Origin of the sequence: Streptomyces hyaluromycini, assembly GCF_002217755.1 — a bacterium.
GTDB classification, from domain to species: Bacteria; Actinomycetota; Actinomycetes; order Streptomycetales; family Streptomycetaceae; genus Streptomyces; species Streptomyces hyaluromycini.
Genome location: NZ_BCFL01000024.1, coordinates 230,687 through 321,838 on the forward strand (window position 1 = coordinate 230,687; position 91,152 = coordinate 321,838).

Below are 91,152 nucleotides of genomic sequence, written 5' to 3' on the forward strand. Positions count from 1 at the left end.
GAGCGGCGTCTGGCCCGGTGTGAAGCCGTGCAGGTCTATGAAGAGACTGCCGTCCGGATACTGCTCGGCCAGTTCATGGGCGGCGCGGATGGCCAGTGCCGTCTTGCCGCCGCCGCCCATGCCGTCGAGGGCCAGGACCGTCGGTGCCCCCTCCAGGGCCCGCCCGGCCGCATCGCAGACCCACTCCAGCTCGGAGCTGCGGCCCGAGAAGTCGGGCACGTCGAACGGCAGCGCGTGCGGAGCGTCCGACACCTGGTGCTGGACACGGGACACGGCGCGTTCCGGGCGGGTGAGCGACGGGTCCTGGCGCAGGATGCGTTCGTGCAGTCCGGTCAGCTCCGTGCCGGGGTCGATGCCCAGCTCGTCTGCGAGTTGCCCTCGGGCACGGGCGAACTCATCGAGTGCGGCGGCCTGTTGGCCGGAGTGGTAGAGGGCGAGCATCAGCCGGCTGCGCAGTGTCTCGCGCAGCGGATGCTCGTCGACGAGGACACGCAGTTCGCCCGTGACCTCGGCGGCCTCGCCCGCCTCGATGCACAGGTCGTAGAGCTGCTCGGCAGCGGTCAGCCGCTGCTCCTCCAGAGCCGTGGAGGCGGCGTCGACCACACGGCCGCCGGAACCGGACAGCACCGGCCCCCGCCACAACGCCAGCGCCTCACGCAACTGTCCGGCGGCCTGCTCGGCCTCCCCCGCCTCCAGTGATGCTCTGGCCACTCTCAAGAGCTTCTGGTAGCGCAGCAGATCGAGTTGCCCGGCGTCAACGACCGCGCGGTATCCGGGCCCGTCGGTGACGATGATGTCGGGGCCGTGCGGAATGCGGCTGCGCAGTTTGGCGACCGTCTTGCGCACCTGGTGCTCGGCGCTGTCCGGCGGTTCGTCGTTCCATGCGGCCGCCACCAGACGGGAGACGGGCACGACACGCCCGGCTTCCAGGAGCAGCATCACGAGAACACGCCGCTGCAGAGCCCCGTTGACCGAGAGGAGTTCGCTGCCGCTACGGACTTCCAAAGATCCCAGAACGGCGAATTCCGGTCTGGGATATGTGTCGTCTTCCATTTGACCCGATGTCGCGGCCCGCACCTTATCCTCCCCCGTCAGCGATGAGATGGGACACACGCCACAGAGGGTAGATCATCTCGCGGAGCACACGCACCAGGCATGTCGGCTCCCGCGTCTCGTCCCCCCGTGCCTTCGCCTCGCAGAACGAAAACACAACTACCCGGCGCGCGTCACCGGGCGGTTGGCCGGATATCTGCGACAAGATCCTGCCGCGCCTTGGCGACTCGTTCGCGGGTGATCTCCGGTGTGCTCCCTTCCACGACCACGTAGGCGCGCCGAGCGCGCGGATCACCGACTGACGCGATCAGGTCACCGGCTGTATACGGGAAGCGGGCTCCGCGGACCCACGGGGTCACGGCGATGTCCTCCGTGCCGGTGTACGTCTCCAGCCGCCCTTCGGGCAGCAGGAAGAAACCGACCTCCGCGTACCGGGAAGCCTTCGGTACGACCGGACGTTCGCCCCGCAGGGCCGCGAAGACCGCCGCCTCCAGGTCGAACCCGCGCGCGATCTCGACCAGCAGGGGGATTCGGTCGGTGCCCAGGTGCGGACGGCAGGACACGATCCGCGGCCCGTGGGGCAGCAGCGCCACCTGCGTGTGAGCGGGGCCGAAGCGGTATCCGCTCGCCGTCAGCCGCTCCTCGACGACCGCCGAGATGATCTTTTGTTCGTCGTCGGTCAACGGTGCCGGATGGAGGTGGCCCGTCACGAGGAAGTAGGGCGGCCCCGTGGTGCGTTGAGCCGTCATCCCCACGACGTGATGGGCCCCGTTCACGGTCAGCGTCTCGACGCTCACCCGGGGAGCCTCCGCGGGGGCCCGGTCCTCCTCTTCACAGGACTGGAGTCGTTCGTACACCGCAGGGGGGTTCGGGGACAGGCCGAGCCGCCATGCCTCCCGGACCACCGGCAGGACGGAACTGCCGTGTCCGCAGTGCAGCACGGCGTCGATGTCATGGCGCCGCGCGGTCCGCGCGATGGTCTCGCGCAGTCCGGTCTCGTCGGAGAAATCGGTGAGCAGCAGTTCCTCGGAGACCTCTTCGACGCGCGGCGCGAAGTCGGCCTCCAACTGCGACGGGTCCCCTACCGACCAGATACGGAACCCCCGCTCGGCTCCCTTCCGCACGAGTTGGTGACTCGGCATCACGAGGAGCAGTCTGAACTGCGAGCTTCTGGAGGAGTGTGCACACATACGTGCCACTGTGCAGTGCGGTGTTCCCTCCCCGATCCCCTTCCCTTCCCCTCACCGGGCGGCCTCGGCAGCCCGGCGGCGGGTAAGCGAGATGCGCAGCCGCGGCGGAGGAATGTCAACGCGACGCTTCCTCGCGGTTGAACCTGACGCGGACGCGCAGAGCGGCGGTGGGTCCGTAGCGTCCTTCGTACTCGCCGGCACGGCCGGCGCAAGTCGCCCCTATTTCACCGGCGATGACACGTCGTTCGATATTCAACCTGGCGGTGAGATGTCCGAAAATCAGTGGAACGGTGTCGCCGTATATCACTACCCTGCTGCCGACCCAAGTCGTCCAGCCGAGGACACACCGTTGTACATCCTGTGAGAACTCCCGAGCACTAATTCGTCGCGCGTCGCGCATATGCGCCGCGCTTCCTTTTGCTGCGAGCCTCTCACTGAAACAGGTGTACTTCTGTGCTCGAAAAATGGGTGGTCGAACCCGTCCGTGTGCCCCTCATTCGCCGCCGTTGCCACGTGTGCGCGTCCGACGGTTTCCGGACGAGCGGTAAATTCCGCGTCAACGCGAACCACAAACTCATCGACGTCTGGCTCCTCGCGCTCTGCACCGCTTGCGGGGAGACCACGAAGCTCACGGTCATGGAGCGGATGAACGTGCGTTCCGTACGACCCGAGCTGCTGGACCGACTGCATGACAACGACCTCCGCCTGGCGGCTGAACTGCTCCAGGATCCGGTCGTGCGGCGCCGCAATCGCATCGCCCTCGACTGGGACGACGCCTGGCGCCTCGACACCGGCGGATCGGATCACCTGGACGACGAGGTGATCGACGTCTCGGTCCGCTTCGCGGCGCGGATACCCGTCCGGCCGACACGGCTGATCGCCGAAGGCTGCGGTCTTTCGCGGGCCGAGGTCGAGAAACTGATCACGGACGGGAAACTCGTTTCCGCAGTCCGGCTGAGCGGCAAACTCTCCGGCGACTTCACCTTCACGCTCAAGCGCTGAACCCTCCCCGGAACCAGGGCCTGTCCGGCGAAATCCGCCGGACAGGCCCTGGAAGGCTCACGAATGCGCGTCCGCGACAAGTTCGTTCGCCGTGACGCATGAACCGAACACCGGGATGACGGGTCGGGGCCGGTGTCGCGGAGGTCAGCCGGGCAGCTCGGCCGGGCGGGTCCGCGGGCCTGGGGCGAGGAGTTCGGACCGGCCGGGGTCACTGGTTGCTGAACGCCGAGTCGAAGGCCGCCTTCGGCAGCGGCCACAGGGCGGCGCGGATCCGGCCGACGGCCTCCGCCGCGCCGTGCAGCCGGTCCATTCCCGCATCCTCCCACTCCACCGAGACAGGGCCGTCGTAGCCGATGGCCGCCAGGGCGCGGAAGGCGTCCTCCCAGGGCATGTCGCCATGTCCGACGGAGACGAAGTCCCAGCGCCGGCGCGGATCGCCCCAGGGCAGGTGCGAGCCGAGGATCCCGGCGCGCCCGTACGGCGGCCGGACCCGGGTGTCCTTGCAGTCCACGTGGTAGATGCGGTCGGCGAAGTCCGTGATGAAGCCGACGGGGTCGACGCCCTGCCAGATCATGTGCGAGGGGTCCCAGTTGAAGCCGAAGGCCGGGCGGCGGCCGATCGCCTCAAGGGTGCGCTCGCTGGTCCAGTAGTCGTAGGCGATCTCGGACGGGTGGACCTCGTGGGCGAAGCGCACGCCCTCGGCGTCGAAGACGTCGAGGATCGGGTTCCAGCGGCGCGCGAAGTCCTCGTACCCCTCGTCGATCACCGCCTGGGAGACCGGCGGGAACATCGCCACGTACTTCCAGATCTTCGAGCCGGTGAACCCGACCACGGTGTCGGCGCCGAGCCTGCGGGCGACCCTGGCGGCGCGCTTCATGTCCTCGGCCGCGCGCTGCCGGACGCCCTCCGGGTCGCCGTCGCCCCAGACCTCCGGGCGCAGGATCGCCTGGTGCCGGAAGTCGATCGGGTCGTCGCACACGGCCTGGCCGCCGAGGTGGTGGGAGATCGCCCAGACCTTCAGCCCGTACCGCTCCAGGACGGCCTGGCGCTGCGGAAGGTAGTCGGGGTCGGCCTCGGCGCGGGCCAGGTCCAGATGGTCGCCGGAGGCCGCGATCTCCAGACCGTCGTACCCCCACTCGCCCGCCAGCCGCGCCACCTCCTCGAACGGCAGGTCCGCCCACTGACCGGTGAAGAGGGTGACCGGCTGCCGGGCCGGTACCTGGCTCTGGTTCATGTGCAGCCTCCTTGGCGTTCCGGATACTTTAGCTTACGGTGAGCAAAAGTCGACCTTGCTGGAGTCATCACTCCCCGTTTTTTCGACCTGTTCACGCGTTAGCTCCCCGGGAGGCTCTCCTCCGGGAGAGAGAAGAGGTGTGTGTCATGCGCGTCGCTGTCATCGGTACCGGCTTCATGGGGGCCGTGCATACCCGGTCCGCGCTCGTGGCGGGCGGCGAGGTGGTGGGCGTGGTCGGGTCGACGCCCGGGAAGGGCCGCCGGGCCGCCGCGGAGTTCGGGGCCGGCCAGGGCTTCGACTCGGTCGAGGACGTACTGCGGCACGGGGTGGACGTGCTGCACGTGTGCACGCCCAACGCCACGCACGCGGAGTTCTGCCGGGCGGCCCTCGCCGCCGGTGTCCCGGTCGTCTGCGAGAAGCCCCTGGCCACCGACGCCGCGACCGCACGCGAACTCACCGAACTGGCGGCGGAGCGCGGGCTGGTCACCGCCGTGCCCTTCGTGTACCGGTACTACGCGTCCGCGCGTGCGGCACGTGACCGGATCCGGCGACCGGGGCATCGGCCCCCCTGGCTGATCCACGGCAGCTATCTGCAGGACTGGCTCGCCGACGCGGAGGCCACCAACTGGCGGGTCGACCCGGCGGACGGCGGTGCCACGCGCGCGTTCGGGGACATCGGCGTCCACTGGTGCGATCTCGCCGAGTTCGTGACCGGGCAGCGGATCACCCGGGTGAACGCGTCCTTCGCCCGCGCGGTCCCGGCCCGGCCGTCGGCGGACGGCACCCCGCGCCCCGTCGAGACCGAGGACGGTGCGGTCGTCCTCCTCGAAACCGACGCCGGCGCGATCGGATCGGTGGTGGTCAGCCAGGTCTCCGCCGGGTACAAGAACGCGCTGTCGTTCTCCTTCGACGGGCCGGACGCCAGTTACGCGTTCCGCCAGGAGACCCCCGAGTCGCTGTGGATCGGCGGCCGCGACGCCAACGAGGTGCTGCTGAGAGATCCGAACCGGCCCGGGGCCCCCACCGGCCGGGCGGCCCGCCTGCCGTCCGGGCATCCGCAGGGCTACTACGAGGCCTTCGCCGACTTCGTCGCCGACGCCTACGCGGCGATCCGCGGCGAAGAGGTCACCGGGATGCCGTCCTTCGCCGACGGGCTGCGCGCGGCCGACATCGCCCAGTCGGTCGTCGACTCGGCGCGCGGCGGCGGCTGGGTCGACGTGCCGGCGACGGTGCAGGGGTTGACGAAGAAGCGCGGCTGAGCCGCTACCGCGCGCCCGCCAGCGGCAGGTCGAGGGGGAGCGGCTCGGTGAAGTCGCCGGTGCGTGCGCGGATCCCGCGAGGGTTCCCGTGCCGGAGCCACTGGTCGAGCAGATCCGGGTGCAGCAGCTCGTCGATGGCCAGGGTGGCCGCGCCGACTACTCCCTCGGCGCGGTCGAGATCGACCCGGTCGATGACGAGTTCGTCGGTGGCCAGCGGCAGGGACCGTCTGGCCACGACCTCGGCGACGGGGTCCCGGAACACGTCGCCCGCCTGCGCCAGCACGCCGGCGAGGTAGACCGTCGACGGGTTGAAGACACTGACGAGCGTCGCCAGCTGCCCGCCGACCAGCTCACCCGCCCTGGTGACGAGTTCGGTGCTGACCCGGTCGCCGGCCAGGCAGCCGTCGAGCACGTCGGTGACGGCCAGCGGCGCGCCCCGGCGCTCCAGACGCTCCAGGCGCTCGGCCAGGAAGGGGCTGCGCCCCTCCAGGGCCGCGGCGCGCGCGTCACGGGTGAGGGCCCAGCCGCCCGCGAACGCCTCCAGGCACCCGAACTTGCCGCACCGGCACCGGTGGCGGGACTCCTCGGCGACGATGGTGTGCCCGAGGTCGCCGGCCGCGCCGCGCGCGCCCCGGTGCAGCCGGCCCCTGGACATCAGGCCCAGGCCGATCCCGGTGCTCGCCTTGACGAGCAGGATGTTGTCGCCCGCGGCCGCCCGGGTCCGGCTCCAGGCGCCCAGCGCCATCAGGTTGGCGTCGTTGTCGACCCAGGCCGGCACGTCGTAGTGGGCTTCGAGCCGGTCCCGGAGCGGGAAGCCGTGCCAGCCGGCCATGATCGGCGGCCGCACGGGCATCCCGCGCGCGAAGTCGACCGGCCCGGGTACCCCCACGCACACGCCCCACAGGCGCTCCCGCAACTCCGGGCTCAGCAGCTGCCCCGCCACGTCGACCAAGGTGGCCAGGGACGCCTCGGGGCCCGACTCGATGTCCCACGCCACCCGCCGCTCGGCGAGCACGGTCCCGTCCAGGTCGGTCACCGCGGCGTGCAGATGGGTGGCGCCGAACACCGCGCCGAGGACGACACCCCGGCCGGAGTCGATCCGCAGGATGCGGGAGGGCCGTCCGCCGGTGGACGGGGCCGGCTCGCCCTCGGCCACCAGGCCGACCCGGATCGCGTGGTCCACCCGCTGCGTGATGATCGTCCGGCCCAGCCCGGTCTGCCGGCCGAGGTCGGGCCTGGTCACGGCCGTTCCGCTCCTGATCAGGCTCAGGACCAGGGAGAGGGTACGGGTGTGGTCGGTCATGCAGTGAGCTTATGGTCCTGGCGGCCTCCACGACCGCCGGCCTCGACAGCACCCCGCGTCCGACTCCGCGTCCGAGTCCCCGTCCGAGTCCACGTCCGAGTCCACGTCCGGCTCCGGCTCCGGCTCCGGCGCCGCGCGCGAAGCCGACCGCGTGGAAACGTCACCCGGCCGCCCGGCCGGCTCGGTCCCGACCGTCGTCCGCCACGGCAACCACAGCACCACGCAACTTCCATCAACATTGATCGAGTCAATCCATGCCGAAGCGGCTACGGTGACGCCCATGCGCGATCAACACCCCGCTCCCGGCAGTCCCGCGCGGCGGCTGAGCACCAAGGAGACCGCCGAACTGCTCGGCGTGAAGCCCGAGACCGTGTACGCCTACGTGAGCCGGGGCCAGCTCAGCAGCAGACGTGAGCCCGGTGGCCGCGCCAGCACCTTCGACGCCGGGGAGGTGGAGGCACTCGCGCGGCGCAACAGGCGGGAGGCCGCCGGGAGTCCGGGCTCCGGCGGTGATCTGTCGGTGCGCACCCGGATCACGCTGATCGACCAGGACCGGTACTTCTTCCGGGGGGTCGACGCCACGGAACTCGCCGCGCACCACTCCTACGAGGAGGTGGCCGAGTGGCTGTGGACGGGCCGCATGACCCGGGGCATGACCTTCACCGCGCCGGAGGCCACGGTCACCGTCGCCCGCCGGACCGTCGACGCGCTGCCCGAACACACCTCGCCCACCGACCGGCTGCGGGTCGCCACGATCGCCGCGGCCGCCGAGGACCCGCTGCGCTTCGACCTGTCCGAGGAGTCCGTCCTCGGCACCGCGCGCGTGCTGATCCCCACGCTCGTCGCCGCGCTCCCGGTGCAGCGCCGGCGAGGGCACGACGACGGCCCGCTGGCCCACCGCCTGTGGCGCCGGCTGACCGGCGTCGATCCCAGCGACGCCGCGCTGCGCGTCCTGGACACCGCGCTCGCCCTGCTCGTCGACCACGACCTGGCCGCCTCCACCCTCGCGGTCCGGGTCGCGGCCTCCGCGCGTGCACACGCGTACGCGGCCGTGTCGGCCGGGCTCGGCGTGCTCGAAGGCCCCCTGCACGGCGCCTCCAGCGGCCTCGCCCACCGGATGCTGGTCGATGTCCTCGACCAGGGCAGCGCCGTCACGGTGATCGCGGACGAACTCCGCGCGGGCCGCCGTATCCCCGGCCTCGGCCACCGCCTCTACCAGGGCGAGGACCCACGCGCGCGTGCGCTGTTCGCGCTGCTGGAGCAGGTCCCCCGCGCGGAGCCCGCCCTGCTCGCGGCCCGGGACATCGTCGCCACGACCGCCCGGCACACCCCGCTGCACGCCAACGTCGACCTCGCGCTGGCCGTGTTCACGGCCTCCTGCGGCATGCCCGCCACCGCGGGCGAGACGATCTTCGCCGTCGCCCGGACGGCAGGCTGGATCGCCCACGCCCTGGAGGAGTACGGCGAACGCCCGCTGCGCATGCGTCCCAGCGGCCACTACGTAGGCCCGAAACCGCCACAACCCCTACCGTAACCGCCTTTCGGCAACCTCTTCGGCACCGCCTTCGGGGGCGCGAACGGAGGAGGCCGGAAGTCACCCCGGGCAAAGTCAGGTTAGGCTCACCTCTGTGAGTAGGTGCGCAACCGTCTCCCGGATGCTCGACGAGCCCGTTTCGGGTACCGCAGCCACCGCGACGACGTGGCTGCTGCTGGAACAACCCGGCCCGTGGGGTCCCAAGGCGCTCACTTCGAGCCATCTGGACCCCGCGCTGGGCCGCGCCCTTGAGGCCGCCGCCAAGGGGACCGGCGTACGGATCGCGCTCATCCGCCGCCCCGGCCGCCACGCCGACCCCGGCACCTCCGCCGTACGTCAGGTGTACGTCGCCCACACGGTGCCCGGGAACGTCTGGCTGCACAGCGCCACCACCCGCGACCCCAGCCGGCTGCTCGGCCTCGACTTCGCCGCGCTCGGCGCGGGCGACCACCGTTCGTTCGACGCGGCGCTCGACGGCAGGCCGCACCCGGGCAGCCCGCTCGCGCTCGTCTGCACCAACGGCAAGCGCGACCGCTGCTGCGCCCTGCTGGGCCGCCCGCTCGCCGCCGAACTGGCCGCGTCCGGCGTTTCGGGCACCTGGGAGGTCACCCATCTGGGTGGTCATCGCTTCTCGCCGACGGTGCTCGTCCTGCCGTACGGCTACGCGTACGGCCGCGCCGAGGCCCATGCCGTCAAGGAGGTCCTGCACAGCATCCACGAGGGCCGTGTGGTGCTGGAGGGGTGCCGGGGCTGCTCCGCCTGGGAACGGCCCGGCCAGGCGGCCGAACTGGCGGTGCGCGAGGCGGCGGGCGAGTACGCGGCGGGCGTGCTGAGCGTCGTACGGACCGAGGGCGCGGCCCCGCGCTGGGAGGTCACGGTCGCCCACGCCGACGGCCGCCGCTGGCGGGTGTCCGTGGCCCAGGGCGCCTCGCTGCCGCCGCGCCCGGAGAGCTGCGGGGTGTCGGTACTGGGGTCGCCGGCCCGGATGGACGTGGTGTCGCTGCGGGAGCTGCGGACGACGACGGCGCTGGCGAGCTGACCCGGGGCTCCGGGGCTCCCGGGTTCCGCGTCTCCCACGCTTCCCCAAGAACTGGTCAAGAGATCCACGCCACACCCCCTTAAGCACGGCGCACCCGCGCACGTACCGTCGTGGGTATGACCCCCACGCCCCCTGTGCGCCGTCTGCGCCCCCGGCTGCCCCGGAAGGTGTTCTCGCAGGTCCTGTTGATGCAGCTGGCGATCGCCGCGGGCGTCGCCGTGCTCGCGACCGGGCTCTTCCTGGCCCCCCTGAGCAAGCAGCTGGACCAGGAGGCGATGCGCAGGGCGCTGGCGATCGCCCAGACCACGGCGCAGGACCCGCAGATCGCCGAGGGCGTCCTGACCACCGCGCCGACCGTGAACGGGCCGGTGCAGAAGGAGGCGGAGCGGATCCGGAAGGCCACCCACGCCGAGTACATCGTGGTGATGGACCTGGGCGGATTCCGCTGGTCGCACACCACGCCCTCGGAGATCGGCCGGCATGTGTCGACCTCACCCAAGGAGGCCTTGGACGGCAAGGAGGTCATGCAGATCGACAACGGCACCCTGGGCCGCTCCGCCCGCGGCAAGGTGCCGCTGTACGACGCGCAGCACCGGATCATCGGGGCGGTCTCGGTCGGTATCGCCTACGACAGCGTGCGGGCGCGGCTGCTCAGCACCATCCCCGGGCTGTTCGCCTACGCCGGCGGCGCCCTGGCGGCCGGCGCGCTGGCCGCCTGGCTGATCTCCCGCAGGGTTCAGCGGCAGACCCGCGACCTGGCCTTCTCCGACATCTCGGCGCTGCTCTCGGAGCGCGAGGCGATGCTGCACGGCATCCGGGAGGGCGTCGTCGCCCTCGACCGCGGCGGCCGCATCCGGCTGCTGAACGACGAGGCGAGACGGCTCCTGGGCATCGGTGACGAGGCCGTCGGCCGGTCCCCCGACGAGGCGCTCGGCGCGGGCCGTACGACCGATGTGCTGGCCGGCCGGGTGACCGGCACCGATCTGCTCACCGTGCGCGGCCAGCGGGTCCTGGTCGCCAACCGCATGCCCACCGACGACGGCGGCGCCGTCGCCACCCTGCGCGACCGCACCGAACTGGAGCAGCTCGGCCGTGAACTCGACTCCACACGCGGTCTGATCGACGCCCTGCGCGCCCAGGACCACGAGCATGCCAACCGCATGCACACCCTGCTCGGGCTGCTGGAACTGGAGATGTACGAGGACGCCGTGGAGTTCGTCGGCGAGGTGGTCGGCGACCACCGGGTCACCGCCGAGCAGGTCACGGAGAAGATCCAGGACCCGCTGCTGGCCGCCCTGCTGGTCGGCAAGGCCACCGTCGCGGCCGAGCGCGGGGTCGCCCTGTGGGTGTCCGACCGCACCTGGCTCCCGGACCGGCTGATCGATCCCAGGGGCCTGGTCACGGTCGTGGGCAACCTGGTGGACAACGCGCTGGACGCGGTCGCCGGTACGCCGCACGCGCGCGTGGAGGTCGAGTTGTGCACGGAGGGCCGCGCGATCGTCCTCAGGGTGCGTGACACGGGGCCCGGGATCCCGGCGGCACAGCGGGAGCTGGTCTTCACCGAGGGCTGGTCCACCAAGAAGCCGCCCACGCACGGCAAGCGCGGCATCGGGCTTCCCCTGGTGCGCCGGCTCGCCGAACGGCAGGGCGGCAGCGCGACCGTGGGCGAACCGGAGGGCGGGGGCGCCCAGTTCACGGTCGTGCTCCCCGAGGCGCTGACCGCGCCGGAACTGGAACGGGAGCCGGCGCGCACCCCGGCCGAGGAGGAGGCGCGATGATCGAGGTCCTGGTCGTGGACGACGACACCCGGGTCGCCCGGGTCAACGCCGCCTACGTCGCCAAGGTGCCCGGTTTCCATGTGGCCGGCGAGGCCCACAACGCGGCCGAGGCCCTGCACCGGCTGGAGACCCTGCCCCGCCTCGACCTCGTCCTCATGGACCACTATCTGCCCGACGACACGGGCCTCGCGGTGGTCCAGGAGATGCGCAGGCGAGGCCACCAGACCGACGTGATCATGGTGACGGCGGCCCGGGACGTGTCGACCGTGCAGGCGGCGATGCGCCAGGGCGCCCTGCAGTACCTGGTCAAGCCGTTCGCGTTCGCGGGGCTGCGCGCCAAGCTGGAGGCGTACGCGCAGCTGCGGCGCACCCTGGACGGCGGCGGAGAGGCCGAACAGGCCGAGGTGGACCGCATCTTCGGCGCGCTGTCCGCGCCGTCCGAGCCGGGGCTGCCCAAGGGGCACTCCCCCACCACCGCCGAGCTGGTGCGCCAGTCCCTGATGAGCGCCGAGGGCCCGCTGTCGGCCCAGGAGATCGCCGAGCGGACGGGGGTGAGCCGCCAGACCGCCCAGCGCTATCTGAAGCTCCTGGAGCGCACCGGACGGGCCCGGCTGACCCTCAAGTACGGCGACGCGGGCCGCCCCGAACACCGTTACGTGTGGGCGACCCGCGGCTGAGACCCGCTCACCCGGCCGTCACTTGGCGGCCTCGACGAACTCGGTCGTGTAGGTCTTGCTCAGGTCGACATCGGCGTTCTGGATGTTCGTGTTGAACGCCTTGAGCACCTTCTCCACGGTCTCCGGGCCGTTCTGGGGCATCACACCGTCGTCGGTGAACATCGGCAGCGTGCTCTTGATGGACTGCGTGTAGAGGGCCTTGTCGCCCTGGGAGTAGTCGGCGGGCATCTTGGCCGCGATCTCGGCGGCGCTGTGCGTGGACATCCACTTGAGCGTCTTGACGAATGCATTGACCAACTTCTGGACGGTGTCCTTGTGACCGTTGACCCAGTCCGTCTGCATGTACAGGCTCGACGACGGGTACGGGCCGCCGAGCGCCTTCTGGGAGCCCTCCGGCGTCCGCATGTCCAGCAGGACCTTGCCCGCCTTCTTGTCCAGGATCGTCGCGACGGTCGGGTCGGTGGTCATACCGCCGTCGATGGAACCCTGCTGCAGCGCCGAGATGAAGGTCGCGCCCGCACCGACGGCGACCGGCGAGAAGTCGCTGACCTTCACCCCGTTCTTGACGGCGAGGTACTTGGTGAGGAAGTCGGTCGACGAGCCGAGGCTGGTGATGCCGAGCTTCTTGCCCTTGAAGTCCTTGGGCGAGGTGATGTCACCGGCCGCCTTGGTGGAGACGATCTCCACCTCGCCGGGCGCGCGCGAGAACTGCACGACGGACTCCACGGCCTTGCCCTTGGTCTGGAGGTCCAGGGTGTGGTCGTAGAAGCCGACCGTCCCCTGGACCTGCCCGGCGACGAGCGCCGTCTCGGCCTGGACACCGGCCGGCTCGGTCAGCAGCTCCACGTCGAGGCCCTCGGCGTCGAAGTAGCCGAGCCGCTGGGTGAGCATCGCGGGCAGGTAGATGACCTTGTCCAGGCCGCCGACCATGATCTTGACCTTCGTGCCCTTGCCGGAGCCGGTGGAGGCCGTGCTCGCCGCGTCGTTGGCACAGGCGGTGAGGGAGGAGACGGCGAGCAGGCCGGCGGCGGCCAGGGTGCTGTATCTGGCGGACTTGCGCATGCGGTTCACGTCCTTGTGAGAGGGCGGTGCGGGGAGGAGCGGAGGAAGCGGGAGGGGGGGCGGTCAGCTGTCGGAGTCCGACGGCTTCCACCGGAAGATGCGGCGCTCGACGAAGGTGAGCAGCCCTTCGGCGGCGAGCGCGACGACGGCGAGGATGACCATCGCGGCGTACACACCGGCCGCGTTGAAGGTGCCCTGCGACTGCGCGACGAGCAGGCCGATGCCCTTGGTGGCGCCGATGTACTCGCCGACGATGGCGCCGATGAGGGCGAAGCCGAAGCTCACGTGGAGGCTGGTGAAGATCCACGAGGTGGCCGACGGGATGACGACCTGGAGGGTCACCCTGCGGTCGCTCGCGCCGAGGATCCGGGCGTTGGCGACCAGGTTGCGGTCGACCTCGCGGGCGCCCTGGAAGGCGTTGAAGAACACCGGGAAGAACACCAGCACGACGGCCGAGGCGACCTTGGAGGACGCGCCGAGCCCGAACCAGATCACGAAGATCGGGGCGAGCACGATCCTGGGGATCGAGTTGAGCACCTTGATGTACGGACCAAGGACATCTGCGAGGAAGCTGATCCGCCCCAGCGCGATACCGAAGACCACACCGGCGATGACACCGATGACCCAGCCGAGCAGCGCCTCGTAGAGCGTGTACCAGATCTGCTCGCCCAGGGGGCCGAGCGCGGTGCCGTGGGTCACCCAGGTCCAGATCTGGTCCCAGATCTTCGACGGCATCGAGAAGTTGAACGGATCGATGACCTTGGCCCGGGACAGGACCTCCCACAGGCCGAGGACGGCCACCAGGAGCAGGACGCGCACGGCGAACACGATCGCCTTGCGTCTGCGGGCGGCCTGGGCCCGCGACCGGGCGCGGTCCGGCACCGCCTTGGCCGTCTCGACGACCGGTGTGCTGAGGGTGTCAGGCGACATGGGCGGCACCCCTCTCACGGGTGATGCGGACCTCTTCGCCGAGGGACTCCCAGATCTCGCGGTAGATCTCGATGAACCGCGGCTCCAGACGCACCGACTCGACCTTGCGGGGGCGGGGCAGGTCGATGTCGAAGACCTGCTTCACGGTCGCGGGCCCGGCGGTCATGACGACGACCTTGTCGGCCAGCGCGATGGACTCCTCCAGGTCGTGGGTGACGAAGACGACCGAGGCGCCCGTGCCCTCCCACAGCTCAAGGAGTTCGTCCGACATCAGGGCCCGGGTCTGCACGTCGAGCGCGGAGAACGGCTCGTCCATGAGCAGGATCTCGGGGTCGTTGACGAAGGTCGCGGCGAGCGCCACGCGCTTGCGCTGGCCGCCGGAGAGCTGATGCGGATAACGGTCCTCGAAGGCGGCGAGACCGACCTTGGCCAGCCAGGCGCGGGCCTTCTCCCTGGCCTCCGCCTTGGGCACGCCCCGGAAGCGGGGCCCGGCCATCACGTTGGACAGCACGGTCCGCCAGGGGAAGGTGGCGTCCTGCTGGAAGACGAAACCGACCTTGTCGCCGACGCCGGCGACCGGCTCACCGGCCACCAGCACCTCGCCCTCACTGGGCTCCTCCAGCCCGCTGACCAGGGTCAGCGTGGTGGACTTGCCGCAACCCGTCGGCCCTACGACGGCCACGAACTCACCACGCCCCACGGTGAGGTCGAGGTCGCGGACAGCCGTGTGCAGACCCCCCGACGGGGTCTTGAAGATCTTGCTCGCGCCCCGCAGCTCGATGGCGGGGCTGGTGTCTGCGCTCATGGGCCGGGACGGTAGGTGTGACCCGGACCACGACAGCAGTCTTCTGGGCGCAAGCCGTTCTTTTGCTCGCAAGCATCTGTTGTGCTCTTTTTGCTCGCGCTACAACTGCGGAGCCGAAACACGGGCTTAACGCTCGCCGGCCTTGAAGGAGAGGCCTGATGATTGACGTCCTGGTGGTCGATGACGACTTCCGCGTCGCCGAGATAAACGCCAAGTACGTGGGGAAGGTTCCCGGCTTCCGGGTGGCCGCCCGCGCGCACAGCGCCGCCCAGGCCCTGGCCGCCGTGAACCGCGGCACCATCGACCTGGTCCTGCTGGACCACTACCTGCCGGACCGGACCGGCCTCGAACTCGTCCACCAGATGCGGGAGCAGGGCCACGGCACCGACGTCATCATGATCACGGCGGCCAGCGATGTGACGACCGTCCAGAAGGCGATGCGCCTGGGCGCCCTGCACTACCTGGTCAAACCGTTCACCTTCGCCGCCCTGCGCACCCGCCTGGACTCCTACGCGGCCCTGCGCCGTACCGTCGACCGGGTCGGCGGCCGGGGCCTGACGGGCCAGGAGCAGGTCGACCGGATCTTCGGCGCCCTGCGCACCTCACCGGCGCTGTCCATGCCCGGCCTGCCCAGCGGCCAGTCGGAGCCCACGACGGACCTCATCTGCGGCGTCCTGCACCGCGCCGACCATCCGCTCTCCGCCCACGAGGTCGCCGCCGAGACCGGCCTGAGCCGCTCCACGGCCCAGCGCTACCTCCGCCACCTGGAACAGGCCGGCCGTCTCAGCCTCTCCCTGAAGTACGGCGACACGGGCCGCCCTGAGCACCGCTACGCCTGGGTCGCGCCGTAGCCGTTTCGGTGCGCTCTACACGGCCCCCGCCCCCGTCAGCGACCGCACCTCCGTCTCCGCGTGCCTGGCCTCGTCCGGGACCTCGTCCGAGGTGACCGTGCCCAGCCAGCCGGCCAGAAAGCCGAGCGGGACGGAGACGATCCCCGGGTTCTGCAACGGGAAGTACTGGAAGTCCACCCCCGGGAACAGCGCGCCAGGGCTCCCGGACACCACCGGGGACAGCACGACCAGCGCCAGCGCGGGCACCAGCCCGCCGTATACGGCCCACACCGCGCCGCGTGTCGTGAAGTTCCGCCAGAACAGCGAGTACAGCAGCACCGGCAGGTTCGCCGAGGCCGCCACCGCGAACGCGAGCCCCACCAGGAAGGCGACGTTCATGTCACGGGCCAGCAGACCGAGGGCGATCGCCACGACACCGATGCCGACCGCCGCCGTGCGCGCCACCGCGACCTCGCCGCGGTGCCTGGCGTGCGGCCTGCGCAGGGTGGCGTAGAGGTCGTGGGCGACGGACGCCGAGGAGGCGAGGGTGATCCCGGCGACCACGGCGAGGATCGTCGCGAAGGCTACGGCGGCGACGATCGCGAACAGAACCGTTCCACCTGTGGAGCCCGCGCCGCCGCCCAGGTCGAGGGCCAGCAGCGGAACCGCCGTGTTCCCCGACGCGTTCGACGCGCGCACCGCGTCGGGGCCGACCAGGGCCGCCGCCCCGAAGCCGAGCACGATCGTCATCAGGTAGAAGCTCCCGATCAGCCCGATCGACCAGACCGCCGAACGCCGTGCCGCCCGCGCGGTCGGCACCGTGTAGAAGCGGGACAGGATGTGCGGCAGGCCCGCCGTGCCCAGCACCAGCGCCAGCCCCAGGCTGATGAAGTCCAGCCGCGCGCTCCAACTCCCGCCGTACTTGAGCCCCGGCGCCAGAAACGCCTTCCCGTGCCCACTGCGCTCGGCGGCCGTGAACAGCAGCCGGTCGATGTCCCCGTGGAAGTGCAGCAGCACCAGCACGGTCAGCGCCACCGTCCCGCTCAGCAGCAGAACCGCCTTCACGATCTGGATCCAGGTGGTGGCCCGCATCCCTCCCAACGACACGTAGATCACCATCAGCGCGCCGACCCCGATGACCGTCCACGCCTGCGCCGCCTCGCTGGTCCGCCCGAGCAGCAGCGCGACCAGGCTGCCCGCCCCCACCATTTGCGCCACCAAATAGAGAACGGACACGGTGACCGAGGACGTGCCCACCGCGATCCGCACCGGCCGCTCGGTCATCCGCGCCGCGATCACGTCGGCCAGCGTGAACCGCCCGCAGTTGCGCACCAGTTCGGCCACCAGGAACAGCACGACCAGCCACGCCACCAGGAAGCCGACCACATACAGCAGCCCGTCGTAGCCGAACAGCGCGATCAGCCCCGTCACCCCGAGAAAGGAGGCCGCCGACATGTAGTCGCCCGCGATGGCAAAACCATTCTCCATCGGCGAGAAAAGCCGCCCGCCGGCATAGAACTCCTCCGCCGAACCATGCCGCTTCCGGCTCACCCACGTGGTGATCCCGAGCGTCACGGCGACGAACGCGCTGAACAGCACCAGCGCCAGGGTCTGATGATGGCCCGTCATGACACACCGCCCCGGGCGCCCCGGGTCAGCTCCTGGGTGTCCCAGCGCAGCTCCAGCGCGGCGCGGTCCCTGCGCAACCGCGCGTGCCGGGCGTAGGCCCAGGTGAGCAGGAACGTGGTGAGGAACTGTCCGAGCCCCGCGACCATCGCCACGTTCACCGCTCCGGCGACTGGCCGCGCCATCAGCCCGGGCGCCGTAGTGGCCGTCACCACGTACCCCACGTACCAGGTGAGGAAGATCGCGACCCCCGGCACCACGAATCTCCGGTAGCGGCTGCGCACCTCCTGGAAGGCCGCGCTGCGCTGCACCTCCAGATACACGTCACGGGCGCGAACAGCCGCCTCTTCCCGCCCCGCTCGCGCCCCCGGTACGGCGGGAGCCGGCCCCCCGGTGCCGTCCGGCTCGCCCCAGCCGGAGGCCAGTGCGTCGTACCAGGGGTCCTCGTACCTGACTTCTCGGGAGGCCGTGCCGTACTCGCCCTGGTCCTCGTGCCGCCCGGACGAACTCTCGGAGCCGCCCCCGCCGTCGCGGTGACGCCCGTTGCTTGACTGCATGCCCAAGGATGGACAGATCAGGAAGATCCCTGACTCTTCTTCCCCTGGCTCTTCACCCCATCAGGTGACTCAATCCGCTGGTGGCCGAACCAATCCCTTCCCGTAGGCGTAACGCACCGCCTGGGCCCGGTCCTTGAGCCCTGTCTTCGCGAACAGGTTGTTGATGTGTGTCTTCACGGTCGCGGTGGAGACGTGCAGCTTCCGGGCGATCTCCTGGTTGGTGAGCCCCTCGGCGATCAGCACCAGGACCTCGGTCTCCCGCGCGGTCAGCCCGTCCGGCGCCTCCGTGGCCACCGGCACCGGCTCGGGCTGCGACAGCCGCTCCAGCAGCCGCCGCTGGATGCTCGGCGACAGCCCCGCGTCTCCCGACAGCACGCTCTCCACGGCTCGCACGATCTCGTCACCGCCCGCGTCCTTGGTGAGGTAGCCACGGGCGCCGGCTCTCAGCGCCGGGAAAAGCGACTCGTCGTCCGCGAACGTGGTGAGCACCACGACCTGGGTCCCGGGGTACTCCGACCGGATCCGCCGGGTCGCCTCCACGCCGTCGCAGCGCGGCATCCTCAGGTCCATCAGCACCACGTCCGGGGAGAGTTCGGCGACCAGCCGGACGGCCTCCTCCCCGTCGCCTGCCGCTCCGACGACCTCCACGCCGGGCAGCAGCCCGAGGAGCATCACGATGCCCTCCCTGACCACTGTCTGGTCGTCGGCGACCACGACCCGCGCGGGCTTCTTCTCCCCCTCCGTCATACCGGCACCCTCAACCTCACCTCGAACCCCTCGTCATCACGTCCCGCCTCCAGCGACCCGCCCAGCAACTCGGCCCGCTCCCGCATACCGAGCAGACCGTACCCGCTGCCGGCGCCGGCGAGTTCGCCGGGACGACCGCCCGAGTCGCGTACGTTCAGCGTCACTTCGTGCTCGCTGTAGTCCAGCCGCACACGGACCTTGGCGCCGTGGGCATGCTTGCGGACGTTCGTCAGCGCCTCCTGGGCGACGCGTCGTACGGTCTGCGACGCCTCCGCGGGCAGGGATCTGCGTTCCCCCGTGACGGTGACCTCGGCGCCGTCGGTCGAGCCGACGAGTTCGGTCAGGAAGTCCTCCAGCGGGGTGAGCTCACCGCGCAGGGCGGACAGGGCCTGACGGGTCTCGGCGAGCCCGGCGCGGGCCATTCCCCGGGCGGCCACCACCCGTTCGAGGATCTGCTCCCGGTCGGCTCCGCGCTCGATCAGCAGCCGCGCGGCCTCCAGGTGCACCATCTGGGCGGAGAGGCTGTGGGCCAGCACGTCGTGGATCTCCCTTGCGATCCTGGCCCGCTCCGCCAGAGCCGCCGACTCGGCCTCGGCCGCTCTCGCGGCGCGCTCCTGGGCAAGCAGCCGCTGGGCGCCGCCCCGGGCCTCGGCGTCGAGTCTCATGACATAGCCGGCGAGAGCCATTCCGACGACGGTGGCCGCGGTGGTGAGCCATACGTCGTTGTTGAACGCGGAGTACGAGGCCAGGCCCATCGACGCGACGGGCAGGGCGATCGCGACCGGCAACCGCTCCAGGGCGGAGATGCCGCAGCCGCACCAGATCACGAGGGCCGGTCCCCGGAAGCCGGTGATCTCCGCCACGACCGCGATGGCCAGGAGGACAGTGATCAGCGCCAGGGAGGGCACGAGCCGGTGGGCGTAGGTGGTCCGGAAGAATCCCCAGGAGACGACGGCGGTCAGGAGAACCCCCGCCACGGCCGCAGCCACGCCCCAGCCCTGGACGTGCGACTGGTTGTAGGCACTCCACAGCAGCAGGGCGAGGACCAGCAGTCGCACGCCCCAGGCGAGGAAGCGCCGGGGCCGGGAGAGCCCCTCACGGCTCAGCGCTTCTCGCGAAGGCCAGCGTGTCCAGGCGTTCTCCGTCACACGCCTTCCTTCCTCGTGACCCCAGCCATGTCGTCACCGTACGCCCGGGCGGGGCCGCTCACGGACGCGGCGGAGGGGAGCGACTGAGCACGCCAGACGAGGATGCCGGAGCGGACCAGCAGGGTGACCGCCAGGCCCAGCATCAGGGCGGAGCTCTCCTGATGGACGCCGACGACGGCTCCGAAGGCGTAGAGACCGACACGCACGGCTATGCCGGCGAACCAGACGGCCCCGCTGGCCTTGGTGCTCTTGGTCCAGACGACACCGTCGGCTTCCGTCCACACCCGGGTCGTCCAGGCCCAGCCGGCGCCCATCCCCAGCCCCACCAGCACCTCGGTGGCGAGCAGCAGGGCGGACTCGGTGCGGTGATGGGCGTCGAGTATGCCGGGTTCGCGCAGCGCGACGACCGCGAGGATCACGGGCAGCAGCCACCAGCGCCGTCCGGCGTTGATCGGGCGGGCGCGGAACTGGCGCGCGATCACCACGACGACGACGGCCACGATCAGCAACGTGTTGACGAGCCCGGACATCAGAGCCTCCGTGAGCGGGAAGGGGCGGTGCCGGGAGCGGGAGCTGCCGACGCCTTCGACGCTACGGAAATGCGCAGGTCAGCAGATCGGAGCGAGGGTGGATCACGGGTGGATTCCAGCGAGCGGAATCTCTCCACCCCCAGGTGGAGAACCACCCGCGGGGCCGCAGGGTCGGCCGAAGGGCCTCAGGTACGCCGAAGGGCCTCAGGTACGCCGAAGGGCCTCTGACGGACCGGCGGACCTCGCGTAGACCGATGGACCTCGCGTAGACCCACGGGCCTCGGACAGACCTACGGGCCTCAGACAGACTTACGGGCTTCGGACAGACCTACGGGCTTCGGATGAGCCGATGGGTCTCGGATGAGCCGATGGGTCCCGGACGGGTCGGCGGTGGGAATCTCGCAGAACGGCCGGGTTGGCATCGCGCAGGAAAGTTCGCAGGCAGCCCGCAGACAGCCCGGAGGCAGCTCGCGGCAGAGCCGACGGGCAGTTCGCGAAAGCGGCCGGTCGGTACCCCGGGACAACCGGCGGGCACTCCGCAGCGCAGCGAGGACACCTCGCGAACCGACCAGCCGACACCCCGGCACAGCCGCCGAACACCCCGCAGCACAGCCGAACAGACCCCTCGCGAAACGACCCCGGTCGACACCCCCGCGACACACGGCTCAGCACCCCGCGAAACGGGCGGTCGACACCCCGCAGGACCAGCGGGAGGCGCCCCGCGGAACGGCCGGTCGGCGTCTGGCGGGGCAGCCGGCGGGCCTACTGGCCGGAACGGACGGCCGGACAGCGCGCACCCCACCGCTGCCGGCCCACAACGCCCCGGGCCACCGCTGCCGGCCCACAACGCCCCGGACCACCGCTGCCCGGCCCACCACACCCCCGACCACCGCTGCCCGGCCCACCACACCCCGGACCACCGTGCCCCGGCCCGCCGACCGCCTCTTCGGCCCAAGCCCGCGCAGCGGCTACGCGTCGATACGCGACCGGTCCAGCGTCGCCGCCGAGCTGGAGATGAACTCCTTACGAGGAGCCACGTCGTTGCCCATCAGCAGGTCGAAGACCTGTTCGGCCGCATCGAGGTCGGAGAGGTTGATGCGGCGCAGGGTGCGGTGGCGCGGGTCCATCGTCGTCTCGGCCAGCTGGTCGGCGTCCATCTCGCCGAGACCCTTGTAGCGCTGGATGGAGTCCTTGTACCGGATGCCCTTGCTCTGGAACTCCATGAGCTTGTCGCGCAGCTCACGGTCCGAGTACGTGTACACGTACTTGTCCTGGCCCTTCTTGGGCTGGACGATCTCGATCCGGTGCAGCGGCGGCACCGCGGCGAAGACCCGGCCGGCCTCGACCATGGGCCGCATGTAGCGCTGGAACAGCGTCAGCAGCAGGCAGCGGATGTGGGAGCCGTCGACGTCGGCGTCGGTCATCATGATGATCTTGCCGTAGCGGGCGGCGTCGATGTCGAAGGTGCGGCCGGAGCCCGCCCCTATGACCTGGATGATCGCCCCGCACTCGGCGTTCTTCAGCATGTCCGTCACCGAGGACCGCTGGACGTTGAGGATCTTGCCGCGGATCGGCAGCAGCGCCTGGAACTCGGAGTTCCGGGCGAGCTTCGCCGTACCGAGCGCGGAGTCGCCCTCGACGATGAACAGCTCACTGCGCTCGACGTCGTCGCTGCGACAGTCGGCGAGCTTGGCGGGCAGGGACGAGGACTCCAGGGCCGTCTTGCGGCGCTGCGCGTCCTTGTGCTGGCGGGCGGCGATGCGGGTGCGCGCGGCGGCGACCACCTTCTCCATGACCACGCGAGCCTGGGCGGCGGCGTCCCGCTTGGTGGAGGTGAGGAACGCCTTCAGTTCCTTGGTGATCACGCCGTTCACGATCCGGCGGGCCGCCGAGGTACCGAGGACCTCCTTGGTCTGGCCCTCGAACTGCGGCTCGGCGAGCCGGACGGTGACGACGGCGGTGAGGCCCTCCAGAGCGTCGTCCTTGACGATGTCGTCCTCGGCGACGCGCAGCAGCTTCTTGGCGCGCAGCGCCTCGTTGAGGGTTTCGCGGATGGCCTGCTCGAAGCCGGCCACGTGGGTGCCGCCCTTGGGCGTGGCGATGATGTTGACGAACGACTTGAGGTTCTGGTCGTAACCGGTGCCCCAGCGCAGCGCCACGTCGACGCCGAGTTCACGGGTGACCTCGGTGGGGGTCATCTGGCCGTGTTCGTCCAGGACCGGGACGGTCTCCTTGAAGGTGCCCTGTCCGGAGAAGCGGAGGACATCGCAGACCGGCTTGTCGGTGGCCAGGTACTCGCAGAACTCACTGATTCCGCCGTCGAAGCGGAACGACTCCTCACCCTTGCTGCCGCCCTCGCCGAGGCCGTATTCGTCCCGGACGACGATGGTCAGGCCGGGCACCAGGAACGCGGTCTGGCGGGCACGCTGGTGGAGCGTGTCCAGGGAGAGCTTGGCGTCCTTGAGGAAGATCTGGCGGTCGGCCCAGTAGCGCACGCGCGTGCCGGTGCGGGTCTTGGGCACCCTCTTGGTCTTGCGCAGCCCGCTCCCGGCCTCGAACTTGCCGTCCGGGCCGACGCCGGTGAAGGCTCCCGGCACGCCACGGCGGAAGCTGATGGCGTGCACGCTGCCGCCGCGGTCGACCTCGACGTCGAGACGCGCGGAGAGCGCGTTGACCACGGAGGCACCGACGCCGTGCAGACCGCCGGAGGCGGCGTAGGAGCCGCCTCCGAACTTGCCGCCGGCGTGCAGCTTGGTCATGACGACCTCGACTCCGGACAGGCCGGTCTTGGGCTCGACGTCCACGGGGATACCGCGGCCGTTGTCCCGGACCTCGACGGAGCCGTCGTCGTGGAGGATGACGTCGATGTGGTCGCAGTAGCCGCCGAGGGCCTCGTCCACGGCGTTGTCGATGATCTCCCACAGGCAGTGCATCAGGCCGCGACTGTCGGTCGAGCCGATGTACATGCCGGGACGCTTGCGCACGGCTTCCAGGCCCTCAAGGACGAGCAGGTGCCGCGCGGTGTAGTTGGAGCCGTCCCGGTCTGCTCCTGCCAGCAGCGCAGTGGACGGCACGGACGTATCGGCGGTCACGCGGTTCGCTCCTCGCTGAATTTCAATGGGGCCCCTTTGGGGTAAGGGGTCGGCTTCGGTCGCCGCTCAGAGGGTACCGAGGCCTGGTAGAGCCGTTGTAACGCCACCCTCGTCGTGAACTCACACTAGTCCAACGTCGTATACGTGTTCGATCCCTCGATGGAGTGAAGTACATATCACGTTCCCTTCGAGGCATGAACCATTTAGGCTCCGGGCACGTCCTCACAAACAACCGGCAACCCGGCCGGGAGGATGAGACCGATGAACCGCGCGAACCCGTAAGCACTCAAGAAACGCAATACGGCACATTCGCCGCCAACCGGCAGCAGACGGCCACCTCGAAAGATTTTTTTCGAGGAGAAGCCCCGAGCGGGAACGTTTTCGGGCTGGTTGGATGTTGACCCTGGTACGACAGCTCGTCGAGCTAGAGAAGAGGCGACGTGACTACTGTTCTGACCCCCGCGAGCCACCTGACGGCCGCCGATCGCTGCGACCGCTGCGGCGCCCAGGCATACCTGCGCGTCGTGCTGCTCAGCGGCGGAGAACTGCTCTTCTGCGCCCACCACGGTCGCAAGTTCGAGCCGGAACTCAAGAAGATCGCCGCTGAGATACAGGACGAGACGGAGCGGCTGACCACCGTTCCGGCCATCGCCTCGGAAGATGAGCGCTGACCTCTCGCATCCACGACGAGCCAGCTCCGGCACAGGCCGGTGAAGGGCGGCCGCTCCTCCAGGGGAGCGGCCGCCCTCGTCGTAGCCGCGTAGAGGCCGTCAGGAGCGCGCGTGAGGCCGGCGTGAGCCACTGAGGGCACCGCCGGGGCCCAGCGCCCGTACGACCTCCGAGACGCGCGTGTAGACGCCGGGATTCCCCGGGCGCCCGCAGCCGCTCCCCCACGACACGAGCCCGATCAGTTTCCCGTCGGCGACCAGCGGGCCTCCGCTGTCGCCCTGGCAGGCGTCCGGGCCGCCCCGGGTCTCGCCCGCACACACCATCGAGTCCGCCCGGTAGGTGCCGTCGGCGCCGCCGGGATAGGCCCGCTCGCACGTCTCGTCGGGCAGCACATGGAGCCGCGCCGCGTACAGCCGGCGCGAGTAGTCGCCGCCGCCCGTGATGTCACCCCACCCCGAGACCAGGGCACTGGTGCCGGGGCTGTAGGCGGTGTCCCCCCGGGGGGCCATCGCGATGACCGCGTCGCCGGGCAGGGGCTCGGCAAGGGTGAGGACCGCGAAGTCACCGGTGTTGGCGTCGGGGTCGTAGCCCGGATTGACGCGGGCGCCGGTGACGGGGATCTCCTGCCCCTGCGCGGCGAGCAGATCCGTGCGGCCCGCGACGACCTTGAGGTCGCGGACCGGGTCGGACGGCCTGCCGACGACCTCGTCGGCCAGGCAGTGGGCCGCGGTCAGCACCGTGGTCCGCCCGATCGCCACCCCGCCGCAGAACTGGCCGGCCCGGGTACCCCCGAACCGGTCACGGCTGGACAGCGCGACCGTCCACGGGGCCTGGGAGACGTCGACGGGGAAGCCGCCGACCACGACGCTGTCTGCGGCGGCGGAAGGCGTGGTGGCCAGCGGTATGGCCGTGGCGACGGCCGCCAGGATCAGCGGCCGGATCAGGACCGGGGCAACAGAACGGCGCATGCACGCTCCTCACTCTGGGTGGTACCGGGACACCCAGAGTCATGCAGCGCACCGCGAGCCGCAGCGCGAAGGCCCGGCTCCCTCGCGAGGGGACCGGGCCTTCGACGTCGTACGACCGCGACCTAGTCGAGGTAGTCGCGCAGCACCTGGGAACGCGACGGGTGGCGCAGCTTCGACATGGTCTTGGACTCGATCTGGCGGATGCGCTCACGCGTGACGCCGTAGACCTTGCCGATCTCGTCGAGGGTCTTCGGCTGACCGTCGGTGAGACCGAACCGCATGGAGACGACGCCGGCCTCGCGCTCGGACAGGGTGTCCAGCACCGAGTGCAGCTGCTCCTGGAGCAGCGTGAAGCTGACGGCGTCGGCGGGGACGACGGCCTCGGAGTCCTCGATGAGGTCACCGAACTCGCTGTCGCCGTCCTCACCCAGGGGGGTGTGCAGGGAGATCGGCTCACGGCCGTACTTCTGGACCTCGATGACCTTCTCCGGGGTCATGTCGAGTTCCTTGGCCAGCTCCTCCGGGGTGGGCTCGCGGCCCAGGTCCTGGAGCATCTGGCGCTGCACGCGCGCGAGCTTGTTGATGACCTCGACCATGTGCACCGGGATACGGATGGTGCGGGCCTGGTCGGCCATGGCGCGGGTGATCGCCTGGCGGATCCACCAGGTGGCGTACGTGGAGAACTTGTAGCCCTTGGTGTAGTCGAACTTCTCGACCGCGCGGATCAGACCGAGGTTGCCCTCCTGGATGAGGTCCAGGAAGAGCATGCCGCGGCCGGTGTAGCGCTTGGCCAGGGAGACCACCAGACGGAGGTTGGCCTCCAGGAGGTGGTTCTTGGCGCGGCGGCCGTCCTCGGCGATGATCTCCAGCTCGCGCTTGAGCTTCGGGGCGAGCTTGTCGGCGTTGGCCAGCTTGTCCTCGGCGAACAGACCGGCCTCGATGCGCTTGGCGAGCTCGACCTCCTGCTCCGCGTTGAGCAGGGGGACCTTGCCGATCTGCTTGAGGTAGTCCTTGACCGGGTCGGCGGTGGCACCGGCCGCGGCGACCTGCTGCGCCGGCGCGTCGTCCTCGTCCTCGTCGGACAGGACGAAGCCCGCGCTCTCGGCGCCCTCGGGCTCCTCGGCGCCCGCCTTGGCCTCCTCGAGGACCTCGTCCTCAAGGACCTCGACGTCGTCCTTCTTGGCGGCGGTCTTCTTGGCCACCGTCTTCTTGGCGGCGGTGGTCGCGGTCTTCTTCGCGGCCGCCTTCTTGGCGGTGGGGGCGGCCTTCTTGGCAACGGCCTTCTTCACGGGCGCCGCCTCCTCGGCCGGATCGTCCGCGACGGCTGCGGGAGCCACGGCCGGGGCGGCCGTGGCGGTGGCCTTCCTGGTGGTCACCGTCTTCGCCGCGACCGTCTTGGTGGCGGTGCGCTTGGCCGGACTCTTCGCTGCGACGCTCTTACGGGTGCGCTTGGGCTCCGCGGCACTGACCATCAGCGTCACACCCTCTTCCTCAAGGATCTGGTTGAGGCTGCGCAGTACGTTCTTCCACTGAGTGGCCGGAATCTGGTCAGCTTCGAAGGCCCGACGCACATCGTCGCCGGCGATCTGCCCATCAGCCTTTCCCCGCTCAATGAGAGCCATGACAGAGACGGACTCGGCGATCTCCGGCGGGAGCGTACGGGATGTGCTGGCCGACACGAACAACCTCTCGGAACGTTGGAAAACGGCTTCCGGCCCCGTCCGGGACGGACTGGAGCCGACCGCCGGCTTGGGGATGGGCCGACGGCGCGGGCGGGGGGCCGGGAAGATTCACAGCGCCATGAATGGCGTCCGTATTCCCTCCGCGGCTGTCACCTCTTAGGTCATCGCGTTGTTCGCAAGAGCGTTACGCCCAATCTACGTGGCCCGAGTCACACCCCGTAAGCGCTCAAAAACGGCCAGATGTGGGCAGAGGTTGCCGTTGACGATCTCTCCGGGCCGTTCGGACCGCCACGAAGCCTGTCGCACGGCAGCCGCGGAGCTGATCGTACGACCGCTGCGGAACCCGTCGCAGGCCGGTCACCGCGCACCGCACCGGCCCCGCCGCGCCGCCGGGCCCCGCCGGATCCCCTGAGGCTCCGGCGGGGCCCGGCGGCGGCCGGCGGCGGAAGCAGACTCCCGGACCGACGGCGCCCCGAGGCCACGGCACTGACCGAGCACACCGCTCTCGACGCGGGTCAGTGCTCGCGCGGTGCGGGCACCACGCGCTCCACCTCGGGGTGGATGGTCAGCAGCTGGCGCATCGCCGATTCGGCCGCGGTGCCGTCGCCGGTGCCGAGCGCGTCGACGATCCGCGCGTGCTGGGCCAGGGACGCCTCGTTCGGCCGCTCACAGCCGGTGACCGGGCCGCCGGACACCTGGAGCGCCGCCGACACGATGCCGGAGAGGTGCTCCAGCATGCGGTTGCCCCCGATCTGGATGAGCAGCGAGTGGAACTCGGCGTCGGCGCGCGAGAAGGTCAGCGCGTCACCCTGCGCCATGGCGTGACTCATGATCTCGACCATGTCGCACAGGCGCTGCTGGACGTCCTCACGCCCGTGCCCGGCGGCGAGGCGGGCGGCCAGCGGCTCGATCGTCCAGCGCAGCTCGCTGAGCTCACGGCGCTGGTCGTCCCGCTGCGGCCCGAAGGCCCGCCACTCGATGATGTCCGGGTCGAGGAGGTTCCAGTCGCTGACGGGACGCACGCGCGTGCCGACGTTCGGGCGGGCGCTGACCAGGCCCTTGGCCTCCAGGACCCGGAGGGACTCGCGGACGACGGTGCGGGAGACCTCGAAACGCTGGCCGATCTCCTCGGGGACCAGAGGGCGGTCCGCACCCAGGTCGCCGGAGACGATCATCTGACCCAGCTGCTGGACGAGCTGGCCGTGCAGTCCGCGGCCGCGGCTGCCCGCGGCGCGCCGGCCCACACGGCCCAGCTCCGGATCCGCACCCTCCCAGGAGGGCGTACCCACACGATCGGTGGCGGGGACCTCCGCATAGGGGTAGCGGTCGAGTTCGCCCGGGCCGACCAGACCAGAGTCTGCGGAGCGGGCGGCGGTCATCATGGTGTGCGCAAGGGTACTCACGGATCCTTTGTCGGCGCTGCCTCCAACTCCCTTGAGGTCTTTGGTGAAAAGCACACGAAAGGGTGATCGCTCACCCCGTCGCAATTGACGCCTTATCGGAAAGAAGCGGGCTTTCTGCGGGGAGTTGTGCGCACGGCAGGATCGCAAGCGCCCGGTCCGCGGTCATCGGACCCTGGCCCGCAGGACGCTGAACAGATACGCGCAGAGCAGCGCGGCCAGCGACAACGCCAGTGCGCCGCCCACGGGTTGGGCCAGCACCCGGGCCACTCCGACCAGATAGCGCTCTCCCCCGAAGGGCCACTTCAGCAGGAGCAGCTCCCGCATCCGCACAGGGAATCCGGCGGCCATCCGCACCCCCGTCCCCTGCACAGCCTTGTGTACGACCGGCACGACGAGTACGGGTACGGCGAGCACCGCGGCGAGACCGCCCGTGGTGGACCGGAAGACACCTGCCGCCAGTACACCGGCCCAGGCGCAGCCGACGACCAGCCCGAACCAACTCGCGGTGAGCGAGAACCAGTCTGCGGGAACCTGTGCGAGCTCCCGGCCGTAGACGAGGTAGAGCACTTCGGCGTCGCAGCCCAGGGTGAGGAACGAGAGCAGGACCGCGGTGGCTCCGGAGACCAGCAGTTTCGCGGTGAGCAACCCCAGCCGGCGGGGCACGGTGCCGCGGTCCGCCGCCAGCGCGGGGTGGCGGAACTCGTCTCCGAAGGCCAGCGCCCCCAGCAGTCCCGCACCGAGCGCCGCCGGGGGCAGCGGCAGCTCCCGCGGCCAGGCCGCGAACAGCCGGGCCTGCGGGGTGTGCCCGACCCGGGCCAGCAGCACGGCGGTGAGGGCGGACACCAGCAGCACGGCACCGCAGGTGAGGAAGCCGGCACCGATCCCGGCGGCCCGGCGGATTTCGTAGCGCAGGGGGCGGAGGGGGCTGGGGGCGGGGCGGACACAGATGGGGGGCGGAAGCGGGGACAGATCGTCGACGGCTCCGTCCCGGCGCGCGGCATCGACCGGGGCCGAGGCCGACTCGTCGCCGGCTGCCGGGGCCTTGCGGGGGCGTGGCCCCGACTGCGGGTGCCCGGCGGACAGCTGGACGGTGGGGGGCCCGGCGGATCCGGCGTGAGCGGACGGCCTGCCTGCGGGGGCAGCGGCGGGTTCAGCGCGGGTCGGCGGCTCATCGCCGACGGCTTCGGCGGATACGACGCGCGTCGGCGGCTGCGCGGTCGCAGCTTCGACGGGTAGTGCGCGGGTCGATGGCCCGGCTGTGGCGGCTTCGGCGGGTACAGCGGGTACGGCGTGAAGCGGTGACTGGGCTGTCAGGGCTTCGACGGACACCGCGGATTCCACCGGCATCGCCCGGGTCAGCGACTGGGCGGAGGTGGCGGCGGGTGGCTGGGCGGGTACGGCGGGCGCCGTCCTGGTGGTCCCGGCATGCCCGGAGGGCTCGGCGGAGCCGAGGGAGGCCGACGGCTTGGCGGGGGTGGGAGCGGCCGGAGGCCTGGCGGTCGCCGGAGGGGCCAACTGGTCGTGGGGACGCACGTGGGCGGAGAGCTCCGCTTCCGCGGTCACAGGCGGAGACGTGACGGCCGGGTTGTCGGTGAGCCCTGCGGCGGTGACGGAAGGCTGCGGTCCGGCCGCGCCGGAGGGTTCCCCAGCGACCGCCGGTCGGCTTCGGCCCGCCTCCTGGCCGGCCGTGCGCGGCTGCTGTACGGGGCTCGGGGCGGTCGCGGGCTGCGAGCGGCCCAGCTCCGCCCTCGGCTGCGGAGCGACCGCGGGCGTGTCCGCGTCCTTGCGCCGGTCCGCGCGCGGCGCGTCCTGCCGACCGGCGGAAGGAGCCTCTTCAACGGCTCCCTGCGGATACGCCGGCCGGGCACCGTCCGCCGCGGTCTGCTCGCCCTCGCTCTCGCCTTCGCTCTCGCTTTCGCCGCGTCGCCGCTCGTACGTCGACCGTCCCTCGTCCGCCGCGGCCGGCTCCCCGGGGTCCGGCTCCCGCCGTACCGCCTCCGGCGCCTCGCCCGTCGACGGTTCCGCCCCGGCGCCCGGCCCCATGTCGCCGGTCTCGTCCGCGAGTTGGTGGATCAGGATGCCGTGGCGGAAGGCAGTCTCGCCGACTTCGGCAGTCGTACTGCCGTACACGGAGAGGCGGTTGCCGCCCTCCCGTACGACCTCCACCGAGCGGTGGTCGGTGCGGGCCTCCTTGCCGAGAACGGCGGCGAGCCGGGCGGCGTGGGGGCTGCGGACGGCCACGCGCGGGCGGAGTCGCGTGCGGGCGAACTCGCCGGCCTCCTGGTCCGCGACAAGCCTGCCGGCCTCCAGGGTGACGACCCGGTCGGCGGCGCGGGCGGCCTCCTTGGGGTCGGCGGTGGTGAACAGGACCGTGCCGCCCTGTGCCGCGTGCTCCCGGAGCATGCGGTGCAGCCAGTGGGCCTCACGGGTCGGGAGGCCGTCGGCGGGTTCGTCCAGGACGAGGGTGTGCGGGTCGGGAAGGAGGGCGCAGGCGAGGCCGAGCCGACGGTCCATGCCGTGCGACAGCGTGCCCAGGCGCTCCTCGCGCAGGCTGACGAGCCCGACCGCTTCGAGCACTTCGTCGGCGCGCCGGGCCGGCACCCCGGTCGCAGCGCACAGCATGCGCAGATGACCGCGGACGGAGCGGGACGGATGGCCGGGGACATCACCGAGGAGCACGCCGACCTCACGGGAGGGGTGGGCGATGCGGTGCAGGGGGCGGCCCCTGAAGTAGGTGAGCCCGCGGCCCTGTTGGAGTTCGAGCATCAGTCTGAGCGCCGTGCTCTTGCCCGCGCCCGCCTCGCCCAGGAGTGCGGTGACGCGGCCCTCGCCCGCTTCGAAGGTCACATCGTCGACGGCGGGCGGGTGCGCCTTGCGGGGGTTGCTGGTCAGTCCGAAGGCCTGGATCACCTTAGGGAAGATAGCGCGGAATGACCGTTTTTCCGGGTATAGAGGGGTTCAATCCTGTCCGAGTTCGCGCTGTCGGACGGTCACACCTCGGGCCGCAGCATCGGCGGATTGAGCAGAGTGGCCCCGCCGGCCCTGAACAGCTGGGCCGGGCGGCCGCCCTGACGGGTGGTCGTACCGCCGGTGGGGACCAGGAAACCGGGGGTTCCCGTCACCTTGCGATGGAAATTGCGCGGGTCGAGCGCTACGCCCCACACCGCCTCGTACACCCGGCGCAGCTCGCCTACCGTGAACTCGGGCGGGCAGAACGCGGTGGCCAGGGACGAGTATTCGATCTTGGACCGAGCCCGTTCCACGCCGTCGGACAGAATCTGGGCATGGTCGAAGGCGAGCGGCGCGACGGGCTCGCCGTCCCGGCCGTAGCCGCCCTGCGCGAGCAGTTCCCCCACCGGCGCCCAGCGCGCGTTGCTGGCGTCGCCGCCCGCACGCGGTGCGGGGAGGTCGGGGGCCAGGGCGAGGTGGGCCACACTGACCACGCGCATCCGGGGGTCACGCTTGGGGTCACCGTAGGTCGCCAGCTGCTCCAGGTGGGCTCCGCCCTCCTGGGCGGGGGCGTCGGGGTCGTGGGCACGCAGCCCGGTCTCCTCCGCGAGTTCCCGCGCCGCCGCCTGCGAAAGATCCTCGTCGGCCCTCACGAAGCCGCCCGGCAGCGCCCAGCGCCCCTGGAACGGCGACTCGCCTCTGCGTACCGCCAGCGCGCACAGAGCATGGCGGCGCACGGTCAGCACGACCAGGTCCACGGTGACGGCGAACGGCGGAAAGGCTGACGGGTCGTAGGGCATGCGGTGATCATAGTCGTCTGCCTGACGATAAACACTCCCTTCGATGCTCACTCCGACGGCTGATCCACTTCGCTCCGGTATGCGCCCCCCGGTTCGTTCCGGCACACGTTCTCCGCTCGGCCGTCCTTTCGTCGCGGCCGTGCCGCCGTACCGGCTCGCTCTTCTCCCGGCAGGAGCTCACACCCCCAGCTGCAGACCGTCCGCGGCCTCCTCGACCATGGCCAGACCGAGCCGGCTGACCCGTACCGAGAAGGGCGCACCGGCTACCCGCAGTCCGGTCAGGCCGAGTTCGCCCACGGGCGCGCTGTGGACCGGGCGGAGGGTGACGGTCCCTGCCGGTGCGTCGGGGCGGATGCCGGCGAGCGTGGTGAGAAGCAGAACCCCGGCAGCAGCGGCCGTGGCCGCCGGACGACAGGCCGCGGGATGCGGAAGGGGAGCGCTCCCCTCGGAGCGCTGCTCGCCGGCGAACATCTCGGGCAGCCGGTGACCGAAGTGTTCGGCCGCCGCCAGCAGGCCGTGCAGCAGCCCGCCCGCCTCCCTCTCGTAGCCCGCGGCGGACAGTCCGGCGACGGCGAGTGCCGTCTCCTGGACCCGGACGGCGCCGGACCGATGGCCGAACGGGCTGTGTCCCGTCTCCTTGGTTCCCAGGCCGCGCAGCCCCCATCCCGAGTCCATGGCCGGTCCGCCGAGCAGCCGGGCGAGTTGCTCGGTCTGCACCTTGTCGAGCAGGCCGGCGGCCAGTTCGCCCGCGCCGAGCAGGCCGGTGTCGAGAAGGTGCACGGCGGCGGAGCCGAGTTGGACCAGAGGGCGGCCGTCCGGGGTCAGGGCCGCCGCAGGACGGCCGCCGCCTCGCTCGTCGACCCAGAAGTCCACCCGGAACGCCTTCCTCAGCTCCGCCGCCCACTGCCGCAGCCCGGCACCGCCGGGCCGGTCGCAGGAGTCGAGAAGGTCGGCACCGAGCAGGGCGGCCCGGTGTGCATGGGCCTGGGTCTCGCCGCGCACGGGGCCACCGGGCTGCGGGTCGCAGAGGTAGGTCCGGTCGCCTGCTGTGGTGCGCAGCCAGGTCAGACAGCGCTCGGCGGCGGGCAGCAGTTCCCGCGTCTCCTGTTCCGGGAGTCCCCAGCGGCGGGCCTCCGCCAGCAGGACGGGGAAGAGCAGGGTGGCCTCGGTACCCGTGCAGCCCGGTGGCAGGTGTGCTCCGGCGTCACGGCGCGGGCCGGGGATCATGCCGGTCCGAGGTCCCGGACCGCGAAGTTGGGTGCGGGCCAGGGTGCGCAGTGTTCCTGCGGCTAGGCGGGTACCGAGGGGCAGGGTCATCCGGGCGGCGGAGAGTGCCTCGGCCGGGGCCAGACCGCAACGCCAGGGCGCCCCGGCGGCGAGGTAGCTGTCGGAGGGGTGCGCGGGGTCGCGGAGCAGCAGCGCCTGGAGGTCCTCGATGCTCTTCCTGAGCAGCGCCGTGACCCTTGGGTCGTCGCCCGCGGCCCTGGCCGGTGCCAGCGGGCTGGTCGCGGCACGTCCCACGGCGCGCAGGGGGCCCGCGCCGTCCGGGCGTACTCGCAATTCCACGCTCGCCGTTCCGCCCGGCGGCAGTTCGAACTCCCAGCGCAGCAGTCCCGCCGAGGCCAGCGCATCGGAGGGTGGCGGGTCCGCCGTGACCGACGCGTTGCCGGTGGGGGTGGTCCAGCGGAGGCCGGAGTCGTGGACACTGGCCGAAAGTTCGGGTCCCGGGGTGCCGGAGGCGATGGCGCTGAGGTCGGCCAGGTCCGTGCCCAGGGCCGTCTCCAGTGGCAGGCGCAGCGGGTGGAGTGCGCAGTTGCGCAAGGTGATGCGTTCCGTGCCGTCGGCGTGCCGGATCCGTTCCACGACGACGTCCGGATCCGGCCCCGCCCCCGGGGAGACCCGGAGCGTGCCGACGAAGCGGGCGGAATCCGCCCCCGTCATCCGGGCCTGCACTGCGAGCGGTTCGCGGCCTGCGACACGGACCTGGCAGCGTGCGAGCAGCCGCCGGCCCGCGCGGTAGAACCCCTCCAGGCCCTGTCCGGTCAACTGACCGTGTTCCGTGGAGATGGCGAGGCCGGGCAGCGCGACGCAGATCATGGCGGTGTGCGTGGGCGGCAGCCCGCCGACGCGCGCCGGGCCCGTGGGAACCGGCCGGGCTGAGGTGGGCCGGGGTGCGCGGCTGCGTGGCTGCGCCGGCCCCCCTTCCACCGGCGGGGGCCAGGGCGGGCTGTCCCGCAGTCGGTGGTTGTCGGCGGCGGCGGAGGGCGGAGTCGGCTGATGCATGGGGAGGCCTCTTCTGCGCGCTGTGCGCCTGTGATGTGCCGGGCGCCGGACGGAGAGCTCCGGGGGGACGCGGGACGGACGGCGGCACGGCCCGTCCAGGCGTTCCGCCACTCAGGTGAACGGAAACGGACTCCTCCTGGTCACGCCCCCGCCCGCCGAAGCCGATCGAATGCCGGGGCTGTGCTACGTCGTTCGGCCCCGTCGGCCTGCGCCTGTGGCTGCGGACACCCGGGGCCGGCAGGCCGACCCGATGCCCGCCGCAGGGCCGTCGGTCCCGGCGCCGCTCCCCTCCGACGAGGCCCCGGGCCCAGCGGCCGACACCGTCGGCCCAGGTCTGCCCGGCCGCCGTCCATGATCGTCCCCCGATCATTCGTCCCCCTCGTTGCGGCCGCTCCCGGATCGCCTGCCCTCCGGCGTGGCACGGCCGCCCCCTGTCTCACTCGACTCCGCCTTCTTCGTCGCACGCGTGCGCGTGCGGCCCGGCCCGGACGAACCGGGGCGGGTGTGCTCCGAGCCCACCTGTCGCGGCCGGGTGCCTTCCGGCCACGGCCGTCGGTCGTCGGGGGTGTCTGCGGTGCGCGGGCGGCGGCGACGGCGGATACCGGAAGCGGCGGCCCGCCCGCCGGCGGGGTCGGCGTCGGCGTCGGCGTCGGCGTCGAGATGAAGCGGACCGGCGTCACCGGCCGCTGCCGGGCCGTCCGCCGATACGCGACCTGTGCGTTCCGTGCGTTCCCTGCGCAGGCAACGGCGGATCGACTCCGGGTCCAAGCCCTCGTTGCAAGCCTGGTGGAGCAGCCGGGCGAAGAGGTAGTCGGGGTCCGCTCCCAGGGCCATCGCCAGGGCCTCCCGTGCCTCCAGGTCGTCACCGGTCGACCAGGCGACCCAGCCCGCCAGTGTGAGGGGAGCGGCGGCGTGCTCGCCGTACGGGCCGACGCAGCGGCGGGCCAGGGCTCGCCACAGGCGCAGGGCCGGTCCGGCCTCGTCGCCCTCCATCCACGCGGCCGCGCGGTCGCGGGTCGTGCGGTCCTGCAGTCCGAGAATGAGCGTTGCGGCCTCGTCGTGGGAGAGCAGTGCGTCGTCACGGAGATCCGCCTGATGGGTGCCGGACACGGGGGTGGTACCGGCGTACCGGTCGATGACCCGCCCGGCGAGGGCGAGGGTCTCCTCGGCCACATGCGCCCGGAAGGCGTCGTCGAGGATCCGGGGCACCAGTGCCATGCCGGCGCTGTCGAGGGCGATCTCCTGCTCCACGGCCCCGGTCTCCCAGGGGAGAAGCCTGGCCCGCAGCTCCCGCAGGCTGCCGCGCACCTGGATCCCGGCGTAGGTGGCGGCGGCTGCGAGCACGGAGGTGCCGGGCAGGCCCATGGGGGAGCCGTCGGGCGGACAGCATTCCTCGGTCGGGCAGCAGTAGGACCAGAAGCGGCCGTCCGAGACGCACAGGGCCTCGATCACGGGTACGTCGAGCCTGCCGCACTCGGTACGCAGCAGCTGGGCCAGCGGCATGAGCCGGCGCATCACGTCCCGGCCCGATTCGCCGGGCGCCGGTTCCTGGCAGACGTAGGCGACCATCTGCTCGGGCCGGACTCCCCGGCGCTCGCCGCCGGTCACCAGTCCCTGTACGAGCTGGCGTGCCGCCGATTCCCAGTCATCCTTGTTCGAGGGGATGCCGAGCCGGGCCCGGCCGCCGAAGCGGCCACGGCCGGCGCGGTCGTGCAGGGCCACCAGCACCATGCTGTCCTCGGGGCGGTACCCCAGCAGATAGGGCAGCGCGTCCGCCAGCTCGGCCGGGGTGCGCAGGGTGACCTGGGTGTCGTGGGTGGATCGCCCGAGGGGGACCGCACCTCGGGTGAGGTCGCCGTTTTCGGAGGATCCAGTGGTTTCGCTGTGATTCGTCATGCGCAGACGATCTCGCGGATCTTGCGATTCCGGTTGAGCCTGTGGATAACTCAAATCAGGGACACGACAAAGCCGTCTCCCGTATCCACAGGCCCGCACGGCTGTCGGTCCCGTCCTGTTGTATGGGACGCATGGAGCACACGAGCAACGCGGAACTCCGGGCCCGGGCGGATACCGTCCTCGCCCGTCTCGTCGGGGACGACACGGGCGCCGCCCGGCTGCGTGAGGATCAGTGGCGGGCGATCGAGGCGCTGGTCGCGGACCGGCGCCGGGCCCTGGTCGTCCAGCGCACGGGCTGGGGCAAGTCCGCGGTGTACTTCGTGGCGACCTCGCTGCTGCGGGCCTCGGGCGGCGGCCCGACGGTGATCGTCTCCCCGCTGCTCGCGCTCATGCGCAACCAGGTGGAAGCCGCGGCCCGCGCCGGCATCCACGCCCGCACCATCAACTCGTCCAACACGGAGGAGTGGGAGTCGATTCAGGCGGAGATCACGGCCGGCGAGGTCGACGTCCTTCTCGTGTCCCCGGAGCGGCTCAACAACCCGGACTTCCGCGACCAGGTCCTGCCCAAGCTCGCCGCGGCGACCGGACTGCTCGTCGTGGACGAGGCCCACTGCATCTCGGACTGGGGTCACGACTTCCGGCCCGACTACCGGCGGCTGCGCACGATGCTGGCCGACCTGCCGCCGGGCGTGCCGGTGCTGGCGACCACCGCCACGGCCAACGCGCGCGTGACCGCCGACGTGGCGGAGCAGCTCGGCACCGGCGGCACCTCGGACGCGCTGGTGCTGCGCGGTCCGCTGGACCGGGAGAGCCTCAGCCTGAATGTGCTGCGGCTGCCGGACGCCGCGCACCGGATGGCCTGGCTCGCGGACCATCTGGACGAACTGCCGGGTTCCGGCATCGTCTACACGCTCACCGTGGCCGCCGCCGAGGAGGTCACCGCGTTCCTGCGGCAGCGCGGGCACACCGTGGCGTCGTACACGGGGAAGACGGAGAACGCCGACCGGCAGCAGGCCGAGGACGACCTGCTCGGCAACCGGGTCAAGGCGCTGATCGCCACCTCCGCGCTCGGTATGGGCTTCGACAAGCCCGACCTCGGGTTCGTGGTGCACCTCGGCTCGCCCTCCTCCCCCATCGCCTACTACCAGCAGGTGGGCCGCGCCGGCCGTGGTGTCGAGCACGCCGAGGTGCTGCTGCTGCCGGGCCGGGAGGACGAGGCGATCTGGGAGTACTTCGCCTCGCTCGCCTTCCCGTCGGAGGTTCTGGTGCGCCGCACCCTGGATGTCCTCTCCCGGGCCGGCGGCCCCATGTCGCTGCCCGCGCTGGAGCCGCTGGTGGAGCTGCGCCGCTCCCGGCTGGAGTCCATGCTGAAGGTTCTCGACGTGGACGGCGCGGTCAGGCGGGTCAAGGGCGGCTGGGTCGCGACCGGGCAGCCGTGGACGTACGACGCGGAGCGGTACGCCTGGGTGGCGCGGCAGCGCGAGGCCGAGCAGCAGGCGATGCGGGCATATGCGGCCACGGCGGACTGCCGGATGGAGTTTCTGCAGCGCCAGCTGGACGACGAGGAGGCGAAGCCCTGCGGCCGCTGCGACAACTGCGCACGGCCCCGCTTCACGGACGGCACCTCCTCGGCCGCGCTGGACGCGGCGCGGGTCGACCTGGGCCGCGCGGGTGTCGAGGTGGAGCCCCGCCGGATGTGGCCGACCGGCCTGCCGGCGATCGGCATCGACCTCAAGGGACGTATTCCGGCCGGTGAACAGGCGTCGGCGGGGCGGGCCTTGGGTCGGTTGTCGGACATCGGCTGGGGCAATCGGCTACGGCCGCTGCTCGCTCCCCAGGCCCCGGACGCGCCCGTGCCCGACGATGTCGCCCGTGCCGTGGTGGAGGTTCTGGCCGACTGGGCGAAGGGGCCCGGCGGCTGGGCCCCGGGCGCGGCCGACGCACAGCCGCGCCCCGTGGGCGTCGTCACCGTCGCCTCGCGCTCCAGGCCCCGGCTGGTCCAGTCGCTGGGCGCGCGCATCGCGGAGGTCGGCAGACTGCCCCTGCTGGGTTCCGTGGAGTACGCGGGCGAAGCGCCGCGGGTCTCGCGCAGCAACAGTGCCCAGCGCCTCAAGGCCCTCGACGGTGCACTGACCGTGCCGCCCGGCCTGGCCACCGCTCTCGCCGAGTTCCGGGGACCGGTCCTGCTGGTGGACGACTTCACCGAGACCGGCTGGACCCTGGGGGTTGCGGCTCGCATGCTCCGCAGGTCCGGAGCGCGGGGGGTGTTGCCGCTGGTCCTCGCCGTGCAGGGCTGACCTGCCCGCTGCTGTTCGAATACGGCATCGGGCGCGGCGTACGAACGTGCCGCGCTCGAACGTTCCAGGGGTCGCCGGGCGTCTCATCGGGTAGGGATATAAGCCACGCACCACCAGATAACAGTCGGTGGCCCCATTTGCTCGTTGCCGCATCCAAGTTCGACAGCAAGAATTGGGGTCCGCTCCCCGCACGGCTCGTCCGTGATCCGGTTGGGCTTTGCTGCGGTGCGCGCGGCCCCGAATCCGATCTCGCCCGCTGTGTGGGCGCGTAGCCGAAGGGAGGAACGTGACCTTCGGATTCGCTCCGTCCTCGGCGGCGTCGTTGTCGACATCCGCGTCCGCCGCTTCTGCCAGTCGTCTGCTCGAGCCCGCGGAGTGGGCCGACGCCGGAATACCGCTGCTGCGCAACCCCCGCGAGGTCGTCAGCGGCCTGCACGCCCGGCATCGCCCCCGTCCGGGCACCGCGATCGTCGCCGTCCTCGATCCGGAGGAGCGGCTGTGCGCCAGCGCCTCCTTCGGCCGACGCTCGGCCCCGGCCGACGGCTGGATGTTCCGCAACGCGCTGCTGGCACAGTTGCGCCGGGTCATCCCGCACGACCTGCGCCGCCGCACCCCGGTGCGGACCGCCGTCCTGCTCTACTGCCGCGAGGGGGACGCGCGTTGGACGGAGGAGGACGGTGCCTGGATGTGGGGGCTGCGGGACGCCTGCACTCTGCACGGGCTGCGCTGCGGGGCCTACATCACGCTGACGCACGACGGCTGGCAGGTGCTGGGCGAGGGTCGCGGCGGGCGGCGCCCCAATGCCGACTCGCCTCCCGAACCCTTCGCCCTGTCGGAGGCCCCGCCTCTGTCGCCGCGCACCGGAGGCGCCGCCTCCGAGGTACTGCGCCGCGCGGCCGCCCGCTGAACCACCGGCCCCCGCAAGGGGGCACCGGGGCCGGGCACGCTCCAGCGGGCACGGCGCCCCGGTCATGACCTGCGGCTACATGACCTACAGCGTGCTCGGCGGTCACGCCGCGCTCCGCGACGGGCAGCGGCACCCGCCCGTCGCCCGGGCATGCCAAAGACATCACTGTGCGAGTCACCGCCGCGGCTCCCTCGGTACCTCCGGAGTCCCAGAGGTGCCGCAGACAGCTCAGACGCCCGCGCCCAGCACCGAGTTGATGTGCTGCGGGTCGCCGCAGACGATCAGCAGGGCGCCGGCCCGGGAGAGGGCCAGCGGCAGGGCGGTGGCGGCCACGGTGTCGGGTCCGCCGTTGACGGCGACGACCACCACGGAGCGGGTCGCGGCACGGGAGGCGACGGCGGCGTCCGTGTAGAAGACGTCGTCGCCCGCGTCATGCTGGGCCCAGTAGGAGGCTTCGCCGAAGGACAGCTCGTGGTCGGCCCACGGGTGCTGCGGGCCGGTGGTGATCACCAGCACGTCGCCGGGGGCACGACCCGATTCGAGGAGCAGGTCCACTGCTTCCTCGGCCGCGTCGAGAGCGCTCTCGACGGAGGCCGGGATCAGCTGGACCTGCGGGGCCGCCGCTGCCGCGGCGGGGACGGCCGGGCCGGACGGGCCTGGCTTGGCCACGTCACGCGGCGCGCGCTGTACCGGCGGCGTGGGCCGCACAGGGCCGTGACGACCGGGACGCGACGGAGCCGCGGGGCGGGGGCCGGGTACGGGACGAGGGGTCGGCGCGGTACGGCCGGTGGCCGGAGTGGCGCGGGGACCCTGGGCACTCTCGTGAATCTGAGGCTCCTCGGGAATGAGAGGCATGAGCTGATATTTATCAAACGTTGGTGCAGGTCACGTGAACCGGGTGACACAACAGTGCGACTGGAAGGTCAGAAATCGAAGCCGAGCTGACCCTCGATCTCCGGAGCGCTTCCCTCCGCCCAGCCGCGGACCTTCTTGAGGTGCCGCCACTGGGGCAGCGCATCAAGATACGCCCACGACAACCGGTGGTACGGGGTGGGTCCCCGCTCCTCCAGTGCGGCTTTGTGCACGGGCGACGGGTACCCGGCGTTGTCCGCAAATCCGAAGTCTGCATGGTCGATACCCAGTTCGGCCATCATTTTGTCGCGCTGAACTTTGGCGATCACCGAGGCCGCGGCCACGGCGACACACGACTGGTCACCCTTGATGACCGTGCGCACCCGCCACGGGGCACCGAGGTAGTCGTGCTTCCCGTCGAGGATGACCGCATCGGGACGGACCGGCAAGGTCTCCAGGGCGCGGGTCGCCGCCAGTCGCAGTGCGGCGGTCATCCCGAGGTCGTCGATCTCCTCCGGCGAGGCATGGCCCAGGGCATAGGCCGTGACCCACCCGCGCAGCGCCTCGGAAAGCTCCGTCCGCCGCTTGACGGTCAGCAGCTTGGAGTCGGTGAGGCCCTCGGGTGGTCGGCGAAGACCGGTGACCGCGGCACAGACGGTGACGGGCCCGGCCCAGGCGCCGCGCCCCACCTCGTCGACACCGGCAATGACCTTGGCTCCGGTCGTGGCGCGAAGGGAGCGCTCGACGGTGTGAGTAGGCGGTTCGTACGGCATGGCGCCCTTAGGGTACGCCGCACTGATCCCTTGGCGACACCCCGGCTTCCCGGACCGCGCCCTGGACCACCTGAGCCGCAGCTCAGGCCCCGCGCGACAGCAGCAGCGGAAGCATGAACCGGTCGATCATCTCTTCGACCTCCTGATCGCTCCATTCGCTTCCGGAAATCTTGTTGCGGTACATCATCATCGCCGGAATGGCGTCGAGAACATAGCCGTTGGCCGCGTCGGCACGTACCTCACCCCGCTCGATACCCCGGGCGACGATGTCACCGATCAGCTGGATCGTCGGCCCCACAACCCCGTCGAAGATCACACCATGGAACCGCTCGACCTGCACGGGATCGCATTCGTGAATGACCGACCGCAGCGCGAATCCGAGGCGCGAGAACATCGCGTCCCGGGCCTGCCGGCACAGGGCCAACAGGTCCTCACGCACACTTCCGAGGTCGGGAGCCTCCTCCAAACGCGGCAGTCCGGCCTGCAACGCGTCCGCGACCAGCTCTTCCTTGGAGGGCCAGCGACGGTAGACCGCCGCCTTCCCGGTCTGAGCACCGGCGGCGACACCCTCCATGGTGAGGCCGTTCCAGCCGACGGTGCTGAGCTGCTCCAAGGCGGCGTCCAGGATCGCGCGTTCGAGGACCGCACCGCGCCGACGAGGGGAGGCCGCCTGGGGAGCAGCGGCAGTCCAGCGCGAGGTAACCATCTGATGTTTCTCCAGCGAGCGAGGGGAAGCGGGAAGTCCGGAGCGGGGGACGCGGCGCGCGACGGCAAAGGGGGACGCGGCACACGACGCGCAATTAAGTGAACGCTTGCGTTCTCTACCGGGGACTCACTACCGTTGACACGACAGTGAACGCTGCCGTTCACTAACACCTTCGTGGGGGATCCATAGTGACAACCTCTCAACTGATACCGGACCAGAAACCAGGTGCGGCCCGCCGGCAGGGGCGCCCCGGCATCGCGCTCACCGTGATTGCCGCCTGTCAGCTCATGGTGGTACTCGACGCGACGATTGTGAACATCGCGCTCCCGCACATTCAAGCGGCGCTCAAGTTCAGCACCACGGACCTCACGTGGGTGGTCAGCGCCTACACGCTCACCTTCGGCGGTCTGCTGCTCCTCGGTGCGCGGGCCGGCGACATCCTCGGCCGGCGTCGGGTGTTCATGACCGGCATCCTGCTGTTCACCTTCGCCTCGCTCCTCGGCGGCCTCGCCCAGGAACCCTGGCAACTGCTCGCCGCCCGCGCCCTCCAGGGTGTCGGCGGCGCGATCGCGTCGCCGACCTCGCTGGCGCTGATCACCACGACCTTCCCCGAAGGCCCGGAGCGGAACCGGGCGTTCGGCGTGTTCGCCGCCGTCTCGGCGGGCGGCGGGGCCATCGGCCTGCTGGCCGGCGGCATGCTCACCGACTGGCTCGACTGGCGCTGGGTGCTGTTCGTCAACGTACCGATCGGGCTGCTGATCGCCGCCCTCACCCCGCAGTACATCAACGAGTCCGAACGGCACCCCGGACGGTTCGACATCGCGGGCGCGCTGACCTCCACCCTGGGCATGGCCGCCCTGGTCTACGGCTTCATCCGGGCCTCGGAGAAGGGCTGGCACGACGGTCTGACCCTCGGGTCGTTCGCCGCCGCAGTGGTCCTGCTGCTGTCCTTCGTCTTCATCGAGACCCGGGCGAAGGAGCCCATCACCCCGCTGAGGATGTTCGCCGACCGCAACCGCTCCGGCACCTACGTGATCATGCTCAGCCTGGCCGCCGCGATGTTCGGCATGTTCTTCTACATCGTGCTGTTCGTGCAGAACGTACTGGGCTACAGCCCGATCAGGGCCGGTCTGGCCTTCCTGCCCGTGACGGCGGCCATCGCCGTCGGCGCCGGACTCTCGCAGCGGTTCCTGCCCACCCTGGGCCCGAAGCCGTTCATGATGACCGGTTCGGCGCTCGTGGTAGTCGGACTCACCTGGCAGACGTTCATCAAGCCCGACAGCTCCTATGTCGGCGGGGTTCTCGGGCCCATGCTGGTCTTCGGCTTCGGCATGGGGCTGAACTTCGTGACGGCGACCGTCACCGCGGTCTCCGGTGTCGCCCCGCACGAGGCCGGAGCGGCCTCCGGGCTGCTCAACGCCATGCAGCAGGTGGGCGGTTCGCTGGGCCTGTCCATCCTGACCACGGTGTTCGGCTCGGCCAGCAAGGACGAGGCGAAGAAGCAACTGCCCAAGTTCCTCGCCGGCGGTTCGCCGGAGCAGAAGGCAGCGTTCGCCAAGACCCATCAGCTGCCCGCGCCTTGGGGACACGAGGTGCTCGCACACGGCATCTCGACCGCGTTCATCCCCGCCGCCGCCATGGCCGGGCTCGGCCTGCTCACCGCCTGGCTGGTGATCAAGGTCCGCAAGAGCGATCTCGAAGCCCTCGCCGGCACGGCCGGCCCGGGGATCGGCTGACCCCACCGGGTCCGCACAGAGTCGCGGATGGCCGGACCTCTGCCTCCGCCAGGGGACAGACGGCAGAGGCAGAGGTCCGGCCATCCGCCTCGCGACCGTCGGCGCCGCGATCATCAGCACGGCGCACACCATCAGCAGAGCTGACCCGACCCACATGACCGACACCTCCCCCGCCACTACGCCTCCCGCCCACCTCCCGGCACATGGGTCAGGTGGAGCGGCTGCCAGGAGAACGCCCGACGGTCACGCAGAGTTCCCGCCGGGCACGGAGAGTCTCCTATGCGGACCACGGGATTCGGCATGGACCGCAGATGCCGGGAACGGGCCTGCCTCGGACCGACGAGGCTTCACCCCGGCGCGCTTCGACGGTCCTCGAACACCGGGCCCACCACGAGACGGCAGCGCCCGGCCTCGCCGCAGGCCCCCCATGCCTCCGGGGCGCCGCGGCCTCGCGGCGTTCCGTACAAGCCGGCTCCGAAGGGGCGCCGAACCGCATCGCCGCCGTACACGGTCCGAGCCCGACCTCGGCTGATCACCCGCCGACAGCGGTTCCCGTCCCTGCCGGCACCCATTCCGGCAGCGCCTCGGTCCGCTCCGCCCATGCGGCCGGCGGCGCTCCCTGCCGCCCGCCCGCGAGCACGCCGCCCACGATGGCGCAGGTGGTGTCCACATCGCCGCCCACCTGGGCGGTCGTCCAGAATGCCGTCTCGTAGTCCCCGAGGGCGCGTGCCGCCGACCAGAGGGCGAAGGGGACCGTGTCATGGGCGGTCGTACGCCGTCCGCAGCCCAGGACGGCCGCTACGGTGCCCGCGTCGGCGTAGTCGAGCATGTCGCGGGCGCGCCGCAGGCCCTGGCCGACAGCGCTTCTGGGGACGAGAGCGACGACCCCGTCGAGGAGCGCCCCGGGGCTCGGCGGGCCGCCCGGCGCGGCTGCCAGCGCCGCTGCGGCCGCCACGGCCATGGCACCGACCACGGCCTCCCGGTGCTGGTGCGTGGGGTAGGCCGAGATCTCGGCCTGGTGGGTGGCCTGCTCCGGATCGTCCGCGTACCAGGCGCCCAGGGGCGCGATCCGCATCGCCGCGCCGTTGCCCCAGGACCCCTGCCCGTTGAAGAGCCCGGCGGCCAGCTCGCGCCAGTCGCCGCCCTCCCGGACGAGGCGCAGCAGACGGTTGACCGCGGGACCGTAGCCCCGGTCGAAGTCATGGTGCGCGGCGAAGGAGTGGGCCAGCGCGTCCTGGTCGATGCGGTGGTGGGCGGCCAGGACGGCGACGACCGAGCAGGCCATCTCGGTGTCGTCGGTCCACTGCCAGGGGGCCGGAGGCAGTTCCCGCCGCTTCAGCAGCGGGTAGTTCACCGGCACGAAGAACTGCGAGCCCAGCGCATCGCCGACCGCGAGTCCGCGCAGGCTGGCCAGGGCGCGCTCCAGGCGCCCGGGGGTCGGGGAATCAGTGGATGAGATCATCGCGGCCAGCCTAACCGCTCATCCAGTAGGGCTCCGGGTCCCGCCAGCGGTCGAAGGGCTGGTTGAGCGTGTACTTGCCGTCCTCCCCGAGAACGAGCATCCGCATCTCGGCGTTCCCGGGGTTGGAGAGCGACTCGAACTCCGCGACCGTCCAGTGGAACCAGCGCATGCAGAACAGCCGCATCGCCAGGCCGTGGGTCACCAGGAGCACGTTCGGCGGGTGGTCCGGCGCCTCGAAGCTGCGAAACAGGCTCTCCAGGAAGCCGCCGACGCGGTCGTACACGTCGGCACCGGACTCACCCTGGGGGAAGCGGAAGAAGAAGTGTCCGTACGCGTCCCGGTACGTCTTCTGCAGCCGCACGTCGTCGCGGTCCTGCCAGTTTCCCCAGTCCTGCTCGCGCAGCCGGGGCTCCTCACGCACGCGTATGAGATCCGGGTCCAGGTGGAAGGCGCGGAGGGTCTCGTGCGTACGGCGGTACGGGGAGACGTACACGCTGACAGGTTCTCGGCCGAAGATCTCCCGGACGCGCTTGCCGGTCTCTTCAGCCTGCCGCCAGCCCCGCTCGGTCAGGGCCAGCGCGTGGTCGGGTTCCCGCTCGTACACGGAGTCGTCGACATTGCCGGTTGACTCGCCGTGCCGGACAAGGACGATGCGCCGTGGTCGTGCCATGCCAAAACCCTAGATCGAGTGACGAAAAATCGAGCACTCGGACGGGCCCCATACAGCGCAGGTCACACAAATCACGGGTTGGATATTCAAACGATCCAGCTCGGTTCGAGCTCCACGATGTCACCCGTGAGGGCCGCGATGTCGGCCTCCGTCTGGGCGCGCAAGGCCAGCCGCTCCACCCGTTCGGTGCGGTACTTGCCGTGCTCGGCGGCCGACCGCCACATGGAAAGGATCATGAACTCGTGCGCCGGGGCCTCCGCGAACATGCCACGGATCATGCCGGGCGAGCCGGCCATCGCCGGGTTCCAGACCTTCTCCTGCATCAGCGTGAAGTGTTCGACGCGCTCCTCGTGCACCCGGCAGAGGGCCACCCGGACCAGGTCGCTGTCCGTGAACCGCGGTTCGAAGCCGGTCTTCACATCGAACCGGTACTCGAACAGCTTGACCTGCTGGTCCTTGTACGTGCCGGACTGGGACGCGGCCAGGCGATCATGCGAACGCGCCATGAAGGAGTCGTAGAAGGCACGGCTCTCCCAGAAGGCGAAGATGTGCGCCACTCCGGGTCGCTGCCGACTCCATCCCCCACCCTGTCCCCGAAATCCCGGCTCCCCCAGAAGCCCCGCCCATTTCCGCTGCCCCCGCTCGAAGCCCCTGCGGTCAACCACGGTGCAGCGAATCCACTTGACCAGCACCGCGCCATCGTAAGGCCATGGAGCGTGGCGCCGGTCACGCTCCGGCTGAGATCACCCGCGCATGCGCCCCCGCGCGCGTGGCACGATGGACAAAGAGCCTGGGCAGCCCGTCAATTGGGGCAGTGGACCTCTAGGGGGAAGGGGACGCGTGATGAGCGGTTTCAGTAAGGCGATGAGCAAGGTCGAGGTCGCGGTGAAGTGGGATCCCAGCCCTTCCGGGCAGCCGCCCACCGATCTCGACGTCATCGCCGGGACGTTCACAAGGACCGACCCGTACGGAACTCCGGCCTATCTCGTGCACTTCGACAGCCGTTCACCCGACGGCACGATCTTTCTCAACCGGGACAGCCAGGACGGCAAGGGCTTCGGCTGGGACGAGGTGATGACACTGGAACTGGACCGGCTCGACAGCCGGTACGCGCGCGTGGTCGTCGGAGTCGTCATCCAACAGCGGGCCACGCACCGCACGTTCGTGAATGTCCTGAACCCGGCCGTCCGCGTCCGGGAGGGCTACAACGTGCTGGCCGAGGACGACTTCGGCTCGGTTCTCGGGTCGACGGCGGCCGCCGTCGCGGAGTTCGTGCGCGACGGGTCCGGGGACTGGAGCTTCCGGCCCGGACTGCACGGCTTCGAGGACGACCCGGTGGTCTTCACCCGGGAGATGGGCGGACTCGGCCGTCCCTGACGGCGAACGACCACCCGAGCGGACAAACGGTAAGGGGCGCCGGCCATGGCCGGCGCCCCTTACTTCACGTCACATCGACTCGTCAGCTGCAGCCGCTGGTCGAGCCGCAGCCCTCGCAGATGTAGCAGGAGCCGGCCCGCTGCATCTTGGTACCGCAGGAGAAGCAGAGCGGGGCGTCGGCCTGGATGCCCAGCTGCATCTCCACCAGCTCGGCGCTGGTGTGCGCCTGCCTCGGGGCGGGCTTGGCCGAGCCGAGCTCGGTCCGCGGGGCGGCGACGGCCTTCAGCTCCTGGGCGCGCGGCGCCGACTGGGCCAGGCCCTCGACGTCGACCTCGTCGTCGATGGTCGGCTCGTACGAACCGGTGTCCAGGTGCCGCTGACGCTCCTCGGCGGAGTGGATGCCGAGCGCGGAGCGCGTCTCGAACGGCAGGAAGTCCAGCGCCAGGCGGCGGAAGATGTAGTCGACGATCGACTGCGCCATCCGCACGTCCGGGTCGTCCGTCATGCCGGCCGGCTCGAAGCGCATGTTGGTGAACTTCGAGACGTACGTCTCGAGCGGCACACCGTACTGGAGGCCGACGGAGACCGCGATGGAGAAGGCGTCCATCATGCCCGCGAGGGTCGAGCCCTGCTTGGACATCTTGAGGAAGACCTCGCCCAGGCCGTCGTCCGGGTAGGAGTTGGCCGTCATGTAGCCCTCGGCGCCGCCGACGGTGAAGGACGTGGTGATGCCGGGACGACCCTTCGGCAGGCGCTTGCGGACCGGGCGGTACTCGATGACCTTCTCGACCGTCTCGCGGATGGTCGCCTCGGCCTTCTCCGTGACCTCGGCCTTCTCCTTCTCCTTGGTCTTGGCGGAGAGCGGCTGGCCGACCTTGCAGTTGTCACGGTAGATCGCGAGCGCCTTGACGCCGAGCTTCCAGGCCTCGAAGTAGATCTCCTCGACCTCCTCGACGGTCGCCGTCTCCGGCATGTTGACCGTCTTGGAGATCGCACCGGAGATCCAGGGCTGGATCGCGGCCATCATGCGGACGTGGCCCATCGGGGAGATGGCGCGCTCGCCCATGGCGCAGTCGAAGACCTCGTAGTGCCCGTGCTTGAGGCCGGGAGCGTCGATCACATTGCCGTTCTCGGCGATGTGGGCGACGATCGCCTCGATCTGCTCCTCCTGGTAGCCCAGGCGGCGCAGGGCCTGCGGGACCGTGCCGTTGACGATCTGCATCGAGCCGCCGCCGACCAGCTTCTTGAACTTGACCAGGGCCAGGTCGGGCTCGACGCCGGTGGTGTCGCAGGACATCGCGAGACCGATGGTGCCGGTGGGGGCGAGGACGGACGCCTGGGAGTTACGGAAACCGTTCTTCTCACCGAGGCGCACCACGTCCTGCCAGGCCTCCGTGGCGGCGGCCCAGACCGGGGTGTCCAGGTCGTCGGTGCGGACGGCCACGGTGTTGGCGTCGGCGTGCTGCTTCATGACGCGGTTGTGGGCGTCGGCGTTGCGGGCGTAGCCGTCGTAGGGGCCGACGACCGCGGCGAGCTCGGCGGAGCGCTTGTAGGCGGTGCCGGTCATCAGGGAGGTGATGGCACCGGCGAGGGCGCGGCCGCCGTCGGAGTCGTAGGCGTGGCCGGTCGCCATGAGCAGGGCGCCGAGGTTGGCGTAGCCGATGCCGAGCTGGCGGAAGGCGCGGGTGTTCTCGCCGATCTTCTGGGTCGGGAAGTCCGCGAAGCAGATGGAGATGTCCATCGCGGTGATGACCAGCTCGACGACCTTGGTGAAGCGGTCGACGTCGAAGGACTGGCTGCCCTTGCCGTCGTCCTTCAGGAACTTCATCAGGTTCAGCGAGGCGAGGTTGCAGGACGTGTTGTCCAGGTGCATGTACTCGCTGCAGGGGTTCGAGCCGTTGATCCGGCCGGACTCCGGGCAGGTGTGCCAGTGGTTGATGGTGTCGTCGTACTGGATGCCCGGGTCGGCGCAGGCCCAGGCCGCCTCGGCCATCTTCCGGAACAGGCTCTTGGCCTCGACCTCTTCGATGACCTCGCCGGTCATCCGGGCGCGCAGACCGAACCGGCCGCCCTGCTCGACCGCCGTCATGAACTCGTCGTTCACGCGGACCGAGTTGTTGGCGTTCTGGTACTGGACGGAGGTGATGTCGTCGCCGCCCAGGTCCATGTCGAAGCCCGCGTCGCGGAGGGCGCGGATCTTCTCCTCCTCCTTGACCTTGGTCTCGATGAAGTCCTCGATGTCGGGGTGGTCGACGTCCAGGATGACCATCTTGGCGGCGCGGCGGGTGGCGCCGCCCGACTTGATGGTGCCTGCGGAGGCGTCGGCGCCGCGCATGAAGGAGACCGGGCCGGAGGCGTTGCCACCGGAGGAGAGCAGCTCCTTGGAGGAGCGGATCCGGGAGAGGTTCAGGCCGGCACCGGAGCCGCCCTTGAAGATCATGCCCTCTTCCTTGTACCAGTCGAGGATCGACTCCATGGAGTCGTCGACGGACAGGATGAAGCAGGCGGAGACCTGCTGGGGCTGCGGGGTGCCCACGTTGAACCACACGGGGCTGTTGAAGCTGAAGATCTGGTGCAGGAGGGCGTACGCCAGCTCGTGCTCGAAGATCTCGGCGTCGGCGGGCGAGGCGAAGTACTTGTACTCCTCGCCGGCCTTCCGGTACGTCTTCACGATGCGGTCGATCAGCTGCCTGAGACCGGTCTCGCGCTGCGGGGTGCCGACGGCACCGCGGAAGTACTTGCTGGTGACGATGTTGACCGCGTTCACCGACCAGAAGTCGGGGAACTCGACGCCACGCTGCTCGAAGTTGACCGAGCCGTCGCGCCAGTTGGTCATGACGACGTCACGGCGCTCCCAGCTCACCTCGTCGTACGGATGCACGCCGGGGGTGGTGTGGATGCGCTCGATACGCAGTCCCTTGGTGGCCTTGGTTCCCTTCGCGCGGGAACTCCGTGCCGGACCGCTCGCCGTCTCTGTCATGCCGCCTCCCTGTACGGGCTAAAACGCCCTGAAATGCCACGATGTTCCCGTGACACACTGTTCTGTTTTCGCGTCACGAGTGCTCTCAGCTGCCACCCGCAACAAGTCCTGGATCGCCGCCCGACAACCGGATCCGGGCCCTCCGCCCGGTTCCGATCCGCCCGTCAGCCGGCGATGTGATCGGGTGCGGGCACCCGTGCGCTCCCGCCTGGCCCGTGATCGTCCTCCCGGCCCCCCGCTCCCGCGTCTTCGCCGTCCGCGGCGGGGTCCTGCGCAGCCTGCCTGAGCTCCGCGATCGCGGCCTCGAAGTCCTCAAGCGAGTCGAACGCCCGGTAGACGGAGGCGAATCGCAGATAGGCGACCAGATCGAGTTCCTGCAACGGACCGAGTATGGCCAGCCCCACGTCGTGGGTGGTCAGCTCGGCACTTCCGGTGGCCCGCACCGCCTCCTCGACCCGCTGGCCGAGCTGGGCGAGCGCGTCCTCGGTGACAGGCCGTCCCTGGCATGCCTTGCGCACGCCGTTGATGACCTTGGTACGACTGAAAGGCTCGGTGACTCCGGATCGCTTGACCACCATGAGCGAGCAGGTCTCCACGGTCGTGAAACGACGGGAGCAGTCCGGACACTGGCGGCGCCTGCGGATCGACGTGCCGTCGTCGGTCGTACGACTGTCGACCACGCGGCTGTCGGGGTGCCTGCAGAAGGGGCAGTGCATGATCTCCAACCCTCCTCACAGCAGACTCAATGGCCTCGCTGGGCCACATGGGCCCCTCGAAGCAGCCCCAAGCATAGGCGATCTCAGAGAGACCGGAGACCCGGGGGACCACAACTTGTGGGCTGCGGTAGCAATCCAACCACTAGATGTGGTGATTGGCTGATACATCGCCAGGTTGCGCGTGTCGCACACGTACCGCTATGGCGGATACGGAGATACCGTGGGCGCCGCACGGAGGTCACGTGCGACTCCGGCGCAGATGGGGAGGTACATCCCGGTCAGCGGCGGCCAGGATGGCAGACTGGGCACACCCACAAGGCCATCACCTCGGCGGTGAAGAGTACAACAATGGGCCCTTTTGCCCGCTGGGTACCGCGTGAGCCATACACCCAGACATGTGATCACGTACGGTGAACCGCGTTTTTTCACTCGAACGTGTGTTTGGCGCAACCTTTCGAAAGCAACTACCGTTGTCCAGCAGGGAGACCATCGAGAGGGGCCGACGTGACCACGACCGCTGACAGTGCCACCATCACCGCCCAGGACCGCTCCCAGGGCCGACTCGACCCGGTGCATGCCATGAACGAAGCCGTGAATCCCGAGGGACACAAGCGTTCCCTGCCGGGCCGACCTCCAGGCATCCGGGCTGACAGCTCGGGCCTCACCGACCGGCAACGCCGGGTGATCGAGGTGATCCGGGACTCGGTGCAGCGGCGGGGCTACCCGCCGTCGATGCGCGAGATCGGCCAGGCCGTCGGCCTGTCCAGCACGTCCTCGGTGGCGCACCAGCTGATGGCACTGGAGCGCAAGGGCTTCCTGCGCCGTGACCCGCACCGCCCGCGGGCGTACGAGGTGCGCGGATCCGACCAGGCCGTGAGCGTGCAGCCCACGGACACCGCCGGAAAGCCCGCCGCGTCGTACGTCCCGCTGGTCGGCCGGATCGCCGCCGGTGGGCCGATCCTCGCCGAGGAGTCGGTCGAGGACGTCTTCCCCCTCCCCCGGCAGCTGGTCGGCGACGGCGAGCTGTTCGTACTCAAGGTCGTCGGTGACTCCATGATCGAGGCCGCGATCTGCGACGGCGACTGGGTCACCGTCCGCCGCCAGCCGGTCGCCGAGAACGGCGACATCGTCGCCGCCATGCTCGACGGCGAGGCCACCGTCAAGCGCTTCAAGCGCGAGGACGGCCACGTCTGGCTCCTCCCCCACAACGCGGCCTACGAGCCGATCCCCGGCGACGACGCGACCATCCTGGGCAAGGTCGTCGCGGTACTGCGGCGCGTGTGACGCCTGCGGCGGGCGGTCACATCGCCCGCCCTCCGATCGGGCCCCGGGACCCCTGCGCCGGTTCCGGGGTCCTGCTCTGTCCGGAACCGCTTCATTCACCACTCTGGATCGTGGGTAGGCCTGTCCCCGCGTCGGGACAGGCCGCCACCCACGATCATTCCGTCTCCGCCTGACGCGCAGCCGCGTCAATCGCCGCCAGCGACTTCCGCGCCTGGTTACGGTCCGTGGTGTACCAGAAGTCGGGCAGTGAGGACTTGAGATAGCCGCCGTACCGCGCGGTGGCCAGCCGCTGGTCGAGCACGGCCACCACGCCGCGGTCGCCCGACGCGCGTACGAGCCGGCCGGCCCCCTGCGCCATCAGGAGCGCGGCATGGGTGGCGGCGACTGCCATGAAGCCGTTGCCGCCGGCGTCCTCGACGGCCTTCTGCCGGGCGCTCATCAGCGGGTCGTCCGGGCGCGGGAACGGGATCTTGTCCATGACGACCAGCTGGCAGCTGGGGCCGGGGACGTCGACGCCCTGCCACAGCGACAGCGTGCCGAAGAGACAGGTCCTGGGGTCCGCCGCGAAGTTCTTGATCAGTTCGCCGAGGGTCTCCTCGCCCTGTAGGAGTATCGGGAACTCGGGAATCCGGACACGCAGTTCCTCGGCGGCCTGCTGGGCGGCCCGCATCGAGGAGAAGAGGCCGAGGGTGCGGCCCCCGGCGGCCTGGATCAGCTCGGTCAGTTCGTCGAGCATGTCGGCGCGGTCGCCGTCCCGTGCGGGACGGGACAGATGCTTGGCAACGTAGAGAATGCCCTGTTTCGGGTAGTCGAAGGGTGAGCCGACGTCGACACCCCGCCACTTCGGGAGGTCGTCGCCTTCGGTGCCCTCCGGGGCGAGACCCAGGGATGCGCCGACGCCGTTGAAGTCGCCGCCGAGCTTGAGGGTCGCCGAGGTGAGGACGACCGAGCGGTCCGCGAAGAGCTTCTCCCTGAGCAGGCCCGACACCGACATCGGGGCGACACGTAGGGAGGCACCGAAGCGGTCGTGGCGTTCGTACCAGACGACGTCCCACTCGGAGCCGCTCACGATCCGCTCCGCCACGTCGTGCACGGTCTCCACCGAGGCCAGCGCCTGCTTGCGGACCGCGTCCTCGTCCTGGACCGACTTGTCGCGGGTCGTACCGATCGCGGAGATCACGGTCCGGGAGGCGTCCCTGAGCGCCGCCAAGGCGTACCCGAGATCCTCCGGGATCTCCTCCAGGCGCCCCGGCAGGGCCAGCTCCATCAACCGTTCGAAGCCCTCGGCGGCGGTCTGCAGCTGGTCGGCGGCCTTCTCGTCGACCAGTTTGGCGGCACGCCGAACCGCACGGTTGACCTGGCCCGGAGTGAGTTCGCCGGTGGCCACGCCGGTGACCCGGGAGACCAGTTCGTGCGCCTCGTCCACGATCAGCACCTCGTGCTGCGGGAGCACCGGGGCACCCTCGATGGCGTCGATCGCGAGCAGGGCGTGATTGGTGACGACCACCTCGGCGAGCTTCGCGCGCTCACGGGCCATCTCGGCGAAGCACTCGGCGCCGTAGGCACATTTGGACGCGCCGAGGCACTCCCGGGAGGAGACCGAGACCTGGGCCCACGCCTTGTCGGAAACGCCCGGCGTGAGGTCGTCGCGGTCGCCGTTCTCGGTCTCGTCGGCCCAGTCGCGCAGCCGGAGCAGGTCCTGGCCGAGCTTGCTGGTGGGCGCGGCCGCCTCGAACTGGTCGAAGAGGCCCTCCTCCTCGTCCTGCGGCATGCCCTCGTGCAGCCGGTGCAGGCACACGTAGTTCGACCTGCCCTTGAGCATGGCGAACTCCGGGCGACGGCGCAGCAGCGGGTGCAGGGCGTCGACGGTGCGCGGCAGATCCCGCTCGACGAGCTGTCTCTGCAGGGCGAGGGTCGCCGTCGCCACGACGACCCGCTCTCCGTGTGCGAGCGCGGGCACCAGATAGCCGAGTGACTTACCGGTGCCGGTGCCGGCCTGGACCAGCAGATGGGATCCGTCGTCGATCGCTTCGGCGACCGATTCGGCCATGGTCACCTGGCCGGGGCGCTCCGTACCGCCGACAGCTGTGACAGCGGCATGCAGGAGTTCAGGGAGTGAGGGCTTCGTCATAGCGCGACCACCCTACGACCCGGCACTGACAATCGGGCGATCAAGGCGGGGACGTGGGGTGGGATCACGCCGGGGGCTCCTGGACGGGCAGACCAAGGGAGAGGGCCGGGCCGGCGGCCGGGCCCTCCGGATTTCTTTCGGACGGCCGGGAACTTGATCGGTCGCCGCTTCGTACTACATGTGTACACGCAATCACTCAGCGCTACATCAGATGACGTAGGGACCGGTCCCGGATCATGAGGGCGGCCCGTTTGCCCGGCAGATCGACCTCGGCGGCGTAGCGGAAGCCCGCGTTGAGGAAGGCGGCCACGGAGGGGGTGTTATGAAGATCGGGTTCCGCGACGACACGCGCGCAGGCGGGGCGGTGATCGAGTACGAGATCGGCCACGGCCCTGAGCAGGGCGGACCCCAGTCCCCGTCCCCGGTCGGCGACATCGCCGACGAGAAGGTGGACACCGGTGTCGTGCGGGCGGGCCGGATAGTGGCGCGCGAGCGGGTCCAGGTCGGCTCGATAGATCTCCCAATAGCTCATCGGGACGCCGTCGAGCACGCCCAGACACGGCACGCTGCGTCCGTCTCCCGCCAGCTGGGCGCGCAGATGGTCCTCCGTCTGCGCCCCTGAGCCGGCCAACTGCCAGAACGCGGCCACGGCGGGGTCGTTCATCCAGCCGCTGATGATCGGCAGGTCGCGCTCGACGTGGACCGGCAGCAGGTGGAAGGCGCCGACGGAGGTCTGGACGGGGCCCCAGGTGCCGACCTGGTCGAGCAGGTCGAGCGCGTCGGGCGGGCCCGGGAGATCGAGCGGGCGGGGCGAGTCGAGGACGCCGGGCGAATCGACTGGGTCGAGTCGGTCGCGGGTGAGCCCGGGGGCTCGTTCGTCGGCGTCGGGCGTCTTCCCGGCGATGAGGGCGAGGAATTCGTCGGGCAGGCGGAGGTCCAGGGTGTCCTCGCAGTCCCTGATGTCCTCGGCGGGTCCGGAACGGCCTGGGTGGACCGGGACGGGGCCTGTGTCGGCGCTCGCGTCGGTGGGAGGCATGGTGCGCTCCTCTCAGGAGACGAGGTGGGTCATGTTCCTCGGACGGTGAACGAAGGGCGGTGGAAGAAGGGCGGTGACCGGGAGTCGGTAACGGTGTCGGTGACCGCGTCGGTGTGGGGTCAGGACGGTGTGGAGTGGAGGGGGTTGGTGATGGTGACGTAGACGGACTGGGTGTCGACCGGGCCTACGAGCTCGTCGAGGCCGTGCAGCCGGGTCAGCAGGTTGGCCTTGCAGCGCAGGACGGGTGAGTCGAGCAGGCGGGCGGGCAGGGAGGTGCGCAGCCGGGCTGGTCCGGCGGCGGCGTCGGTGAGGAACCGGCGGAAGGCCGCGAGCAGCAGGCGCTCGTCGGCGAGCCGCTGGGAGCCGAACGCACCGATCAGGCCGAGCACGTTGTTGATGCCGAGGTAGTAGGCGAAGCGCTCGTCGGTGACCTCGTCGGAGACGAAGGTGTCGCTGTGCTCGCCGATGCCGGGCAGCCGGGCGTCGAGGTCATCCCGTCGGGACTCGCGGAAGTAGTAGCCCTGGTTGTCGCGGTAGCGGCCACCGGCGGGCCAACCATCGGCGTCCAGCAGGAGCAGGGTGTTCTGCTGGTGGGCCTCCAGGGCGATGCCGGCCTCGCTGTCCAGCCAGAGCACCGGGCGGACGACCTGCTCCAGATAGCGCAGGAACCACTCGGCGCTGACGGCACCGACGGGTCGGCCGGTGCGTTCGGCGAGCCTGGAGACCACCCGGGCCAGCCGGGAGCGGTTCGGCCGGGACCTGCCCTTCGCCTCCGGGATGTCGAGGGGCAGGGGCGTGACCAGCCCGGCGACGCAGGACACATCGTCGGTCGGGGTGAACGGGTTGTGCCGGATCACCACGTCGAGTCCGGGTACGGGCCGGCCGTCCAGGCCGTCGACGGCCAGCCAGGCGGGGTCGCGCACGATGTCGAAGCCGGGGTGGGCGGCCTGCCACTGCTTGGCGAGGCCGGTGCGCAGCAGGCGGTGCACCTCGACGCCGCGGTGGAGTTCCTTGCGGAGGTTCTCCCGCCGGGAGTTGGTGATGCGCAGGCCGAGCGACAGCTTGAGCATGGCGGGGGCGCCGGTGCGGTGGACGGTTCGTACGGAGGAGGTGGGGTGCCAGGGAGCGCCGAGCGGGCCCAGGTCGCGGAGGAGTCCGGCGTCGAGGAGCGCGGCGGTCTCCTCGCGGTGGCCGATCTCGCGGGCCTGCCAGGGGTGCAGAGGCAGGGCGGCGGCGCAGCCGTGGGGCAGGGGCAGGACCGTGCCGGACAGGCGTTCCATCAGGTGCGGCGCGGGGACGGGACGGCCTCGCTCGGTCCAGGCCGAGTCGGTGATGAGAAGGGAGGAGGCGACCGCCATCCAGTGCAGAGGGAAGGAGCCGCGCAGCTCCGGTGAGTAGAGCCGGGATTCGGACTCGGTCAGGCCTTCCCGGCTCTTCGGGGTCGGGTGCAGCGGGTGCCCGAGGAGGAGTGCCTGCTCGGCGGCGAGGAAGCGGTCGGGGCCGTCGGCGGGGTGGGCACGCCGGTCCGTGATGAAGGTGGCTGTGCGGCGCCGGGAGTCGGAGACCCTGGCCACGAGGTCGTCGCCGTCGGGGGTGGCCCACGCGCTGGGGGCGCCGTCGGCCGCGTGGCCGACCGTGCCTCCGGCGTGGGCGGCTGTACTGCCGGCGTGGCCGACGCTGCCCCCGACTCGGTCGGAACTGCCATCGGCTCGACCGGAACTGCCATCGGCTCGGTCGGCCGTCGCCGCCGGTCTCGCGGTCGTCTCGCGAGTGAGAAGCGCGGCGAGGGTGACCGCGTCGACGGGTGGGGCGGTCTCGGGGGCGCCGGCCAGGCGGGGTGGGTCGAAGCGGTGCCAGCCGGTCGGGGACCAGTGGCGGATCGGGGTGATCAACACGGTACCGCTGGCGGGCAGCGGGACGCGGAGGGTGCCGGTGGCGGGCGCGGGCAGGTTCGTCTCGCGGACCCAGCAGCGGAGCAGGTTCTCCACGGCGGCGGCCTGGGCGGCGATGTGCGGGTCGGGGTGTTCGAGGAGGTCTCCCGTGTCGTCGCGCGGTCGTTCGGGCTGGGCGGTGCGGCCTCGCTGCTGGGGGACCGACTCGGCGAGCGGAACGGGGCGCCCCGGTGGGCCCTGGTCTCCGTTGTCGTCGGGGGTGGGGGTGGCGTTCAAGGAGGGTTCCTCGGGGGCTCGGGCGGTGCGGTGCTCGGCGTCGTGCCGGCGAACCGGGCTGGTCGGGTCGTGAGTCGAGCGGTGGGTCGAGTGCTGAGTGTCCTGATGAGAGAGGTGTGGATGATGTGGGCTTCGGTGGGCGGGGCGGTCGATCCGCTCCGGGATCGTCGGCCGGCTGGTTCGTCCGGGCCGCACCGGTCGGCCGGCCTGCTGTCGGCGATTCGGCGGGCGGGTCCTGTCCGGGCGGCCTGGGTGACGTGGGTGGTCCGGACGCCCCGGGAAGCGAGTTCCCTCCCGGCGGTGCGGTCGGCCGGTCTGTGTCGGGGGCTCCGACCGGTCGCGGCGTTCCCGGTGCGCCGGTCAGTCGGCCGGCTCCTTTCGGCCCTCGGGGCGTCGGGGCCGGGCGCCGTGAGCGGCCGGGTCACGGGCCACGGCCGCCACGGCGTCGGCGAGACGGTCCAGTACGGCGGCCGCCTGTTCGTCGGTGATGGTCAGCGGCGGCAGCAGTCGTACGACACCGGCGTGGCGGCCGCCGAGTTCGACGATCAGGCCCCGCTCCAGGCAGGCGCGCTGCACGGCAGAGGCCAGTTCGGGAGCGGCGGGGCGCGGCCTGGGCCGGGCCTCACCGTCCCACTCGCACTCGCACTCGCTCACCGCACCGCCGCGCGCCGCCACCGCATCACCGGCTCCCCGAGCCTCCGCGTCCCCCGCGGCCTCCTTCGCCCCCGTTACCTCCTTCGCCTCCTTCGCGCGCCCCTCCGCCACCACCGTGAGGTCCTCCCCCTCCGGGTCCACCAGCTCCAGGCCGATCATCAGCCCCCGCCCCCGCACATCCCCCACGCACGCGAAGTCGTCCTGGAGGCCGCGCAGTTGGGTCAGCATCCGGGAGCCGAGGAGGCCCGCTCGTTCGGCGAGGGCGTTCTCGCGGACGTGGGCGAGGGTGGCGGTGCCGGCGGCCATGGCGAGCTGGTTGCCGCGGAAGGTGCCGGCGTGGGCGCCGGGTTCCCAGACGTCGAGGTCGTCGCGGTAGACGACGACGGCAAGGGGGAGGCTGCCGCCGATGGCCTTGGAGAGGACCATGACGTCCGGGACGACGCCGCTGTGTTCGACGGCCCAGAAGGCGCCGGTCCTGCCCACCCCGGTCTGGATCTCGTCGGCGATCAGCGGGATGGACCGGTCGGCGGTGAGCCGGCGCATCCGGCGGAGCCAGTCGTCCGGCGCGGGGATCACCCCGCCCTCGCCCTGGACGGGTTCGAGGATCATGCCGGCGGGGAGGGGGACGCCGGACTTGGGGTCGTCGAGGACGGTCTCGGTCCAGCGGGCGGCGAGTTCGGCACCGCGGGGGCCGCCGACGCCGAACGGGCAGCGGTAGTCCTGGGGGTAGGGCAGCCGGGCGACGCGGACGTCGCCGGCCCCGCCGGAGGCGGCCAGAGCTCCGGTGGTCATCCCGTGGTAGGCGCCGGTGAAGGCGAGGATGCCGGTGCGGCCGGTCGCGGCCCGGACGAGCTTGAAGGCGGCCTCGACGGCGTCCGTGCCGGCGGGCCCGCAGAACTGTACGCGGGCGCGGTCGGCGAGGCCGGGCGGCAGGGTGCGGAACAGTTCGGTGGTGAAGGCGTCCTTGACGGGGGTCGCCAGGTCGAGGACGGAGAGCGGGGCGCCGGAGTCGAGGACCTTGCGGATCGCTTCCAGCACGACGGGGTGGTTGTGGCCGAGGGCGAGGGTACCGGCGCCGGAGAGGCAGTCCAGGTAACGGCGTCCGTCGGCGCCCTCGATGGTCAGGCCGCGGGCCCGCACCGGCACGATGGGGAGGGCGCGCGCGTAGGTACGTGCCCGCGACTCGCGCGCCGACTGACGCCTCAGGATCCCCTCGTGCGCCGCGTGCGCTCCCCCGAACGTCCCCTCGGTCACCGACTCCGTCACGGCCACGGCTCGCTGTCCTCCCCGCTGTCCAGAGGCGACTTGATCGGCGGGCACCGGGCGCAGGCAGCGGGCCCCCCACCGCTACCAACCCCGGACCGGCCAGCGGGTTACGGGTCGACTCAAGATCATTGCCATGAGCTTGCCCTCCCGGCCCACCCGTCGTTCGACCCGCCGGACATGGATCCACTCCACGACCGACCTTCCCTCGGTCATGTCTTGACGTGCGAATCGAGCGGTTCACGGCTTCGGTTGAAAATTTGGATGCGTGATGCAGGTTCGGTTCACCGATACGAACGGCCGATCACGGTCCGGAGGCGGTTGTCCCATGAGCGCGAAGATCTGTGTGCGGATCGCCACCCGTGCCATGACCCAGGTCGCGGCGGCGATCCCGAACCCGGACACTCCCGCGACACCCGACCACCCGCGGAACAGCGCCCCCGACGCGATCCGGCCCGGGGTGCTGGAGTTGGCGGACGGGGCGGTCCGGGCCCCCGTCGGTCCCGGGCTCGGCGTCGAAATCGATCATGAGTCGGTCGGCCGGCTGCACCGGCTGTACCTGCAGTCGGGAATACGCACTCGCGACGACGCCGGTCACATGCGACGCGTCGATCCCACGGACGAACTGCGGTTGCCTCGCTGCTGAGGCCGTAGCGAAACCGTTGCCCTTCCATCGGAAGCGGCGCACAGCGAGCGCATAGTGTGTGGCGCTGAAGTTCCTTACCAACAGGGGGAGTCACCACCATGCGATCCATCCGGCCGTCGTTCGCCCTTCGAGGTGGAAGGGGCGCGCCCCGTGCGCTGGCGGCCGTCGCCCTCGCCTCGGCGCTGGTGCTGACCGCCACCGCCTGCGACGGCTCCGGCGACGACAACGCGGGCGGCCCGGCGTCCGCGTCCGCCACGGCCGACACCGGTGACGGCAAGATCAAGATCCCGGACGACATCAAGAACAAGCTCAAAGAGCACGGGATCGACATCGACAAGTGGAAGCACGGCGCCTGGAAGAACTGGGACAAGGACGACTGGCTGCGCGAGGCCAACGACTTCATCAACCCGATCATCAAGGGCCTGTGGGACCCGCACCGGATGCGGGACGCCAACGACCCCGACAAGGACAAGGGCGTCGACACCAACGACATCTCCGGTGACCAGGGGGTGACCGACCCGACGCCGGAGCCTGTTCAGGCGAAGGCGGTGCGACCGGCGTACCACGCGAGTGCGGCCACGGCCGGCAAGGTCTTCTTCGACTCCCCCGAGGGCACGATGGTCTGCTCGGCGACGGTCGTCGAGGACCCTGCCCACCCCGGCAAGTCCAACCTGGTGTGGACGGCGGGGCACTGTGTGCACGCCGGCAAGAACGGCGGCTGGTACCGCAATATCGCGTTCGTGCCGTCGTACAACGACAAGGGACTGACCGGTTCGGCGCTGGCGGCGGCGACGCGTTCGCAGATCGCGCCGTACGGCGTCTGGTGGGGTGACGGGGCGCAGACCTCGCAGCAGTGGATCGACCAGGGCGGTGAGACGGGGGGCAACGGTGCGTCGTACGACTACGCCGTGATCCATGTGACGCCGGAGCAGGGGAACGGCGGCAAGTCCCTTGAGGAGACGGTCGGTTCGGCGCTGCCGGTGAACTTCGACGCGCCTGCGGTGCCGAAGGTGCCGAGCATCACCGCCACCGGGTATCCGGCGGCGAAGCCGTACGACGGGTCGCTGCTGTATCAGTGCGCGGACCGGCCGGGGCGGCTGTCGGTCGACGCGTCGGCGCCGACGATGTACCGGATCGGATGCACGATGACCGGTGGGGCGTCGGGGGGCGGCTGGGTGGAGACGGGAGCCGACGGCAAGCCGGCGTTGGTGTCCAACACGTCGATCGGACCGGTGAGTTCGGGGTGGCTGGCCGGGCCTCGGTTCGGTGATGTGGCGAAGGGTGTGTATGAGGCGGTGAGCAAGGAGTTCGCCGACCAGTGAGGGGAAGCCGGATGCGCTTTGTCACCGTGGTTCAACAGGTGGGTCGGCGACTGACCCGTCGTCGTGGTTGATCGCGCCCACGCGGCGAAGCCGCATATCGACAACAGCCCCGCGCCCCCCAGGTAAGCGAATGGGCCGCCCCCTGAAAAAGGGGGCGGCCCATTCGCTTACGAACTGTCACGCAGCCGGAGCCGGAACATACGGCGCGAGCTCCGCCGCCAGTTCCTCGTGGACGCGGACCTTGAGGAGGGTGCCCTCGGCGGTGTGTTCCTCCGAGAGGACCTCGCCCTCGTTGTGGGCGCGGGCCACGAGCTTGCCGTGGGTGTACGGGACCAGGGCCTCGATCTCGACCGACGGGCGGGGCAGCTCGTTGTCGATCAGGGCGAGCAGTTCCTCGATGCCCAGGCCGGTGCGGGCCGAGACGGCGAGGGAGCGCTTCTCGTTGCGGAGCAGTCGCTGGAGGACCATCGGGTCGGCCGCGTCCGCCTTGTTGATCACTACGATCTCGGGTACGTCGGTGGCGCCGACGTCCCTGATCACCTCGCGTACGGCGGCCAGCTGCTCCTCCGGGACCGGGTGCGAGCCGTCGACCACGTGGAGGATCAGGTCGGCGTCGCCGACCTCCTCCATGGTGGAGCGGAACGCCTCGACCAGGTGGTGGGGCAGGTGGCGGACGAAGCCGACGGTGTCGGTCAGCGTGTACAGGCGGCCGCTCGGGGTCTCCGCGCGGCGGACCGTCGGGTCCAGGGTCGCGAACAGCGCGTTCTCGACCAGGACGCCGGCGCCCGTGAGGCGGTTGAGCAGGGAGGACTTGCCGGCGTTGGTGTACCCCGCGATGGCGACGGACGGCACCTTGTTGCGGCGCCGCTCCTGACGCTTGATGTCGCGGCCGGTCTTCATCTCCGCGATCTCCCGGCGCATCTTCGCCATCTTCTCGCGGATCCGCCGCCGGTCCGTCTCGATCTTGGTCTCACCGGGACCACGCGTGGCCAGGCCGCCGCCCTTGCCGCCGCCCATCTGGCGGGACAGCGACTGACCCCAGCCACGGAGCCTCGGCAGCATGTACTGCATCTGCGCGAGCGAGACCTGCGCCTTGCCCTCTCGGGACTTGGCGTGCTGGGCGAAGATGTCCAGGATCAGGGCGGTCCGGTCGATGACCTTGACCTTGACGACGTCCTCCAGCTGGATCAGCTGGCCCGGGCTGAGCTCACCGTCGCAGATGACGGTGTCGGCGCCGGTCTCGACGACGATGTCGCGCAGCTCCAGGGCCTTGCCGGAGCCGATGTAGGTGGCCGGGTCGGGCTTGTCGCGGCGCTGGGTGACGCCGTCGAGCACGAGCGCGCCCGCCGTTTCGGCGAGGGCTGCCAGCTCCGCGAGGGAGTTGTCCGCGTCCTGCACGGTGCCCGAGGTCCACACCCCGACCAGCACGACCCGCTCCAGGCGGAGCTGTCGGTACTCGACCTCGGTGACGTCCTCGAGCTCGGTGGAGAGGCCCGCCACGCGGCGCAGGGCCGCGCGCTCGGAACGGTCGAACTGGTCGCCGTCCCGCTCTCCGTCGATCTCGTGGCTCCAGGCGACGTCCTCTTCCATCAGGGCATCGGCCCGAAGACCGTCGGGGTAGTCCTGCGCGAGGCGCCTGGTGTCCTGGGAAGGGGAAGAAGAGGAGGTCATTGGGTCCTTACGTCGATGGGGATGCCGAAGCCGGCTGCAATTCTCTCAACGTACGAGTACCCCGGGAGATTCCCCGCGACCCGTACCGTGCCGGCCTGTGCCGGCCTGTGCCGACCCCACGATGGTCGCACGGCACGCCCCGTCCCGGCACCGTGTTATTCCGGGGGCCGCCCGGCCGTTACTTCCCGGTCTGCTTCTTCGGGGCCGGTACCTGCTTCCAGTCCGGGTGGCCGGGCATCGGCGGGGTCTTCTCGCCGTAGAGCCAGGCGTCGAAGAAACCGGTGAGGTCGCGGTTCGCGATCGCGGAGGCCAGGTGGACGAAGTCGTCCGTGGTCGCCGTGCCGTCCTTGTGCTGCTGGACCCAGATCCGCTCCAGGCGCTCGAAGGCGGGCCTGCCGATCTCCTGGCGCAGGGCGTAGAGGGCGAGGGCGGCGCCGTCGTAGATGTTGGGGCGGAAGATGCTGATCTTCTGGCCGGGCTCGGGGGCCTTGGGCAGGGCGGGAGGTCCGTCGGCGGTGCGCCAGCGGTCGGAGGCGCCATACGCGTCCTTCATGCGGTTGATCATGGGCTGGTGGCCCTTCTCCTCCGCGTACAGCTCCTCGTACCAGGTGGCGTGGCCCTCGTTCAGCCAGACGTCGGACCACACGCGCGGGCTGACGCTGTCGCCGAACCACTGGTGGGACAGCTCGTGCACCATGATCGACTCGATGTACCACTTGGGGTACGCGGGTTCGGTGAACAGGTTCTTCTCGAAGAGGGAGAGTGTCTGGGTCTCCAGCTCGAACCCGGTGGACGCCTGCGCCATCAGCACGCCGTACGTCTCGAACGGGAAGGTCCCGACCTTGCTCTCCAGCCAGGCGATCTGGTCCGGGGTCCTGGCCAGCCAGGGTTCGAGGGTCTTGGCGTCGGCGCTCGGGACGACGTCCCGGACGGGCAGTCCGTGCGGTCCCGTGCGGTGCAGTACGGCGGAGCGGCCGATGGAGACCTGGGCCAGCTCGGTGGCCATGGGGTGCCGGGTGCGATAGGTCCAGGTGGTGGTGCGGCCGGTCCGGGCCGTCTCGGCGGGCAGCCCGTTGGCGACGACGGTGTAGCCGTTCGGGGCGGTGACGTGGAAGGTGAACATCGCCTTGTCGGACGGGTGGTCGTTGCACGGGAAGACCAGGTGGGCGGCGTCGGCCTGGTTGGCCATGGCGAGCCCGTCGGTGGTGCGCACCCAGCCGCCGTCCTGGCCCTTGGCGGACACCGGGTCGCTGGTGTGCTTCACCGTGATGCGCGTCCAGTCGCCCTGCCGCAGCGGCCTGCCGGGCGTGACGACCAGGTCCTCACCGGCGCTTTCGAAGGTGGCGGGCCGTCCGTCGACCTCGACGGACTCGACCTTGCCGTGCGCGAAGTCCAGGTTGAGCCGGTCCAGGTCGGTGGTGGTGACGGCGTTGATGGTGGTGACGGCCTGGAGCGGCTTGTCGTTGCTGCCGGGATAGGCGAAGGAGAGGTCGTACGACGCCACGTCGTACCCCGGGTTGCCGAGGTACGGGAAGAGCCGGTCGCCGAGGCCCAGCGGGACCGGCGGGGCGCTCGCGCCGAGAAGGGCGACGGAGACGGCGCAGGCGAGGAGAGCGGCGGCCCGCCGGTGCCGGAGCGGGCCGGTGACGCGCCGGGACGGACGGGTGCCTTCCGGCAACGGACGGGTGGGGCCCGTCAGCGGGCGGGTGCATCCCGTCAGCGGGCGGGTGCTTCCAGTCAGCGGGCGGGTGCGGAGGGTGAGCGGCATGAACCACCGCTACCAGCGCACCCCACCCTCACGACGGTGACGCGCGACCGATCCACTCGAACGAGTAGGTCACTGGTGTTGCGCTCGGCCGACGTCGTACACGCCTGGCACGTTGCGCATCGCGCGCATCAGGGCGGGCAGGTGGGCCGCGTCGGGGAGCTCCACGGTGTACGTGTGGCGGACGCGCTGCTGGCTGGGGGGTTCCACGGTCGCCGAGACGATCTCGGCGCCCTCCTGGGCCATCGCCTCGGTGAGGTCGGCGAGCAGATGGGGGCGACCGAACGATTCGGCGACCAGGGTGACCCGGCAGGCCGTGCTGTCGCCCCAGCTCACGGCCACCTCAGGGCGCCCGGAGCTCTTCATGTGCGCCACCGAGGCGCACTCCACGCGATGCACGGTGACCGCTCCCCCGCGTACGGCGAAGCCGGTGACCTCGTCGGGCGGTACGGGGGTGCAGCAGCCGGCGAGCCGTACGGTCGCGCCGGGGCGGTCGGCGACCACGGCGCTGGCGGTCCGGGGGGCGCTGCTGGGAGCGCTGCCGGGGGCCGGGGGGTCGAGTACGGGACGGCTGGGGACAGGGTCCGGCGGCTCTTCGGCACGGTCCGGGTGGGCGGCGAGCCAGCGCTGGATGGCGATCCGGGCCGCCGGGGTGTGGGCGTGCTCCAGCCATTCCCGGGAGGGCTCGGAGGCCGGGTCCTGGCCCATCAGGAGCTGGACGGTGTCGCCGTCCCTGAGGACCGTGCTGAGGGTGGCGAGGCGGCCGTTGACGCGGGCGCCGATGCAGGCGTGGGCGTCCTCGCCGTACTGGGCGTAGGCGGCGTCGACGCAGGTGGCGCCCTCGGGGAGGCCGAGGGCGCCGCCGTCGGGGCGGAAGACGGTGATCTCGCGGTCCTGGGCGAGGTCCTCGCGCAGGGTGGACCAGAAGGTGTCGGTGTCCGGTGCGGCCTTCTGCCAGTCGAGGAGGCGGGAGAGCCAGCCGGGGCGGGTGGGGTCGGCACGCTCGCCGTCCTCCGGGGAGTCGGAGCCGGGCGTACCGGTGGCCGGAGCGCCGGTGGCAGGAGCGCCGGCGGCCGAGGGGCCGGCGGCGGAGGTCTCCGCGGCCGGGGCGTCGGCGGCCGGGGCGTAGGGGTTGCCGAGGGCGACCACGCCGGCCTCGGCGACCTTGTGCATCTGGTGGGTGCGGATGAGGACTTCGGCGACCTGTCCGTCGGCGCGGGCGACCGCCGTGTGGAGCGACTGGTACAGGTTGAACTTCGGTACCGCGATGAAGTCCTTGAACTCCGAGACCACCGGGGTCATACAGGTGTGCAGTTCGCCGAGGACGGCGTAACAGTCCGCGTCCTCGTTGACCAGCACGAGGAGGCGGCCGAAGTCGGCGCCGCGCAGCTCGCCGCGTTTGCGGCTGACGCGGTGGACCGACACGAAGTGCCGGGGCCGGATGAGGACTTCGGCCGGGATGTCGGCCTCGCGCAGCACTCCGCGGACCTCGTCGGCGATCTCGGCGAGCGGGTCGCCGGAGCGGGCCGCGTTCTCGGCGATCAGCTCCCTGGTGTGCTCGTACTCCTCGGGGTGCAGGATGGCGAAGACCAGGTCCTCCAGCTCGGTCTTCAGCGCCTGCACGCCGAGCCGCTCCGCGAGCGGGATGAGCACGTCACGGGTGACCTTGGCGATGCGGGCCTGCTTCTCGGGGCGCATCACGCCGAGGGTGCGCATGTTGTGCAGACGGTCGGCGAGCTTGATCGACATCACCCGGACGTCGCTGCCGGTGGCGACGAGCATCTTGCGGAACGTCTCGGGTTCGGCGGCGGCCCCGTAGTCGACCTTCTCGAGTTTCGTCACCCCGTCGACCAGATAACGGACCTCCTCGCCGAACTGTTCCCGCACCTGGTCGAGCGTCACATCGGTGTCCTCGACGGTGTCGTGCAGCAGAGACGCCGTCAGGGTCGTCGTCTCGGCGCCGAGTTCGGCGAGGATCAGGGTGACCGCGAGGGGGTGGGTGATGTACGGCTCGCCGCTCTTGCGCATCTGGCCGCGGTGCGAGGACTCGGCCAGGACCCAGGCGTGGCGCAGGGGTTCGAGGTCGGCGTCGGGATAGTGGGCGCGGTGCGCCTCGGCGACATGGCCGATGGCATCGGGGAGTTTGCCGCGGGCGGCGTTGCCGAGCAGCGCGGCCCGGCCGAGCCGACGCAGGTCGATCCGGGGGCGGGCCTTCCTGCGGACCGCCGCTGCGGGCGCTGCAGGACCGGGCGTCGCAGGGTTCGTGGCCTCCGCACTCATGGGCACACCTCCGGCTCGTGGACCGGCGGACGGGGCCCCAGGGCATACGCGGCTCAGGGATTGGCGACGTTCCCCCGTCCGTGCCGGTGCTTGATGCTACCGAGCCCATCGCGCCCGATTGACCGGCTCCCGCCGAGCGTGAAACGGATCACCCAATCGAGCGACGATTTCGAGGTTTACGATTTTGCGCCACCTGTTCGGGGGGTGGCCGACGTTTTTCGCCACCGTGGCAACGCGGGCCGTGGATCCGGGTGTTGGACCACCGCCCGGACCACGGTTTACGACGTGCAGTCAGCTCAACGGACGGTGTTTTCCAGCCACTCCGTGCTGATCTCGCCCGTGGCGACAATCACTGCGGGGCCGGTCATCTCGATCTCGCCGTCGGGCCGCTCGGTGATGACGAGCCGTCCGCCGGGCACGTCCACGGTGTACGTCGCCGGGGCGCCGGTGACGGCGGGGTCGGCGCCGTCGCGGCGGGCGGTGGCCACGGCGACCGCGCAGGCGCCGGTGCCGCAGGAGCGGGTCTCGCCGGAACCGCGCTCGTGCACGCGCATCGCGACGTGGCGGGGGCCGCGGTCGACGACGAACTCGACGTTGACCCCTTCGGGGTAGGCCGACGGCGGGCTGAAGGGGGGCGGGCTGTAGAGGTCACCGGCGTCGGCGAGGTCCTCGACGAAGGCGACGGCGTGCGGGTTGCCCATGTTCACGTTCCGCGCGGGCCAGGTGCGGTCGCCGACGCGCACGGTCACGTCGCCCTCGGGGAGGCGGGCGCTGCCCATGCCGACGGTGATGTCACCGTCCTTCGCGATGTGCACGGTCTTGACGCCGCCGCGGGTGGCGACGGCGAGGTCACCCTCCGTGGCGTGGCCGGCGTGCTGGAGGTAGCGGGCGAAGACGCGGACGCCGTTGCCGCACATCTCGGCGATCGAGCCGTCGCCGTTGCGGTAGTCCATGAACCACTCGGCGTCGGCGGCCATCCCCTCGGCCTCCGGGTGCGCGGCGGACCGTACGACGTGCAGCACGCCGTCGGCGCCGATGCCGGCGCGGCGGTCGCAGAGGGCGGCTACGGCGGCCGGGGTGAGGTCCAGGGCGTTGTCGGGGTCCGGGACGATCACGAAGTCGTTCTCGGTGCCGTGGCCCTTGAGGAAGGGGATGCTCATTCTTCGAGGGTAGAGGAGGAATGGGTGGCGCTTCGGGTGCGGGTGGGTGGGGGCTGGTCGCGCCCACGCGGCGGAGCCTCATGTCGATACAGCCCCGCGCCCCTGACGGGGCGCTCCAGCGGGGGGCGTTTTCAGCACAGCCCTACTTCAGCGCAGGCGCGCTACCCGCCACACCGCCAGGACGGCCACGATCGCCACCAGGACCACGTAGCCGATCACCACGCGCCAGTCGGGCCTGCGGCCCGAGCCCCTCGCCGGGAGGCCGGGCCAGGTGTATCCGACCTTCCTCGCCGCCATCATTCCCCAGCCCGCCGCGCAGGAGCAGATCAGCAGGCCCAGCATCGCGATCACCGCGCCGCTGTCGCCGAAGTCGAAGGCCAGCGGGAAGGCGAACATCAGGGAGCCGACCGCGGCCAGGCCCACGATGGGGGCCAGCTGCCACAGGCGCAGTCGGCGCTGCGGGCGGAGCTCCACCTCGACCTCGGGGCCGCTCGCGAACATCTCCTCCGGCTCGGGGCCGTCGGCGGTGACGCCGCCGCCCACCGTGTCGTCCGGACCGTCGGAGCTCAGCCGGTCCTCGGCCTCCACTGCCTCACTGGCCCCGACTGCGACGTGCTCGGTGTCTTGTGCGGTGTCGCGAGGGCCGGCCTCCATCGCCACGCGCCCTCCCAACCTAGGACTCCACTTGCGATCGAAGCTCGATGATGGCACGGCGCCGGAGGCCTCGATGACCTGTGGCGCATCCCGATGCAATGACGTGATCAGGCTGTGACCGGTCGTTCGACCAACGCCAGGGCCAGCCGCGGAAGTTCCTCGCGGTCCGCTGCGGCCCCACTCAACCAGTGCACCCGGGGATCGCGCCTGAACCATGAATCCTGGCGGCGCGCGAAGCGCTTGGTGGCACGGACGGTCTCGGCCCGCGCTTCCGCTTCCGTGCACTCGCCCGCGAGCGCCGCCAGCACCTGCTGGTAGCCGAGCGCGCGCGACGCCGTGCGTCCCTCACGCAGCCCGTGCGCCTCCAGTGTGCGCACCTCGTCCACGAGCCCGGCCTCCCACATCCGGTCGACGCGCAGCGCGATGCGCTCGTCGAGCTCGGGGCGGGCCACGTCGACGCCGATCTGGACGGTGTCGTAGACCGAGTCGTGACCGGGCAGGTTGGCGGTGAAGGGGCGCCCGGTGATCTCGATCACCTCCAGCGCACGGACGATACGGCGGCCGTTGCTGGGCAGGATCGCGCGGCCCGCCTCGGGGTCGGCCGCGAACAGCCGGGCGTGCAGGGCGCCGGAGCCGCGCAGCGCGAGCTCGTCCTCCAGCCGGGCCCTGACCTCGGGGTCGGTGCCGGGGAACTCCAGGTTGTCGACGGCGCCGCGGACGTACAGCCCGCTGCCGCCGACCAGCACCGGCCAGCGGCCCTCGGCGAGCAGGGCGTCGATGCGGGCGCGGGCGAGCCGCTGGTACTCGGCGACGGAGGCGGTGACGGTCACGTCCCAGATGTCGAGCAGGTGGTGCGGGACGCCGCCGCGCTCCTCGGGCGTCAGTTTGGCGGTGCCGATGTCCATCCCCCGGTACAGCTGCATGGAGTCGGCGTTGACGACCTCCCCGCCGAGCCGTTGGGCCAGGAAGACGCCTAGGTCGGACTTTCCGGCCGCGGTGGGGCCGACGACGGCGATGACACGGGGGGCGGGGGGTGCGCTGCTCACCGCACCAGTCTCGCAAACCTCGGAGGCGGGTCTCGAACGAGTTACGTGACGGAGCGTGTCCGGCTTCGTTGCCCGTTGCGAGGTTCCCGCCACCGCCGGCGAGAGGCGGAGACCGGTCCGGCGCAATCGGACGCACCGGGGTCACGCGGGATTTCGCTCGCACGAGTAACGTATGGAGTGGATATGGGCGTTTTTGCATGGTTCCTTGGGAAGAAGCCGAAGGCGTCGGAAGAGCCGGACGCCAAGGTGCCCGCCGGTGCCGAGCCGGACGGGCCAGGACCGGAGAACGCGGCGGAGGAGGCGGCCGAGGCGGCGGCGAAGGGCTCGGGCGAGGACGACGGCCGGAGCGCGGACGCGAGCACGGAGACGGAGCGTGCCGCGGTCGCCGCCGAGAGCACCGAGATCCCCAAGCAGCAGTCCGCCAAGGAGGCCGCCGACAACGAGGCCGGCGAGGGCGCCCGCACATAACGGCCCGCGAGGGAAGCCATAGGGAAGGTAACCATGGGTCTTTTGGACAATTTGAAGGCCAAGCTCGCCCCGGCCAAGGACAAGGCCTCTCATCTCGCGCAGCAGCACGAGGACAAGGTCGACAAACTTCAGCACGGCATCGACAAGGCCGCGCGGGTCGTCGACGAGAAGACCAAGGGCAAGTACAGCGACAAGATCCAGACGGGTACGGGCAGGGCCAAGGGCGCCGTGGACCGGTTTGTGCACCCGGACGCCATGGGCGGTACGGGTGGTCCGGCGCCCGACCCCACCACCCCGACCCGGCCGGAGGGACCGCCGTCGGCTTCGTGAGCCGGGCGGGTCCCGGAGAGGATCGGCGGACGGCCGAGAGTCACCCGACTCCCGGCCGTCCGCCGTTTCGGCGGGCGGTCGGGACGGGGCGCGGGCAGTCGGGACGGGGCGCGGTACGGCCGGGACCGGGCGCGGTACGGCCGGCGCTCAGGACCAGGTCGCGACCAGGTAGCAGACGCCGTACGGTGCGTCGTCGTGGAGCAGGGCCCCGGCGAGGTCCGCGTCCTCGGCCGCGCCGGCCAGGACCTGCCAGGGGGCGCGGCCGGCGGCCTTGAGCTGTGCCGCCAGGCCGGCGTCGAGGGCCTTGATCGCCGTGATGTCGGCCGCGCCGAGCGCCCGGGCGACCTCGGCGTCGAAGGGGGCCGCCCGCTCGTCGAGGTAGCCCGGCGCCTTGAGGGTGCGGCAGGCGCTGGCGTCGCCCATGACCAGCATCGCCACCCGCGCGACCCGGCCGGCGATCTCCCGGCCGGCCCGGACGCACCGCTCGGCCTCCAGGGGCTCGCCGACGCCGAGCCCCTCGATGGGGGCGTCGGCCCAGCCGGTGCGCTCCAGCAGCCAGGCGGCGACGGCGAGCGAGGGCGGCAGCTCACGCTCACCGGCCGCGTCCCGCCCACCGGCCGCGCCACTGCCCAGCCGTACGTCGACCTCGACCCCGAAGCCCCGGAAGGTGCCCCGGCTGCCCTGGGGGAACACCCCCCGTCCCGGCTCTTCGGCGGGCCCCACCACCACCAGGAGGTCGGGCCGGGCGGCGGCGAGCACCCCGAGCGCGTCGGCGCAGGCGGCACGCGTGGCGTCCAGCTCCGGCGCGGCTCCTGCTGCGACCTCGGGGACGAGGACGGGCGGGCAGGGACAGACGGCGGCTGCGACAAGCATGATCGGCAGCCTACTGCGGGTAGGCGGACGCGGCACCGGTGCTCCACGCCAGTTCCGCCAGCCGGTAGAACACACGGTGCGTGGACATCATCCCGGCGATGTGGACGTAGTACGCGTCCCCGTCCCCCACCCGGAACACCTCACGGCGCTGCTGGCGCAGGCCCGCGCGTGGACGGTGGGTGCAGGCGACCTCGTACAGGGTGGCCCTGGCCTGCTCCGGGGTGCTCTCGAAGCGGGTGACCTCCTCGACCTTGTAGTAGTCCCCGTTCCCGAACTGCACGACAACCACCCAGCGCGCCATGCTCCGCCCCCCGGCTCCTGATCGACGTGAGGAGTATGGCGGGTCCTCAGTGCGCCGCGCAGCCCCCGGTCGCCACCGGCAGCGGCTCCGGTACGCCGATCTTCGGCAGCCCCAGCAGCACGCCCGCCGGCTTGGCGGTCTCGGCCGCGTTCCGCTTCTCCCAGGCGTCGCCGGCGCGGGTGCGCCGTACGCCGAGCACCGGGCCCTCGGCGAGGAGGTGGTGCGGGGCGGCGTAGGTGATCTCGACCGTGACGACGTCGCCGGGGCGGACGTCCTGGTCCGGCTTGGTGAAGTGGACCAGGCGGTTGTCGGGGGCGCGGCCGGAGAGGCGGTGGGTGGCGCCGTCCTTGCGGCCCTCGCCCTCGGCGACCATCAGCTCCAGGGTGCGGCCGACCTGCTTCTTGTTCTCGTCCCAGGAGATCTCCTCCTGGAGGGCGACGAGACGCTCGTAGCGCGCCTGGACGACCTCCTTGGGGATCTGGTTCTCCATGGTCGCGGCGGGGGTGCCGGGCCGCTTGGAGTACTGGAAGGTGAAGGCCTGCGTGAAGCGGGCCTCGCGCACGGCGTGCATCGTCTGCTCGAAGTCCTCCTCGGTCTCGCCGGGGAAGCCCACGATGATGTCGGTGGTGATCGCCGCGTGCGGGATCGCGGCCCGCACCTTCTCGATGATCCCGAGGTAGCGCTCCTGCCGGTACGAGCGGCGCATCGCCTTCAGGACGGTGTCCGAGCCGGACTGCATCGGCATGTGCAGCTGCGGCATCACGTTCGGGGTCTCGGCCATGGCCGCGATCACGTCGTCGGTGAAGTCACGGGGGTGCGGGGACGTGAACCGCACCCGCTCCAGGCCCTCGATGCTCCCGCACGCGCGCAGCAGCTTGCTGAAGGCCTCGCGGTCGCCGATGTCGGAGCCGTACGCGTTGACGTTCTGCCCGAGCAGCGTGATCTCGGAGACACCCTCGGCCACCAGGGCCTCGATCTCGGCGAGGATGTCGCCGGTGCGGCGGTCCTTCTCCTTGCCGCGCAGGGCCGGGACGATGCAGAAGGTGCAGGTGTTGTTGCAGCCGACGGAGATGGAGACCCAGGCCGCGTAGGCGCTCTCGCGCCGGGTCGGCAGGGTGGAGGGGAAGGCCTCCAGCGACTCGGCGATCTCGACCTGGGCCTCTTCCTGGACGCGGGCGCGCTCCAGCAGGACCGGCAGCTTGCCGATGTTGTGCGTGCCGAAGACGACGTCGACCCAGGGGGCCTTGCGCACGATGGTGTCGCGGTCCTTCTGCGCCAGGCAGCCGCCGACCGCGATCTGCATCCCGGGCCGCTCCGCCTTCCTCGGCGCGAGCCGGCCGAGGTTGCCGTACAGCCGGTTGTCGGCGTTCTCCCGGACCGCGCACGTGTTGAAGACGACGACGTCGGCATCGCCGTCGGACCCCTCGGGGGCGCGCACGTACCCGGCCTCCTCCAGCAGCCCGGACAATCGCTCGGAGTCGTGGACGTTCATCTGGCACCCGTAGGTACGGACTTCATAGGTCTTGGGTGCTGATACGTCCACTACGTCCACTGCGGGGCTCCGGTCGCTGCTCCTGGTCATGCGTCAAGGGTAGGCGCTGTTCCCGGAACCCTGTCCCCACCCGTCCCGGGGCCGGGGTTCCAGGGGGAAAGCCTCTGATCATGGTGCGGCGGCACACCCATGCACAGGCATGTCACAGCACACCACTAGAGTTCTCGATCACTTGACCGACCAGGGAGCGCCGGGGGGAACCTCTCTCGGGTCCTTGCGCTCCCGGTCGCAGTGCACCGAATTCTCTGGGGGGACACCATGAGACGCAGCACCTTCCTGGCGGCAGCCACCGCGACCGCGCTGTCCGCCTCCCTGTTCACGGGGCTCTCTCCCGCCCGGGCGGACGGGACCGGCGGCGGTCCCGTGCTGTCCGACGCCGACGGCTGGGACGAGCCGGGTCTGCTCTTTGTGACGGCGCACTCCGACAGCCCGCTCACCCGCATCACGGCCCACTTCTATCCGCTGGACGCGCCGGACGGGGCAGCCGAAGCCGGATCGACCGAGGACTTCACCCAGTACTCGGGGGAGGACGCCCGGTCCGGAGTCTGGCGGGCGCCGGTCCACCTGGCGGCACTCGGCGACTACCGGGTCACCGTCGATCTGCAGGACGCCTCCGGCGCCACCGTCACCGGTGCGCTGTCCCCGCACCCCCTGCGGTACCGGACCATCGTCACGATCTCCGATCTCACCACCACCCCGAGCGTGCCGGACTACCTCCACCAAGAGGTCTCCGTCAGCGGCACGGTCGTCGCCCGGGATCCCCGCGACCCCGGCACCCCGGCTCCCGCCGAGGGCACGCCCGTCGGCGTCTACACCGTGCGCGGCCGGACGACCGCGACCGCGACCGCCGGCGCCGACGGCCGCTTCACCACCGCCTTCCTCCCCACCATGCCCTTCGACACACTGTCCGCCATACCCCAGGCCTCCGACAGCCACCCGGGGGCGATCGACCTGCCGACGTACCCCCAGGACCTGCACACCACCCAGGCACCGGTCCGCTTCTCGGCGAGCACGCACGCCCTGAACCTGAAGCAGGGCGCCACCGGAACCGTCACCGGTCACGCGGAGATCCAGACCACCTCCGGCTGGCAGCCGCTGCCGCACACCACGATCACCCTCCTGGACTCCAGGATCGTGGCCGGCCAGACCACCACCGACAGCCGGGGCGACTACACCCTGCGCGTCTCCTCGAACAGCCCCGCCCCAAGCGCCGACCTCATCGCCGGCGCCGACGGCTCGCCCTTCCAGCAGATCGCCACCCAACCCTTCAGCCTCCACGTCGCCTACACCACCCACATCGACCTGACCGCGTCCCTCAAGGACGACGGGTCCATGCCGACCTACGGCTACGTCTACTACGAAGAGGCACGCGCCCACTGGCCCGCCAAGCCCACCGTCACCCTGCAGTACTCCAAGGACGGCAAGACCGGCTGGAAGAACGCCGCCACCGTGCCGCTCCCGATCCGCTACAACAAGCCCCTGTTCCAGGAGTGGTTCGACCGCACCCTCACCGCGCCGGACACCGACGCCTACTGGCGGGCCCGCTTCGACGGCAACCCCGACCTGGGCACCAGCACCACCAAGCCCGTGCACCTCTATCGCTACGCCACCCGCATCACCGGCTTCCACGCCTCCCCCGACCCGGTCCGCAAGGGGCAGCCGATCAGCTTCGCCGGCACCCTGCAGTACAAGAAGGGCGCCACCTGGAAGCCGCTCTACGGCGGCTCACCCAGCCTCTACTTCAAGCCCCGCGGCTCCAGCACCTACCACTACGTCTGCGACCTGGACACCGACAAGCACGGCCACCTCGTCGGCATGGTGAGCGCCGAGCGGGACGGCACCTATGCCCTCGCCGTCAACCGCCAGACCGGTGACCACTACCTCAGAAGCGCCAGGGTCACCGACTACGTCGACGTCCGCTGAACCGCCGTCCTCCTGTCCCGGCGCCGAGTTCTTACGGAGATCTTTCGTGCGGGCCGGGTCCGGAAAGGACGGCGGTGCCGGCGACGCGGATCTGGTGTGAGGCCGAGGCAGGTCTCGCATCAGTGCCGGCGGCCGATGCCGCCGCGTCGACAGGAGCGCAGGAACATGACGATGGACATGAAGACGGTGGCCATGAAGACGGTGGGCATGAGGTCGAAGGCCGTCGCGGCGGTCGCCGTGATGGCGGCCGCCGGGGTGTCTCTCGCGCTGGGCGCCGGATCCGCCTCGGCGTACCCGGGCGGCACCCCCGGGGCCGTGTTCGTGCAGACCGACGGGGTGACGGGCAACGCCGTGGTGGCCTACAGCCGTGCCGCGGACGGCACGCTGCACCGCGGCGGCGTGTACCGGACCGGCGGGCTGGGCGGCGTCCTGGACGGCTCGGCGGTCGACCACCTCGCCTCGCAGGGGTCGCTGACATACGACAGGGCGCAGGGTCTGCTGTACACCGTGAACGCCGGCAGCGACACGGTCACGGTGTTCTCGGTCCGGGGCGACAAGCTGATCCGTCGTCAGATCGTCTCGTCCGGAGGCGACTTCCCGGTGAGCGTGGCCGTCCACGGTGACCTGGTGTACGTGCTCAACGCGCTCGGCGGCGGCTCCGTGCAGGGCTTCCGGAGCGTGCACGGCTCGCTGGTGAAGGTGCCCTCCTGGCACCGCTCCCTCGGCCTGGACCCGGCCGCCACGCCCCAGTTCACGCACACCCCCGGGCAGCTCGCCTTCACCCCGGACGGCCGCGCGCTGGTGGTGACCACGAAGGCCGGCGCCAACACCATAGACGTGTTCCCGGTGCACCGGACCGGCATCGCGGCCCGGCCCGTGGTCACCGCCACTCCCGGCGCGGTCCCCTTCGGCTTCACCTTCGACGCCCGGGGGCGGCTGGTGGTGACCGAGGCGGGCACCAACTCGGTGGCCACCTTCCGGATCGGTGCGGACCTGCGGCTGACGAAGGTCTCGGAGGTGGCGACCGGTCAGGCGGCGACCTGCTGGATCGCCCGGGACGGCGCGCACGTGTACGCCTCCAACGCGGGCAGCGGCACGCTGTCCGGCCTGCGGGTCGGCGCGGACGGTTCGCTCACGGCGGTCGGCACCACCGCGACCGGTGCCGGCACGGTGGACGCCGACGTCTCCTCGGACGGCCGCTTCCTGTACGCGCAGACCGGCAAGGAGGGCGGCGTCGACGAGTTCCGCGTGAACGGCGACGGCTCACTGACCCGGGTGGGTTCGGTCGTCGTCCCCGACGCTGTCGGCGGCGAGGGCATCGCCGCCTCCTGACGGCAGGCCGCTCGCCGTCGTGCCGGGCCCGGGTTCAGGTGCCCAGCACGGCGGCGAGCAGCCCGTGGTAGTCCTCGTCGCAGGGGCCGCAGGAGAGCAGGTGCGCCGAGACACCCGGCCAGTGGAGCTCGGGATCGTCTCCCGCGGCCTTGAGCTCCACGTACACATGGAGCACGCGCAGCGCCTCGTCGCAGCCCACGTCCCTCGGGTCCGTGGTCAGGAACCTCTCCAGCGACGCCCGCGCGGAGAGCCGGTCCGGCTCCGTCATGACCGCCTCCCGGGGATCTCGTCCAGATAGCCCTGCGCCACGAGATGGTCGCGCAGCCTGCGCCGGGCGTCGAACATCGTCTTGTAGACGGCGTTCCGGCTGGTCCCGAGTTCCAGGACCAGCGTGTCCAGCGGTACGGCGTCGAGGACCAGCGACACGAAGACCCGGCGCTGATGGCGCGTCAGTACCTGGTCCGCCGCCGCGCGCACGGCGGCGGCCAGGGCGCGTGCCGCGGACGAGTCCGCGGGGTCGGCGCCGAGCCGGTCGGGCAGGCGGTCCCAGTCCTCGCCGTCGAGTTCCGCCCGCCGGGTGCGCCAGAAGTGGCGGCCGATCTTCGCCGAGACCTCCAGGACGACGAACCGGTAGGCCCAGGTGGTGAACCGGCTCTCCCCGCGGAAGTCGCCGACCTTCCTGGTGATGGCGAGGAGAGCGTCCGCGGCGGCCTGGTGGGCGAGGTCGTCGACCTCGGGTCCTTCGAAGCCGTACCGGGAACGCCGTCTGGCCAGTTCCCTTCTGGCGATCCGCAGAAGCTCGCCGTGCAGCCGGGTGCAGGTCTGCTCGTAGGCGGCCCCGGCCGAGGACAGGCCCCGCACCCAGGAGGCCGAGACCGGGTCGAACGCGTGCGCCGCGTCGGCGGGCGCCGCGGCCGGCTCCCGCGCCGGCTCGCCCTGCTCATGTCTGGTCACCGACCCCATGGGCCCCATCGTAAGCGCCGCGAGCGGGGCTCGCGGGGGCCGGTGGCGGCAAGGCGTGGTGGGGATACGGGGATTGACGCCACCACATTTACTTAGAGTAGCCTTGCCTAAGTTGACCGCTTCCGGAGGGTGGCCGGTGGGATCAGGGGAACTGTCGGGGCGGGACGTCCTGGCGAGCTCGGTCAAAGGACAGGGGCGGCGGGTCGCTCTCGGCGCGGCGCTCGGCTGTGTGCACCAGCTCGGGGAGGCCCTGGTCCCCGTGCTCATCGGCGTCGTCGTCGACCAGGCCGTGGCCGGGCGCGACGCCGGGCGTCTGGTGCTGTGGCTGGCCGTGCTGGCCGTCCTGTACGTGTGCCTGTCGTGGAGTTTCCGGCTGGGCGCGCGGGCCGGGGAACGCGGGGCCGAGGAGGCCGCCCACGAGCTCCGGCTGGCGGTCGTGCGCAGGGTGCTCGACCCGCGGGGCGGCGCCGAGGCGGACCGGCTCTCCGGTGAGCTGGCCAACGTCGCCACCGAGGACGCCAAGCGCGTCGGAGCGGTCAACATGGCGCTGATGAGCGGGATCTGGGCGGTCGCCGGCATCGCGGTGAGCGCCGTGGCGCTGCTGCTGACGTCCGTGCCGCTCGGTCTGATCGTGCTGCTGGGCACTCCCGTGCTGCTGTGGCTCGGGCATCTGCTCAGCAAGCCCCTGGAGCGGCGCAGCGCGGCCGAGCAGGACCGGGCCGCGGGCGCGGCGGGGGTCGCGGCCGACCTGGTGGCCGGGCTGCGGGTGCTGAAGGGGCTCGGCGCGCAGCGGGCCGCGGTCGAGCGCTACCGCCGCACCAGCCAGGTCTCCCTCGCGGCCACCCTGCGCGCGGCGCGGGCCGAGTCGTGGCAGACCGGGCTCGTACTGGCCCTCACCGGCGGGTTCATCGCGCTGATCGCCTGGGTGGGCGGCCGGCTGGCGCTCGACGGCTCCCTCACCTTGGGGCAGTTGGTCTCGGCCGTCGGCCTGGCGCTGTTCCTCCTTGGACCGTTGGAGACGTTCGCCTGGGTCAACGCCGAACTGGCGCAGGGGCGTGCCTCCGCCGCCCGGATCGCCGAGGTGCTCTCCGCGGGGCCCGCCGTCACGGGCGGCGACGAGCCGGTTCCGGACGCGGTGCGCGGGGAGTTGCGGCTGCGCGGGGTACGGCTCGGCGGCCTCGACGGTGTGGACCTCGACGTGCCCGCCGGGCGGCTGACCGGGATCGCGGTGACGGATCCGGCCTGCGCCGAGGCCCTGTTGAGCTGCCTGGGCCGGGAGGCCGACCCGGAAGCGGGCTCGGTCGAGCTGGACGGCGTGCCGCTGACCCGGCTGGACCCGGCCCGGCTGCGGGCCGCGGTGCTGGTCGCCGCGCACGACGCCGCGCTGTTCGAGGGCTCCCTCGCCGGCAACGTGGTCCCCGCGGGCACGGCCGACGACACGCTGACGGCACGCGCCCTGGCCGCCGCCGACGCCGACGAGGTGGTCCGCTCGCTGCCGCACGGCGCGGCCACCGGGGTGGGCGAGGGCGGGCGTTCCCTGTCCGGCGGGCAGCGGCAGCGGGTCCTGCTGGCGCGGGCCCTGCGGGCCGGACCCCCCGTCCTGGTCGTGCACGATCCGACGACCGCGGTGGACGCGGTCACCGAGGCCCGGATCGCCGAGGGGCTCAGGGAGTTCAGGCAGGGCCGTACGACGGTCGTGGTGACCAACAGCCCGGCGCTGCTCTCCGTCGCCGACCGGGTGGTGCTGCTGGACGGCGGCCGGGTCGGCGCCGAGGGCACCCACGCGGAACTCGCCCGGACCCATGAGACCTACCGGACGGCGGTACTGGCATGACGGACGTCAGCGCAGGGCCGGACAGCACCGCAGGGCCCGACGGCGCCGAGCGCGACCTGCTGCCCACGGCCACGCCCGCCCGCACCCGCGCGGCCGTACGCGAACTCCTGCGGCCCGACCGGAAGCTGGCGGCCGCCGGCTTCGGCACCCTGATGGTCGCCACGGCCGTCGGACTGCTCACCCAGCCGCTGCTCGGGCACATCGTGGACGTGGTCACCGAGCACCGCTCCCCCGACGCGCTCACCCGGCCCGTCCTCGCGCTCGCCGGGGTCGCCGCGGTGCAGGGTCTCACCACCGCGCTGGGCATGTCCCTGGTGTCCCGGCTCGGCGAGACCGCGCTCGCCCGGCTGCGCGAACTGTTCGTGGAACGCGCCCTGTCGCTGCCCCTGGAGCGACTGGAGCGGGCGGGCTCCGGCGACCTCAACGCCCGGGTCACCCGGGACGTCTCCCGGGTCGCCGACGCGGTCCGCACCGCCCTGCCCGAACTCGCCCGCTCCGCGCTGTCGATCGTGCTGACCCTGGCCGCCCTCGCCCTGCTGGACTGGCGGTTCCTGCTGGCCGCGCTGCTCGCGGTGCCCGTGCAGGCGCACACCGCCCGCTGGTACGTGCGCAACGCCGTGCCCCTGTACGCGCAGGAGCGGATCGCCACCGGGTCCCAGCAGCAGCAGTTGCTGGACACCATCGGCGGGGCGCGGACGGTACGGGCGTACCGGCTGCAGGACGACCACACCCGCCGGGTCACCGAGCGCTCGCGGGCGGCGGTGGAGCTGACGATGCGCGGGGTGCGGCTGGTGCTGCGCTTCTACAGCCGGCTGCACATCGCCGAGTACGTGGGCCTCGCCGCCGTGCTGGTCACCGGGTTCCTGCTGGTCCGGTCCGGCTCAGCGTCGGTCGGTACGGCGACGGCCGCCGCGCTCTACTTCCACAGCCTCTTCGGGCCGGTCAACACCGCGCTGGTGCTCCTTGACGACGCCCAGTCGGCGACGGCGGGACTGGCCCGGCTGGTCGGGGTCGTCGACGAGCCGGCGCCCGCTGCGGACGAGCACCCGGACGGTCGTACGACCGGTGTGGCGGGCGATCCGACCGTGACGCTGACCGGGGTCTCGCACGCGTACGTGCCCGGCCGTCCGGTGCTGCACGGCGTCGACCTGGAGGTGCGGCCCAAGGAGCGGGTCGCGCTGGTCGGCACCACGGGCGCGGGCAAGACGACCCTGGCGCGGCTGGTGGCGGGACTGCACCGCCCGGAGGCCGGCCGGGTCGACGTCGGCGGCGCCGAACCGGACGGCTCCGGCCGCCTGGTGGGGCTCGTCACCCAGGAGGTGCACGTCTTCGCCGGCCCGCTCGCCGACGACCTGCGCCTGGCCCGCCCGGACGCGAGCGCCGAGGAGCTGCGGGACGCGCTGGCCACGGTGGGCGCCCTCGGCTGGGCCGAGGCGCTGCCGGAGGCGCTGGACACGGTCGTCGGCGACGGCGGGCACCGGCTCACCGCCGACCAGGCCCAGCAACTCGCCCTGGCCCGCCTGCTGCTGGCCGATCCCCCGGTCGTCGTGCTCGACGAGGCGACCGCCGAGGCGGGCAGCTCCGGTGCCCGGCTGCTCGACGAGGCCGCCGAGCAGGCGCTGCGGGGCCGTACCGCGCTGGTCGTGGCGCACCGCCTCAGTCAGGCCGCCGCGGCCGACCGGGTGGTGGTGCTGAGCGACGGCCGGGTGGTGGAGGAGGGCACCCACGGCGAACTCCTCGCCGCCCGGGGCCGGTACGCCGCCCTCTGGCAGGCCTGGTCGGACCACCGCTCCCCCGCCGCCCCCCACTGATCCCCGGAAGACCAAGCCGCCCCCCGCCGGTCCCATCGCAGAGAACAGCCGAGAACAGCCGAGAACGGCCAAGACCAGAAGGATCAGCCGATGCCCCGCGCCACCAGAGTGTCCAGGCTCACCGGCCTGCTCGCCTCCGTACTCCTGCTCACGGCGACGGCGGTCGCCTGCGGCTCCACCGACTCCGGCTCCGACAACGTCTCCGGCTCGTCCGCGGCCGCGAAGGAGGGCTCGTCCGCGGCCGCCGGCGCGTTCCCCGTGACGATCGCCCACAAGTTCGGCAGTACGACCATCACGTCCGAACCCAAGCGGATCGTGACCGTCGGCCTCACTGACCAGGACGCCGTCCTGGCCCTCGGCAAGGTCCCGGTCGGCACCACCGAGTGGCTGGGCGGCTACAAGGGCGCGATCGGCCCGTGGGCCCAGGACAAGCTGGGCAGCGCCGCCGCGCCGACCGTCCTCAAGGACACCGGCACCGGCCCGCAGGTGGAGAAGATCGCCGCGCTCAGGCCCGATCTGATCCTCGCCGTGTACGGGGGGCTGACCAAGGCGCAGTACGAGAGCCTGTCGAAGTTCGCGCCGGTGGTGGCCCAGCCGAAGGAGTACAACGACTACGGCGTGCCGTGGCAGCAGCAGACCGAGGAGATCGGGCAGGCGCTCGGCAAGGCGGACGAGGCCAAGACGCTGGTCTCGGGTGTCGAGGCCAAGTTCGCGGCGGCCGAGCAGGCCAACCCCGCGTTCGCCAAGGCCACGGCGGTCATGGCGACGCCGTACCAGGGCGTGTTCGTCTACGGCAGCCAGGACCCGCGCTCCCGGCTCCTGTCCGACCTCGGCTTCACGCTGCCCAAGGACCTCGACAAGGTGATCGGGGACCAGTTCGGCGCCCAGATCAGCAAGGAGCGCTACGACCTGCTCGACCAGGACGTGGCCGTGTGGATCGCGCCGGACACCACCACGTCGGTCACCAAGCTGCACAGCGACCCGGTCTACGGCGATCTGAACGTGGTGAAGCAGGGCCGTGAGGTCTACATCAAGGAGACCAGCGACTACGGCAACGCGGTGTCCCTGTCGACCGTGCTGAGCATCCCCTACGTCCTGGACCGCCTGGTGCCGCAGCTGGCGGCGGCGGTGGACGGCAAGGCGGCCACGAAGGTCGAGCAGCCGGCGTCGTGACGCAGACGAAGGGGGGTGGATCCGGGAGACCGGATCCACCCCCCTTTCTTTTTGTCTGTCAGGAGCCGTCTACGAGGCTCTTGGGCCGCATGTCCGTCCAGTGCGTCTCGATGTGGTCCAGGCACTCCTGCCGGGCCGCCGGGCCGTGGACGACCGTCCAGCCGGCCGGTACGTCCACGAAGTCGGGCCACAGGCTGTACTGGCCCTCGTCGTTGACGAGGACGGAGTAGACGCCGTCGGGGTTCTCGAACGGGTTGCTCATGTCAGCGGATCCTTGCCTTTCCAGTCTGATGGTCTGATGGCCTGATGAAGTCACAGCGTTGTGGGGTCAGGTCAGTTCGTCCGCACGGCGCACCACCGCCTCCAGCGCCCGGAACCAGGTCTCGGCCAGCTCCCGGACCGCGTCCTCGGTGAGGAGCCCGGCCGCGTACGCCCAGTGGGCGCTGAGTTCCGGCCCCTCGGGGCGGTCCTCGGTGAGGGCGTTGAGGGTGAGCGCGTGGGACATCGGCATGCCGGCGTCGGCGTCGAGGTCGGCGGCGTCCTCCTCGGCGGCGTAGGACCAGTCGGCGGCCGCGGGGCGGTCGAAGCGGCCCATGTAGTTGAACTCGATCTGGGGTTCGGCGAGTTCGGCGAGGAGCGGGCCGGTCGCCGGGTTGAGCCGGCGCAGCAGGCCGTGGCCGATGCCGGCCGCCGGCAGGGCCGTGAGGTGGTCGCGGACCCGGGCCACGGCCGCGTCAAGGGCGGGTCCGCCGCCCAGGGCCGCCGGACCGGACTCACCGGGGTCGAGCCGTACCGGGACGACGCTGGTGAACCAGCCGACCGTGCGGGACAGGTCGGCGTCGCCCGCGAGTTCCTCCTCGCGGCCGTGGCCCTCCAGGTCGACCAGGACCGGGCCTCCGGCGTGCTCCGCGCCCAGGGTCCGGGCCCGCCAGTCGCCGACGGCCAGGGCGAACGCGGTGAGCAGGACGTCGTTGACGCTCGCCCCGAAGGCGGCCGGGACCCGGCTCAGCAGCGGGCCGGTGAGGGTGACGGGCAGGGAGAGGGACAGGTGGCGGGTGGTGGCGACGGTGTCCCGTGCCGGGTCGAGCGGGCGGGCCAGGGGCAGCCCTGCGCCCGCGGCGAGGGCGGAGGTCCACCAGGGCAGCTCGTCCTCGGCGGCCGGTTCGCAGGACCGGGCGCCGAGCAGCCGTGACCAGCGGGCGAACGACAGCTCCACCGGCGCCAGTTCGGGGGTGCGGCCGCCACGGACGGCCGCCCAGGCGGTGGCCAGGTCGGGCAGCAGCACGCGCCAGGAGACGCCGTCGACCACCAGGTGGTGGACGAGGAGCAGCAGCCGTCCGGGCCGGTCAGGGCCGGCGTCGAACCAGACCGCCCGCACCATCGCCCCGGCCTCGGGGTCTAGCCCCGCCAGGGCGGTCGGCGCGTGGCGGGCGACGGCGTCCCGCAGCGCGGCCTCGTCCGTGACGGGCTCGGACGTGACGGGCGCGGACGTGACGGCCTCAGACGTGACGGCCTCGGACGTGACGGCCTCGCGTACGTCGACCCGGGTGAGCCAGGTCCGTACGTCGGTGTCGCCCGCCGCGGGCACCGACAGCGCGGCCTCCGGGGTGCGGACGAGCCGGGCCCGGAGCATGTCGTGCCGGGCGGCGAGCGCCCCGAGCACGGCCAGCAGGCCGGGTTCGGTGAGGTCCGCCGGGGTGCGCAGCAGGGCCGCCTGGTGGTAGGCGGCGACGGGGCCGCCGCGGTCGAGCAGGGCGCGCATGATCGGGGTGAGCGGGACGGTGCCGGTGCCGTCGTCGTGCGTGGCCCGCCGGTCGCCCGCGCCCAGCGGGACGGCGACGGCGGCGAGGGCGGCGACCGTGCGGTGCTGGAGGACCTGGCGGGGGGTGACCCGCAGGCCGCCCGAGCGGGCGTGGGCGACGAACTGCATGGCGACGATGCTGTCCCCGCCGAAGGCGAAGAAGTCGTCGTCCGTGCCGATCGCCTCGGCGGGCAGGCCGAGGACGTCCGCGAACAGGGCGCGCAGGGCGCGCTCGGTGTCGTTCTCCGGGGCCCGGCCGCCGCCCGCCGCGGTGAAGTCGGGGGCGGGCAGGGCGGCCCGGTCGAGCTTGCCGTTGGAGAGCAGCGGCAGCCGCTCCAGGACGACCACGGCGGCCGGGAGCATGTAGTCGGGCAGTCGGGCGGCGGCGTGGGCGCGCAACTCCGCGCCATCCGTGCCGTCGGCGTCCTCCGAGACCGCGTAGGCGATCAACTGCCGGACCCCGGGCCGGTGTTCGCGGGTCACGACGACGCTCTGCGCGACCGCCGGGTGGGTGCCCAACGCGGCCTCGATCTCGGCGAGTTCGACCCGGTAGCCGCGGATCTTCACCTGGTCGTCGGTGCGGCCGGCGAACTCCAGGAGCCCGTCCTCGGTCCAGCGGGCCAGGTCGCCGGTGCGGTACATACGGGCACCCTGCAGCCCGAAGGGGTCGGCGACGAAGCGTTCGGCGGTGAGGTCGGGCCGGCCGAGGTAGCCGCGGGCCAGGCCCGGTCCGGACAGGTACAGCTCGCCGGTGACGCCGGGCGGGACCGGGCGCAGGGCGGTGTCCAGGACGTAGGCGCGGGAGTGGTGGACGGGGCGCCCGACGACCGGGCGGGCGCTGTCGCCGACCCGGCCGACGAGGGCGTCGACGGTGGCCTCCGTGGGGCCGTAGAGATTGACCGCCTCGGTGTCGCGGAGCGCGGCGAGCCTGCTCCACAGCGACTCGGGTACGGCCTCGCCGCCGAAGCCGACCAGCGCGAGCGGGCACTCGCCGCCGGGGCCGATCAGGCCGCTGTCGGCCATCCGGGCGAGCAGGGACGGGGTGACCTCGATGAAGTCGATGCCCCGGTCGCGGATGAAGGCGGCGAGGAGTTCGGGGTCGCGGCGGGTGTCGTCGTCGGCGATGTGCAGGGCGTGCCCGTCGAGGAGCCACAGCTGCGGCTGCCAGGAGGCGTCGAAGGAGAACGACCAGGCGTGCCCGACCCGCAGATGGCGCCGTCCGGTGCGCTCCTTGGCGAGGTCGTGCAGGTCGTGGCGGTGGCTGTGGAAGAGGTTGGCGACTCCGCGGTGGGTGACGACGACGCCCTTGGGACGGCCGGTGGAGCCGGAGGTGTAGATGACGTAGGCGGGGTGGTCGGGGCCGGGGGCGATGGGTTCGGCCTGGGGAAGGCCGTCCGCGGGGGCGTCGAGCCGCAGGACGGGGACGTCCGTCGAGGGCAGTGTGCCGGCGGTCTCGGCGGTGGCCAGGACCAGCACCGGGCGGGCGTCGGCGAGCATGCCGGTGAGGCGGGCGTCGGGCAGGTCGGGGTCGAGCGGCAGATAGGCGGCGCCCGCCTTCAGCACGGCGAGGATCGCGGCGATGTGGTCGGCGGTGCGGGGCAGGGCGAGGGCCACGGTCCGCTCGGGTCCGGCGCCGTGCCCGGCCAGGACGCGCGCCAACTCGGTGCTTCGGGCGTCGAGTTCCGCGAAGGTCCAGGTGGTACGGCCGTCGGTGACGGCGACCGCGTCCGGGGTGGCGGCGGCCTGGGCGGCGAACAGCGCCGGTACCGTGCCGGGGCGTTCGGCGGCCGGGAGAGCGTTGTCGTTCCAGGTCTCCAGCACGGTGTACCGGTCGGCGGAGCCGAGCGGGTCGAGTCGGCCGACGGGGCGCTCGGCGTCGGCGGCCATGCCGGTCAGCAGGCCGGTCAGGGCGTCCGTGATCCGCCGTACGGTGGCCGCCTCGAACAGGTCGGAGCGGAACTCGGCGGTCACCCGCAGCCGTTCGGCGGGCTCGACCGCCCAGGCCAGCGGGTAGTGGGTGGAGTCCTGGTGGTCGCGGACGGTGACGCGCGGCGCGTCCCCGGTCTCGCCCTCCGGCTCCGCCACCGGATACGACTCGAACACCACGAGCGTGTCGAAGAGTTCGCCGAGCCCGGCGGTGCGCTGGATGTCGGCGAGGCCGAGGTGCTGGTGGGCGATGAGCCGGGACTGCTCGTCCTGGACCCGTTCCAGCAGGGCGGCCGTGCTCTCCTCGGGGCGGATCCGCACCCGGACCGGGATCGTGTTGATGAACAGGCCGATCATCGCCTCGGATCCGGCGAGTTCGGGCGAGCGGCCCGCGACGGTGGCGCCGAACACCACGTCGTCGCGTCCGGTGAGCCGGCCGAGCAGCACGCCCCAGGCCGCCTGTACGAGGGTGTTGACGGTGACGCCCGAGCGCCGGGCGAACGCCTCCAGCTCCGCCGTGCGGCCGGTGTCCAGCTCCACGGTGTGGGTGTGCGGGACGGCGGCGGCCCGGTCGGGGTCGGCGGGCGCGAGCCGGGTGGGTTCGGCGAGGCCGGAGAGCGCCTCGCTCCAGGCGGCGACGGAGGCGGCCGGGTCCTGGGCGGCCAGCAGCCGCAGGTGCTCCCGGTAGGGGGCGGGCGGGGCCGGGGTGCGGCCCTCGTAGCGCGTCCAGAGTTCGGCGGTGAGCAGCGGCAGTGACCAGCCGTCGAGGAGCAGGTGCTGGTGCGAGAGCACGAGGCGGTGCCGGTCCGGGCCGGTGCGGGCCAGCAACAGGCGCAGCAGCGGCGGGTGTTCGGGGTCGAAGCGGCGCCGCTCCTGCCCGAGCAGCCGCGTCCAGGCCTCCTCCCCGCCTGCGCCGCCGGTGAGGTCGAGCTGCCGCCAGGGCAGCACGGCGGTGCGCGGTACGACGGCCACCGGGCGTCCGGAGGAGAGGTGGCGGAAGCCGCTGCGCAGGTTCTCGTGGGCGTCGAGCAGGTCCTGCGCGGCGGCGCGCAGCCGGTCGGCGTCGACGGGGCCTTCGAGGTCGTAGGAGATCTGGACCGTGTAGACGTCCGGTCCCTCGTCGCCGGAGTCCAGGGCCGCGTGGAAGAGCAGTCCGGCCTGGAGCGGGGAGAGGGGCAGCACATCGGTGCCGGCGGGCAGGGCGGCGACCTCGGCGCGTTCGGCGTCGGTGAGGTCGAGCAGGACGGCGGCGGTGTCGTCCCGCTCGTCCAGGGCCCTGGACGCCACCGCGGCGAGCCCCGCCACCGACTTGTGGCGGAACACGTCGCGCGGGCTGAACGCCAGCCCGGCGGCGCGGGCCCGGGCGACCAGTTGCATGGCGACGATGCTGTCCCCGCCCAGGGCGAAGAAGTCGTCCTCGACACCGACCCGTTCGAGTCCGAGCACCTCGGCGACGAGGGCGCCCAGGGACTCCTCCAGCGGGGTCCGCGGCCGGGTGCCGGTCACCTCGGCGGCGAAGTCCGGGGCGGGCAGGGAACGGCGGTCGAGCTTGCCGTTCGGGGTGAGCGGGAGGGCGTCGAGGGTGACCACCGCGGCCGGGACCATGTACTCGGGCAGGGCGGCCGCGGCGTGGGCGCGCAGGGCGGCGGCGTCGGCCGTCGTGCGCCCTGGAACACCGGGGACCGGGACGGGGGCGTCGGCGGCCAGGGCGTCGGGGGCCGGGACGGTGTACGCCACCAGCCGGTCGTCGCGGACCACGACGGTGGCGTGCGCGACGGCCGGGTGGGCGGCGAGCACGGCCTCGATCTCGCCGAGCTCGATGCGGAAGCCGCGCAGCTTGACCTGGTCGTCGGTGCGGCCGAGGTACTCCAGCTCGCCGTCGGCCGTCCAGCGGGCCAGGTCGCCGGTGCGGTACATGCGGCTGCCCGCCGGGCCGTACGGGTCGGCGACGAACCGCTCGGCGGTGAGGCCGGGGCGGCCGAGATAGCCGCGGGCCAGCTGGACGCCCGCCAGGTACAGCTCGCCGGCGACACCGGGCGGCACCGGGCGCAGGCCGGCGTCGAGGACATAGGTGCGGGTGTTCCACACCGGGCGGCCGATGGGCACGCCCGTCGCGCCCGGAACGATCTCGGTCGCGGTGACGTCGACGGACGCCTCGGTCGGGCCGTAGAGGTTGTGCAGACGGCTGTCCGGCAGGACTTGACGGAACCTGGCGGCCAGCGGCGCGGGCAGGGCCTCGCCGCTGCACATCACCTGGCGGAGGCCGGTGCGGTCGGCGGCAGCGGGCTCGTCGAGGAAGGCGCGCAGCATGGACGGCACGAAGTGGGCCGTGGTGATGCGCTCGCGCCGGATCAGGGCGGCCAGGTAGGCCGGGTCCCGGTGCCCCTCGGGCCGGGCGACGACCAGCGTGGCGCCGGTGATCAGCGGCCAGAAGAACTCCCACACCGACACGTCGAAGCCCGCCGGGGTCTTCTGCAGGACGCGGTCGGCCGCGCCGAGGCGGTAGGTGTCCTGCATCCACAGCAGGCGGTTGGCGATGCCCCGGTGCGGGACGGTGACGCCCTTGGGGCGGCCGGTGGAGCCGGAGGTGTAGATGACGTAGGCGGGGTGGCGAGGGTCGTGGGCGGTGGGCAGGGGGGCGTCGGCCGGGTGGTCGGGGGTGCCGTCGGCGGCCACCGTGAGGCGGGGTGTGCCGGTGTCCGGGAGCGCGACACCCTCCGCCGTGACCAGGCAGGCCGGGTGGGCGTCGGTGAGCATGTACGCCAGCCGCTCGGCCGGGTAGCCGGTGTCGAGGGGCAGGTAGGCGGCGCCCGCGCGGTGCACGGCGAGCAGGGTCACCACGAGGGCGACGGAGCGCGGCAGGGCGACGGCGACGGTCGTCTCGGCGCGAGCGCCGTGCGCGGCGAGGGTGCGGGCGAGCCGTTCGACGCGCTGGTCGAGTTCGGCGTAGGTGAGTGCGGTGTCCTCGAAGACGACGGCCGTGGCGGCGGGTGTGCGGGCCGCCTGGGCGCGGAACAGCTCGGGGAGCGTGCGGTCGGGGACGGCCCTGGCGGTGTCGTTCCAGCCGGTGAGGACACGGGCCCGCTCGTCCTCGCGCAGCACGTCGAGTGTGCCGACGCGACGGCCGGGGTCGGCGGCGACCTGGGCCAGCAGAGACTCCAGGCGGCGGGCGAGGAGTCCGGCGGTCCGCTCGTCGAAGAGGTCGGCGCTGTACTCGATCCAGCCGTCGATGCGCTCGCCCTGCTCGACGAAGTCGAAGCTGAGGTCGAGCTTGGCGCTGTCCTGCCCGACGGTCTCGCGGCGGGCCGTGAGGCCGGGCAGCGCGGGACCCTCGCCCTGTCCCGCGAGGTGGACGACCATCACCTGGAACAACGGGTGCCGGGCCAGGGAGCGTTCGGGGTTGAGAGCCTCCACCAGCCGTTCGAAGGGCAGGTCCTGGTGCTCGTAGGCGGCCAGGTCGGTGTCCCGGACCCGGGCGAGCAGCTCGGCGAAGGTGGGGTCGCCGGACAGGTCCGTGCGCAGGACGAGGGAGTTGACGAAGAACCCGACCAGGTCTTCGAGGGCCTCGTCGGCGCGCCCGGAGACCGGGGCGCCGAGCGGGATGTCGTCGCCGGCGCCGAGCCGGTGCAGCAGCGCGGCCACCGCGGCCTGGGCCACCATGAACATGCTGACGCCGTGGGTGCGGGCCAGGCCACGCAGGGCCCCGGCCAGGGCGGGCGGGACGGCGAAGCCGGTGGTGCCGCCGCGCCCGGTGGGCTCGGCGGGCCGCGGCCGGTCGGTGGGCAGGTTCAGCTCGGCGGGCAGCCCGCGCAGGGTGTCGGTCCAGTGGGCGAACAGCTCGGTCTCGGTCGCGGCCAGCAGGTCGCGCTGCCAGAGCGTGTAGTCGGCGTAACTCGACGGCAGCGGCGCCCAGTCGGGGGTACGCCCGGCGGTCCGGGCCGCGTAGGCGGTGGCGAGGTCGGCGAGCAGCGGGCGGTCGGACCACTCGTCGGTGGCGATGTGGTGCAGCAGGAGCAGCAGCACGTGCTCGTCGGGGCCGGTCTCGAACAGGGTGGCCCGGAACGGGAGTTCGCGTCCCAGGTCGAAGACGTGCGCGGCCCGGTCGGCCAGCTCCTCGAACGGTGCGGTCTCCAGGGGGACCTGGACGTCCGCCAGGGTCTGCTGGTGCGGGACCCCGTCCACCGTCGGGAAGACGGTGCGCAGGGGGGTGTGGCGGGCGGCCAGGTCGTCGAGGGCGGCCCGGAGGGCGTCGCGGTCCAGGGCGCCGGTCAGCCGCCAGGCCGACGGGAGGTTGTACGCCGTGCTCGCGCCGTCGACCTGCGCGAGCAGCCACAGGCGGCGCTGCGCGGAGGACAGCGGCAGCAGCGCGGGACGCGTGCGCGGGTCGGCGAGCGCGGGACGCGGCCCGGCGGCGGATGCGTCGGTGCGGGCGGCGAGCAGGGCCACCGTCGGTGCCTCGAAGACGGCGCGGACCGTCAGTTCGGTGCCGAGTACGGTACGGACCCGGCTGACCAGGCGCATGGCGAGCAGCGAGTGGCCGCCCAGCGCGAAGAAGTCGTCGTCCACGCCGACCCGTTCGCGGCCCAGGACGTCGGCGAACACCGCGGCGAGGATCTCCTCGCGCGGGGTACGCGGCCGAGTCCCCTCGCCCGTGCCCGCGGTGAACTCGGGGGCGGGCAGGGCCTTGCGGTCGAGCTTGCCGTTCGGGGTGAGCGGCAGCGCGTCGAGGGTGACGTAGGCGGCCGGGACCATGTGGGCGGGGAGTACGGCTGCGGCGTGGGCGTGCAGGGCGGTCGCGGCCACCACCGGGCCCGCCGCGGGGACGACATGGGCCACGAGCGTCTGGCCGTGCACGGTGACCGTGGCGTGCGCGACGGCCGGGTGGGCGGCGAGCACGGCCTCGATCTCGCCGGGCTCGACGCGGAAGCCGCGCACCTTCACCTGGTCGTCGGTACGGCCGAGGTACTCGGCCGTACCGTCCGCCGTCCAGCGCGCCAGGTCGCCGGTGCGGTACATGCGCTCGCCCGGCGCCCCGTGGGGGTTCGCCACGAACCGCCCGGCGGTCAGGCCGGGCCGGTCCAGATAGCCGCGGGCCAGCTGCACACCCGCCAGATACAGCTCGCCCGGGACACCGGGCGGCACCGGGCGCAGGCCGGCGTCGAGGACGTACAGGCGGGTGTTCCAGACCGGGCGGCCGATGGGAACCCTCGTCGCGCCGGGGCCGATCTCGATGGCCGTGACGTCGACGGACGCCTCGGTCGGG

Annotated in this window: 67 protein-coding genes (1 of these 67 running past the window's edge); 22 read left to right on the forward strand and 45 right to left on the reverse strand. The window is 71.8% G+C overall.

Features of this window, described 5'->3' with window-relative positions; all coding sequences use genetic code 11:
- On the reverse strand, positions 1-1,005 hold the 5' portion of the coding sequence (locus SSP29_RS31850) for an AfsR/SARP family transcriptional regulator (RefSeq protein ID WP_245883314.1). The gene continues 1,953 nt to the left of window position 1, outside the view; 1,005 of the gene's 2,958 nt are visible here — the first part of the coding sequence; its start codon is at positions 1,003-1,005; its stop codon lies off the left edge, out of view.
- A gap of 221 nt (positions 1,006-1,226) precedes the next feature.
- Complete coding sequence (locus SSP29_RS31855; RefSeq protein ID WP_245883328.1) at positions 1,227-2,195, reverse strand: ATP-grasp domain-containing protein; 969 nt, start codon at positions 2,193-2,195, stop codon at positions 1,227-1,229.
- Between the two features lie 501 nt (positions 2,196-2,696).
- Between SSP29_RS31855 and SSP29_RS31860 the strand changes: the two genes are divergently transcribed.
- Complete coding sequence (locus tag SSP29_RS31860) at positions 2,697-3,245, forward strand: DUF1062 domain-containing protein (protein WP_089104310.1); 549 nt, start codon at positions 2,697-2,699, stop codon at positions 3,243-3,245.
- Positions 3,246-3,453: 208 nt separating this feature from the next.
- Here SSP29_RS31860 and SSP29_RS31865 read toward each other — a convergent pair whose 3' ends face one another.
- The gene (locus SSP29_RS31865; RefSeq protein ID WP_089104311.1) at positions 3,454-4,479 is read right to left on the reverse strand and encodes a sugar phosphate isomerase/epimerase family protein; all 1,026 of its coding nucleotides are present in this window, start codon (positions 4,477-4,479) and stop codon (positions 3,454-3,456) included.
- A 146-nt stretch (positions 4,480-4,625) separates the two neighbouring features.
- Between SSP29_RS31865 and SSP29_RS31870 the strand changes: the two genes are divergently transcribed.
- A complete protein-coding gene (locus SSP29_RS31870) occupies positions 4,626-5,738 on the forward strand; it encodes a Gfo/Idh/MocA family protein (RefSeq protein WP_089104312.1) in 1,113 nt (370 codons plus the stop codon).
- A 4-nt stretch (positions 5,739-5,742) separates the two neighbouring features.
- On the opposite strand, the gene SSP29_RS31875 is transcribed toward SSP29_RS31870, so the two are convergent.
- A complete protein-coding gene (locus SSP29_RS31875) occupies positions 5,743-7,041 on the reverse strand; it encodes an ROK family protein (protein WP_089104313.1) in 1,299 nt (432 codons plus the stop codon).
- 280 nt (positions 7,042-7,321) lie between these two features.
- Here SSP29_RS31875 and SSP29_RS31885 point away from each other — a divergent pair, with 280 nt between their 5' ends.
- The 4 genes from SSP29_RS31885 to SSP29_RS31900 all read left to right on the forward strand — a co-directional run bounded on the left by SSP29_RS31885 (position 7,322) and on the right by SSP29_RS31900 (position 12,069).
- Positions 7,322-8,575, forward strand: coding sequence for a citrate synthase (locus tag SSP29_RS31885; RefSeq protein ID WP_089104314.1), 1,254 nt, complete (start codon positions 7,322-7,324; stop codon positions 8,573-8,575).
- A 94-nt stretch (positions 8,576-8,669) separates the two neighbouring features.
- The gene (locus tag SSP29_RS31890; RefSeq protein WP_089104315.1) at positions 8,670-9,614 is read left to right on the forward strand and encodes a ferredoxin family protein; all 945 of its coding nucleotides are present in this window, start codon (positions 8,670-8,672) and stop codon (positions 9,612-9,614) included.
- A 116-nt stretch (positions 9,615-9,730) separates the two neighbouring features.
- Entirely contained in the window at positions 9,731-11,392 is a 1,662-nt protein-coding gene (locus SSP29_RS31895; protein WP_089104316.1) for an ATP-binding protein, read from the forward strand.
- Positions 11,389-12,069, forward strand: a complete 681-nt coding sequence (locus tag SSP29_RS31900) for a response regulator (protein WP_089104317.1) — start codon at positions 11,389-11,391, stop codon at positions 12,067-12,069. The genes SSP29_RS31895 and SSP29_RS31900 overlap by 4 nt, the downstream gene beginning before the upstream one ends.
- A gap of 18 nt (positions 12,070-12,087) precedes the next feature.
- On the opposite strand, the gene SSP29_RS31905 is transcribed toward SSP29_RS31900, so the two are convergent.
- The 3 genes from SSP29_RS31905 to SSP29_RS31915 form a co-directional block, all read right to left on the reverse strand.
- A complete protein-coding gene (locus SSP29_RS31905; protein ID WP_089104318.1) occupies positions 12,088-13,131 on the reverse strand; it encodes an ABC transporter substrate-binding protein in 1,044 nt (347 codons plus the stop codon).
- Positions 13,132-13,194: 63 nt separating this feature from the next.
- The gene (locus tag SSP29_RS31910; protein ID WP_089104319.1) at positions 13,195-14,061 is read right to left on the reverse strand and encodes an ABC transporter permease; all 867 of its coding nucleotides are present in this window, start codon (positions 14,059-14,061) and stop codon (positions 13,195-13,197) included.
- Complete coding sequence (locus SSP29_RS31915; RefSeq protein ID WP_089104320.1) at positions 14,051-14,866, reverse strand: ABC transporter ATP-binding protein; 816 nt, start codon at positions 14,864-14,866, stop codon at positions 14,051-14,053. The genes SSP29_RS31910 and SSP29_RS31915 overlap by 11 nt, the downstream gene beginning before the upstream one ends.
- A 158-nt stretch (positions 14,867-15,024) precedes the next feature.
- Here SSP29_RS31915 and SSP29_RS31920 point away from each other — a divergent pair, with 158 nt between their 5' ends.
- The gene (locus SSP29_RS31920; RefSeq protein ID WP_089104321.1) at positions 15,025-15,717 is read left to right on the forward strand and encodes a response regulator; all 693 of its coding nucleotides are present in this window, start codon (positions 15,025-15,027) and stop codon (positions 15,715-15,717) included.
- Positions 15,718-15,732: 15 nt separating this feature from the next.
- Here SSP29_RS31920 and SSP29_RS31925 read toward each other — a convergent pair whose 3' ends face one another.
- The 6 genes from SSP29_RS31925 to SSP29_RS31950 all read right to left on the reverse strand — a co-directional run bounded on the left by SSP29_RS31925 (position 15,733) and on the right by SSP29_RS31950 (position 23,396).
- Positions 15,733-17,325 carry a monocarboxylic acid transporter gene (locus SSP29_RS31925; RefSeq protein WP_089104322.1) on the reverse strand — a complete coding sequence of 531 codons (1,593 nt, stop codon included), beginning with the start codon at positions 17,323-17,325 and terminating at the stop codon, positions 15,733-15,735.
- Positions 17,322-17,879 carry a DUF485 domain-containing protein gene (locus SSP29_RS31930; protein ID WP_089104323.1) on the reverse strand — a complete coding sequence of 186 codons (558 nt, stop codon included), beginning with the start codon at positions 17,877-17,879 and terminating at the stop codon, positions 17,322-17,324. The genes SSP29_RS31925 and SSP29_RS31930 overlap by 4 nt, the downstream gene beginning before the upstream one ends.
- A gap of 69 nt (positions 17,880-17,948) precedes the next feature.
- Entirely contained in the window at positions 17,949-18,626 is a 678-nt protein-coding gene (locus SSP29_RS31935) for a response regulator transcription factor (protein ID WP_089104324.1), read from the reverse strand.
- Positions 18,623-19,774, reverse strand: a complete 1,152-nt coding sequence (locus SSP29_RS31940; RefSeq protein ID WP_089104325.1) for a sensor histidine kinase — start codon at positions 19,772-19,774, stop codon at positions 18,623-18,625. The genes SSP29_RS31935 and SSP29_RS31940 overlap by 4 nt, the downstream gene beginning before the upstream one ends.
- Positions 19,771-20,304, reverse strand: a complete 534-nt coding sequence (locus SSP29_RS31945) for a CcdC protein domain-containing protein (protein ID WP_089104326.1) — start codon at positions 20,302-20,304, stop codon at positions 19,771-19,773. Before SSP29_RS31945 ends, SSP29_RS31940 begins: the two co-directional genes overlap by 4 nt.
- A 968-nt stretch (positions 20,305-21,272) precedes the next feature.
- Positions 21,273-23,396 (reverse strand): DNA gyrase/topoisomerase IV subunit B, encoded by a 2,124-nt coding sequence (locus SSP29_RS31950; RefSeq protein ID WP_089104327.1) that lies wholly within the window; start codon positions 23,394-23,396, stop codon positions 21,273-21,275.
- 440 nt (positions 23,397-23,836) lie between these two features.
- On the opposite strand from SSP29_RS31950, the gene SSP29_RS31955 reads away from it, so the two are divergent.
- A complete protein-coding gene (locus SSP29_RS31955; RefSeq protein WP_089104328.1) occupies positions 23,837-24,067 on the forward strand; it encodes a DUF7455 domain-containing protein in 231 nt (76 codons plus the stop codon).
- A 99-nt stretch (positions 24,068-24,166) separates the two neighbouring features.
- On the opposite strand, the gene SSP29_RS31960 is transcribed toward SSP29_RS31955, so the two are convergent.
- The 7 genes from SSP29_RS31960 to SSP29_RS31990 all read right to left on the reverse strand — a co-directional run bounded on the left by SSP29_RS31960 (position 24,167) and on the right by SSP29_RS31990 (position 36,046).
- Positions 24,167-25,033, reverse strand: a complete 867-nt coding sequence (locus SSP29_RS31960; protein WP_089104329.1) for a serine protease — start codon at positions 25,031-25,033, stop codon at positions 24,167-24,169.
- A 122-nt stretch (positions 25,034-25,155) separates the two neighbouring features.
- Complete coding sequence (locus SSP29_RS31965) at positions 25,156-26,712, reverse strand: RNA polymerase sigma factor (protein ID WP_089104460.1); 1,557 nt, start codon at positions 26,710-26,712, stop codon at positions 25,156-25,158.
- A gap of 518 nt (positions 26,713-27,230) precedes the next feature.
- Positions 27,231-28,118, reverse strand: a complete 888-nt coding sequence (locus SSP29_RS31970) for a FadR/GntR family transcriptional regulator (RefSeq protein ID WP_089104330.1) — start codon at positions 28,116-28,118, stop codon at positions 27,231-27,233.
- A gap of 162 nt (positions 28,119-28,280) precedes the next feature.
- A complete protein-coding gene (locus SSP29_RS31975) occupies positions 28,281-31,028 on the reverse strand; it encodes an ABC transporter ATP-binding protein (RefSeq protein WP_089104331.1) in 2,748 nt (915 codons plus the stop codon).
- A gap of 80 nt (positions 31,029-31,108) precedes the next feature.
- Positions 31,109-31,867, reverse strand: coding sequence for an NUDIX hydrolase (locus SSP29_RS31980; protein WP_089104332.1), 759 nt, complete (start codon positions 31,865-31,867; stop codon positions 31,109-31,111).
- A gap of 177 nt (positions 31,868-32,044) precedes the next feature.
- Positions 32,045-33,964 (reverse strand): glycogen debranching N-terminal domain-containing protein, encoded by a 1,920-nt coding sequence (locus tag SSP29_RS31985; protein ID WP_089104333.1) that lies wholly within the window; start codon positions 33,962-33,964, stop codon positions 32,045-32,047.
- A gap of 552 nt (positions 33,965-34,516) precedes the next feature.
- Positions 34,517-36,046, reverse strand: coding sequence for a DUF4192 domain-containing protein (locus SSP29_RS31990; protein ID WP_089104334.1), 1,530 nt, complete (start codon positions 36,044-36,046; stop codon positions 34,517-34,519).
- A 131-nt stretch (positions 36,047-36,177) separates the two neighbouring features.
- On the opposite strand from SSP29_RS31990, the gene SSP29_RS31995 reads away from it, so the two are divergent.
- Together SSP29_RS31995 and SSP29_RS32000 are read left to right on the forward strand one after the other, a co-directional pair.
- The gene (locus SSP29_RS31995) at positions 36,178-38,343 is read left to right on the forward strand and encodes a RecQ family ATP-dependent DNA helicase (RefSeq protein WP_089104335.1); all 2,166 of its coding nucleotides are present in this window, start codon (positions 36,178-36,180) and stop codon (positions 38,341-38,343) included.
- A gap of 286 nt (positions 38,344-38,629) precedes the next feature.
- Positions 38,630-39,250, forward strand: coding sequence for a hypothetical protein (locus tag SSP29_RS32000; RefSeq protein ID WP_089104336.1), 621 nt, complete (start codon positions 38,630-38,632; stop codon positions 39,248-39,250).
- A 228-nt stretch (positions 39,251-39,478) separates the two neighbouring features.
- Here the strand turns inward: SSP29_RS32000 and SSP29_RS32005 are convergent, their stop codons facing one another.
- The 3 genes from SSP29_RS32005 to SSP29_RS32015 form a co-directional block, all read right to left on the reverse strand.
- Positions 39,479-40,105: a hypothetical protein gene (locus tag SSP29_RS32005; RefSeq protein ID WP_089104337.1), complete on the reverse strand. Its 627-nt coding sequence runs from the start codon at positions 40,103-40,105 to the stop codon at positions 39,479-39,481.
- A 68-nt stretch (positions 40,106-40,173) separates the two neighbouring features.
- On the reverse strand, positions 40,174-40,875 hold the full coding sequence (rnhB, locus tag SSP29_RS32010) for a ribonuclease HII (protein WP_089104338.1): 702 nt from the start codon (positions 40,873-40,875) through the stop codon (positions 40,174-40,176).
- An 82-nt stretch (positions 40,876-40,957) separates the two neighbouring features.
- The gene (locus SSP29_RS32015) at positions 40,958-41,581 is read right to left on the reverse strand and encodes a TetR/AcrR family transcriptional regulator (RefSeq protein ID WP_089104339.1); all 624 of its coding nucleotides are present in this window, start codon (positions 41,579-41,581) and stop codon (positions 40,958-40,960) included.
- Between the two features lie 188 nt (positions 41,582-41,769).
- Here SSP29_RS32015 and SSP29_RS32020 point away from each other — a divergent pair, with 188 nt between their 5' ends.
- A complete protein-coding gene (locus tag SSP29_RS32020; RefSeq protein ID WP_089104340.1) occupies positions 41,770-43,317 on the forward strand; it encodes an MFS transporter in 1,548 nt (515 codons plus the stop codon).
- 532 nt (positions 43,318-43,849) lie between these two features.
- Here SSP29_RS32020 and SSP29_RS32025 read toward each other — a convergent pair.
- The 3 genes from SSP29_RS32025 to SSP29_RS32035 form a co-directional block, all read right to left on the reverse strand.
- Positions 43,850-44,779, reverse strand: a complete 930-nt coding sequence (locus SSP29_RS32025) for an ADP-ribosylglycohydrolase family protein (RefSeq protein ID WP_089104341.1) — start codon at positions 44,777-44,779, stop codon at positions 43,850-43,852.
- Between the two features lie 10 nt (positions 44,780-44,789).
- Entirely contained in the window at positions 44,790-45,449 is a 660-nt protein-coding gene (locus SSP29_RS32030; protein WP_089104342.1) for a histidine phosphatase family protein, read from the reverse strand.
- Positions 45,450-45,535: 86 nt separating this feature from the next.
- On the reverse strand, positions 45,536-46,141 hold the full coding sequence (locus SSP29_RS32035) for a YdbC family protein (protein WP_089104343.1): 606 nt from the start codon (positions 46,139-46,141) through the stop codon (positions 45,536-45,538).
- 151 nt (positions 46,142-46,292) lie between these two features.
- Between SSP29_RS32035 and SSP29_RS32040 the strand changes: the two genes are divergently transcribed.
- On the forward strand, positions 46,293-46,826 hold the full coding sequence (locus SSP29_RS32040; RefSeq protein WP_089104344.1) for a TerD family protein: 534 nt from the start codon (positions 46,293-46,295) through the stop codon (positions 46,824-46,826).
- Between the two features lie 82 nt (positions 46,827-46,908).
- On the opposite strand, the gene SSP29_RS32045 is transcribed toward SSP29_RS32040, so the two are convergent.
- Both SSP29_RS32045 and nrdR read right to left on the reverse strand, forming a co-directional pair.
- On the reverse strand, positions 46,909-49,806 hold the full coding sequence (locus SSP29_RS32045; RefSeq protein ID WP_089104345.1) for a vitamin B12-dependent ribonucleotide reductase: 2,898 nt from the start codon (positions 49,804-49,806) through the stop codon (positions 46,909-46,911).
- A gap of 164 nt (positions 49,807-49,970) precedes the next feature.
- A complete protein-coding gene (nrdR, locus tag SSP29_RS32050) occupies positions 49,971-50,522 on the reverse strand; it encodes a transcriptional regulator NrdR (RefSeq protein WP_089104461.1) in 552 nt (183 codons plus the stop codon).
- Between the two features lie 504 nt (positions 50,523-51,026).
- On the opposite strand from nrdR, the gene lexA reads away from it, so the two are divergent.
- Positions 51,027-51,806, forward strand: coding sequence for a transcriptional repressor LexA (lexA, locus tag SSP29_RS32055; protein WP_089104346.1), 780 nt, complete (start codon positions 51,027-51,029; stop codon positions 51,804-51,806).
- A 154-nt stretch (positions 51,807-51,960) separates the two neighbouring features.
- On the opposite strand, the gene SSP29_RS32060 is transcribed toward lexA, so the two are convergent.
- The 4 genes from SSP29_RS32060 to SSP29_RS32075 all read right to left on the reverse strand — a co-directional run bounded on the left by SSP29_RS32060 (position 51,961) and on the right by SSP29_RS32075 (position 59,067).
- Positions 51,961-53,937 (reverse strand): ATP-dependent DNA helicase, encoded by a 1,977-nt coding sequence (locus tag SSP29_RS32060; RefSeq protein ID WP_089104347.1) that lies wholly within the window; start codon positions 53,935-53,937, stop codon positions 51,961-51,963.
- Between the two features lie 202 nt (positions 53,938-54,139).
- A complete protein-coding gene (locus tag SSP29_RS32065; protein ID WP_089104348.1) occupies positions 54,140-54,973 on the reverse strand; it encodes a GNAT family N-acetyltransferase in 834 nt (277 codons plus the stop codon).
- 119 nt (positions 54,974-55,092) lie between these two features.
- The gene (locus SSP29_RS32070; protein WP_089104349.1) at positions 55,093-57,141 is read right to left on the reverse strand and encodes an IucA/IucC family protein; all 2,049 of its coding nucleotides are present in this window, start codon (positions 57,139-57,141) and stop codon (positions 55,093-55,095) included.
- Positions 57,142-57,501: 360 nt separating this feature from the next.
- On the reverse strand, positions 57,502-59,067 hold the full coding sequence (locus SSP29_RS32075; RefSeq protein WP_089104350.1) for a diaminobutyrate--2-oxoglutarate transaminase family protein: 1,566 nt from the start codon (positions 59,065-59,067) through the stop codon (positions 57,502-57,504).
- A 319-nt stretch (positions 59,068-59,386) separates the two neighbouring features.
- Between SSP29_RS32075 and SSP29_RS32080 the strand changes: the two genes are divergently transcribed.
- Together SSP29_RS32080 and SSP29_RS32085 are read left to right on the forward strand one after the other, a co-directional pair.
- The gene (locus SSP29_RS32080) at positions 59,387-59,704 is read left to right on the forward strand and encodes an enolase C-terminal domain-like protein (RefSeq protein WP_245883316.1); all 318 of its coding nucleotides are present in this window, start codon (positions 59,387-59,389) and stop codon (positions 59,702-59,704) included.
- Between the two features lie 98 nt (positions 59,705-59,802).
- Complete coding sequence (locus SSP29_RS32085) at positions 59,803-61,026, forward strand: trypsin-like serine peptidase (RefSeq protein WP_089104352.1); 1,224 nt, start codon at positions 59,803-59,805, stop codon at positions 61,024-61,026.
- Positions 61,027-61,203: 177 nt separating this feature from the next.
- Here SSP29_RS32085 and hflX read toward each other — a convergent pair whose 3' ends face one another.
- From hflX to miaA, 6 genes are all read right to left on the reverse strand, one after another.
- Positions 61,204-62,697, reverse strand: coding sequence for a GTPase HflX (gene hflX / locus SSP29_RS32090; protein WP_089104353.1), 1,494 nt, complete (start codon positions 62,695-62,697; stop codon positions 61,204-61,206).
- Between the two features lie 178 nt (positions 62,698-62,875).
- Positions 62,876-64,465, reverse strand: a complete 1,590-nt coding sequence (locus SSP29_RS32095) for a M1 family metallopeptidase (RefSeq protein WP_089104354.1) — start codon at positions 64,463-64,465, stop codon at positions 62,876-62,878.
- Between the two features lie 69 nt (positions 64,466-64,534).
- Complete coding sequence (locus SSP29_RS32100; protein ID WP_089104355.1) at positions 64,535-66,742, reverse strand: RelA/SpoT family protein; 2,208 nt, start codon at positions 66,740-66,742, stop codon at positions 64,535-64,537.
- 296 nt (positions 66,743-67,038) lie between these two features.
- Positions 67,039-67,902, reverse strand: coding sequence for a diaminopimelate epimerase (gene dapF / locus SSP29_RS32105; protein ID WP_089104356.1), 864 nt, complete (start codon positions 67,900-67,902; stop codon positions 67,039-67,041).
- A 147-nt stretch (positions 67,903-68,049) separates the two neighbouring features.
- Complete coding sequence (locus tag SSP29_RS32110; protein ID WP_089104357.1) at positions 68,050-68,556, reverse strand: hypothetical protein; 507 nt, start codon at positions 68,554-68,556, stop codon at positions 68,050-68,052.
- Between the two features lie 107 nt (positions 68,557-68,663).
- Positions 68,664-69,602, reverse strand: coding sequence for a tRNA (adenosine(37)-N6)-dimethylallyltransferase MiaA (gene miaA, locus SSP29_RS32115; RefSeq protein ID WP_089104358.1), 939 nt, complete (start codon positions 69,600-69,602; stop codon positions 68,664-68,666).
- Positions 69,603-69,785: 183 nt separating this feature from the next.
- Between miaA and SSP29_RS32120 the strand changes: the two genes are divergently transcribed.
- Together SSP29_RS32120 and SSP29_RS32125 are read left to right on the forward strand one after the other, a co-directional pair.
- Positions 69,786-70,070 carry a hypothetical protein gene (locus SSP29_RS32120; RefSeq protein ID WP_150135309.1) on the forward strand — a complete coding sequence of 95 codons (285 nt, stop codon included), beginning with the start codon at positions 69,786-69,788 and terminating at the stop codon, positions 70,068-70,070.
- Positions 70,071-70,103: 33 nt separating this feature from the next.
- Entirely contained in the window at positions 70,104-70,400 is a 297-nt protein-coding gene (locus tag SSP29_RS32125) for an antitoxin (protein ID WP_089104359.1), read from the forward strand.
- A gap of 147 nt (positions 70,401-70,547) precedes the next feature.
- Here SSP29_RS32125 and SSP29_RS32130 read toward each other — a convergent pair whose 3' ends face one another.
- Genes SSP29_RS32130 through miaB form a run of 3 tightly spaced genes read right to left on the reverse strand, consistent with a single transcriptional unit; the run spans position 70,548 to position 73,156 of the window.
- Positions 70,548-71,273: a class III extradiol dioxygenase subunit B-like domain-containing protein gene (locus SSP29_RS32130; RefSeq protein ID WP_089104360.1), complete on the reverse strand. Its 726-nt coding sequence runs from the start codon at positions 71,271-71,273 to the stop codon at positions 70,548-70,550.
- A 10-nt stretch (positions 71,274-71,283) separates the two neighbouring features.
- Positions 71,284-71,574: a hypothetical protein gene (locus SSP29_RS32135; RefSeq protein ID WP_089104361.1), complete on the reverse strand. Its 291-nt coding sequence runs from the start codon at positions 71,572-71,574 to the stop codon at positions 71,284-71,286.
- A 46-nt stretch (positions 71,575-71,620) separates the two neighbouring features.
- On the reverse strand, positions 71,621-73,156 hold the full coding sequence (miaB, locus tag SSP29_RS32140; protein ID WP_089104362.1) for a tRNA (N6-isopentenyl adenosine(37)-C2)-methylthiotransferase MiaB: 1,536 nt from the start codon (positions 73,154-73,156) through the stop codon (positions 71,621-71,623).
- 228 nt (positions 73,157-73,384) lie between these two features.
- Between miaB and SSP29_RS32145 the strand changes: the two genes are divergently transcribed.
- On the forward strand, positions 73,385-75,049 hold the full coding sequence (locus SSP29_RS32145) for a hypothetical protein (RefSeq protein WP_089104363.1): 1,665 nt from the start codon (positions 73,385-73,387) through the stop codon (positions 75,047-75,049).
- A 165-nt stretch (positions 75,050-75,214) separates the two neighbouring features.
- Positions 75,215-76,381 (forward strand): lactonase family protein, encoded by a 1,167-nt coding sequence (locus tag SSP29_RS32150; protein ID WP_245883318.1) that lies wholly within the window; start codon positions 75,215-75,217, stop codon positions 76,379-76,381.
- 34 nt (positions 76,382-76,415) lie between these two features.
- Here the strand turns inward: SSP29_RS32150 and SSP29_RS32155 are convergent, their stop codons facing one another.
- Positions 76,416-76,649, reverse strand: a complete 234-nt coding sequence (locus tag SSP29_RS32155; protein ID WP_089104364.1) for a hypothetical protein — start codon at positions 76,647-76,649, stop codon at positions 76,416-76,418.
- Positions 76,646-77,344 (reverse strand): RNA polymerase sigma factor, encoded by a 699-nt coding sequence (locus SSP29_RS32160; protein ID WP_150135311.1) that lies wholly within the window; start codon positions 77,342-77,344, stop codon positions 76,646-76,648. Before SSP29_RS32160 ends, SSP29_RS32155 begins: the two co-directional genes overlap by 4 nt.
- 136 nt (positions 77,345-77,480) lie before the next feature.
- On the opposite strand from SSP29_RS32160, the gene SSP29_RS32165 reads away from it, so the two are divergent.
- The 3 genes from SSP29_RS32165 (at position 77,481) to SSP29_RS32175 (ending at position 82,162) form a co-directional block, all read left to right on the forward strand.
- On the forward strand, positions 77,481-79,178 hold the full coding sequence (locus SSP29_RS32165; protein WP_245883320.1) for an ABC transporter ATP-binding protein: 1,698 nt from the start codon (positions 77,481-77,483) through the stop codon (positions 79,176-79,178).
- On the forward strand, positions 79,175-80,989 hold the full coding sequence (locus tag SSP29_RS32170; protein WP_089104365.1) for an ABC transporter ATP-binding protein: 1,815 nt from the start codon (positions 79,175-79,177) through the stop codon (positions 80,987-80,989). Before SSP29_RS32165 ends, SSP29_RS32170 begins: the two co-directional genes overlap by 4 nt.
- 90 nt (positions 80,990-81,079) lie before the next feature.
- Positions 81,080-82,162, forward strand: a complete 1,083-nt coding sequence (locus tag SSP29_RS32175) for an iron-siderophore ABC transporter substrate-binding protein (protein ID WP_089104366.1) — start codon at positions 81,080-81,082, stop codon at positions 82,160-82,162.
- Between the two features lie 58 nt (positions 82,163-82,220).
- Here SSP29_RS32175 and SSP29_RS32180 read toward each other — a convergent pair whose 3' ends face one another.
- Positions 82,221-82,424 (reverse strand): MbtH family protein, encoded by a 204-nt coding sequence (locus SSP29_RS32180; protein WP_089104367.1) that lies wholly within the window; start codon positions 82,422-82,424, stop codon positions 82,221-82,223.
- A 66-nt stretch (positions 82,425-82,490) separates the two neighbouring features.
- Positions 82,491-91,152: non-ribosomal peptide synthetase (locus SSP29_RS56790; protein WP_123060337.1), on the reverse strand; the 8,662-nt coding region annotated here is incomplete at its 5' end.

Bases quoted from the DNA above. Each gene is read 5' to 3' on its own strand.
- SSP29_RS31855 (WP_245883328.1), bottom strand. From the start codon at position 2,195: ATGCCGAGTCACCAACTCGTGCGGAAGGGAGCCGAGCGGGGGTTCCGT.
- SSP29_RS31865 (WP_089104311.1), bottom strand. From the start codon at position 4,479: ATGAACCAGAGCCAGGTACCGGCCCGGCAGCCGGTCACCCTCTTCACC.
- SSP29_RS31870 (WP_089104312.1), top strand. From the start codon at position 4,626: ATGCGCGTCGCTGTCATCGGTACCGGCTTCATGGGGGCCGTGCATACC.
- SSP29_RS31875 (WP_089104313.1), bottom strand. From the start codon at position 7,041: ATGACCGACCACACCCGTACCCTCTCCCTGGTCCTGAGCCTGATCAGG.
- SSP29_RS31885 (WP_089104314.1), top strand. From the start codon at position 7,322: ATGCGCGATCAACACCCCGCTCCCGGCAGTCCCGCGCGGCGGCTGAGC.
- SSP29_RS31895 (WP_089104316.1), top strand. From the start codon at position 9,731: ATGACCCCCACGCCCCCTGTGCGCCGTCTGCGCCCCCGGCTGCCCCGG.
- SSP29_RS31900 (WP_089104317.1), top strand. From the start codon at position 11,389: ATGATCGAGGTCCTGGTCGTGGACGACGACACCCGGGTCGCCCGGGTC.
- SSP29_RS31905 (WP_089104318.1), bottom strand. From the start codon at position 13,131: ATGCGCAAGTCCGCCAGATACAGCACCCTGGCCGCCGCCGGCCTGCTC.
- SSP29_RS31910 (WP_089104319.1), bottom strand. From the start codon at position 14,061: ATGTCGCCTGACACCCTCAGCACACCGGTCGTCGAGACGGCCAAGGCG.
- SSP29_RS31915 (WP_089104320.1), bottom strand. From the start codon at position 14,866: ATGAGCGCAGACACCAGCCCCGCCATCGAGCTGCGGGGCGCGAGCAAG.
- SSP29_RS31920 (WP_089104321.1), top strand. From the start codon at position 15,025: ATGATTGACGTCCTGGTGGTCGATGACGACTTCCGCGTCGCCGAGATA.
- SSP29_RS31925 (WP_089104322.1), bottom strand. From the start codon at position 17,325: ATGACGGGCCATCATCAGACCCTGGCGCTGGTGCTGTTCAGCGCGTTC.
- SSP29_RS31930 (WP_089104323.1), bottom strand. From the start codon at position 17,879: ATGCAGTCAAGCAACGGGCGTCACCGCGACGGCGGGGGCGGCTCCGAG.
- SSP29_RS31935 (WP_089104324.1), bottom strand. From the start codon at position 18,626: ATGACGGAGGGGGAGAAGAAGCCCGCGCGGGTCGTGGTCGCCGACGAC.
- SSP29_RS31945 (WP_089104326.1), bottom strand. From the start codon at position 20,304: ATGTCCGGGCTCGTCAACACGTTGCTGATCGTGGCCGTCGTCGTCGTG.
- SSP29_RS31960 (WP_089104329.1), bottom strand. From the start codon at position 25,033: ATGCGCCGTTCTGTTGCCCCGGTCCTGATCCGGCCGCTGATCCTGGCG.
- SSP29_RS31980 (WP_089104332.1), bottom strand. From the start codon at position 31,867: ATGCCCTACGACCCGTCAGCCTTTCCGCCGTTCGCCGTCACCGTGGAC.
- SSP29_RS31985 (WP_089104333.1), bottom strand. From the start codon at position 33,964: ATGATCTGCGTCGCGCTGCCCGGCCTCGCCATCTCCACGGAACACGGT.
- SSP29_RS31990 (WP_089104334.1), bottom strand. From the start codon at position 36,046: ATGACGAATCACAGCGAAACCACTGGATCCTCCGAAAACGGCGACCTC.
- SSP29_RS31995 (WP_089104335.1), top strand. From the start codon at position 36,178: ATGGAGCACACGAGCAACGCGGAACTCCGGGCCCGGGCGGATACCGTC.
- SSP29_RS32005 (WP_089104337.1), bottom strand. From the start codon at position 40,105: ATGCCTCTCATTCCCGAGGAGCCTCAGATTCACGAGAGTGCCCAGGGT.
- rnhB (WP_089104338.1), bottom strand. From the start codon at position 40,875: ATGCCGTACGAACCGCCTACTCACACCGTCGAGCGCTCCCTTCGCGCC.
- SSP29_RS32015 (WP_089104339.1), bottom strand. From the start codon at position 41,581: ATGGTTACCTCGCGCTGGACTGCCGCTGCTCCCCAGGCGGCCTCCCCT.
- SSP29_RS32025 (WP_089104341.1), bottom strand. From the start codon at position 44,779: ATGATCTCATCCACTGATTCCCCGACCCCCGGGCGCCTGGAGCGCGCC.
- SSP29_RS32030 (WP_089104342.1), bottom strand. From the start codon at position 45,449: ATGGCACGACCACGGCGCATCGTCCTTGTCCGGCACGGCGAGTCAACC.
- SSP29_RS32040 (WP_089104344.1), top strand. From the start codon at position 46,293: ATGAGCGGTTTCAGTAAGGCGATGAGCAAGGTCGAGGTCGCGGTGAAG.
- SSP29_RS32045 (WP_089104345.1), bottom strand. From the start codon at position 49,806: ATGACAGAGACGGCGAGCGGTCCGGCACGGAGTTCCCGCGCGAAGGGA.
- nrdR (WP_089104461.1), bottom strand. From the start codon at position 50,522: ATGCACTGCCCCTTCTGCAGGCACCCCGACAGCCGCGTGGTCGACAGT.
- SSP29_RS32060 (WP_089104347.1), bottom strand. From the start codon at position 53,937: ATGACGAAGCCCTCACTCCCTGAACTCCTGCATGCCGCTGTCACAGCT.
- SSP29_RS32065 (WP_089104348.1), bottom strand. From the start codon at position 54,973: ATGCCTCCCACCGACGCGAGCGCCGACACAGGCCCCGTCCCGGTCCAC.
- SSP29_RS32080 (WP_245883316.1), top strand. From the start codon at position 59,387: ATGAGCGCGAAGATCTGTGTGCGGATCGCCACCCGTGCCATGACCCAG.
- SSP29_RS32085 (WP_089104352.1), top strand. From the start codon at position 59,803: ATGCGATCCATCCGGCCGTCGTTCGCCCTTCGAGGTGGAAGGGGCGCG.
- hflX (WP_089104353.1), bottom strand. From the start codon at position 62,697: ATGACCTCCTCTTCTTCCCCTTCCCAGGACACCAGGCGCCTCGCGCAG.
- SSP29_RS32095 (WP_089104354.1), bottom strand. From the start codon at position 64,465: ATGCCGCTCACCCTCCGCACCCGCCCGCTGACTGGAAGCACCCGCCCG.
- SSP29_RS32100 (WP_089104355.1), bottom strand. From the start codon at position 66,742: ATGAGTGCGGAGGCCACGAACCCTGCGACGCCCGGTCCTGCAGCGCCC.
- dapF (WP_089104356.1), bottom strand. From the start codon at position 67,902: ATGAGCATCCCCTTCCTCAAGGGCCACGGCACCGAGAACGACTTCGTG.
- SSP29_RS32110 (WP_089104357.1), bottom strand. From the start codon at position 68,556: ATGGAGGCCGGCCCTCGCGACACCGCACAAGACACCGAGCACGTCGCA.
- SSP29_RS32120 (WP_150135309.1), top strand. From the start codon at position 69,786: ATGGGCGTTTTTGCATGGTTCCTTGGGAAGAAGCCGAAGGCGTCGGAA.
- SSP29_RS32125 (WP_089104359.1), top strand. From the start codon at position 70,104: ATGGGTCTTTTGGACAATTTGAAGGCCAAGCTCGCCCCGGCCAAGGAC.
- SSP29_RS32130 (WP_089104360.1), bottom strand. From the start codon at position 71,273: ATGCTTGTCGCAGCCGCCGTCTGTCCCTGCCCGCCCGTCCTCGTCCCC.
- SSP29_RS32135 (WP_089104361.1), bottom strand. From the start codon at position 71,574: ATGGCGCGCTGGGTGGTTGTCGTGCAGTTCGGGAACGGGGACTACTAC.
- miaB (WP_089104362.1), bottom strand. From the start codon at position 73,156: ATGACCAGGAGCAGCGACCGGAGCCCCGCAGTGGACGTAGTGGACGTA.
- SSP29_RS32145 (WP_089104363.1), top strand. From the start codon at position 73,385: ATGAGACGCAGCACCTTCCTGGCGGCAGCCACCGCGACCGCGCTGTCC.
- SSP29_RS32150 (WP_245883318.1), top strand. From the start codon at position 75,215: ATGACGATGGACATGAAGACGGTGGCCATGAAGACGGTGGGCATGAGG.
- SSP29_RS32155 (WP_089104364.1), bottom strand. From the start codon at position 76,649: ATGACGGAGCCGGACCGGCTCTCCGCGCGGGCGTCGCTGGAGAGGTTC.
- SSP29_RS32160 (WP_150135311.1), bottom strand. From the start codon at position 77,344: ATGGGGTCGGTGACCAGACATGAGCAGGGCGAGCCGGCGCGGGAGCCG.
- SSP29_RS32170 (WP_089104365.1), top strand. From the start codon at position 79,175: ATGACGGACGTCAGCGCAGGGCCGGACAGCACCGCAGGGCCCGACGGC.
- SSP29_RS32175 (WP_089104366.1), top strand. From the start codon at position 81,080: ATGCCCCGCGCCACCAGAGTGTCCAGGCTCACCGGCCTGCTCGCCTCC.
- SSP29_RS32180 (WP_089104367.1), bottom strand. From the start codon at position 82,424: ATGAGCAACCCGTTCGAGAACCCCGACGGCGTCTACTCCGTCCTCGTC.